The following is a 115,343-nucleotide window of genomic DNA, read 5'->3' as shown; positions in this document are numbered from 1 at the left end:
GGCTCGCAACATCGTAGACAACAGCGCTCGTTTTCTTGCCCGCCGTATCGTAGAAAGTCTTCGACAGCAAGCTGCCGCTGGCCGTGTAATTCCGGGTTTCATAGACAACCCCGCTTGGCGACCGATAGAAGAATTCGGCGCGAGTGCCATCATCCCCGAACTGCTTCTCAACTGTCTTCACTTGAGCCGCATCGAACGTCTGCTCGACGCGTGACCAGCTCGCCTGGTTGCGAGGGTCGTAAACGACGGCATTCGTTCGGACACCGGCGACGTCATAGAAGGTCTTCGAATCCAAGTTGCCATCGGCGCCAAAGTTCTGAGATTCGTACTGTTTCCCACTTGGGGACCGGTAGAACACTTCTACGCGCGTCCCGTTGTCATTGAACTGTTTCTCGATCGTCTTCACCCCTGCTGCATCAAAGGTCTGTTCGACGCGCGACCAGGCATTCTGGCTGAAGGGATCGTAGATGACGGCGCTCGTCTTGATGCCGGCAGTATCGTAGAACGTCTTTGATAGCAGGGTGCCGTTCGAAGCAAAATTCTGCGCCTCGTACGGCTTGCCGCTTGGCGACCTGTAGAAGATCTCAGCGCGCGTGCCATCGTCGTTGAATTGTTTTTCGAGTGTCTTGACGCCAACGGGATCGAAGGTCTGCTCGACGCGCGACCAGATTTGCTGGTCGAGCGGATCGTACAGGATCGTGCTCGCTGTTTTCCCCTGAGCGTCAAAGAGTGTCTTCGAAGTCAGCGCGCCAGCAGCGGTGAAAGTCTGGACTTCCGTTACCTTCCCGGTCGTGGGATTGAAGCGATGCTCCTGGGTCGTCCCATCATCATGGAATTGCTTCTCAAGTGTTTTTGCACCGGTCTGATCGAATGACTGTTCGACCCTTGACCACGGGTTTTGGTTAAGCGGATCGTATAGAACCGTGCTGGTCGGCTTTCCCTGTACGTCGAAGACGGTCTTTGACGTCAATGACCCGTTAGCGGCAAACGTCTGGACTTCCGTAATCTTTCCGGTCGCCGGATTGAAGCGGTTTTCCTGCCTGGTGCCGTCGTCGTTGTATTGCTTCTCAAGCGTTTTAGCGCCGGTCTGATCGAATGTTTGCTCGACACGAGACCATACGGACTGGTTGAGAGGATCATACAGGACCGTGCTCGTCGGCTTGCCTTGTGCGTCGAAAGCGGTCTTTGATGTCAGTGCGCCGTTGGCAGCGAAGGTCTGGACATCCGTGATCTTGCCCGTTGTCGGATTGAAGCGGTTTTCCTGCGTGGTCCCGTCATCGTTGAACAGCTTTTCGAAGGCCTTTACACCTGCGGAATCGAATGATTGTTCGACGCGCGCCCAGGATTTCTCGTTCAACGGGTCAAGAAGAACCCCACTGACCTGGGTGCCATCGGTGCTGAATTCCGCCGTCCAGAGGAGCTCGCCGCTAAAGCCATCAAAGCCGCACTTCGTCGATGAACCGTCAAGCCTGAACGTGTGCTCGGAAAGTTTACGGCCCTGCGTATCGGTGACGATTGTCAGTGTCCGACGGCCCAACGCGTTAACCTCGTTCCGCGTTGTTTGGCGCAACGAACCGTCGCTACCGTTCTCGATGATCGTGTGCGTAACGGATCCATCCGACCGTTGGAAGCTGGTTTCAACTCGGTCGTCCCTGCCGTCATTGTTGGCATCTTTCTTCAGGATCGTTGTATTGCCATCGACAGTGACGGTGGACAGACCTCTGGCAACGACATTACCGCCACTATCCCGCTCGGTGATGGCGGTCACGACGGATCCATCGATCTGCGTTCGTGACGACGCAAAGTGCTCAAAGGTTCCGTCGCCGTCGTAGTCAGACCGCATTGTTCGAGTGAGCCCATCGCTTGCGACGGTCAGCTCAGTCTTGGCGGCAATTGCCTGAGACCAGTACACATCTCCCTGTGTGAGGTATTTGGCGCTACGGGCCTCAGCATTGCTCGTCGTTGTGACGACAGTCTCACCCCTGATATCGGTGACAGAGACTTCGTTCACGTCGGCAACGCCATCTCCGTTGAGATCACGGGCGATCGTACGGGTCGAACCGTCCGCACTTGTTCTAGTATGTGTGCGCGATGCGGCGACGCCATTTCCTCTAGTGTCGACGGCGACGCTTTCATAGCTTCCGTCGGCATTGAAGTTCTCAGTCAGAAGGCGGCGACGGTCAACGCTGCCACCCGCGTCCTCATCCCAATCGATCGACGTCGTTCGGCCATCCGCGGCGGTCAAAACGGTAGTGACGCCAAATTTCGCGCCATTGTCAGCAAAATTGGCGATCACCGTCCTCTTGGAGCCATCGACTGCCTGAGAACGGGTTTCGACCTGATCGAAATCTCCGTCACCCTCGGTGTCCCGCTCGATTTTGATTTCAAGTCCGTTGCCGGATACGGTAGTCCTTTGCTGCTCACGCAGCTGATTGACCGCGTTGAACACCGACCGCGTTTCGACAACTGTGCCGTCGGCGAGAACGACTTTGTTGGATCGCAGTGTCCGGTCCGCCTCGGCTCCAGCATGGCTTCGCTTTTCTTGCGTTGTTGCCGTAAGCCCATCGGAGCTGGTCGTTGTCGTGCTGGACGATAGCGAGATGCCGGCCTCGAAAGCCTGAACGGTCCGCGTCGTCGTTCCGTCGAGATTAAGCGTGGTCGTGTCCGATAGATTTTCATCGATCGATCCATCGCCATTCAGGTCCCATTGCTTCGTCTTCACTAGGCCATTGGCGCTCGAACTCGACAGGTAGCGAGCGCGAAGCGAGGCCCCATCGAACTGGCTGACTGTCTCAGCCGAAGAACTATCGGCATTCAGCTGAACAACCCGGTTGCGCGAACGCTCGAAAGCACCGTCTCCGTTCACGTCCCACTTTTCTTCGACAGCGAGCCCATCCCAGGAACTGTTCGACACGCTCCTGGCGCGTGCGACAAGGTCGGCTCCGTATTCCGTGATGGTTTCGGTTTTGCCACCATCGGCCTTGAGGACGGTAATCGACTGGAAGCGTTGGTCGGCCGTGCCGTCGCCGTCTATGTCAAGTTCCGTCGTCTTCGACATACCGTTCGCGCTGATCGTCACTGTCCTTCGTGCACCGAGAGCGATGCCATCCACTGCGAGATCATCGTAAGTCGTCACCAACGATCCATCAGCCTGCAAGACGGACTTTGCCACCTGGTCGATAGTTCCGTCTCCGTCGATATCGCGAGTGGTGATGGTCGTGCGCTTGTTCCCGCTGACCGAGTTAATGGTTTTGCTTTCAAGTACGCCGTCGCCTTTTCGCATGACGACGGTATCGACTACGCTTCCATCGTCGGCGTAGACGCGGCTTTCGGTCGCCGTTCGCGAGGTAGTCGTACCATCACTGCGCCATTCAGTCGTCTTTTCGACACCACCTCGAAGGACCTTGGTAATAGTCTCAGATTTGCGCGAGCCGTTTGCGTGGTACTCGGTGATCCGCTCTTCGACCGAACCGTCCGACTTTAGCGCTTTTGCAATCTCCAGCTTGCGATCGACAGTGCCATCACCATCGAGATCGACTAGCTGCGTCGTCGAAAGACCATTCGCGGATACCCTCGTGGTCGCTCGTGAGGAGAGCGTCGACTGCGTGCCGTTCCTTTTGAACGTCGAGACGGTTGTCGTAGTGCCGCCGCTCATCTCTACCTGTGCGGAGACGGTGCGATCATCAAATCCATCACCGTCCGAGTCGACAGAAGCGCTGCTGGTATTGCGATCGCTCGCGGTAATCGTTGTCGTCTTCGACAGAAGTTGGCCGGCCCCGTTTGTAGCAGAAACTGTGTTCGTCGCAGAAAGATCGCCAGCAATCACGGTCTGATCCGAGATCGTTCGTTCTGCATTCCCGTTGCCGTCTGCGTCAACCACCGTCGTCTTGATCAAGCCACTCGCGCTGACCGTCGTTGTTATCGAACCGTCGACCGAACTCGAAATCGTTCGCGTCCTTGAACCATTTGCATTGAGAACCGTGGTATCGCTTCCGCGGAGATCGACGATGCCGTCGCCATTGCGATCTCCGGTGCTCTCTGACGTAAGGCCGTTTCCGCTGATTTTTGTGGTCGATTTCGATAGCAGTTTCCCGTTGCCTGCAAACTGAGCCAGGCTCTGGATTCTGCTCCCGTCGGCATTGATCTGGGTGTCCTCTGTCGTCGTCAGGTCTGTCGAACCATTACCATCCGCGTCGACGTCAGTGGTCGACCTGAGACCGTCCGCACTGCGGGTCGAGGAAGTCCGTTGGATTGTTGATCCGGCCGCAAGCAGAGACGAGACGACACTTTTGCGTCCATCCAGGTGGTTGACGGAGACCTGCTGGCGATCGGTCTGTCCGTCCCCGTCGGCATCCTCGAGCATCGTCAATGTCTTCCGATCAGCACTAACGGTGGCCTCAACGCTAGAAAGCTTTGCCCCCTGGTTAGAATGAACGGTCGTGCGTTTCGTGCGGCTACCGTCCTGTTGGACGACGTTGACTTCCCGTGTCGACCGCTCGTAGCGATCGTTTCCGTCGATATCGGTCATGAGGTCGGTTGTTAGGCCGTCGGCAGACACAGTTCGGATCGTCGATCCGGTGACACCAGCAGAGGGACCGAAACCGGAGCGACTTGTGATCCACGTTATCCGTTCACCGTCATCGCCGGACGTTGTCGTTTGCTCAACAAATGCTTCAAAGACACCGTCTCCGTCCCTGTCCAAACTAGTGGAAAGCCGCGAACCATCATTGAAAGCCGTAATGGATTCGGTAGCTATGACGGCACCAGCGCGATTGAACATCTGCGTCGACGTCGTAGTTTGCTGGGTGGACGAAACGACTTGGACCCTTCGATCGGGTTTGCCGTCTCCGTTCGAATCTTCGACAATTAGCCGGGTTGCGCCGCCCGGTCCTACTACGCTGGTGCTGCTGTACTTGTCCGCAGGTCCCCTTCTTGAAACGGACTCGTATCGGAATCCATTGCTATCCCAACTGGTTTCGGACGCCCGGCTTTCGAAAACACCATCGCCATCGCGATCGAACTGCAGCGACTTCTGCTTGCCGTCGAGATTCGTGAAAGTTGAACCGCTGGAACGCAGAGTGCCATCTTCGTTAAAGATCTCGGTCGTCGTAGTATAAAATCCTTCCCCGACCTCCGTTGTGATAACTTGACGTTCGTCGAAGCGGCCGTCGCCGTTGCTGTCAATGTCAATGGTTTTCAACTGCCCATTCGCTGAAGTCACTTCGACTGACTTGCTCAGCAGCGTCCCGTCGTCGCTCGCCTCGGTGACGGTGCTGGTCCGAGTGCCGTCCACGGCGACAATGGTCGCTTCGGTTCGCACAAAATGGTACACGCCGCCGCCGGTCAGATCCGTGCTGGTCGTTTTCGACAAGCCGTCTGTTGAAGCATCCATGACGATACGCGTGAGTACCGCGCCACTCGCGCTCAGCACTTCGACGGTAGTGGACGTCGATCCGTCGGCATTTGATTTGAATATTTGACGTTTATCGGTGACACCGTCGCCATCGAGATCCAGCAGTGTCGTGACTAGGCGCTTATCAGCTCGAGTGGTCGTTGTCGTACGATCCGTAAGAGAGCCGTCAGCCGCAAAGTTCGATACGACAGTCGTCCTCGAATTGTCCGCCGCAACAGTGAGAGCGACGCTCTGCTGACGATCGTAGGTGCCATTCCCGTCGTCATCGAATTTGGTGATCGTAGTGGCCCTATCGGCGCTAACCGTTATCAATTCACGGAACGCGAGCACACCGGCCTTGTCGAAGCCCGAAACTTCGCTCGTCGTCGAGCCGTCGGCATTGGCGACGCTGTTGCGCTTGATAGCGTAACTTCGAGAATCAGACGCGAGAATCGCGTCCCCAACTGCCCCCTGAGTTCCATCTGTTCGCGTAAAAGTCGTGGTTCCGGTAATTGCCGAACCATCACTGAAAACGCGACCGGTCCCCGTCGGTGTTAGGTCGATCGACTCGATTCCAAGCGACGACAACGAAACGAGTTGATCGTCGACCATGACTTTGAATTCGTTCCAACGAGCGTCTCCGGCATCAAGTTTGCCGTTACCGTTCGTGTCGAATACGCTTTTCAGCGCTGCCAGATCTCCGCCCGCGCCCGGATTCCAGTGCGTAAACGCAAACTCCCTCTCTTCAGTGACCTTGCCATCTCCACCGAGGTCGATGACCAGTATGCCATTGCCAGCACCGGCCCACGCCGTCCGACGTTCATAACCATCGCCATCAGTCTCCACAAATTTAGATGACGAAGACAGCGGATTGATATCGAGGCCATTGCCGGCGAGGTCAAGTAGGACCGGGACGCCTACTTCCGAGGTCCCATTCCCCCGCTCGCCTCGCGTAATGTCGCCACCGCGGCCCCTCGTATCGCTCTTGCCGGTCGGGCTACGGCCCGGTCCGTTCCCGCGATAGGAGCCACCGCCGCCATAGCCGTTGCCCTTGGCGGTATCACCAGGGCTGTTTCCACGATCTGGTCTAGCACTCGGTGTAGGCCCCTCTGAAGGAGTTCTAGCGTATCCACCTGAAGACGAATGCCCGGCGCCCGAGGACGCCTTTCCGCCACTGGACGGTGCTCCGGCAGTTCCGCCACCCTGAGCACTCGAAGGCCCTCGGTCATAATGCCCCGCACCGTAGCCGTTGCTGGCGCGGTCGTTACGATCTTCCCCTCGCAAGCCACCAACACCTAAACCACCACCCGCACCCGCCAACGGGCTGCCAGTTGTGATATCCGGCCGTAGCTCCTCGGGGCGGCTCTGGGGCAATTCTGGGGGTTTTACCGGCTGGATGTTCGACGGAGCTACTACTCCGGGGGAGAGTATTTGCTCAAAAGTCCCCGGTGTGACGACACCCAAAGACGACGAAACTGGTTCTATGCCTACAGGGGTCCCAACATCCCCCCATCCCGACACCGCCGGAACAGCAGGGTCGTAACTAATCGGCGCATAGGGCACAATGCTTGAGTTATCCGGGACCGGCGTCGTGCCGGGCGCATCCCACGGGGTGTGTTCAAGACTTTGGCTTGGCGCAGGTGCGACCGAGGGACTAGGTACGAACTCGGGAGGAAGGAAGCGCTCGTATTCACCAATAGGCTGAACTGGATGCCCTTCAGTAAACTCGGGCGTAAGGACACCTCCATTCTTCAGATAATAGTAGTGGCCTATCATCTCGGCTTGCGCTTCAAGCCCCATTCCGAAAAAAGAAGTTCCATGAAATACTTGGTTGTAGTCGTAGCTCGAGCTATTCAGTACGTTTTTAGGGACATCGTAGCCATTTTGATGTTGCCAGACGTGAGCGAGCTCATGAATAAATTTCTGTTGGATACCGATATGCTTTATTGCTGAGAAGTCAGGAGAGTATCCTTGTGGGTAATATATGTTTCCGTCGGGAGCATGCGGCCGTCCATCGATAGGGCCTAGCCACCATCGATGGTCGAAAATCCGGATCCTGCTATAGTCAATTTCGTTTCCGAAGATGGTGCGTGCCATCTCAATTTCGCCGGCCGTAAGAGTACGTTCTGCCATAGTCAAACCTTTAAAACATCACAAATATGGACGAAAACAAGATTTTGGGCTGTTTTGGGCAATAGTTCGATCGACCGCTTCTCGATACACTGAGAACGCGGGTACAATTCCGAGCCCCATTGCTTGGTTGACGCAGCGCTCTCCGGCAACTGCGGAGTCTACTCGCTCAAGACAAATTCCGAGCTTCTCGATCGAACGGGGATCGACTGCGTTGACGATCTTGTACTCCATTCGATTTTCGTTTGGCGCTACGACGGTGATCCGATGTGGGCCGGCGGCCCATTGAAGCGCGATCTTCATATTCAACGTGGAGCGATGCTTGGGGGCGGCCGCGCCATAGACGGCTAGCGCGAGAGCGTTGGCATACTGCTTTTCTTCGTTGCCAAACCTTGTGTCGCGATCAGGTAAAAGCACCCCCCCCAATTGCATACTGTTTGCAAGGTCCACCAAGGCTTCGCCATCGCCTTCCCGGGCCATAGGCCAAAGCAGTTTCCAAGACTGTTCGCATCGGCGCTCACTCATTGCGAGCGCTTCCAGCTTGAATCGCTCCTCGCGATTTTCCGGAGACCCACTCTCGCCTGACAACCCTAAGTCATTTGTGCATCCATTGAGAGCCAAAGCCAGGCCCATAGCGGCGATAGCAGTGAAGCCCTTCGTTTTCATGCGTTCCAACTCAAATCTGAACGCCTGACACCCGACGTGCCATGTCAGTAATCTCATCGTCCCGCTTCACCTGCAGTGCTAACTTACCCTTTGACTTGATGCGCAAGAATTTCATCCTTTCATCAACCCGCGTGTGGGAACGCAGCGGTCTTTCGTCGATCCAAATAATTTGGAAGGGACCGCTAAGCCCCTCAAGGCACAGGTTAGGGCAATATGAAAAAAACGCATAAGTTGCAATGGGCGACGCAGAATAATCCAAATAAATCGATGCATTTAGGTCGCGTAACGGCACCCAATAATATTACTTATTGTTCCTTTGCTTCAATCTTTCGGCGGAGCCCTTGGAACGACGCGTTGTGAAGTAATGCCGTGATCGTTGCCGCACGAGGCGGAGACATAATGGGCATCCCCTAAACTCCTGAACCGGTCACCCAAAAAACATATAAAGGCTCGCTTGCGAAGGTATCGCGCCGGAGCGCGATTGACACACTCAATCTGTTCTTTAGCCTTAACTGGGAATCCCCTGTATAATCCAAAAATACGACATTAACTTTTACGGAAACGTATCTTACAGAGCATTATCAATGCGCATAGGTAGAAAACGTAAATGAATACGCCACACTTTACCAAATTAACCTCGACACTAGAAAGAATAGACATCCTGAAATTGGAGTATGTATCAGACATTGGGTCTAACGATGCATAGATGCCCAGGCAGAAAATCAAAATAAACGGCAAAATGCTGCCGCCTATGTGGTAGTCACGGACGCGATTGAAGCTCACGGTCGCAGGCGAGATCCTTTTCCGCCATGGGCAGCGCGGCGCGTCCCCAGGGAAAAGCAAGGCGAACATCGAGGCGGCGCTGCACCGTGTCTTCGGCAGAACGCGTGATCTGGATGTCTGGGGTCAAGGGTGTCGAACTCACCGACTGGCAGGTCGACTTCACCGCAAAATTTCGTCTCTCAGACGCAGGTAGTTTATGCGTTCGACGCAATATCGAGCCTAAGCGCGCAACGAGAAGGCGCTCCGGGCGTCTGTCGCCGAGATCAACTCTTTGCCCGCAAAACTCAAGCGCTGATATCTAGGCAGTGCCGATGCGACATTGGCATTTCACGGCGTCTGGGACCGCGGATCGAGAAGGTCTACGAGACTTTCGAGACGCGCAACGACAAACTGAACACACCGAACGGACGTTGGAAGATTTCACTTGTACGAGCGCTCCGGGCTATGTCGGCTTCACCTAAGGACAGCGAACCGCCGCTGCCCCATCTGGGATTTAACAAGGTAGCCCGGATCGATCGTCAGTTTGCGATAGTAGGCGCCGAGGTTGTCCTCGGGTTCCGGCTTGCAAGGATACCCTCGGACATCGCGCGCAGACGACGACGACTCAAGGCTCGTTGGCAGCCGTTAGTTTCCTGCGCGCGTGAATGAACTGTTCGACGTCATTATCATACCAAGTATGGGGATACTTGATGTCCCAAAGAAGATTACTCAAAGGCTTCGCGCCCTTGTTTCCGTATCCCAGGTTTTCCAACGGAAGCGTGAGCAGCAGAGGGTCGATGAGAATCTTCAGTTGGGCTGAGCGGCTGACTTGATGCAACACGGAAAGCATGGCTGCATAGGTCTTGAAATTAAGTGACGCGGCGATCGCCTCATCAAGGTGCGATGACTTGACCTGTGGGTATCGACGACGCAGAGTTGTCTTAAGAGCGCCGATGTTTCAGCGGGAAAACCGGACGGGTGGGAGCATGAGACGATCCAACGTTCTCGGTCGAAGTCTGCCGATTACACTTCGACCTTGTGAACAGGGTCGTCGTCAAAAAACGTCTCTTTACCCTTCAACCCGGCAGCAGGTTTGGTGAGATCCCAACACCAAGTAATATACGTCAACCACTCGCTCCTCAAGAGCGAAGCTACCGCTCCACAACGTGGTACGGTTGTGAGAGTTGTATTCCTCCGAATTGCCTAGCCCGCGTGTACGCATCGGCATAGGAACACGCAAAGACATACCCAATCAGGTGCACATCGCACGGAGCCTGCGGCGCAGGAACTGCGAACAAGCGTTCGAAGCAAAGAACTACTTTGGGCACCCACACAGAAACCGTGGTATGACGACGAGTGATTTGATGATTTTGACAACGCCATGGAAAATCAGTTGCAACAGCCAATCCGCGAACATCATTTTTACGTCTCAATTGCAAAATCGCTGTTTCACCATCCTCAGCACGGTATCGTGGCTGTTCGCGATCCGATGCGGCTGACCGACGCCAAACGGCGCGGGCTGGACTCCATCGTGCTTTACGGGCTCACCGTTGCCGGCCTGCCAATCCGCTGGTTGACGTTCTCCACCGTCGGGCAGCGCAAATCGTTGCGCGAAGTGCTTCAAACAGGATGGAGAAACGCCGAGGGTTTGCGTGGGCCGCCAGATATTCTGCGTGTGAACCGCTATGTTGCACAGGCAGATCCGTCGCTGGCAGAGGATCTGGCCGAGGTCGGCGTCCGGCTTGAGGTTGCCGACGCCAAGGATAAGACAGTGGCCGCATCGTTGCGCTCGGCCCAGGATATCTCCGGATGGTTGTCGAAAAGGAACGCGCCGGTCGATCCGTCTCTCGCTGCGTCCGTCGACGCCCTTTGTCGCGACGCGCACGAAGATCACGATTGGCGAGCAGGTCGTGGTCCTCGCGGGCTCAGCAATCGAAAGCTCGAGGACAACATCGAGCGATGGTTGGAATTGCCGATGCGACGGCCGGCTGGGGGTCTCCTCGAAAAGGTGGAGTGGGAAGCCGGTCCGTGGCTGTCGTCATGGGAGGCTTCACTCCCACCCGATCGGGACCGCTATTTCAAACACGACGGTGTTACCGGCAGGATGTGGCTGCATTCGGGAGAGGAGCCATCGGAGGACGTAGATGACGATGACGACATCACGACGTACGACGAGTATGACAACCTACCCGAAATCGCCAAGAATCTGGTCGCCTGCTGGCCCAACCCACCGAAGGAGATCGCCGCCACCGCCGGGTTGACCCTGCGACACCTCCAGTGGTTTATCTCGGAGCGCTCCAACCTGGACCGGTCGGCACGCTACGCCCTCGAACGTATGTTGGGCATCGAATATGACGAACGGGTGGGTTGCTACACGCCTGCGGGTCCCTACGTTCTGGTCGCGAGGAAGGCTCAGGCGCTCGAAGCGATCTATCAAGAGATTTCCGGCGGTGGTGATGCCTGCCCCTGCGAGATCGTACCCGCCCAAGGACAGGCAGATCCGAGCTGGAGATACGTCCTGTTCAATGCGTTTGGGAGACCGCCGACCCTCGTCATGGCGCCTCGTGGAGAGGCGATCACGGAACGCCTTCCCGACCTCCTCATGAACTACGAGGGCATCCGGCCGGTCGCCCCCGCATTGTATCGGGATGTTGTTTCCACCTGCGCCCGCGCTTGCCTGAAGCCAGCGGCCAATACCCGGGAGATGCAAGCTTTTGCAGAGCGCCATGAGCGGGAATGGACCGATTGCGCGTGGCTGCCGGACTGAATTGCCTTATTGCAGTTGAGCCCAGATGTCTGATCGCGTTCGAAACCAGCCCCGATTTGTTTGCACGGCACGATGTTGAACGCATCGCTACCCGCAGCCGTACATCTCGATGTCGGCAGCGACCCACATGGAGAGAAGCAACGTGCGTTTGGCCGGTCCACCTGCGTTAGACAACATACGCCCCGCCAACAAACTTGGCACCTGCGGCTTTGGCTCGACGCACAATGGGCCGCCGGAAGGCGAAACGGAACTGAACTATGGCGGTTTTTGAGAATATAGGGCTTTCGCGGTTCGCGCCGAGTCGTAAGTGAATGGGCTACACGGCGGAAGCGGGCCGACGAGGCGGACGCGGATACGTTGACCCGCACTCCCTCCGCCAGGACGATCGCTCGCCACTCAGCAACCAACCGAGACAACCTGACGAAATCCGAAACCGTCACCATCGCGCGATCGAAAACGGCGGCCCGCTGCTCATTGCGGCTCGGGATATAATTTGCCGACTTCCATGTGATGGTTCGGCAAAAAATGGAAAGCCAACTCATACCGTGAATCGACCGCGCCCAAGACAGTCTGGTCACATCCTTTGGCAACGGCGTAGCGAAAGATCATTAAGGCGGTTCGAGCGGCTATCGTCTCACGCTGGTCCAATGGGCAGACCGAAGGGCAGATTACCCAAGCTAACTGAAAGCTGGGCCAACCAACCAGGTAGATTCAAGTTTCCGAGCTTCAATACGAAGCGCTGCCCGTTGTCCTTGGGCAGCGCTTCGACTAATCAGCTATTTTTCGAAGCCAAGAAGTTCAGAAGTTCCGCGTTGACCGCCTCGCGATGCGTAATCGTCAACGCATGCCCTTGCCCTTCGAACTCGACGTACGTGGCGTCCCGGATAAGCTTGGCAGCAGCCCGCCCGCTGATCTCAACCGGCACTCCCTTGTCGTTATCTCCGTGCAAGATAAGCGTGGGAACATCGATCGTCGCCAAGTCCTCACGGAAGTCTGTGCTGAACCACGCCTCGGCTGCATCAAGCGTGGCTTTTCGCGAGGCGGCCATTGCTTGATGCATAAACCAGCCGCGACTGGCTTGTGCGATTTCTTCTGCTTTTCCTTCCAACTCCATTAGCCCGGTGGCAAACTGCGAAAGCGTGGTAAACCGGTCTTGCCGCAGTGAGTCATGCAGAGGCTGAATTGCCGTCCGCTCTATGCCGGAGGGGTTGTCAGATGTCCGCATGAGAAACGGCGTCACGCCAGAGATGATGGCTGCTTGAGAAACCCTGGAACTTCCGTGACGTCCAAGGTAACGCGCAACCTCCCCGCTTCCCATTGAGAAACCGATCAAAGCTGCATCCCAGACTTCCAAATGCACCATAAGATCAGCGAGGTCATCCGCCAGTGTATCGTAGTCGTAGCCATACCATGGTTGATCGGAACGACCGAATCCACGACGATCATAGGAGATCACTCGGAAACCCGCGTTGACGAGGGCATCAAGTTGATATTCCCAACTGTCTGAGGATAGCGGCCAGCCATGTATCAACACCACCGGACGTCCGTTGCCCACATCGTTGTAGTAGAGTGAGGTTCCGTCGCGTGTCTGCATGAAGGACATGGCGTTTCCTCTACTATTCGGCCGCTTCCAGAGTGGGATAGTCGGTATACCCTTCCGCTCCGCCGCCGTAGAACGTGGTATGATCAGCTGTATTGAGCGGGGCGCTACGACGCAGACGTTCGACAAAATCCGGATTAGCCAAAGCCCAACGACCTACAGGAACAACATCTGCCAGACCGGCTTCCACATCCATGCCAATATCTTCGATCGGCCGGTTGGGGCGGATAACCAGGAGCGTGTTAGGCCACAGCGCCCGGATATCGCGCAAAAGCTCCTCGTTGCCACTGTGCACTACGTGCAAGTAAACCAGGTCAAGCTTCGCAAGTTCTGCGGTGAGATAGCGATAGAGCGGAGCATAGGAATCGCCTTCGTCAATGCTGCTCAGTCGCGAACCAGGAGACAACCGAATTCCGGTGCGGTCGGCACCAATCTCCTTTGAGACTGCTTCGGCAACTTCGAGAGCAAAGCGCGCACGATTCTCGATGGACCCACCATAGGCATCCGAACGAGTGTTTGTGTTTGGCGAAAGAAATTGTTGAACGAGGTACCCATTTGCACCGTGGATTTCGACGCCGTCAGCACCTGCCTCGACCGCCTTGGCGGCAGCACGGCGAAAGTCCGCGATCGTGTCGCGAATGCCTGCCTCTGAAAGTGCCTGCGGAACCGGAACCTCGAGCAAGCCACTGTTTGTGTACATTTTCTCCTCGGGTCGAACAGCAGACGGCGCAAGCGGAACGCGATCGTGCGTCCGGTTGCTGGGATGCGCCATCCGTCCCGCATGCATAAGCTGAATGAACAAATGTCCTCCTTTTTCGTGCACTGCCGTCGCAACCTTCGACCACCCAGCGACATGGGCGTCGGAATAGATGCCTGGCGTGTTAGGAAACCCCTGACCGTCGGCGGAGGGTTGCGTGCCTTCGGTGATCAAAAGGCCGAGCGAAGCGCGTTGAGAATAATATTCAGCGGCATGCGGACCTGGCGTTCCATCTGGCAAGGCACGGCTGCGGGTCAACGGCGACAGTGCCAATCGGTGGCCGAGTGACATCCGGCCCACGGTAATCGGATCCCAAATCGTGGTCATGTGGAGTTCCTTTGAATGAGTTGTCATGCTGCGGTTTCCACCGCGATTTCAAAATACATCGTTGCAAAAACAAGGCACAGATCCGATAATTGAAACAGATAGGATCAAATATGAAACACATGGACCTGGATGGGCTCAAAGATTTCAATCTCGTCGCGCTGCATGGCAGCTTCGGCAGAGCAAGTCGCGTTACTGGACGGTCAAAGGCCACCCTCTCCCGGCGTGTTTCGGATCTGGAGGCCTCATTGGGTGTACGCCTAATAGAACGAGGGAGTCGTGGTCTGCGCCTCACAGAGGAAGGAAGCCAACTCCACGAACGTACCCTCCAACTGCTGAGCGAAATCGAGGAAATCGCCGGAGGGCTCTCAACCGGACATGCGCAACCGAGGGGGCACCTCCGTGTGACTGCGCCGATTCTGTTCTCGCACACTCATTTGCCCGCGGTCGCGACCGCATTCACGAAGCGGTATCCTGCTGTTTCGCTCGAAATCTCAGCCGAGGATCGATTTGTAGATCTGGTGCAAGAAGGTTTTGACATAGCGATACGTGTCAATCCTCGCCCCGATGACGCCCTTGTAGGACGTTGTTTCGCTCGCGACGAGATGCTCATCACTGGTACACCAGAATACTTGCGCACCTTCAAGGAAGGGGGCGAACGCGTTCGGCTGCCGTCGGTCGAGATGTCGCTCGCTCAAACTCCTGCACCTTGGCTTGTTAACTGCGACGACAAGGTCCGCCTTATCGAGCCCGACGTACGATTGCGCTTGTCGTCTCTGCTGATGGTTCGCGACGCGGCTTGTGAAGGCGCTGGGGTTGCTATCCTTCCCCGCCTGATTGTCACTGATGACTTATCAGCCGGCAGGCTTGCTGTATTGGGCACCCTGCCCGATAGCGCCGTCGAGTATTGGGCGCTGCATCTTTCGAGGCGCTATGTTAGTCCCAAGGTGTCCCGCTTTCTGGCGGCCCTCAACGAAACCTTTGCGAGTGGAACTCTTCCCGACCTCCGAACCGGATAGCTCGCGTGCCGAAGATCTTCGAGGAAACAGCGGATCCATTTGCGACCGCGTGACGGTTGGGCACGACCTTTTAGTCCCGTACTGGTGGCGATCATGCTGATAATCGCCAAAGGGCTTCGCGTCTCTGGCGCTCTGCGGCAAAGCGGCGACATCAGGCAATCACAAGCCTTGGAATCCCGTTGTTATTGAGAGATGCTCTTTTTCATCAAAGAGAAAAGGTCCGAATTTAAGATGAGTGATCCGCTTAGCAGACTGAGCTGGGACGATCTACGGGTGGTAAAAGCCATCGGAGAACATGGCAGCCTGGCAACCGCTGCAGCGAGCCTCGGAGTAAACAACTCGACGATGTTTCGCCGGCTCGCTCAAGTAGAGGATGCGTTGAAAGTCTCCTTGTTCGACCGTCGGAGGACCGGTTACGTAGCGACTGACGCAGGCACCGAAGTCATCACGCTTGCTCAGAACATCGAGCTGGAAATAATCGGTGTTACCACCCGGTTTTCGGGCTCTGATGCCGGCTACGCTGGCGATCTTCGGATCACTACCAGTGATTCACTGGCATACAACCTGATAGTTCCAATCGTGGCTGACTTCCGAAGGGAAAACCCAGGAATACGCTGTGAAATCCTCATAGCCAACAGTCCCCTCAATCTGGCTCGGGGGGAGTCGGATGTCGCAGTTCGGGCGACTTCTTCTCCGCCGGAGAACCTCTTTGGACGAAAAGTCGCAAATATCGCCTGGGCGGTATATGCGCAGCGATACGCGGGCTTTGAATCTCGTACCTTGGAAAACCTTGTCCACGAGCAATGGGCCTCATTCACAGGGTCGCTTTCCCGCCTTAAGTCATCCAAACGTATTGAGGAGATCGTGCCTCATGAAAACATCACCTATCGAAGCGACTCTGTTTTATGTGTCGCAGCTGCAATCGAAGCCGGAATAGGAATCGGCTATCTTCCCTGCATGCTGGGTGATGTGAATAGGAATTTATCTCGCATCGGCAGCGTGGAACCCAGTTTGACTGACGAATTGTGGGTACTCACACACCCTGATATTAGGCGTTCGGGGAGAGTTTATGCATTCATGACATATTGCAATGAAGCGATATCCAAGCGCCGCAGCCTGATTGGGGGCACGGCACCCAACTTCACCAGATAAGACCCTGGTCGTACTTTGACTGACTGCAGGGTGGCTGACACGCGAGGTTAACCACTCGTTGAAATCATGTATGTGGTGATGGATTGAATAGTGACGGAAACGATGGCATAGGCGATATCTGCACGTATAACGACAGTTGGGCGAAGCCCCATTATCCGGGAAAGTCAATGAGAGTATTGATTGTAGGCGCGGGCATCGCTGGCCTCGCGGCCGCGCGCGCGTTCGAATTAAGGGGCATCAAATACGAGGTCGTCGAGCGGCGGGAGCGGCCACCCACTGAAGGAGCAGGTATCTTCTTGCTCGGAAACGCGTCGCGAGCGCTTGGCGATCTAGGACTGCTCGACGCTGTCACATCGATCGCCTATCCGATTACAGCACAGCGCATCCTGTCATCATCGGGGATTGTGCTAAACGACACAGCCACCGCGGCGGTTTGGGAGCATTGTGGGCCCTGCCTCTCACTCTCTCGCCAAGGCCTCATCAGCGTGCTTCAAAACTCAATAGATCCTGACGCCATCACCTATGGGGTCGAAGTACTCTCCACTAACGCCATTGGCGACAGCCGGACGGTTCAGTTCTCGGACGGACGGGAAAGGGATTACGATTTGGTAATCGGTGCCTCTGGGGTTAATTCCCCACTACGTGAGCGCATCTTCGGATCATCCCCTCGACAGATCGGGATTTCTTGTTGGCGAACCATAGTTCCGAGCAACGGAAAGATCGTTACGTGGACGGCGATGCTTGGACAAGGCCGCACCCTCCTCGGGATTCCGATAAGCGACACGGAAACATATGTTTATGCCGATTGCCCTTCGAACGAATTTGGCGACGGTTCTGTTGAGGTTCTGAAGCACCTGTTCCGTAGCTTTACTGGACCTCTTGGACTGATCGTCGCCAATCTCGACCCCACGACCCAAATCCACCGCGCTACCCTGCAAGAAATCCGCGCGCAGCGCTGGATAGCTGATCGTCACGTCCTGATCGGGGACGCTGCACACGCTTCATCCCCGAGCATGGCCCAAGGGGCGGGTATGGCGATTGAAGATGCCGTAGTTTTAGGTGAACTCATTGCGCGTGGCGGTCCTATGGCGGACATCCTGCAGCGGTTTCACGAGAACCGGATCGGCCGCGTTGAATGGGTTCAGAAGAAGGCACGATCACGAGACAAGCTTAGAGGCGGATCCAGCGCTTTACGGAACGTCGTCTTGCGGCTCTTCGGGAACGCTCTTTATCGACGCACCTACGAACCGCTAACCCGCCCGCTTCTGTAATGCTAGGCTGAACGGCGCTGGCTTTCCGAAACCAGCGTAGGTTGCCGAACGACACGGCTTGAGGACGTCTCGCGCCTTCTCCGTGCCATCTTATGTAATCTCGCGCTAAGGTCTCAATTACGGCGGGGGTGGAAAGTATGTTCCTTGGTCGGAAATAACCCCGCCTTCACTTCTGAGACGTACTCTTCGACCGCACTGGAAATGAGCGGGCTTATGTCTGCGAATTTCTTGACAAATTTCGGCGTGAAATCGCTGAAAAGGCCGAGCATATCGTCAGAAACAAGTATCTGTCCGTCGCAAGCAGGGGATGCGCCAATCCCGATTGTGGGTATATCAATCGAGCCCGTGATTTGGCGTGCTACTATTTCGACCGTGCCCTCTATCACTATCGCAAACGCTCCAGCCTCCGCTACAGACACCGCGTCTCGGCGGATCTTGTCTGCCTCAGATTCAGTGTGACCAAGAGAACGAAAGCTGCCGGCCACATTTACCATTTGCGGCATCAAGCCAACATGCCCAAATACTGGTATGCCTCGTGCGACGAGGAAGGCGATCGTTTCAGACATCTCCTCGCCACCTTCAAGTTTAATTCCATCGCACCCGGTTTCCTGCAGTAGCCGAAGCGCGTTTCGAAATGCCTGCTCTTTGCTTTCTTGATACGTCCCGAACGGCAAATCGACGATAACGCACGAATTCCGGACGCCTCGCATCACCGCGCATCCGTGGGCCGACATCATCTCAAGAGTGACCGCGACAGTATTCTTCATGCCGTACAAGACCATCCCCACGGAGTCACCGACCACGATCAAATCGCAATGCGGATCAATCAATTTTGCAGTTGGCGTCGTGTAGGCCGTCAGACAGGCGATCTTCGACTGACCTTTCATTTGGCGAATTGACGCTGTAGTCAGCCTCTGCTGCGGCACGTGAGAACTCAAATCATCAACCTCGGTGTGGACTAGGAACAATGGATGGGGCGGCCCGTCGTGAAGAACGCGCCGCCGGTTTATGATATTCAATCGATGGATCACCGTCCTCGGACATATGTTCGGTTTGAGCACTGAGGCTCTCCGCACCACGTCAAACAGACAAAGTTTTCCAAAGGTGGGCGCAGGCACTTTACGCCCGTTTCTTACGCCTCCATGCAAGTTCGGCCATAAGCCCGATGCGTTGACCGTTAGACCCCGAGGAACAACTCGCGGAAATTGTCGGCATTGAGGACGCTCTCCGCAGATTGCCCAAGGCGCACCGTCCCGCTATCCATCACGTAAACCCAATCCGACAAACTGATTACCTGGCGAGGATTTTCCTCAACGACCCAGATCACGGTCACTCCTGAGTCGTTGATGCCGCTGATCGCACGGGCGACTTCATCCGTCATAAGTGGCGACAGTCCCGAAACTGGTTCGTCGAGAATTAGCAGCTTTGGTCGATTGATGAGAGCGGAGCCGATGGCCACCATTTGTCGCTCACCCCCGCTAAGCACACGTGCCATTTGACGTCGACGTTCTTTTAGTCGCGGGAAACGTTCGTAAATGCCAGCAATGGCATCTTGCCGCTCATTTGGCGGTAACAAGTTGCTCGACATCTCCAAGTTCTCATGTACGGAGAGACTGCCGAAAACGTTGTCTGTTTGGGAAACATAGCCTATTCCGAGGCTAGCGATTTTATGCGTAGGGAGGTCGTGGATGGGTTGACCTTCGAAAGTCACGCGCCCACCCATCATATTAACCAGTCCCATTACAGACTTCGTAAAAGTCGATTTGCCGGCGCCGTTCGGTCCAATTACAGCGATCATGGCACCTTTTGAAATTTCCAATGTAATCCCGTGCAGGACGGGCAAATTGCCATATCCAGCGACAAGGTTCTCGACGGATAGCATCGTTTCGGGTTGCACGATTCTCACAGGTTCATCCTCCACGGTTAACGTGGGGCGCGGGGTCCGCGCCCCTGAAGTTGAATACGTTAGTTCGCGGGGAATGAACCGGAGTCCACTACCTTCACCGTCGTCCAGGCACCTTGGTCATCGACGCGCAGCAGACGCGCCGCCGGCGCAGTGACGTTGCCATTCTGATCGAAGTCAATGCTGCCGGATGCGCCATCATAATCGATGTCCTTGCCAGCCTTCAGCGCGGAGACCCCTTCTGCGAACGACATAATCTTTTCCCCTCCAGGGCCCGAGACTGCAGCCAATTGTTCATCAACCGCGGCCCCTGTCGTTGCTCCTGCAGCTTCCATTGCCAGCGCGACGGCGATGACAGCGTCGTAGGTCTCAGCCTGATAGAAACCTGGCTCTGGTTTTTCGCCGAAACGCTTCTCGTAGGCATCCACGAACCGCTGCGCGCTTTTTGAACCTTCAGCCTGGCTGGTCACAGCGTTCATAAAGCCCTTGACGACATCAACACCTGTCGCGTTTACGAAATCAGGAGTTTGGAGCTCAGCTGTTACCCACCACTTCCAGTCGTATCCCCGTTGATAGGCTTGCTTAACGAAACTGACACCGGCAGTCTGCCCAGCAGCGAGATAGATTAGCTCCGGCTCCTGTCCTGCCAAGTCCTGGATCTCACTGAGATAGTTCGCTTGACCGGAGCTCAGCGTTATCGTCTTTGTCACCTTGCCGCCAAGTTTTTCGAAGGCTCGTTTGAAGTTGGTTGCCGCACTCTGTGTACCTTCTAGGTTTTCGACCACGAGCACCAATTCATGTGCTTTCAACTCGTCTAGGATCATCTTGGCGTGCACTACACCCAGGAATGAGTCTGAGGCGGTGGTCCGATATACGAACTTTCCTGTACCGCCAGCCTTGTCCAAGCCGTCCGTGCCCGCTGCAGTAGGAATAACCGGAACCTTGTTGTCCTTCGCGAACTTAAGCAATGCCATTACCGGATCGGATTCTGGTCCTACGATAGCGCTGACACCGTCGACGCTAGCGAGCTTCTGCGCACCGCGTACGGCTCCGGCAACGGTGCTTCCGTTGTCTTCAGAGACCAGTTCCACTTTACGACCTAGCACGCCGCCGCTTGCATTGATCTCCTCCACGGCGAGCAATGCTGCATCGTGCTCAGGAGCTGACCACGCTGCGTAATCGCCGGTGAAACCGACCAGGAAGCCAATCTTCACCGGACCTTTATCGGTGGCATGCGACATACCCGCGAGCAGGCACGCAACCGCTGCAGAAATTCCCAACACACGAGTATATTTAGAGATCAGATTCTTCATGACACGTTCCCCTTTTGGCTGTGTTTATTGCTTTTTCTGTCTTCCCGACCCGATATAGAGGTCGATCACCGCAGGCGTGGCCAGGATTTCATCCGGCTTACCGTGCGCGATGACTTTTCCATCCGCCATCGCGAAAATGTAGTCGCACACGTCGCATATGAACTTGAGATTGTGATCGACGATTAGGAAAGTCGCCCCTCCATCGCGCATCTCAACAATCCGGCGGCCAAGGCTTTCCAAGAGCGCGGGATTCACACCGGCGGCGGGTTCATCAAGCAGCAGCAGCCGTGGCGCGGCCATGATCGCACGCGCAAATTCAAGCATCTTGAGCTCAGGTGCACTGAGGTTCTCAGCCCAAGTATCTCGCTTACTTGCTAGACCGAATAGCTCGAGAATCCCCATGGCGCGATCGCGCGTCTCCGGAGCGACTGCGCCACCTGCGAACAAATGGCGACGCGTTGTTTTCTCACAGTCGGAAAAGACAAGCATGTTCTCGTAAACGGTCAGACGCGGGAAGCCGATCGGAGTTTGAAAGGTACGGATCAGTCCCTGCGCGGCGATATCGACAGGCGCGGATCCTGCGATGTTCCTCCCCTGAAGCATAATGCTACCCGACGCTGCTCGGTTGAACCCGCTCACAATATTGAACAGCGTGGTTTTGCCGGCACCGTTGGTGCCGATAAGTCCCACGATTTGACCGGTTGCGACGTCCAGAGAGACGTCTTGCACCGCCTTCACACCACCATAGGAAAAGTTGACGTTCCGGAGCTCAAGCATCGAAGCCTCCATTCAAAATATGCGCGCCAGTGAAGGAACCATCGCCTTTCGGCTTCGGGTCAGCGAAGGTGCGAGCTTTCTCTGGCAATAGGCCGCGCGGACGCCAGCGCAAAATCATGATCAAAGCCATTCCGACGACTGCAGTACGGAGTGAACTCAGGGCTACCGCAGTCTCCCCAGAGACTGGCGCGAAACGAAGCAAATCGTGCAGTAGGATGAAGATAAAGCCACCGACCAGTGCACCGGCATTGTTGCCTATGCCGCCGATGATAATCGCGGTCCAGATGAAGAATGTAATGTCGGCACTGATTTGCGCGGGAAGGAGAAGGGTGTTGTACCAGACGTACAGGACTCCTGCAAAACCGGCGATCGTTCCAGCCGCAATGTATGCACGCATGTTGTAGCGCTTGACGTCGATACCTGCTGTGACAGCAAGCGCCTCATTCTCCCTGATCGCTTTCAGGCTCCGACCGAACGCCCCCTGGGACATCCTTGTGACGGCAATGTATGTAGCAACAAGCGCCGTAATCACGATGGAAAAGAGTACGTAGGGGTAGTTCAACGGTTCGACGAACCCTTGGAAAGGCTGCTTGAGGCCATAGATCCCCGCTACGCCGTTGGTCAGCCAAGTTTCGTTCATGAAAATCTGGCGAAGGACCTCAGCGAAAGCGATCGTCGTTATGAGGAAGTATTCGCGCTTCAGGCGTAGTGACGGCAAAGCTATCAGAAACGCAGCTAACCCGCTAACAACCCCAGCGCACAACATTCCAACCCACATTGGAAGGCCGAGGCCAAGGACATATTCTTGATGGCCATCTGCTGCCGGCGCGGTCAGCAGTACGTAAGTGTAGGCTCCAATTCCAAAATACGAGACAATCCCAAGGTCCCAGAGCCCTCCGATTCCACATTCAAAGTTCAATGCTAAACAAAGGATGGCGTAAATGGCGCCGAGAGTGCACAGACTGAGTGCAAAAAGGATGATTCCTTCCATCTGAACCTCCTAATGATTGCGCGAACGACCGCCGCCCCATAGGGCTTGCAGGCCTTCCGGCTTAATGAGCATGACGACGATGATGAGCAGGAAGGCCAGTCCCGATCGATAGTTCGAAGGGACGACCAGAAGTCCCAATTCTATACCCAGGGCCAAGACGAACGCCGCCAACATCACGCCGTAGACGCTTCCCAAACCGCCCAACACTGTCGTTGCCAGAACGATGATAATCTGCTGCCAACCCATCTGCAGATGCAGGGAGCCGAGAATGCCGAGGAAAACGCCGGCAAGGCCAGCCAGCGCGGACGCGGCAAACCAAACGGTATCAGAGGTTCGTCTCGGATCGATACCTCTTACGCGGGCCAAATCAGAATTATCTGACACAGCGCGCACCCCCTTGCCAGCCCACGTATAGGATAGGAAGACGTGCACTATGAGCGCTGACAGAACGGCGATCACGACGATCGATAGTTCATAGATTGTCATGAATGGCTGGCCGGCAATCTGCATTGCCCTTACCGGTGGCAGATCGTAGGCAAGCATGCGTTTACCAGCGACCGCCCCCACGAGGCCGTTGATGACATACGCGAGGCCAACGGATGTGAACAACATCACGAGCGCGCCGCGTTTCTTGAGCGGTAGGAACAAGTACCGGAACCCGAGCACTCCAAACACACCGCATGCGACACTGGCCAGTGCTGCGGACATCACGATGTTGAGGCCAATGTTATTGAAAAATAGGCCAGCATAAGCCCCGAGCAGGAGCATCTGGCCATGGGCAATATTTAGAAAGCCCTCAGCCTTCAAAATCATCGAGAAACCGATTGACGACAGCAAAATGATGCTGGCTGACAAAAGGGAAAAGATAAGGATATCCATGTTGGCCTCCCATTCCAACTATTACCAAGCGCGGCAGCGCACGCTCATTTGAGAGCGTTAGCTATTTCCCGGAATCATGTGCGCTTTTGACGGCGATTTACTCGCCATCCCCCCGACCGCAGAATTAGCAGCCTTATTTATCGTTGGATTATTTATAGAAATGTTCATTTCGAGTGTCAAGCTTGATTATTACCCTTACTTCCCCGGAACTGCAGACCTATGGTGAAAACCTCGGTGACCGGGGGAAATATCGCTTGATAATCAACTCAGCCTAGAATCCCAACTCGCTCACTTTACCTGCCCCAAGACCCGAACACGCATGAGCCGTGAGCGCTATCGCGCCGAGAGCAGCTCAGATCCATACCTTGGCGCTTTATCGGGCATGCCTACCCAGCCGCACAAAACTGCAGCGGATGACAGGAAGCTGGCTAACTCTTTTGCAAACGGAAGTGAGCAGGCTCACAGGAGCTCCGACCTGGCGATCACCGATATCAACACGAGATTGGCAGGGCGCGATTGTTTTCGCACGAGGCCAGCCACCGGCTCTGAAGCGAAGAAGAATCACTGCGGCCCACCGCTTCATGGCACTGCCGTAACAGGAGTAATTATCGATTGATATACCAAATCCACGCGAATCTTTCGCTGAACCATGCTGAAAGTAGCGTTTTCAGGCGCTTGACACGTAAGCGCCAATCGATAAAGTAATCATGCGATAAATAGTGGAAAGCCACCGTCGTACGTCGAGACGCCTCACCAAGGCAGGCTACGAAGTCGCAATTTGGAGAGGGAGTTTCTCCGAAGTTCTCTTTGAAACTCACATCATGCTATTGGAGGAAGAAATGCGTGAGATTAAATTGGAACGGGGCCGGGCTGAAGCCTTCGCGCCTGCACCGTCTGCGGTTCGGGCGGGAGACTATGTTTACACCTCGTCGATCTACCCGCTCGACGAGCGAGGTCACGCTGTATTACCTGACCCGCTCGCAGGCGAAATTGGCCCGTCAGCTGTGGAAGTTCAGGCGCGCCACTGCTTCGAGCGCTTGAAAGCTGTGCTCGGTGAGTTCGGGGGGACATTGGCTGGCGTGCTCAAAATCGAGGTCCACCTCGTAGACGCAGCAGATTTCTTTGAATTCAACAGAGTGTGGAAGGAATATTTCCCGAAGGAGCCCCCGGCCCGAACGGCCGTGGAAGTCGGCGACACGCTTCCCGTACCCGGCGTGCGACTGAACCTCGACGCTGTGGCTCTTGCTGGCGGTTCCGAGTTGAAGCGCGAAGCACTGCAGGATCCAGAGGACAACGGAGCACTGATCGTCGAAGGGGCATCCCACGCGGTTCGCGCCGGAAACCTCGTTTTCTGCTCGGCGTTTCCTGCGACTAACTTCGACACGGGTCTCGCGGTGGCTCGCCGTCCCGGCTTCCCCAATTATGGCAGCGAAGCCGAAATGCAGGCTGAGTACATTTTCTCGCGCCTCAACCGCGTTCTCGCACAGGTGGGAACCTCCGCTGAGCATGCGGTAGAGTCGCAATTGTACCTTCCCGAACTAAGCCATTTCCACGATGTTGATGGCATCTGGAAGAAGTACATGCCTGTCCCGCCGCCGCGCTCCTCGATGGGGGTCACGGGCTTGATCCTTCCTGGCGCTATTTGCGGCGCGAACCTTACCGTTCTCGTGCCCGACGCAGATCATGTCAAAACAGAGTCTCACGCCGGGATTCGTTGGCACCCAACGCAGGTGCGCAAGGTCAACTTCTCTCCGACGATCAAAGCCGGCTCCTGGCGTTTCATTGCCGGCCAGATCCCTAGTGCAGACTTCATCTCCTACTTTTCGGTTCCGGAGGGGATGCGCAACTATCGATCGGACATCGAGGAGCAGACTCGCTTTACGATCGAGATGCTCAAAGAGCAACTCGAAGCAAACGAGACCGATTGGGCCCATTGCCATCATGCTCGAGTCTACCTGGTAGAACCGAAGCGGGACTATCGCGGCTTCATGCGAGTTTGGAAAGAATATTTCCCCGATCCGGCAAAGGCTCCCGCGCTGGCGTTTGTGCCGTCTACTGGCATTATGTTCCCTGGCCCGCTGGTCGAAATCGACCCTACTTGCGTGGTGCGCCGCTAGCTCACCCGTGTGAACTAGGTTGAAGAATTGATGGGCCGATCTGCTTTGGTCGGCCCATCATGAATAAATCTCCGGGCTCATTCACAGTCGCGATCGCAGTGTTGAGGGACTTTCGCTTCCTCCGAGGGAGGATTTTTTTGTATTTCGAATATCTCTTTGAAATACACTTCTATTTGCGCGCCCTAATGTAGGGTTCACTGCCGAAACTTTGTTTTCAGTTAAGTCCGCGACTTTATTCTTGACTTACCCTGCAACGATCCATAGCCTGCTTATATTGCCGAGAATGAGCGTCCGGTTGGTAGTCCGGAGCATTCGATCCAAGGATCGTTTGTATCAGTCGCGTGATGAGCGCGTAACCACGGTGCCCTCTAATGGGCGCGTGGGGTTACTGTGTCCATGCGCCTGCGAAATGGCTCAGATCATGCTTCACACGGCAACACTTCCAACTAAATCCGCTAGCAGAACCCGTTCAGGACGTTCTGGCTGCTAGCTCGTTGACACTCAACCGCCGACCCAACTCAGCCCCTGTGGCGGAGCAGTCGGCCCTTTTCGATTCAAACGGATTTTCAATGCAAAAACATCGACCTCTCACGCGCCTTCACCTAGTCGCATGCGCGCTTCTCATCCTCGCTTCCAGTAAGGCAAACGCCCAATGGGGAGCTTCCTCGCCCCCGACTGTAGGCGTAATCACGGTAGCGGCAAAACCAACACCTGTGCTGAATGAATTGCCTGGCCGAGTCGCGGCTATCCGCGTGTCCGAGGTTCGGGCGCGGGTCACAGGTATCCTCATGCAGCGCGTATTTGAACAGGGAACCTTAGTCGAGGAAGGACAAGTACTTTATCGTATTGACCCCGAACTCTTCAAAGTACGCGTCTCCAGCGCTGAAGCCGCGCTTCAAAGAGCCCTCGCCACGCAAGAGAATGCAAAGCAGCAGCTTAAACGTCAAACGGCGCTGCGCGACCGAAATGTCGTGAGCGGTACCGACTACGACACAGCAGACGTACTTGTCCGTCAGGCGGATGCCGATGTGCTCGCTGCTCGAGCCAGCCTCGACGAAGCACGAATAAACCTAAGCTATACAGAGGTGCGCGCTCCTATCACCGGTATCATAGGTGGTGCCCTCGTAACGGAAGGCGCGCTTGTTACGGCTGACGGATCGCAGAACCTCGCGCTGATTCAACAGATAGATCCTGTCTATGCCGACTTCACCCAACCGGCGTCGGAAATCCTCCGCCTGAAACGAGCGATCGAACTCGGCGAACTTAAGACACCAGCCGCAGAACAAGTATCTCTAGAACTCCTGCTCGACGACGGAACGCCATACCCGGAGAAGGGTCGACTGCTTTTTTCGACTGCCAAGGTGGACACCACAACCGGCCAAGTAACTCTTCGAGGCGAATTCCCGAATAGGAAGGGCGCTTTATTGCCGGGCCTCTACGTTAGGGTTCGTGTCCCGCAGGCTGTCCGTCCAGATGCTATCTCGATCCCACAGCGAGCGGTCAACCGTGCAAACGATGGATCGGCTCAAGTTTACGTCGTTGGTGCTGATGATGTCGCCGAACCGAGAACCATAATCTTGGGTCGAGCGAATGGTAGTGAATGGATAGTGGAAAGTGGACTTGAACGCGGCGAGCGCGTGATCGTCGACGGCGTCATGAAGGTTCAGCCATTCGGCAAGGTTGTACCCGAGCCGCACACGACCAACCAGCAGCCCTCCTCCCAACATTGAACAGGTTTCCAATGTCTACATACTTTATCAATCGACCCATCTTAGCATGGGTCATCGCTATATTCATCGCGTTGTCCGGGCTCATTGCGATGCCCTTTCTTCCCGTCTCGCAGTACCCCAAGGTTGCGCCGCCCCAGTTGACCGTAACGGCGAACTATCCCGGGGCCTCACCTGCGGACCTGTATCAGGGGGTCACTCGACTTATTGAAGAGGAACTTAGCGACGTCGACGGGCTGCAATATTTCGAGTCCACGTCAGATACGTCTGGTCAGTTATCCATTACTGTCACGCTGGAAACTGGAACAAACATCAAGCTCGCAACTGTCGATGTTCAGAACGCTATTCGCCGGATCGAATCGCGCTTGCCTCAGGCGGTCGTGCAACACGGAATATTAGTAGAAGAGGCAAGCGTCGGTTTCTTGATGTTCGTTGCGTTGAACTCAACCGACGGCAAGCGAGACCAAGTCGCACTTGGAGACTATCTCAGCCGCAACGTTCTAAGCGAGCTCCGCCGTATCGATGGTGTCGGACGAGCCCAACTGTTTTCCGCTCAACGGGCCATGCGGGTATGGATCGATCCCGACAAAATGGTGGGCTACGACATCACTGCTGCTGATATCAATTCTGCTATCGCGGCGCAGAATTCCCAAGTCGCGGCGGGGCAGATAGGCGCAGCACCCAACCCGGGCACTCAGGAACTGACCGCCACAGTATTGGTCCAAGGACAGCTCACCGATCCCGAGGAGTTTGGCGAGATAGTACTGCGAGCAAACACAGATGGCTCGAACGTCCTTCTTAAAGATGTCGCCCGAATTGAGGTCGGAGCTGAAGACTATAACATCACCAGCACCCTGAACGGACAGCCCGCAGCACATGTCGGGATCCAACTGTCTTCCACCGGCAATGCGGTCGCTGTTTCGCGCGCGATCAAGAAGAAGATGCAGGAACTATCAGCCTTCTTCCCCGACGGGATTAGCTACACGATCCCATATGATACGAGTCCATTCGTTACCGCGTCGATCGAGAAGGTGGTGCACACGTTGATTGAGGCCGTTGTCCTCGTCTTCATCGTGATGTTCGTTTTCCTGCAAAACTTCCGATATACGCTGGTCCCCACCATTGTCGTGCCGATAGCGCTTCTCGGGACCTGCTCGGTGATGCTGGTCACCGGGTTCTCAATCAACGTTCTGACAATGTTCGCTATGGTTCTCGCCATCGGCATACTCGTCGATGACGCAATTGTGGTCGTGGAAAATGTTCAGCGCATTATGGCTGAGGAGGGACTGTCTCCCCGAGAGGCAACCATCAAGGCCATGCGTCAGATTACCGGCGCAATTGTCGGCGTAACGCTCGTACTTTCTTGTGTCTTCGTGCCCATGGCATTCTTTCCAGGTTCAGTCGGCGTTATCTATCAGCAGTTTAGCATCACCATGGTGGTCTCGATCCTTATTTCAGCGTTCTTGGCACTCTCTTTGACGCCTGCCTTTTGCGCGACTTTTTTGAAGCCGATTGAGGTTCACCATATTAACAGAAAGGGCATCGCGGGGTGGTTCAATCGAAAGTTCGAATATGTGACCGATAGCTACACCGGCGCGGCGCAAGCCATGGCTCGTCGAGCTGGCAGGATGATGCTTCTGTATCTCGCTCTCATAGGGGGCTTGGGCTACCTATATCTCAATGTGCCAAGTGCGTTTGTTCCGGAGGAAGATCAGGGTTATCTTATCGTAGACGTTCGGGCGCCGTCTGATGCCAGCCGCAATCGTACGCTAGGATCTCTCGCGCAGATCGAAGCGTTCTTCAAGGAAGAACCAGGCGTCGCAAACGTTGTAGCCATACAGGGCTTCAGTTTTTCGGGGAACGGCGCGAACGCGGCAATAATGTTCGTCACGCTGAAGGATTGGGCTGATCGGGGAGCAGGTAATAGCGCTCAAGACATTTCCAACCGCATCAACGGGAAGCTTTCCACCCTCCAAGACGCCGTCTCATTCGCTCTTTCTCCGCCTCCAATCGAGGGTCTGGGTACTTCGTCGGGTTTCACATTTCGGCTCCAAGACCGAGCAAACCTCGGTCAGGTGGCGCTGCAGCAAGCCGCCGGCCAGCTCATGAGTGCCGCGAGCCAAACTGGCAGGATTGTTGGAATTAGACCTGAGGGTATGCCCTTCGCACCTCAGGTCATCCTGACGGTCGACAGAAAGAAGGCCAATACGTTCGGCGTCTCATTCGCCGACATCAACAACACCATCACAGCCAATCTCGGTTCTGCATATATCAATGACTTCCCGAATGCGGGTCGGATGCAGCGCGTCGTGGTGCAAGGCCAAGACGTCGATCGCCTCCAGACGGAGGACGTGCTGAAGCTCAATGTTAGAAATGCGAGTGGAGGCATGGTCCCCATTTCGTCCTTTGCCAGCGTTGAGTGGCGGGTCGGTGCATCACAAATTGTCGGATACAACGGGTATCCGTCTGTCCGTCTTTCCGGCTCTCCTGCGCCTGGCTTCACGTCTGGTGATGCCATTGCAGAAATCCAGAGGTTGGCCGCCGAATTGCCAAAGGGTTTCGGGTACGAGTGGACGGGAATTTCCCGCGAAGAACTCACCTCAGGCGCTCAAGCGCCCATCCTCTTCGCGCTAAGCATTGTTCTAGTGTTCCTGCTTCTTGCAGCACTCTATGAGAGCTGGTCTATCCCACTGGCAGTAATCCTCGTAGTCCCCCTTGGAGTTGTGGGGTCGGTGCTTGCAGTCGTCGTCAGGGACTTGTCCAACGACATCTACTTCAAGGTCGGGCTGATCGCCATTATCGGTTTGTCAGCGAAAAACGCCATTCTGATCGTCGAGTTCGCAAAAGACTACTACGCCGAAGGTCGCGGACTTCTCGATTCTGCCATAGAGGCCGCGCGAGTTCGCTTCCGGCCCATTATTATGACCTCTTTTGCATTCGCTTTGGGTGTGGTCCCGCTCGCGGTCGCCACGGGCCCAAGCTCAGCGAGCCAGAATGCGATAGGTTCGGGTGTCCTCGGCGGCATGATCTCTGCAACTGTCTTGGCGGTCTTTTTCGTGCCCGTCTTTTTCGTGTTTATCCTGGGAGTTCTGCACCGCAGAAGGAAATCGTCGATGGAGGTAACCCCTGAAGCAACGTCGCCCAACACACCGACCGTGCCTCAATGAAAGACAGCTGGACGTCGTTAAATACTTCGCTAGAGCAACTCATCATTAGCTCTGGCAACCGGTAGATCGTCCACGACAAAAAGAGCGGCGACGGTATAGGCCGTCGCCGCTCACTATATTAAGACGTCACAAGCGTTGGAGATGATTACGTTTCAGCGAATGGGCGCTAAACCGCCTTTTGTAAGAATTGATGGACGGAGTGGACCACGACCGCCCCCTCGCCGACAGCTGAGGCTACGCGTTTGACGGAACCCGCACGCACATCCCCCACGGCGAAAATGCCGGGCTGCGAAGACGCATAGGGGGCGGCTTCCGGATCGGCCCCGTGAAAACCGGTTGAGATGAACCCGCTGCGATCACGATCAAGACAGCCGTTCAGCCACCCAGTATTGGGGTCAGCACCAATCATCACGAAGATGTGGGAGGCGTCCAGTCGGATCGTTTCGTCTCTTGCTCGATCCACCCAGCAAACCGCTTCAAGGGAATCGCCGCCTTGCAGCTCGGACACTTCGCATTCCGTGTGCAGAGTTATCCGTGGCGAACTCTTAATCCGCTGCACGAGGTAATCCGACATCGTTGCTGCGATGCCCCGCCGCACCAGCATGTGGACGTGCCGTGCCGTTCGTGACAGATACAAGGCCGCCTGACCGGCGGAATTGCCGCCGCCGACGACGACAATGTTTTTCTCTTGGCATATCCCGGCCTCCATTGCTGTCGCGGCGTAGTGGATACCCTGGCCTTCGAAGCGATCAGAACCCGGAACCTCAAGTCGCCGATAACGCGCGCCTGTGGCAACGATGATTGACCTTGCACGTAAAGTTTGCCCATCTTCGAGGGTCAGCCGAAATGGTTGTTCGGAACAATCAAGCGCGACAGCGGCGCGTGAGACTGAAATGCGAGCTCCAAACTTCTGCGCCTGAATGTGCGCGCGTCCGGCGAGAGCTTGGCCGGAAATTCCGGTGGGAAATCCGAGGTAGTTCTCAATTTTGGATGAGGTGCCCGCTTGACCGCCCGGCGCAAGCGGTTCGAGGACGATGGTCTTCAGCCCCTCTGACGCAGCATATACCGCCGCCGCGAGCCCGGCCGGCCCTGCCCCCGCAATTGCGACATCATATATGACGTTAGGGTCCGGCGGCTCGGCAATCCCCAATTGATCGGCGACCATCGAATTAGAGGGATTGCGAAGGAGAAGACCGTCAGCCGCCGCTACGACGGGAAAGTCCTCGCTCTTCAGGCCGAGCTGTTGAGCCATTTCCTTACCGGTGGGACCTTCGTCAACAGAGATGTCTTCGACTGGATAGCCATTGCGCGCCAGAAAACTCTGCAGTCGCAGAAAATCCCGGCTATCTCGACGTCCGAGAAGGATAACTCCACCCCGTGCGTGCTGAATAAAGCCGACACGCCGTAAGATATAAGCGCGCATGACAATCTCGCTGATGTCTGGTTCCCCAGCCAGAAAGTCACGGAATTCGGCATTTTCGATGCGCAATACCCGGGTTCCCGGCTTTGCGATCCCTGTTAATAGAATCTTTCGCTGATTGAATAGGTTCTGCTCCCCGGTGAACTGGCGGGCGTCGTAAGAGTAAAGCAGTTCTCGTCCACGGCGGATATCGTCGATGACGATCTGCACCTCACCATCGAGAACTAGGAAAAAATCGATCGCGCGGTCCCCTCGCGCGAAGAGAATGGCCTCACGATCATAATGTTCCTCAACTCCGTAGTTGCGGATGCGTGCAATCATCTCTTCCGGTAGGCGGGGAAAAGTTTGTTCCGTGCGGCGCCAAGGATCGGTGGGATCGATAGCCATGTCGTCCATAATTTGCTCCCGAGTCGTAGTCGAGGCGGCTTCGGCCCTGCTGCCGAAAACAGGCTCTCCAGTGGTCATCAAGCGATGAGGAATGTTTGGTTTGGTAGTGATTTCCGCATCCACCGAAACAATGAAGTGGGAAGTTGTGCTGTATACCTTCCAGCCGAAGGGATTTAACCAGCGGTGTGTTCTCAGGCCAAGTACTGCTGCCGAGAGACCTCCGGGACGTTATGATCTACGCCCGAGTGCTGAAGGCCAAGGTGACTTCCGCGTCGATTCTACAAGGGCGGTGTCGACCCTGTCACTGCAATCGGGCTGCTGGTTCAGCGAAAAGCTGGGATGTCCCCTGGAGACTTCTGGCAACCTATGCGCGGGTGTGTTCCTGTCGAATTGCTGTGGGCAATCTCTTGCCCACAGCTCATGTCCAACGACGCTGCTTCGACCAACCACGGCGTCCCTTTGGTCGCCGTAGCGAGCTAGGCAATCAAGGAGCGTAGGCGATAAGGTCCAGCAGTGTATGAGCTCCGGGTACTACGAGAGGTCCCCCTAGCACGATGCTCGTAGATACAGGCTTGAGGTCGGGGAAATGCTTTGCCCATTCATCGATGGCCTCAGCAAAATTCTCGCCCTGATCATGGAAGCATACGCGGCGTACGACATTCTCGAGTGAACTTCCTCCTGCCTCGCAAATAGCCGCCACATTCTTCAGCATGTAGGACATCTGCGCGCGCACCGGCAAGCCATAGAACGGGAAGTTGGGGTTGCGTGCCATTCCTGGCGCGAGGGCTCCCTTGTCATCCGACGGCATCTGCTGGCTGAAGAAGATCAGGTTGCCCGCTTTGACTGCCTGCGGCTCATGGCTGAACGGCTTAGGTGCCTTGTCTGTGTAGATGGTCTCGATCTTCTTTTTGCTATCATTAGCCAAGAGTATCAGCGAAACCTCGACCTTCCGGCCCTTCCCACCTGTTAGGCCCATGTAGGGCATAACAACGCGCGCCGGCGGGTTGTTCGGATACCAGCGCTTCCATGCAGCGTCCATCGCCGGATATTCCGTCGGATCACCGATGAAGACTTCTGCCTTTACAGTCCTCTCAAGTGACGAACCAGCAGCTTTCGCGAGCTCGCCAAGTTGCTCCATAATCTGGTCAACCTGCTTCTGCGTCCCACCATCAGCCGGCGTACGTTCCCACTGTTCGCTCGAGATAAACACCCAATCTCCGCGACGAATAACCGACGCCTCGCCGGGTTCGGCCTTCGAGAAGCCCACGTTCTCGCCGCCGTCATCAACGCAAATGAGCTCCACCTCCAGAACGGTGTCCTTGACCATCAGAGCCTTGACGCCCATGGCGCTGGAGACCGGTCCGGGCGCTGCAAAGAACTTCTTCCGTTCAGCAAAATGGGCCTCGGTAGGAATTTCCGGCCAATTATTGCCCTGTGCGAATTCCTCGTTGGTCGGATGCTTCGATGTCATCCATTGCCAAATGGACACGGTATCGCGAGCCATATCCAGACCTGCTGCTGCTACCGTCTTTTCCACGTTTGCCATTACAAACTTGGACTGGAGTGCGAGATGCTCAGCAGGAGAATCGCTGTCCGTACGCGCCTGCGGCGCAACGCCGGTTTCGAAATCAGTAGCTAGTTGCCCCGCAATGAAAAGCCAGCCACCCGCCTTGATGCCAGGGGTGTAAGGCATCAATGGCTTCTCGACGCCGCCTGGCCAAATGCCCTTCGGTGCCAAATCGCCCTTCGCCTCTGTTGGCTTTTTCGCTGTTGCGCCTACAGCTGAAGACGCTGCCAATGCTGCACTCACCGTTGCTGCCGTTTGAATGAAATCTCTTCGGCTGATGCTCATGGAGAGCCCTTTCCATCATAACTAGTAGTAAGACAATGAACCTGTGAGAGCGCAGCTGCCTGCCCTGGTTTACCGGTGGGATCCCTGCGAGACGTTGGAGCAAATCAGTTCGTCAATGCAGCCAACAAAAATTGACTCGTCAGACCGGTAAGTTCCGAAGCTGTCGTTAAACAATACGCTCTCGGACGCAATCTACTCACACGGTGCGAGTGAGCAATTTGTAATGTTGCAATCATCAACCTGCGGAATTGCCCTCGTCTAGACGGAATTCCTCAGAATTGGTGCAGAGCTCGGATTGCCCTATTCACGCTTCGTGCGTTGGGGCTGTGTCGGATTGGAAGTGCGCATCGCTTCTAATGCCTGCGACCAATGCTTGGATCGTAGATGTCACAACACTGACATACAGCCATCAAGGCTCCATGACGCGTATAAGTCTTGAGGCGTAGGCTAAATCCGACTCTGACCTCAAGAACCATCTTATCGATTTTCGGAATCACCTCTTGATTTTCGAAAGATAAATAGGCAAATTGTAGCTGGGCATCCAAAAGGAAACCACTGCGAGCTGAGCAGCCTTTTAAATTTGCGAGAGCGAAGCCCGCTTGATCTCTATGCACCCGGCCAATCGGAGCAGGTGTGCCACGTCGTTCCCTCGTGGCAATGCGCTTTGGCGTGGACGCAAGCAGTAGGTCAGCCCCTCCCAACCAACCCCTCCAAGCATCACAGCGGTGATAATGAGAGCACAGTCGTGTCTGATCATTGCCCGAAACATCTCATAGCAACTCAGATCTCTGTGAAACCTAACGTTCTAATATTGGTTATAGGAAGCCACCTATATGAGCAGCAGCTCTCGTGTAAATGATCTAGTGAAGCGCCTATCCTGGGATGATCTGAGAATCGTCAAGGCTATAGGGCTTCGTAAGAACATAGCGGCAGGTGCAAATCTACTTGGAGTTGATAACTCCACTGCTTTCCGCCGCCTCGCCCGTATTGAAGAGATATTCGGCGCGATGTTGTTTGAGCGCCGGCGTACAGGCTATGAACCCACGCTGCTAGGACAGCAGATCATTGAATTGGCTGAACGCCTGGAAGACGACATCCTGAGCGTGGTCAGGCAAGTCCCTGGCTTCTCGTCTGAAGCGCGCGGGCGCTTACGGATAACGGCCAGTGACACTTTCGCATTTCACTTTTTTGCGCCGATCTTCGCGGAATTCAGAAAACTGCACCCGTCGATTCACGTGGAAGTGGACGTTGGCAATGATGCTCTCAATCTAGCTCGCGGGGAAAGCGACATCGCAATTCGCGCTACAAATGCGCCGCCGGAGAATCTCGTCGGGTCAAGAATTGCTTCGATCGCTTGGGCGCCTTACGGACTGCGCGGCTTTCAAGATCTCGTAGCTGACCTCGAGGAATTGTCCGAAATCCCATGGGTAGCCTACAGCGGCGCTTTAGCGGCCCTTCCTGCTAACAAGAAAGTGGAAGCTACAATTCCTTCCTGCAATATTATCTATACGATTAACTCTGTAGAGGGCGCTGCCAAAGCGATTGCGGCCGGCATAGGTGTAGGCTACCTGCCTTGCTTAGTAGGCGATAACATTCCCACATTAACCCGAATTGGCCCAGTGAACCCGGATTTGTCTGACTCCCTTTGGCTCTTAACTCATCCAGATGTGCGTAGATCTGGCCGGGTCCAACACTTTTTTGAGTTTTGCATCCGTGCTATGAGAAAGCTACGCCCGGCTATCGAAGCAACAGCAGACTACGAAGAGCCCGCCAAGGAACAATCTGCCGCTTAGTTCGCATGACCAAATATTGCAGCGCCCTCAAGAGAGGCGATTATCGCGGGGGAACGAGGAAGGGCCAATACCCTCCCTCGTTCCAGTATCTGTCGGTGGTCCGCTGGTCGCAGTTTGTTCGTTTCGCCCCAATTATTTGTCGCGAAATACACCTTTGTAGTACGCGCCGCGCCTCGGGGGCGGATGATTCACACCCTTACCGGGCGGATTATACCTTTCACTTCGATGCCCCTCGTTGATGGCCGCTCCCGACACACCCTTGTAGTAACCACCAGCAAAGGCAGGAGCGGCGGCGGCAACCGTCGATACTACGAATACCGCGAAAGTGAGCTTCATAAATCTACCCATTTTTTGTCTCTCATTGAACCGCGCAGGTGCGGCTGCTTGGTAAGTCATGGCACGGTTGCGCGGCGGTTGTTTGCACCGCGCACTAGCTCTCGGCATGACAAGGAATTCTACCGTTGAGACCCACGTCGCAAGACGGTGGTGCGCTTCAGTTAGATTTCTTTGTCAATTGGCCGGAGCCAGATGGATACTTGTCGAGCGAGTTGGGTTTTGGTGCTGAATGACCCAACGGAAGGTTCTCGCGCCGCGCGAAGAGCAAGCATCCCAACTGTGGAATGGCGCAACTGCTTGGCAGACTTCGGGCTGCTCCCGAGGAGTTGCTCTACTAACGGCGAGAACTGATTACGGGCCGAACATGCTGCGAGCAAGCTGCATTTTGGCAACCTGACCCAAGCACGAATGCAACCGGAGGGCCTCGTTTGGCGAGTTCTTTCGTAGACGCGACTTAGCTCCGCGTGCCCCCATCTTTGCCTTGGCAGCGACACTCCCGCGTCTCGGCGCGTGGACTCAGTTGAATTGCCGGATGATGTCGGCCAGGCGGTCACAGTAGCGCTGAAGGTACTTCACAGGAGAAGTTGCTACGCCCAGCAGCAGCCCTGACTGGCTAGCGCCTGCGATGTGGTACCAAGGGGAAAGCGGGGCTGGAAACATTCCAAATCGAAGCAACTCGCGGGCGACGGAGAAGTCGGGGGTGCCTTCACGCAGTCGTAGCATTACAGACAGCCCCGTTGCGGAGACGTCATCGTAGTCGAAATAGCGGCGAACATGCTCCAGCAACTCGGTCTGCTTGGCCACATATGAACGCTTTGAACGGCGAAGATGACGCAAATAATGGCCTTCGCGCATAAACTCCGCAGTCGCTAATTGCACGGATGGCGCCGGTGGCGGGGCAAGGCATGCGGCGATTTCGGCAAGGCGCCCCATTAGTTCGGGCGGCGCAACGATAAATCCAAGCCGGAGCGATGGGCTGATCGTTTTGCTGAAGGAGCCAATGTGAATTACTCGTCCGCCAAGGTCGAGCGACGCCAAGGCGGGGGCAGCGCGGCCGGATAGCTGCAATTCACTTAGGTAATCATCTTCAATAATCCACGCCCCGTTCACCGAGGCCCAGTCGAGTAGTCGTAGCCGTCTGTCGAGCGATAAAGTCGCTCCTAGAGGAGCTTGTTGCCCAGGTGTAACGACGACGAGCTTTGCGTCAGAGGCGCAGCGAATGCCATAGTCAATATCCATTCCCATAGCGTCGACCGGGATTGGCGCAATGGTCAAGCTGGCGAGTTCCAACCCTTTCCGCGTGAAGGGAAAGCCGGGCTCTTCGATCCACGCCTTCCTTCCCTCCAGACCTAAACCGCGCAGCGCTACCCCTAACCCTGCGCTGTAGCCTGCCGTTACGATGATCTGTGATGGCGCGCACTGTATGCCGCGGGAAACAGCGAGATAACCCGCCAACTCCCGCCTCAACAAGAATTCTCCCCTTGGGTCGGGATAGTGCGGTGGGATATTTGCCTCGGCTCGGACGGCCTGCGCGCGAATGCGGGCAAAGAGCGTTGCGGGAAAGATCTCTGTCGCCGGTACTCCCATTTGAAACACGGCTGGCCCCTGCGTCATCTCTAAGTATACCTCTAGAAATGATCCAGGATCGGCCTTTCGCTCGTTGTTTAATACCATGCGGGGGCGCTCGGCGACACGAGTGCCAGTTGCGCGTGTAGCAACGATCAACTGGGCTGCGTTCAGCCTCTCATACGCGGCTCGAACTGTGCCCCGGGCCACACCGAGCTGGGTAGCCAGATCTTGCCAGGAGGGCAACCGAGCACCAGGCTCGAGCACGCCGTTTTCAATCGCCGTCGCGATTGCCTGCCGGATCTGTTCCGCCAAGGGCGTCTTTGCGGAACGATCGACGTGGAGGTTGAGCGCGTCAGTCATGTTCATCGTAGTACACCGCTATTTTCCGTTCTTGGTGCTTTTTCTTGGCCCAAGACAAGAGCATCTTTCCTACGAAAACAAGGAGAACCACATGAAGCTCTGGCACGTAGCCGCCCTTTGTGGCGCTTTCGGAGTAACTGCGACACAGGCCACGGCGGGGGATAACAAGGCCGAAACTGTCCAGAAGAACTTTGAGGCAGCGCTCCCAAACGCCCCGGGGAAATCAATTGTAGCCGTTGAAGTGAATTATGCACCGGGGACCGCCTCCCCTCCGCACACTCATGCAAAATCAGCTTTCATTTATGCGTATGTGGTTTCGGGCGCAATTGAGTCGCAGGTAAACGACGGCGAAGTGCGCGTCTATCACGCAGGAGAGAGCTGGTTCGAGGAGCCCAATGCGCTTCACGGAATTAGCCGGAATGCGAGCAGAACCCTGCCTGCAAAGCTCCTCGCCGTGTTCGTCCTTGATTCAAACGACAAAACTTTGACCACGCCAGTCAAGTAACCCCGAAGGAAACAGGCTATGACCAAGCGACTCGACTATAATCAGATTGCTCCGAACGGCGCCAAGGCGCTGGGTAGCGTTTATGGCTACATTCTGCAAAGTAATCTTCCCCCGGCACTTGTAGAGCTTGTGTACCTGCGCGTTTCACAGATCAACAACTGCGCATACTGCCTTGACATGCACACCCGCGACCTCATCAAGAAAGGGATGCCTGTTGAAAAGCTTGCACTGGTGCAAGCTTGGGAAGAAGGGGGCACCCTTTTTAGCGAAACGGAACGTGCGGCGCTCGCATGGGCGGAATCGGTAACTCGGGTGGCTCAAACCGGCGTCCCCGATGACGCCTACATCGCGGCGCGCCAGCTTTTTGGCGAGAAGGATCTTGTCGATCTAACGATAGCGATCAGCTTGATGAATGCCTACAATAGAATGGCAATTAGTTTCCGAAATACACCTCAGGCAGCGATAGCAAGCTAAACGCAGCGCCACACGTCCGGCTAGAGCCCGGACTTCATAGGAGTTCTCTGATGAATATCTTTGTAGCGGGAGCCACGGGCGCCGTGGGTCTCCCGCTGGTGCGCGCGCTGTGCGCTCGGGGGCATGAGGTGACGGGGACGACCCGGACAGGTTCCGGCGCAGATGCATTGCGGGAAGTTGGGGCTAACGTTTGCGTCCTTGATGCGTTCAACCGAGTGGAGGTCATCGATGCCGTCGCTGCAGCGGCGCCTGACGTCATGATTGACCAGCTCACTTGGCTTCCCGCCAATCCTGCAGACATCGTCAAGTCACTACCAAATGACACACGTCTCCATAAGGAAGGCGGCGACAACTTGCTAGCGGCTGCAGAAGCAGCCGGCGTCGCAAGGTACATCCTACAATCGCGTGGGTTCTTTTTGGACGCGCCATTCGGGAAGCTAGCCGACGAAACTGCCCGCCTTCGCTATACTGCACCTGGGCCAATAGGCGAGAACACGCGCGTGATCGGGGCTTATGAAGACCGCGTCCTGGATTCGACGGTCTTTCAAGGCGTGGTGTTACGTTATGGCTTCTTTTACGGCCCGGGTACATGGTACCGCCCTGAGGGCGCAATTGCACAGCAGTTCCGCAGAGGTGAAGCAAGGATCATTGGCGACGGCCAAGGCGTGTGGTCCTTCGTTCATATAGACGACGCAATAAGTGCTACCGTCGCGGCGGTTACTGCTGATCCGGGGACCTACAACATCGTGGATGACAATCCGCTTCCCGTGTCCAAGTGGATGCCGGCGTTTGCCCGTTGGATAGGCGCTCCTGTGCCTGCTCAACTGAGTATTGAAGACGCGGTGTCTATGTCTGGCGAAGAAGCGGTCTTTTACCATATGCAGCTCACCGGCGCTTCGAACATTCGAGCGAAAGAAAACCTCGGCTTCAGACCGCGAGATTTGCTGTGGGCAAGAGAAGGGTTGTGACAGCGCGAGATTTTGTAGCTGTGATAAATTTGGCGTGATTTCGAACATTCGACATCGGAAGGGGCCACGCGCCTCCGATTTTGGCCGAACCGCGTATTTCATAGGCCCCTGTGTCCCGTTGGGTGCACAGGGGCCTATACGTTTAAACCAGACTCAGAACTCTTGCCAGTCGCCTTTGATATCAAGGGCCGCATTGCCGCTGAATGCGGATGCAATATTGCGAACCGATGTGCGCGCCACGGACGTGTTCGCGAAATCCCGCCGCCCATGATTGACAGCCGTCATTTGCGAGCCGCCGGTACGTCCGAGCTTGAATTGGCTGACAAGCTCTTGCAGCCGCACAGCCTCATTCGCAAGGGTGTTGGACGCCGCATTCGATTGTTCCACCATGGCTGCGTTCTGCTGCGTCATCTGATCCATGGCGTTAACCGCGGTGTTGACTTCGGCAAGCCCGACGGCTTGTTCCTTAGCTGACGTGGCGATCGCTTCCATGTGCGCGTTTATCTCAACGATGAAATCGCTGATCGTTTTTAATGCTGATCCAGCATCACGTACCAGCTTTACGCCGTTGTTCACTTCCAGCGAGGAGTTCCGGATTAGTCCCTTAATTTCCTTCGCAGCCTGAGCCGACCGCTGGGCGAGTTCGCGCACTTCCTGTGCCACGACGGCGAACCCCTTACCAGCTTCACCCGCGCGAGCGGCCTCTACGCCCGCGTTTAGTGCCAGGAGATTCGTTTGAAAGGCGATCTCATCGATGACTCCGATGATATTGGATATCTGCTCCGAGCTTTCTTCAATCTTGCGCATGGCCTCTTCCGCATTCGATACCACATACGCGGATTCCGCTGCCGAATGGTTCGCGCGGCTGGCGACATCTTTCGCCTCCTCCGTACGCTTGGAAGAGTTTGCGACGTTGACCGTGATCTGATCGAGTGCCGCCGCGGTTTCCTCCAGGGATGCCGCTTGCTGCTCGGTGCGTTTTGAGAGGTCGTCCGTGCCCACGGCAATCTCGCGTGTCCCGGTGTCGAGGGTCGAGATCGACCCGGAAATCTCCGAGAGCGTCGAGCCGAGTTGGGCCACGGACTGGTTGAAATCGTGGCGCAGCGCCTCGAAATCCTGCGCAAAGGCATTATTGAGCTGAAAGGCGAGATCGCCGGAGGCCAGTCGCTTCAGGCCAGCCGCGAGCCCGGACGTGGCGACCCGCAGACGCTCTTCGGCGTCGGCCTCGGCCTTTTCCTGCATGGCGACGCGTTCGACTTCGGCGCGCTTGCGGTTTTCCATTGCCTCCTGTTCCAGCCGCCGGTTGGCAATCGAGGCTTGGCGGAAGACCTCGAGCGCCTTACCCATGTCGCCGATTTCATCGTCGTTTGCCGCAAGCCCAATCTGGGTGTCCAAATGACCGTCGGCAACAAGTCCCATTGACTTGCCGAGGTTGTACATGCCGCCGATGATACGCCTAAAGGTGACGAAACCCACGACGATAAGCATCACCGCCAATGCGGACATGGCGACCATCATGAGTATCCAATAAAACGATGCCCGGACGTTGGCCTCGTCGACAGCTCCTTGCGTGCGGCGATCGAGTTTCACGTAGAAGGCATCGACCGGCTTCATGATCTCGGCCTTGAATTTGTGATAGTCGGGCGAGTTGAGCATTTGTGTCGCCTTGCGCGTGGCTTCGGGGCCGAGCTTAGCGGCGTTATCCACCAGCGCCATTGCCTCTGTTTCAAGCGTGATCAGGGCGTCCGAGCGTTTTCCGGCCTCATCCAGCAGAGCAAACTCCTCGTCAGTGAACCCCGCCTGCTTCATCAGGTCGTGCATGGAAACGGCCGGCCCGTCAGGACGAGGTTTGATTTCTCCGCCGGCCACAAAATCCCAATAGATGCGGTGATAGTCACTCGGTCGAGCACGCGTGCCGTTTCGAATTTCAACAACCGCGTTATACTGGTCCTTGAACGATGTATCGCTCGTCTCCGCATAGGTGCGCACGAGGCGTGTGAGATCATCCGAAGACTGGCGAAAGTTATCGGCCAGCATGTAAGAACGATATTTCTGATCGTAAGCACTCGTGACGTCCCCAGCAGCACGGGCGTAACCCCAGACGCTCCCGACGAGACCGGCCATGGCAACGCCGGTCGCCGATGCCAAAAGGATAAATTGGCTCTTGATTCTCATAGCGAATTTCCAAGCATGGACATGTCCATTCTGACGCGCCGAACTCATTTCTGGCTCAGATGGTATGATCACGCGAGAGAGGGTGCTCCGACTGCATTGTCGGTCGTAAACCAATTAAAATAAAATAGTTATTGAAACACAAATCCTCTTCTTTACTCGGAAATGAAGCGCGCATTCGCATCTTCACTTCAGAGTTGAATGTAATTATACTACAACACCAGAACTCGGACGGGTATAAACTTATGATTGAGCAACTCGGCAAGAGATGCTCTGATCAAGCGCGTTCGGTTCACGGCGGCTCCGTAGACTTCCGAGCCGCCGTGGCTTCGCCTTTAACGTTCCGACCGGGTGAAATATTCTCGAGCCAGCTCTCCACAGGAGGCCACGAACCTTAGCGCCCCGATGCTCTAAGGGTTATCGCGGACTTGCGAGTTCCCTTAGCGAGGCTTCGACCGGACGTTTATAGGCCTAGCGACCGCCAGTTATTCGCCACGATATCTGGTTTCCCTGTGATCTCGCTTCCGACCACCAGAACGTTGATTCATACTCAGGCTATGACATCGCGCCAGTCAGGATGTGTGGCGAGCTGGCTCTGGAAGAATGGGCATAGCGGTATTATCTTCCATCCTCCGGATCGCGCTTCCTCGACCGCATGCATGGCCAGTGCCTGGCCAATACCTTTACCACGGAGCACATCGGGAACCTCGGTGTGGTCGATAATAATAAGGCGAGGAGAAGTTCGGGAGTAGCTGATATACGCAACCACCCCATCTGCCGCAGTAGTGTATCGGCCCCCGGATGAATTGTATTCGTGCTTAAATTCCACTTTGTAGTCTCCTTAATCAAAACGGGTTCAGGTAGATTGCTCGGTGCATCCGCAGGCAGCGGACGCACGGACCCGACGAACAAGCATTGGTCCACGACCTGTAGGCCATCGTCGAAGTGAAAACGGTCCAGGAACAATCTAATGTTGAAACTGACCGCCCGAAGATCCTGAATTTGTGTCAGTCAGAGACGATGCTTCGCCGAGATCGCAGCACGATCCCGGTGAAAACCTGGAATGCGGGATACGTGATCAAGCAAGATTTGCGCAGGTATTTTTGCTTTGCCTTTGCCTAGTCCGATATTCAGGATCGGGCTTCGTTGCTTCTCTCCGTCGTGCGCGGTTTCCGCTCTAACGATTGATCTAACTGACAATGGCAACCATGCTAATCTCGATCAACTGGGTAGGAATCGCCAACCGAGGCGTCACCAGCATCGTGCTTGCAACTTCAGGCCTCGGGGAACCAAATGCCTTCTTGCGAACAGGGCCCGCGACCTGAAAGGCTGCGTCCATATCCAGCACATATACCGTTTCCTCCACGACGTGATCGAGAGTCAGACCATAGGCAGACAGCAGCGTTACGCAATTTGCATAAGTTTGTACCATCTGTGCTTCCATGTTCGAGAAATCCGTAACCTTCCCGTCGGCATCGAGCGGCGCAGGCGCTACCATCTCGCCTTTATCGTTATGGCTAAGCTGACCCGAAAGATACACCGTGTTCCCGACCTTAACGGCCTGCGAATAGCCGTAGCCCTCTTCCCACGCCACTCCCAAATTCTTGGAGACCTTCTGCAGGGGATTCCTATTTTCACTTGCCATCGAGATTCCTCACTATTTTTTGCGTAACGAGTGTCTCCACGACAGGCGGCAACTCAAGCCTCAATTCGGCAAGGTCACTTTTGCAAATTTGAAATTTCCTCTGGACGAATAATTGTGGCACGGCATCGCCTCCTCACTTCGGTGTAACAGCGGATGTCGTCGCGGAGGCTCTAGATAAAACTGGAGGATCTCGGATCGCCCGACAGCATGAACTACTGCTCGCCATATCCGATGGCCCTTTCCAGAGGCTACCCAAGTGCATCACACCTATCCCATCGCCCCGAAGAGAGCGTTGTCGTCGAGAGCTATCTGCACAGTAAAGGTAATCGACGAGATCATGCCTACGGACGAATTGAAGAGCGAGCCCGTATCGTACGCGGGGTACGCCAAGTCACAGTATAAATTTCGAGCATCACAAGCGTGAGAAGGGCCACAAATGTCCGACGATTCCAGCATTCAGCTACAGGTGGCTAACATGCGTCTTCAGGACGCAGGCGCTAGTGTTGCGAGACTAACCGTATCGGTAATGCAGAAGATAGGCGTCAAGGAAGGCGACCTCATTGAACTGATTGGTAAGCGACATACGGCCGCAATCGCCATGCGCCCATATCCGGAGGATGAGGGGATAAACATCATTCGGTTGGATGGACTTCAACGCGTGAATGCTGGTGCCACGAGTGGTGATCATATTGAAGTACGCAAAGCGGAGGCCCGACCAGCTGCGAAGGTCGTACTCGCACCCGCTCAAAAGAACCTCCGTCTTCAAGGCTCGGGCGAAGCCCTACAGAGAACTTTTCTCCAAAGACCAATGGTATCAGGAGATGTCGTATCAACGTCGGTACAACAGCATTTGGGCGGCAGGGACGGCCGAGGTGATGGACTGCTCCGTGGTTTAGTGGACCTGCCAGCCTATGGCCTCCAGGAAATCCGCTTGGTTGTGGTTTCTACTCAGCCCCGCGGTATTGTCCAGATGACGGACAAAACAATTGTCGAACTACGCCCACTGTATGAGGAGCCCAAGGAAGCTCGGAGGGCTGATGTGACCTACGACGACATCGGTGGATTGGGTTCGTCGGTGGCGCAAGTTCGCGAAATGGTCGAATTGCCCCTACGGCATCCAGAGCTGTTTCAGCGTCTAGGAATTGATCCCCCCAAAGGCGTTCTGCTGTACGGTCCGCCCGGCACTGGAAAGACCCTCCTCGCGCGTGCAGTCGCTAACGAGACTGAAGCAAGTTTCTATCACATTGCGGGACCAGAAATCATGGGAAGCCGCTATGGCGAATCTGAAGAGCGGCTCAGGCAGGTCTTCCAGGAAGCGTCTCAGAACGCACCCTCTGTGATCTTCATCGATGAGATAGACTCTATCGCCCCGAAGCGTGAACAAGTCACTGGCGAGGTCGAGCGACGCATCGTTGCGCAGCTGCTTACCTTAATGGATGGCTTGGAACCGCGTCAGAATATTGTGGTCATTGGCGCTACTAACCGACGTGATGCGATCGATGAGGCTCTTAGACGTCCCGGACGCTTCGATAGAGAAATAGTTATCGGTGTACCAGATCAAGGCGGGCGTCGAGAAGTCCTGGCAATTCACACAAGGGGTATGCCTCTCAAGAAAGGAACTGATCTCGATGAAGTCGCACGGTCAACGTACGGCTTCGTCGGCGCGGACCTAGGCGCACTTGTCCGCGAAGCCGCGATGGATGCGTTGAGGCGGGTTCTGCCGAATATCAATCTTCGAGAAGGCATCCCGTCGGAAGTCATCGACGACCTTTCAGTCGGCCAGGATGATTTTGTTACCGCTATGAAGCGCATACAGCCCTCGGCGCTGCGTGAGATCATGATCCAGGCACCAGACGTTCGATGGGAGGACGTCGGCGGCCTCGACCAGGCACAAATGAAGCTCAAGGAAGGCGTCGAGCTTCCCCTTCGTTCGCCCCAGTCATTTAAGAGACTTGGCATTCGCCCCGCCAAGGGCTTCCTGTTGTTCGGGCCCCCAGGTACCGGCAAAACGCTCCTTGCAAAAGCAGTTGCCAGGGAGGCGGAAGCCAATTTCGTTGCGACGAAGTCTTCTGATCTACTTTCGAAATGGTATGGGGAATCGGAACAGCAGGTCACGCGGCTATTCGAGAGAGCCCGGCAGGTCGCTCCAACGATCATTTTCATCGACGAGATAGACTCATTGGCACCTGCTCGAGGGGGTGGATTGGGGGAACCCGCTGTTACCGAGCGTGTCGTCAATACTCTCCTTGCCGAAATGGATGGATTGGAAGACATGCAGGGCGTGGTCGTCATGGCAGCCACGAACCGCCCGAACCTGCTTGACCCAGCGCTGCTGCGCCCAGGTCGATTCGACGAACTCGTCTATGTGCCAGTTCCAGATAGCAAGGCGCGGCTGAAGATACTCGGCATTCACACCAGAAAGATGCCCTTGGCAGCCGATGTACGGCTTGAAGAACTGGCGGCTCGAACCGAAAGGTTCACTGGCGCGGATCTTGAGGACCTAACCCGCCGAGCCGGCCTCGTCGCGCTTCGGGAGTCGCTCGACGTGCCGCAGGTCCGAAGCGTTCATTTTACGAAAGCGCTCCAAGAAATCAGACCCTCTGTGACGCTCGAAGTCGAAAAGGATTATGAGGAGATGTTCCGGACGCTACGGCAAGAGACTCCCCAACCGAAGCGGTATGGATTCACACCGCTGCGACAAACTGCCGAGTGAATTTTTGCAGAAGTAGACTCTTAATCACCGGGCGGGCAAATGGTTCGCTCGGCGTCCGCTTGGAATTACCTAGCATGTGTCTGTCACGACGGCGCGAGGGCAGGCTCACGCGCCCTGAGCAACACGCGTGTTTGCGCTCCCATTATCCAGCTCTGACGAGTTGGAGCGCAGCCTGCGGGCCTTGTGGCATTTTCAGCAGAGTTGGCTTTGTCCGCGTGCAGTTTGTTCTTCAACAGGTTCCGCAGTGACAACACCCGAACCAAGATAGGATTTTCATATGCGATCGCTAAACATTGGGATTGTCGGCGGTTCTCTCGCAGGCCTGTTTACCGCAATCCTTCTCCGAAGCGACGGCCATAACGTTACCGTGTTTGAACGTTCCGCTCACGGTCTGGCCGGGCGCGGCGCCGGGCTAGTCGCGCAAGCCGACCTGTTTCGTATGCTACGCGCTATCGGGTGCGAGCACCTGGCGCATGTGGGTGTCGTCGCGCAGGAACGAATATTCTTGGCCTCCGACGGGCGCGTAGCCGAGCGTATCGCGACGCCGCAGACACAGATTTCATGGGATACGCTCTACTCCACTGTGGCTGCAATGCTGCCGCCTGAACACTATCGACTGGGAACAATGATCAGTCAGGTTGAGCAACACGTCGACAGTGTAACCGTTAAGTTCGCGGACGGGCAATGCAGCAGCTTTGACCTCGTCGTCGGTGCCGATGGGGTTGCATCCACGGTCCGGACGGTCATTAATGCCAACTCGACGAACCGCTTCGCCGGTTATGTGGCATGGCGAGGCATTATCGCAGAAACCCGTCTTCCAGCGGCGGCCTCGATCCTTCTGAACCGCTTCACGTTTTATGTAACGAAGGGTATCCACGCACTGGGCTATCTGGTCCCAGGACCTAAAGGGGAAATGGAGGAGGGTACGCGTCGCTACAACTGGGTATGGTACCGTAAAGTCTCGGCAGATGAACTCCCAGACCTATTCACCGGAGCACGCGGCAAAAAATATGATTTCTCGTTACCGCGCGGCGAGCTCACGCCCTCGCGGCAGAGGGCGCTTGCTGCAGATGCGTTCGCATTCCTACCTCCCCAATTTGCTTTAACAATAGACGCTACGAGAAGTCCCTTCATTCAAGGTATCTTCGACTACGAGTCGGAAAGAATGGTATCGCACCGAACTGCCTTGGTTGGTGACGCTGCCTTTGTGGTACGCCCCCATACCGCCATGGGGGTTGCGAAAGCAGCTGGGGACGTGCTCGCCTTGCGAAAAGCACTAGCGGAGACCGGTAATTTGTCGGACGCATTGAAGCGTTATGAACGTGAGCGCATCACGGTGGGCCGCGAAATCTCTCATCTTGGGAAGGTACTCGGCGGCGTGGCACTCTAGTTCTCCAAACAAGTAGAAGCAATTTAAGTGCATCGGTGCGGCGCAAAGCCGCCGAAGAGCACCGAGTGGATGGCGCGCCGATACGCGAGCAGGTCTGCCCATCCGTTGAGCTCGGATGCTGGCTAATCTTCGTCCAAAAGTTCCGAGACCTGAGTTGTCGTTTCGACGAACTGCTGGCTTACACGATAGGCTTTATCGCGAATCGCTGACGCGGGGACATCAACAAAACCCACGAAACGGCTTGGGCGGGTTCGCATCACAGCAATGCGGGTGGCGAGATATACGCTCTCAGGCGTACTATGAGTGACAAAAACGACCGTGCATCCGCTATCGCGTTGGATCGCCAACAGATCATCGTCGAGCCGTGCGCGTGTAATTTCGTCGAGTGCGGCGAAAGGCTCATCCATCAGGAGTAGCTTTGGTTTAGTCACCAAAGCCCTAGCGATCGAGACCCGCATCTTCATCCCGCCGGATAATTCCCTAGGATAGGCCTGTTCGAATCCCGTCAATTTCACCATTTCGAGAACTCGAGAGACTTCCCGCGCAATTTCAGATGCCGGCCGCTTCCACAGCTTGAGCGGCAATGCAACATTGCTTGACACCGTTGCCCAGGGGAGAAGTGTTGGTTCCTGGAATACGACGCCTATGTCGGCAGGCGAGCGCGCAGGCATTTCCAATTTGCCGCCCGTCGGTTTGCTCAAACCAGCCAATAACCGCAGAATTGTTGACTTGCCACAACCCGACGGTCCCAAGAGGCACAAGAATTCCCCTTGCGCAATATCGAGGTCAACGGCCTCCAGCACAGTCATGCTGCCATAGGCCTTTGAAACATTTCTGAGACTGGCGACCAGCGGTGCTGACAACTCATTATAGCTCATGGGAAACCTCGCTTTCGTGCCAGCGACTCAAGAGGAGAGTCTGGAAGATTGTCATGATCTGCCAGATAGTTATTCCGAAGGCAGACAGTAGGAACAGGGCCGCAAACATACGGGGCACGTCCAGCATGCTTCCGCTTTGCACGATGGTCCATGCCAGCCCCGTGGATGTTCCGCTACTTGCTACAAATTCTGCCACTACGGCGCCAATGACGGAGAGACCTGCGGATATTCGGGCACCTGCCAGGATGAATGGCAATGCTCCCGGAAGCTGCAAGCGCCATAGGCGATCCCAACGGGAAGCACCATAAAGAGTGAATAGGTTCCTTAGTCCATGTTCAGTTGATTTTATTCCAACGACGGTGTTGGACAACATAGGAAAGAACGCAACCAACCAAGCAAGAATCAAGAGGGCTAACCACACCCTAGATAGGCCTACCCAAATAATGACCAGGGGAGCCACCGCGACAATGGGCGTGACCTGCAAGACGACGGCATAGGGCCAGAAAATCTGTTCGAGGAGACGGCTCTGCGTCATCAGTGTGCCTAGAGCAACACCGCTAATCAAAGCGAGCACAAACGCGCTCAAGGTGACAATTGCCGTATTCCCGAGTGCGCACAGAAGGTCCAACCTGTTTTCCCAGAACGATTGGAGGATTGCGGTAGGTGCCGGAAGCACATAGTGAGGGACGTCGAACTGCGTGACCGCCCATTGCCAAAGACCAAGAAATATTAGCCCTGCGGCGATTGGTATAAGGGTTGACTCGAAATTCTTCATAGCAATGGGCGCCTCCTTCGCCAAAGCCAGGGTTGCTCTAGCAGCTCAGCCATCGCAATGAGCCTGCTTTCACTGTACCAAGGACCAACCAATTGCAGTCCCACCGGAAGGCCTTGTTCGGTAAAGCCGACGGGTACAGAGATTGCGGGATGACCTGTTAAATTGAATGGATAAAGCGTCGCGGCCGCCTTGCCGTAGGCCTCAAGGCCGACAGAACTTTCGTCATCGATGCGAAGACAAGGCACCGAAAAAACCGGCATAGCGATTACATCGATGGCATCAAAAAGTGACTGAACAGTGCGAAACAACCGGGTCCGCGCTGTTATCGCGGCATGATAGGCATTCGCCGCGTAACCCAAACCCTCTTTCACGACAGCCGCGAAGCTGTCCGACCATTTCGCCTGGTTGTCAGTAGTCGTGAAGCTAGCGCGAGCGGCGTGTCCAACTGACGAGATGACACGATAGATGTCGTAGGAACCATCGAGGAAGCTCCCGTCAAACGGGGTCAGAGCCACACCTTGTAGGGCAAGCCCCTGCAATCCGCTTGCGATACATTTCTCCACCTGTGGGTCGATGCCGTCGAGCGATACCACCCCAACACGAAGAGTGTCGCCTCGATTTGACAATGGAACGGGCCTGTCCCGACCAATACTGGCGGCATCGGTGGATGCTGACCCGGCGATTACGTTTAGCAGCAGCCCAAGGTCACCTGCGCTCCGAGCCATCGGACCAAGCACAGAGTAATTGCCGAACGTGTCGCCGAAATTCACATGCGGAACCCGCCCCATTGTCGGTTTGATCGCAAAGGTAGCCGTGCATGACGCGGGCCAGCGCAAGGAACCTCCTCCATCCGAGCCGATAGCCAGCGTCCCTATGCCTGCCGACAAGCAGGCAGCAGCCCCGCCGCTCGACCCGCCTGGACTGTAGTCCAGAGCCCACGGATTGCGGGTCACACCATAGAGCTGGCTATCTGTTGTCACTTTATGAAAATATTCAGAAGTCGTCGATTTTGCGAGAAGGATAGCACCGGCATCACGCAACCTTTGCCATACCACATCATCGGATGTCGCCACGTCATTGGCATTTGCGAGCGCGCCGAACGTATTTGGGTGGCCCTTCGTCGCGACACCATCCTTTATAGTGAGTGGAATGCCGTGAAGAGGCCCCAACCTCTCGCCGCGACGGATGACTGCATCCGCCTTGTCAGCTGCTTCCAATGCCTCGTCAAAAAGCGGTACGGCGATACCGTTAACTTCTGAAGTCGCAGACGCGCGATCAACAGCCGCTTGCACAATTTCGCGAGAACTGACCCTGCCCCGTCTGATGAGCTCACCCAACTCACTGGCGGAAAGGTAGCAGAGTTCGGACACCGAAGTAGTCGCCGGGCCCATCGTCTACCTTCCTTCGTTTACGAAGCGCAGGGAGTAAGCTTTGCGGTAATCCAGATCCGCGGGATAGATGCCCGCCGCGACCATGTCTTTGAAGAAAGTCTCCCAGCGCGCATCGGTCATCGCGCCGACACCCAATGCTCTTGCATCCCCGCCTGTAACTAGCTCGCGGGTACGCATCTCAGCTATGGCAGCCTTCCACAATCCCGGCCCATAAGCAGGATCGGTGTTAATAGAGGTAGCCAACTCCATGGCAGGCGTATAGTCGCCCGTCATGCATTTCTGATATCCCTCGCTGGTAGCAGCAATGAATGATTTCACGGCTTCTGGCTTGGCCTCGATGAAGTCACGCATTCCAAATACTGTTGATGAGTAGTTGGGATAGCCGTAGTCTGCCAGTAGCATGACTACGGGAGGCTTTGGCAACTGTGCGCCAAGGTAATACGCGTCCGATGTCACATAACCCTGCTGAATAGACGTAGGGTCGCTGAGGAACACGGCCGCGTTGTAGGTGTACGGACGGAGTTGGGTATCCTCAAATCCCGCCTTCCTCTTCAACCATTGCCAGAATTCACCTCGTGCGAAATCAGCGACCATGACAGGGTGGCCCCTCACCTCTTCCAGAGTAGTGACATTCTGATCGGCATGAGCAACCAAGGTCTGCGGATCTTTCTGGAAGTATGCCGCGATAGTGATACCGGGAATGCCTTGCTTTACCATGTTGAGAGTGGTGAAGCTTGTCCCCATAGCTAGGTCGACCTGACCGCCAGAGACTAGCATTGCAATGTTTGTGCCAGGCCCGCCGGGTCTCAATTCCACGTCGAGCCCCACTTTTTCGTAGAGCCCCGTTTGCTTGGCATAGAAGAAGCCGCAATGCTCGGCTTCAGGCAACCAATTCAAACCAAACCGGATTTTCTCCAACGCATGTGCCGCCCCTGGCACCCCCGCCGTCGCGATGACGGCAGCGCAGGCTGGTAGAAAAAGATGTTTTACAGACATTGTATCCTCCTGACTTTGTACTCGCCATCTAACCACGTGTGGCTCGCGGGCGGCGGAAAGTGTTGAAGCGGTATGCTGCTTGCGGGGATGTATACGTTGATCTAAGCTTTCAAGAAAGCTGACCTCTTTAGACCATTCGTCCAAAAATATAGACCCCTATGCCCTATCCCTACGACCTGAACGATATTCATTGCTTCCTACAGATCGCTAGGGCTGGTAGTATTTCGGCCGCAGCGCTCTCATTCAACATTCCCAAAGCAACCCTCAGCCATAGCCTGCGTCGCCTTGAAGACGCGCTGCAGGTCGAGCTATTCGTCCGGAGGGCGCGAGGGCTGCAGCTAACGGAAGCCGGAGATCAATTTCTCGCCAATTGTGGAATGATATTTGAAAGTTGCGAAAATGCCGTGAGCGCAGCTCAACGTGCTCATTCCACCTTAGGCGGGCGCCTTCGCCTCTTCGCAAGCGCAGAATTCGGCACGACCATCTCTGGCGCTGCAACTCTCGCGATGTCGCTCGCCCATCCCAAAATTGAGTTTGATATTCATTTGTTCCCCAGTGAACGGAATATGGTCACGCAGAACGATTTTGATTGTTTGATTTTTGTTGGCGAGCCACCGGAATCAAGCTTGCTCAGACGCAAAATGGGGTCTGTTTCCTACGGTCTCTACGCTAGCCCCGACTTTATTTCCAAGCACGGAATGCCCTTGGTGCCGGAAGTCGTAAATGACTATGACGCAGTATCTTACGTGAGGTGCGGAATACCTGAGGAATGGCAGCTAAGTCAGGGAAAATCGAAGATCACGCTAAAGCCTCGAACGAAACTTCAAACCAATGAATACTGGATGGCCAAGTATTTTGCAGTTCACGGCATGGCGATGGGATACTTTCCGGACTTTTTTGTAAAGTTCGAAACTGAGCAAGGATATCTTTCGGCCATACTGCCCGAGTGGCGATCCGACGATATTCCTGTTTATGTGCTCTACCCCGCGCAGCGGCATCGAAATCCGCGCGTAATGAGCTTGGTCAACGTTTTGTGTAGCCAGTTCGAGGAATTTGTGTCTTCACCTCGATATTCCTTGTTCAGCACCGGCTATGTTACCCGCCCCCTGAGGGGCTGACCACTCAAGCCCTCGATATGGTGCTGTGGCGCGGTTTGTTCGAACAATTTCGCACTGTTGGTAAGGGTTTCGAGCCCTGGTTATGGCGCTCGTGATAACACTCTCTGTGAAGCATGACCTTTACGCCTCAGAAGGAAGTTTCCACGTGAACAAAATGGTCTTGTCGAGCTCGAGGATCGTGAACCTCAAACTGGAAGCGCGTTCGGCCGTAGTCTGATGCCCAGGGTCTTTACCAACTGAGATCGTTCGTCATCGTCGGCCGAAAGCCAAATGAAACCGACGGCTAATGACAGTTGAAGAGCATTGGAAGCACAGACTGGAACGATTGCAAGCTCGACACCACCCATTGGCCTCAGACACTTTCGAAGAGGCATAAGAGGGGAGTCGTCTGGAACTATGCAACTTTGAGACCTAATTGTTCGATTAGACGTGCAGCTTGATCTTTCGATACGACAGCACCCTTGAAGTATTGGGCTTCAGTGAGCCTTATGCCGCCGAGATCAGCCCCGCGCAAATCTGCGCTCTGAAATTTGCAGTCGACCAAGTAGGCGTCCTTCAACGAGCATCGCTCAAACACGGCATAGCGGAAGTCGCAACCATGGAGATCTGCCTCAGAAAAGTTAACGTCCGTCAGGTTTGCCTTCTTGAAAGAGAGCTTTGGCAGCTTGGAAAGTGAGAGCATTACATCTGCAAGAGAAACTCCCAACGCTTTGGCATCGGTGAGGTCAGCGCCCGTCAGTTTGCATGACCGAAACGAAGCATAGGTGAGAGTTGATCGGCGAAAACTAGCGTTGTTTAAGTCGCAACCGTCAAAACTGGCTTCCGTCAATTCGCTCCCTATAAAGCTGGCGAAAGGTCCACGGCAAGCCTTGAATACAGCGCCTTCTAAGCTCGCATCGTCGAACGTAGCTCTCGCAATGGTGCAGTCCTCAAAGTGCCAGTGATCAAGGTTGAGATCAGAAAGGTCGGCTTCGGTGAGATCGCATTCTAGAAGCCTCACGTGCTTGTATTCTGCGATATAGCGTTCCGCCATAGATCGTTGAAGTTCTCCGGTGTGAACGACCTCCACTGGGGCGATGGGGACAGGCGACATACTCAATCCTAAACCAGATTCTCAAATTGTGCCCAATCTCTAGGCTGGCCAGTTTGTTGTCGCAAGGGAATAGAGAGTGCCAAGGGCACTCCACCCATGAATTCTTGCTCCCCTCTTCTGGCTCGCCATCTAGCTAGGCCGCATGAAGAAGCATCAGCTAGTTGCTCAAAGAAAACGGTCGTCGTCGTGTTAATACAGCCAGTATCCCTGCGATGATCGCAAGCAGACCGAGTTGCAAGAGTGCGGCAGTTGCCCAACCTGTCGCGTTGCGCAGCGTCGCGAGCAGATAGCCCGCGAATGAGGCCGGTACGTAGAGGCTCGCCACGAGAATTCCCGCACCAAGTGATGCTCGTTCGGGATGAACCGATTTGATGATCCCGGCCGCCAAGTTCACAAACACCATTCCACTAACCGCGGAACCGAATACGAAGGAAAATGTCGCGTGAAGGGCCAGTGAGTGGCCCAGAGAAGTGAACAATAACGAACCAGACACACCCGAAATTATGAAGGACACCAAGAGCAGCTTGCGATGGTCAAACCGATCACCGATCCACCCACCGACGATCGAGGTCAACGCACCCAAGCCGTAGCACCCGATCGCAAAGGCTGCTTCCGCCGGTTCGAAACCAAGCGCATCACGTAAGAACGTCGGATACAGCCCGAGATAGCCGTAGATCACTAAACCGCCCAGCATACTCGCAATCGCAAGGATGACCGTAGATGAAGTCCATCCCCTTTCGGACGCCTTATCGTGCCCGCGTGGAAGTAGTTCCCTCGCGACATCGGCTTCGGTAAACCACCCTCTTACTCCAAGGATAATCAGCAAGCCGAGTGGAAGCCCCATAAGGCCGTAACTTACGAAGGGCATTTGCCAACCATGGGATCCGAGGATCGAAGCTCCCACATTTGGACCGACCAAGGCACCAATCCCAAAACTGAAGTTGACAGCTCCGGTTGCGAACCCACGATTCCGATAGAAGTACGTGGTTCCAATTGCGAGAATGGCAGTGAACTGCATAGCCTCTCCAACCCCCGAAAGAAATCGGTACAGCAGAAGGCTCGGGAGGTTGTGGGAATAGGCAGTCAGCAAGGTAGCCGCCGAGAATATACCCAAGCCCATCAGCGAAACGGTTTTTCGCGGTAGCTTGGATAGCAGGTAAGCCGTCGGCAACCCAGCAATTCCCATTCCCAAGGTAAAAACTGTGGCAGCAAAACCGACCTCTTGTAGAGATAAATCGAGGGCCCCGCGCACGTCGACAGCCAAAACCGAAAACAGTTGGCGATCCATTGAATTTAGCACGTACGAGATCAACAAAAGTGCGTACATTATGATGCTGCCATAAGTGACGCCCGCCCTCGTTGTTCCTGTAGCTTCGGGACTTGTCGTTGTTCCACCACCTTCATTCACGAGCATTGAATATTCTCCTCCACGGGTAACTGGCAGCATTTCAAATGCGGTGAGCTGCTACGTCAGACCACGCCAGCTCAGACCCATCCGGTGCACTTCCCCGCGAGAGACTGCTAGTGAGGATCTAGCCAGGGCGCGGATGGGCTCACGCCCGTCGTTCTCGCAATCGCAGCTATTCGCAATACGCGAAGATAAAGCAGATGTCCTTGAGGCTTCAGCAGGTTGTGTGGCCTAACAGAGGGCCGAAGATTTACGACTGACCGTTGTGGTCGAGTTATACTTTCGCGGCAAAGTCCACGGAAATAATATTATATGGTAGGCAGCATCAGGAAATTTGATACTGCCCCAGCGCGTTGAATTTCAGAGCCGCTGCCGCATTGATGGTTGATGGGTCCCTAGGTTTTAGGTCGGGGAAACGGCTCAATCTCGCCGGATGGTACTGGGACACGAAAAGCTTTGATCGTCATGGAGATCAGAGCGTAGTAGCCGAGAATGCCGACAAGATCGACAACTTCGTCAGCACCCAGTGCTTTCTCAGCAAATTCGTAGGTGGCGTCGCTAATGGCGCGGGTTTCCAGAAGCTCTGTTGTAAAATCATAGACGGCCGTCATTTGGATGTCGTCAAACAACGGGCGTTGACCGGCGTAGATTGCATCAACAGCGGTCGAGGGTACACCAACCTCAATCGCGATCGGTGCATGGATGTACCATTCAAAGCCTGCCTGCCAATGAGCTCCCGTCACTATGATGGCGAGTTCTGACAGTTTCCGCGGCAGGGACGTACCGTAGCGACAATAGGCTCCTAAAGCTTGAGCCGGGGCGGCAAGGCCAGGACGCTGTAGCCAAACGCGCAGTGGACCCTCCACGACGCCCCGAGGCCCCGAAGCAATTGCGTTATAGATTTCGCGTTGTTCAGCGCTCAGTGATGTTTCGTCCAGTACGGGGGGGCGTGATGTCATTACCTCACCTTTCTGTATGATAACAACCGGAGGCCCGCACTTCTTTATTTCTTTTCATTTGCGACCATTCCAGAGAATTTACCGAACGCGCCCCGCATGTAGACAAGTGGAGTGCGATCAATCGCTTCGGCCCGTTCGACTCGACCGATGTAGATTTCGTGGTCGCCGCCAGGGTCACGGCGATAGACAGTGCATTCAAGGTGTGCAACCGCTCCCGCTATTAATGGCACCCCGCTCCATCCCGGCACAGTTTCGACGCCTGCGAACTTGTCTTCTGCCCTTCGGGCGAACTGCAAGGCTACGTCGCCTTGATCTTCACCAAGGATATTCACAGCGAAGCGTTCGGTATGACGGAACACTTCGAGGCTGGGCGCCGACAGAGCAAGGCTCCAGAGGATCAGAGGTGGATCGAGTGAAAGCGTATTGAAAGAACTAACGGTAACACCCGCACGGACCCCAGCAGCTGTTTGTGCGGTGATGACCGTGACACCGGTTGGGTATTGCCCAAGCACCCTTCTGAACTCAGCTGGTTGCGGCGCGCTGGTCAGCGCGTCTGGAATAATCCTATTCATTAGTTGTACGCTGCCCACTGCAGACCTCCTGTCAGATCAAGTGTTGTTGATAGCCAACTTGAATAGGCGATATTCATCATTTAGAGAAATGATAAGATCAGAAGCCTTCCATCAGAAAGGGTGATAGCTTTGCATAACCTTCGCCAACTTATGACCTTTGTCGGTGTGTTCGAGGAGCGGTCTTTTTCCAAAGCGGCACAGCGCTTGAATGCCACGCAATCTGGACTTTCAATGCAAACGCAGCAATTGGAGCAGAATATTGGAAGCAAGCTTTTTGAGCGTTCAGCTAAAGGCGTGATCCCAACATATGCCGGACAGCGGTTCTACGAACACGCGGTCGAAATCATACGCCGCATTGACCAAATGGATAGCGAGATAAAGGCTCTTTCAGGGGGGGTAAGCGGAGAAATGAAGGCTGGACTGATGCCTACTTTTACCCGCGCTGTTCTCGCTCCGAGTCTTTTGAATTTCATGAACAGTTACCCCAACGTCAGCGTGTCTATAGTGGAAGCCTATAGTGGCGTTCTGACGGAGGGAGTTTTATCAGGGGATTATGATTTTGCTATCGTTCCCCAGGCACCCCGTCGGGACGGTATTAAAACGCGCCTGCTCGGAACTGACCGAGAGATCCTTGTTCGTAGGCCAGACCCGTCCATGCCAAACCTGTCCGGAGCCCGGCTGGCAGAACTACCTCCGTTAAAGCTTGTTCTTCCTAATCGAACGAATGCGCGGCGCACCAATTTCGAGAATTATGCCGAGCTGCATGGAATTCGGATCGCCACTATCGTCAGCATGGACGCCATGATCGCCACGCTCGAGTTCGTCGCGCAATCTGACTTCGTGACCATTCTCCCAGAAACGATTTGCGCGAATGATTTTGATGGCAAAACGCGTTCGTTGCACCCTTTATTGGACCCTCCGCTAACAGTCGACTACGCGGTCATTCAGCAATCCAGGACCGCAATTCCGCCCGCAGCAACGCTTTTCCTGGCCGAACTGGAAGCCCAATATGCTCTTCTCAAGCATCGTTGGGTGGACGCAGGGTGGGTATAGACATCAAGATTTCTGATAGGCTGCATAAAAACATATTGGTTTTTTTGTTCGGTGCGTGGGGTAACTCTGTTTTTCAGTCGAAGAATGGAGGATGTGCTCATGAACCTGGGCTTTTTCACAATGCCGATCCATCCAGTTGGGCGGGACTGGCGCGAGACTTTGAAAGAGGACCAGGAGGCCTTCATCCTCGCCGACCAATTGGGTTTTTCCGAGGGATACGTCGGCGAGCACGTCACAGACTTGGCGGAGAACGTTACCTCTTGCGTCGTATTCCTCGCGACTCTGTCCCGGTTTGTGAAGCGAATGCGCTTGGGTACCGGAACCGTGAACCTGCCGAACGTTCACCCAGCCCACGTAGCATCACAAATCGCGATGCTCGATCACCTTTTAGACGGCCGTTTGAATTTCGGGATTAGTCCGGGCGGGCTTCTATCCGACGCAGAGATCTTCGGAAACCTCGATGCCGACAGAAACGCCATGTTTCTCGAAGGAATCGAATCCGTACTCAAACTATGGACGACCGAGCCCCCCTATGACATTGACGGGAAATACTGGAAGATTTCGACGCGGCGCCAACTTATTCCAGAGATCGGGCAAGGGATCATACCCAAGCCCTTACAAAAACCACATCCTCCCATTGTGGTAACGGCCGTCGCGCCATTTTCGAAGGGCGTGACGGCAGCCGCGGCACGTGGTTGGGATCCAATCTCTGCAAACTTTCTTATGCCAAAGTGGGTTGCCACCCACCGCGCAAGTTATGAAGAGGGCTGCCTTCAGGGCAACCGGGCAATTGATCTCGGAAATTGGCGCGTGGCGAAGAGCATTTTCGTCGCAACGGACCGCCAAATCGCTTATGACTACGCTCGCGGGCCGGACAGTCCTTACCTCCACTATTTCAATTCCCTGTTCACGAAACTGGTACGCAACGGAAGGTCAAACCTGTTTAAGGAAGACCCCGATATGCCCGACTCCGCTGTCACGCTTGAACATGTTATGGACCGCTTGGTGATCTATGGGACGCCGGAAGAAGTCACAGAGAAACTTCTTGCATTTCGGGATGAAGTCGGCCCGTTCGGCACGCTCCTTTATGCCGGACACGACTGGCGAGATCCTGACCTTGCCAAGGCCTCGATGCGGCTGATGGCTGAACGCGTGATGCCAGCAGTCAATTCCGCGATTTGGCGGAACCAAAGCCAAGTCCGCACCGCATGACGACGTCAATGATGATAGATACAGCGTCGGCGACGCTCGCTGTTCAAATCGAGGGCGACGTGAACCATCCGTGGATCATTTTATCAGGCTCCTTGGCCAGTGATCTGTCGATGTGGAATTCACAAATCGATATGCTCACGAGGCAACGGCGTGTCTTGCGGTACGACCCTGCCGGCCACGGACAGAGCTCGCTTCCCAAACGTCGACTGACGTTGGAGGCCATGGCTGATGACGTTGTGGAGCTCATGGATCGTTTAGACATCGCAACAGCCGAATTCGTTGGGCTTTCGATGGGGGGAATGGTTGGTCTCGGCCTAGCCCTTGATCATTCCGCGCGCTTTCGACGCGTCGTGTGCGCCTGCGCGCGCGCCGTTTTCCCGCCGCCCGCCCTTTCCACATGGGATCAACGTCGTCGCGACGCGGAACGATCTGGTATGGCTAACCTCGTCGAAGGAACCTTGGAGCGCTGGTTTACGCCGGACGCGTCAGCAGCCATGAAGGAAGCGGCCGCTGAGATGATACGCCGCACCTCTGTCGCGGGCTACACCGCATGTGTGGATGCTCTGAAAGGCCTAGACTTCCAGCGCAGGCTGCATGAGTGCCAGATGCCCGTTCACTTTATAGCGGGCGAGCTGGATTTGGCGGCGCCAATGGCAGAGATCGCCGCAGCGGCGGCGATAACACCCAACTCTCAGTTCACCACGATTCCAGCCGCGGCCCATCTCGCCAATGTCGAGGCCGCTGACGCCTTCAATGAGGTCTTGGCCAACTTCCTATATGCCAAGCAGTAGATGCGAAAGGAGCAAAGCATGCGGGAGGAGAAAACGGTCGGGATCTACGGACTCGGAATAATGGGAGGGGCTATCGCTACAAACCTGGCTAACGCAGGCTTTAACGTTGTCGGCTTTGATCCAGATCCAGCGCGGTTGGCGACCTTCGATGTGAAGGGGCTGACCGTGACCGATGATGTGTCGAGCATCGCGAGGCACGCATGGCTCCTAATCTCGAGTCTTCCGAACGAAACAGCGCTCAAGGATACAATCGCCGATATTTTGGCATCCGCACCGGGTCCCCGAACGCTTGTCGAAACAAGCACTCTCAGCCTCGAAGCGAAGCTCTCGGCGGCTGAGAGCTTTCAAGCCGCCGGTCATACGTTCCTCGACTGCCCTCTGAGCGGGACCGGCGCGCAGGCGCGTAATCGGGATTTGACGGTGTATGCAAGTGGCAATAGCACAGCCATCGAGGCGGCGGCGCCAGTGTTCGACGGGTTCGCCAAGACTTGGTTCGACCTCGGAGAGATCGGCAATGGCAGCCGCATGAAATACGTCGCAAACTTGTTGGTTGCGGTCCATAACGTCGTAGCCGCAGAGGCTCTAGTGCTGGCGATGAAAGCCGGCCTTGACCCTCACCGCGTAATTGAGGTCGTGCGTCACGGTGCTGGCGGATCGCGCATGTTTGAAGTACGAGGACCAATGATGGCTGAAGGGGTCTATTCACCCGTCACGGCTGGGTTCCCCATGTACTTCAAAGATATCTCCATAATTGGTGCCTTCGCATCATCGATAGGTGTCCCGACGCCTCTACTTGCAGCGGTTTTGCCGATTTACCAAGCCGCAGCCAAAGAGCATTCCGATGAAGACGTCGCCTCGGTGTGCGCTGTGTACGAACAAATGTCGAGGTACACGCGTGGTGAGTAGCTAGCGGAGAGGCTCAGTTCGGAAGGTTGTTTTGGCTCGTGCTCGTGCATAGTCGAGAGTTCGCCCAGCTGAAGACCAGAAGAAGCGCCCCGGGCATTCGTGCCGTGCGCGAGCAGCATCCATTATCGAGACCAACTTGCCCTCGCCCAGATGGAAACGCACCATCGCTTCCAGGGTATGGGTTGGCAACCTCAAAGGAGGGCCCCAAATGCCGGCAAAATTATATCTTGATGCACGCAGTGCTCTCAACGACCTCGTCTTCGATGGTATGACGATCTGTTCAGGAGGCTTTGGCCTGTGCGGTATTCCTGAGCGGTTGATTGATGCCTTGAAGGATATTTCTGTTTCAGGTCTCACCGTGGTGTCGAACAACGCGGGCATCGACAACGAGGGCTTGGGCAAGTTGCTCAAATCACGGCAAATCCGGAAGATGATCTCTAGCTATGTCGGCGAGAACAAGGAGTTTGAGCGGCAATACCTCTCTGGAGAACTCGAGGTCGAGTTCTGCCCGCAGGGCACTCTTGCCGAACGCTGTCGCGCGGGGGGCGCCGGCATACCCGGCTTCTACACGAGGACGGGCACCGGAACGCTGGTCGCAGAGGGGAAGGAAACCAAGATGTTCGATGGCCGAGAGTATATCCTTGAAAAAGGCATCTTTGCCGATCTCGCTATCATAAAAGGTTGGAAGGCGGACGAAAGCGGCAACCTAGTGTTTCGCAAGACCGCCCGTAATTTCAATTTGCCGATGGCGACTGCGGCGAAGATCTGCGTGGCCGAGGTGGAGGAGGTCGTTCCCACTGGAAGCCTCGATCCTGACGGCATTCACCTGCCAGGAATCTACGTGAAGAGGATGGTCGTCGGGAGCCCGTATGAAAAGAAGATCGAGTCTCGAACGGTGCGTCACAAGGAGGCTGCCTGATATGGCTTGGACACGAGATCAAATGGCCTCACGCGCAGCCAAGTCGTTGCAAGACGGCTTCTATGTCAACCTGGGGATCGGCATACCCACGCTGGTCGCCAACCATGTTCCGTCAGATATGGATGTCACGCTTCAGTCGGAGAATGGTATGCTCGGAATCGGTCCTTTTCCATATGAGGGAGAAGAGGATCCAGACCTGATCAACGCTGGAAAGCAGACTATCAGCGAGTTGCCGAACAGCTGCTATTTCTCGAGTGCTGACAGCTTCGCGATGATCCGCGGGGGGCATATCGATCTGGCTGTCCTTGGGGCGATGGAGGTCAGCGAAGATGGGGATATCGCGAACTGGATGATCCCCGGAAAAATGATCAAGGGGATGGGCGGGGCGATGGATCTGGTCGCTGGCGTCAAGAAGATCGTGGTCTTGATGGAGCACGTTTCAAAGGACGGGACGGCCAAATTCGTGTCTGCCTGCAGCCTTCCATTGACCGGGAAAAACGTCGTCGACACGATCATAACTGACCTCTGCGTCTTCGAGCGGCGTGCGCCCGGAGAGCCATTTTCGCTGATTGACCTCGCAGATGGTGTGAGTATTGACGAGATAGAGGCAAAGACCACAGCTCATTATCGGATTTAAGCCACCTTCTCAGCGGACTTTGAGAAAGAGCGTTAGGCCTTTGGCGAGTGCGACCTAGGGTCTGTACTTAATCGGCTCGCGCGGCTGTCTGGCAGCTTCATCACGGTCCAATTGATGTGAAAAACTTTGTGAGGTGCAACCTTACTGGCTAAGCGATGTAGAGTGGTTGCCACCCGGACAGCGTTTGTACTGCGAAGCGGCAAAACCTCCGATCACAGCGCCGTTCCTGCTCCTCGCGATGCCTGTTAGACCAACCCTGCTCGCAGACAAGGAAACGACGCTGGCGCCGTCGGTGAGGAATTCCATGGAACCCGCCCTGTCATCCCACCTCGCTCAACGCGAATGAACCTTCCGCCTTGTGACCATCGCTCATACAAGAACCGCAACAGCGTCTTAGCACATGTTCAACTAGATCAAACAATTTCGCAGGATTGCGAGGCGCTACGATAGGGCGGAAGAGTCCTATAAGGCTTTCCTTTCGCTGGCGGCATCATATGGTTCCCACACGTCGCACGGATGAATCAGCAGCACACCGCCAATCTTTTCTCACGGCTTCAAAACCAGGGGATTCTCCATGCCATCCTCAGCTACGAAAAGCCGAATTGACGTGTACCTGACCGTTCGATCTTTTGGCTGCACGGTCCCCAAGGAAAATGGGGAATTTTCCACATCATGACAATTGTTGCGATTTTGGTCGGCAGGAGCGCGGATGGCTGCAATCTCTACGCCCTCGTGAAAAAGCCTAGCTGAGGCTCAAGCTCACCCTCGGCGCACCAGAGATCGTTCAAACAATGAAGCCTTCAGAGTTCAAGCATTCGTGATGGTGGAGGTGCTCCCGCAAAGCGGGCTGGGACGCTACAGAGAAAAGAGAGAGATCGTGCGTCCGAAACGATACCCTTAAGGAACCAAACCGCGTGACCGTAAAAGTTGAAGCGAAGCCGACCGGCCTTTGGGAAAACATCAAAGTCATCGCCCAGGCGCTAGTTCTGGCAATGGTTATTCGCACCGTGCTATTCCAACCCTTTACCATCCCCTCTGGATCGATGATGCCGACGCTGCTTGTCGGTGACTACATCTTCGTCAACAAGTTTGCCTACGGCTTTTCGAAATATTCGCTGCCGTTCTCGCCGGACCTCTTCAGCGGCCGCATTTTCTCCAGCGAACCGAAGCGCGGCGATATCATCGTCATTCGTTTCCCGCCGAATCCTGAGGTCGACTACATCAAGCGCCTTGTCGGTCTGCCCGGGGATCGCGTACAGATCATCGATGGCGTTCTTTACCTCAACGCCAAGCCTGTGCCGAAGGTGCCCGATGGTACATTCAATTCCGACTACGCGCAGGATCCGGGGCAGAATGTGCCCGTTTTTCGCGAAACGCTTGATGAGGGCGTCAGCTACGAAACGCTGGACCAGTCGCCAGTTTCCCGCGGCGACAACACGCGTGAATTCATCGTTCCGGAAGGCCACTATTTCATGATGGGCGACAACCGCGACAACTCGCTAGATAGCCGCTTCGACGTCGGTTTCGTTCCTGCTGAGAACCTTGTGGGCCGTGCCAGCTTGATCTTCTTCTCGCTTGGTAACGACACCTCCTTTCGCGAAATCTGGAAGTGGCCGACCAACATGCGGTGGGATCGCCTGTTCAAGAGGCTAGATTAGCAGGCGTAGACTCCTTCTGCCGCAACCGTATGGTTCGCGGCCGAATCTGCCTCCGTGACCGTCAATTTTGAGATGTCTTAGCTGGCATACACTCTGTTCGTCCTCGCTGACACGCGACTGTGCGGTGTGATCCGGTCCGATGTCAGCTGCACACCGCCGAGTTGACGAGTGAACAGCGCTCCCCCCGAAACGTTCTCGTAGACAGCAAAGAGTCTATGTTCCGGAGGCTCTCCACGTCGGCATCATGATTGCTGATAGACTATAACAGTTCTTGTTATTTTTGATTGAAGTCTGTTCCTACTATTCTAACGCGCGAAGCAAAAAACGCGGGTAACGGGAGGGTGTCATGATTAAAGTGGCTGTCGTCGGTTTCGGCTGGTGGGGTAAACATATCACGCGGCGACTGAAGGACAGCATGCGCCTAAAGGTCGTATCCGTAGTCGAGCCGGTCGCCGAGCGACAGGAGGAAATCCGCAACCTCGGCGTCGATGTTATCAATTCTCTCGAAGACGCTCTCGGCCGCGCCGATATCGACGCCGTTATTCTAACCACACCCAATCCGTTCCATGAAGAACAGGTCGTTGCCAGCGCCAAAGCGGGCAAGCATGTTTTCTGCGAAAAGCCGCTAGGCCTCACGGCGGCCAGCGCACGCCGCTCCGTCGCCGCTTGCGTCGAGGCGGGCGTACAGCTGGGCATCGGCCATGAACGGCGTTTCGAACCTGCCATGCAAGCCCTGGCGCGAATGATATCGGCGGGGGAACTCGGCACCATCATGCATGCCGAAGCGGCCTTCAGCCACGATAAGCTCAAAGGCGTGCCGAGGGGTGATTGGCGCACCTCCAAGGCAGTTTCGCCCGCCGCCGGAATGACCGCCATGGGCATCCACCTGACTGATCTGTATATCTCGTTGTTCGGTCCCGTCCGCACCGTCCAGGCGCTGACGGCCGACCGAATTCTCGGCTGGGAAACCGGCGATGTCGTCTCGGTGCAACTTGGTTTCGAAGCCGGCATCACCGCGACGCTGAGTGCGGTACTATGCACGCCACATTTCATCCGCATGCAGGTCTTCGGTAGCGACCGCTGGGTTGAAGTGCGTAACGATACCCACCCCGATACGCCAGGCGGGACGGCGGAAATGGTCGTCGCACATAGTCAAGAAGGCCATTCGCGCACCAGCTTTGAATGGAGCGACACCGTGCGAGCCAATCTTGAAGCATTTGCCGACGCTATAGAAGGCGCAGCGCCGTACCCTTATACCTACGAGCAGATGGTCCACAATATCGAGGTTTTGGAAGCCATCACCCGTTCGGCTGAGGGTGGCGAAACCATCCATTTGTCCCGGGCCTGCGAGCCGGCCTGATTGGTGATCATATCCCAGGAGTGGTGTAGCTTCGGCGATCGCCGTGCTATCCGGACGGAGCCGGGAATTGGTCAGTTTGCCGCAGCGGGCACGCTGATGAGCGGATCATCTGCCCATCACTCGTCCGTGCGTGTGAGTGCGTCACCTATACCTTCGTGTCGCTGTAACTGCGGGCGCGGGCTTTCCCCTCTGTAATGGAGTGCGCGACTGCTGAGAATCGGGCGCGCTCACGATGCGTCGAATCGCATCAGTACCTTCCTCAGTGTTCGTTTTGAACTTGCAACTTTTCTGCCAATCGTTGCCTCAGTAACCCGATTTCGTCATCTACCAAGGCAGCCTCAAAGAGAAATGACGACGGGTCTGCGTCGCGGGGTTCATGCCACGGACTTGGCCAGACTCGAGACGCGAGACATCCCTCACGTTTGCTTTTCGCGCGCGCTGCTTCGACTTCGCCGACAGAGCTTGATCAGGTTTTGTGTGCGCTGGAGAAATTAGAAGTTCGTTATCGTGCTCAATCGCGAGGTCGGCAGGTTCGATTGGCTCTTTTGACGACTGGCAACTTCGCTTGAAACGACTCGGGAATAGTAGGCTGCTCTTTCGACCGACCGTAGCCCCAGACGCCAAACTTTCCACTCGCAGATCCCGATTGGGGGCTGCCTAGCCGCAAAAGATCTGCGTCTCGCGCATTACGATCCGCTTCGACCTTCTTCCGCCCGAGAGGCGTCAGTTCGATCAGGTCCTTCCACGGTAACTTCATGCGCCCTCACCGTTACCCGTGATTGCGACTCCTGGGCAATAGAAGATTGGGGGGCGATCCCATCGACCGCCCTGGTTGGAAATCAAGCCAGACCAAGTCGCTTACGCAGGTCCGCGTTCTCAGCTCGGAGCTTCTCCGAAAGCGACTTGCGCAGCCGTTCATTCTCTTTCTCGAGCTCCAAGAGGTCCGCGACGTCGTCAATTGCTAAAGTTGGAGCTGGGGCCGGTGCCGTTGGCTTAGAGACGCGGGTCTTTTCAAGATTCTTAGCGGAGCTTTTTACCTTTGACTTGACGTCGGTCGGTGTCGAACTTTCCGGCTTTCCCGTGCTTTTGTTACCTTTAGGTCCCACTTTTCCGGACGATGCCGGTGTTTCGGCACCTAGCTCAGAAACAACCTTCTTCGCTTGTTTGGGCGGTGTTTCTGCAGGAACGGTCTTCTCGACTGCTACAGTGCTGTTCTCGTCTTCCATAAGTATTCCCCCTTTACAGCTATGATCTTTTTCCGACGGGCAAACACCAGAGTCAATGAGCCCGTTTCGCGTAGTTACTAAATGATTGTGACCGCGATGGGTTAAATTCCACACGTACCACTGTGACGTCCTACGGTGCGTGAATCCCCACAGTGCTTGTGGGTGATTACTGCGCCATGGTGGAGACCGACCTCTCCTCGCAGAGTCGTTGCGACGACGATAACCGAATAAGGATGCGGAAAACATCGCGACCTCGAACAGCGTTGTTATCTATCCGGCGAAAGCGCTTTGTCGAACCCGGCGAAAGACGCCCACGCGCCTTGTGTCCGACCACGCGCCGCTAGGACTATGGGTGCGGTACGTCCAGACACGCCTACCGCCAGCCAAGGGCAGGAGCAACGTATTTGAGAATCGCCTCGATAACATGAGCGTTGTACTCGACGCCTAACTGGTTGGGCACGGTCAGAAGGAGTGTATCCGCTTCGCGGATCGCCTCGTCTTCGGCAAGTTGGTCAATAAGCTTATCGGGCTCGTCGGCATAAGAGCGGCCGAAGATCGCCACGGTCTTGTCGTCGATATATCCGACTGAATCCTCTTCTTTACCGCCCCGACCGAAATAGGCTCGATCGCGGTCATTTACGAGCGCGAAAATGCTGCGGCTAACGGAAACGCGCGGTGTTCGGCTATGCCCGGCCTCCTTCCAGGCCTCGCGATATGCTCGGATCTCAGCGGCTTGTTGGACATGGAACGGCTCACCAGTCTCGTCGTTTTTCAGAGTGGAGCTCTGTAGGTTCATTCCACGTTGCGCCGCCCAGACTGCCGTGGCATTCGAGCTTGCGCCCCACCAAATGCGTTCGCGCAATCCTTCGGAATATGGTTCCAAACGCAGAAGACCGGGAGGGTTGGGGAACATCGGACGCGGGTTTGGCTCAGCGAAGCCGTTTCCCCGCAAGACGTCGAGGAATACCTCCGCGTGTCGTCGGCCCATGTCCGCGTCGCTCATGCCTTCCTGAGGCTGGTATCCGAAATATCGCCAGCCATCAATGACCTGTTCAGTCGAGCCTCGGCTGATGCCGAGCTGGAGGCGCCCTCCAGCAATGAGGTCGGCGGCCCCGGCGTCCTCCGCCATGTAGAGCGGGTTCTCGTAGCGCATATCTACGACGGCCGTTCCGATTTCGATCTTTTTCGTCCGCGCGCCGATGGCGGCGAGTAGCGGAAAGGGCGAGGCAAGCTGACGTGCGAAATGATGGACCCGGAAAAAGGCCCCGTCCGCACCGAGTTCTTCGGCTGCAACGGCGAGATCAATCGACTGGAGGAGGGTGTCGCCAGCCGTGCGCGTTTGCGATTGACTGGAAGGGGTCCAATGGCCGAAGGAGAGAAAGCCTATTTTCTTCATATTTTGCCTCGACGCCGAAGCGTCAGATTAAGAATTGCCACCGCCGCATCGGTGCTACTTTACTAGCGTCGTGAGAGCTGAAGCGGGACCTGCAGGCTCGGCGATGGTTCGACGCCCAGCTACATCCCCCTCGCGTTCACGGAAGGGGATGTTTGTCGTCACACGCGCAACGACACAAGCTTCATTTTTGCAAGCTCACTCTCGCAAAAATGCGATGTCTTTTCGGCTAATCAGAGAGCTGTTCCCTGTAGGAGTTCGTGCGCTAAGAAGGAATGCCGACTGTACCGACGTGCGGCCGGTGGCCAATGCTATTGCGTTTTCACGACGGTCTATTCGCATATGCGCCGGGCACTTAACGCTAGATGTCGAACGTCCGGTCGCGGTGGTTTGCCGACTGTGTGCGCGCGCTGGGGATATCCAGATAAAAGTTCTGCGAAAGCTGATATTGCGTCATGGTCCTAAGGACGGCGCTATCTCAGAGAGGCGGGAGTTCAGATGTGTCAGCCCTTCCCGGAATATTCGATACGCGTCTCGTTGCGCGTATCCTCTATCGGATAGATCCCTCCGTATTATTGGAGACAGCGAGATCATCCGCCGTGGCAGTTTCGATCAAAGAGGTCTGACGTTCTCAGCTTTTGACTTTCCGGTTTTGCGATCTTGCCCAAGATCGTAAGACACAACCTGTCCTTCTCTCAAAACATCGCCATACTGCAGTGCTGAGGCATGAACGAAGACGTCAGCGCCACCTTGATCCGGCGCGATGAAGCCGTAGCCTTTGACGGCGCTGAAAAACTTTACCTTACCCGTCGCCATGTTGAACCCCGTTTTTCCGTGTTTGCAGTATCGACAGCCTGCTGTTCAAAGTTGAACTACTACTAGGTGTACCAGCTAGAATCTAAGTGTGCATTTAGCAAGTGGCTGTGGCAGGCTCGAGGAGCAGATTTTGGCAAGCAGTTGGAAGCTCGGGTGTCGTCCAAACTCTTTGCATTGTTAACTTAACGACTGGCAACAGCTGCCGACGCGGACGCCTCCTTAGCCAACCTTGGATCCGAAATGTTCCAAAGGCAATCTTCCCCCTTGTCATCGAGAATTCATCTGCTATAGGTGCGCCATCAGCTCGACTTGTATCGAGGATGGCGGTGTCGTTAGACATTAGTCCGAGGCTTGAAACCTTCTGCTTTCATGAACAATGAAACTGGAGGTTTGTATCTATGCCTATTGAACAACTCGATCCCAAGCGATGGTGGGCTCTTTCGGTCATCTCGATGACGCAGCTCGTTCTCGTGCTTGACGCAACAATCGTCAATGTTGCCTTGCCGAAGGCTCAACTCGAACTCAATATGACCGACGCAGAACGGCAGTGGGTTATTACAGCTTACGTGCTTGCATTCGGTTCGCTACTGTTGCTGGGCGGGCGTCTGGCCGACCTCTGGGGTCGCAAACGCAACTACATGATCGGAATGCTAGGCTTCGGCGTTGCCTCGCTGTGGGGCGGGTTTGCTCACAATTCTGGCGAATTGATAGCAGCACGCGGACTGCAAGGAGCATTTGCGGCCCTTCTCGCACCTGCCGCCCTCTCCATGCTCACAGTTATCTTTACTTCCGGAAAGGAGCGCGCAACAGCGTTTTCGATCTTCGGAATAGTGGCTGGAACAGGCGCTGCCATTGGCCTTGCGCTCGGAGGAGTTCTCACAGAATTCGTGGGTTGGCGTTCGTGCCTGCTGGTCAACATCATCTTCGCCGTGCTCGGCCTTGCGGGTGCTTCTTTATTTATCAAAGAGTCAAGGTCAGACGCTCGTCGCGCATATGATCTATGGGGAGCGGTGACCGTCACGCTGGGTTTTGGGAGCCTCGTTTACGGTCTCACGCTTGCTGAAAGTGGTTGGCTCTCGGGCGGAACCCTATTGTTCCTCGCTCTCGGCGTTCTTCTTGTCGGATTGTTTGTACTAATCGAAGCGAAAACTCCGTACCCGCTCTTGCCGCTCCGAGTGCTGCAGGACCGTACCCGCGTAGGTGCCTTCATCGTCCAGGCGGTCGTAGGCAGCGTTTACATTGGCGCCACAATGTTTCAGGCATTTCACTTGCAGGCGCTTCTGAAATTCAGCCCGTTGGTTGCGGGGTTTGCCTCGCTGCCCTTAGCCATCTCGACGATGGTAGTTGCGCCTCTTGCTACGCGCCTATTCCAACGTTTCGGAGGGCGCTACGTAATGGCTTCCGGGCTTCTTATCTCAGCCGTAGGCATGGTGTACTTGGCTCAGCTGACACTGAATGGAAACTATTGGTCGCAAGTCTTCCCCGGAATGCTGTTGGTGGGAATTGGCCTCGCTTTCGTGGTTGTGCCAGTACAAAACGTCGCTCTCACTGGCGTGATGTGGAATGATGCCGGCGCCGCATCCGCTGTCGTTAGTTCCGCATTTCAGCTGGGCGGGTCAGTCGCCCTGGCGATATTCACTACCTTGTTCGTAGGCATTGATGGCGGATACGGCAGCGGTGGTGTCGAGGGTTATTCGGCAGTCTACCTTAGCTCCGCGGCCGCACTCATGGGCGGCGCAATCCTCGCGTCAATATTGATCCGCACACCTTCGGCCACCGAAACTACAACTAGTTGGGACGATGAAGGCACAAACGAATGGGGAGAGCAGGACGCCACCTCGAATCAGGCGAGCGGCTCATCTTGGTAAGAGTAACCCGCGGCGAATTGCACCGCAGTTCTTGACGAGAGAGCGCGGATTGATGAATTAGTTATGGGCCGTGCGACAGCGCGGCTCATATGTTTAATAGCCATGGTCTGTGGCCATACAAGATCATGGCCGCATGCGGACATTGCGACAGCTCTACGGCGAGCTTCTAGGTACAGATACCCACCACTGGCTCGCCCTTGGTACGCGACCGTGATCCTGCGGCGCTAGTTGAAGGATGCGCCAGACCAAAGCGTTACGGTTCGGTTCCGAACTTTCGTCCAGCGGGGAAGTGTGGCGAATGGTGTTCAGCAGCATAGCCTTGGATTTGGAATCAGCGCGTAGCTATGAAGCTGGGTAAGGAAATGACCACAATCGTCTCGCCGGCCCATATGAGGGGGAGCATTGCATTCTTTTGCGGTTCGCCGCTATGGAAAACATCCAGCGGATCATAAAGCTACTTAGCCCAATGTTACCAGGTCGATCGCAAATCCCGGCGGGTGATGGCTTCCGGCCATGAAAGCGCTCGCCCTTTAAGGAAGCACACCGCGCCGTCATGGCGGTCGTTATGATGGCGCGGTGTTCTCCAATGGACGCCGTCTCTGACGACGCCCAATCACTTACAAGCAAGCCCTCGCCGATGCACAACGTTCTCGTATTGCGCTTTCGGACTTTCGGTAGGCAAGCGTCGAATTGAAATCATTCACCCGTCGGATTTCGTCCCAACTTCCACCGCCCGCAGATAGCTCTCCATCACAGCTGCGTAGTGAGGTGCTGTCATCATATACAGCTTAGCCAGTTCCGCCGCTTCAGGACGTGCCCAGGTGCGGTGGGCTTCACAAAGCACTGCATTGGTCGATGTCGGGATCACACCGGCTTGTGTGAAACGAGCAAGCGTTGTGCGCGATGCCATTTCGCTAGGGTCGCCGGAAGCGTCCATGATGGCGTAGACGTCGTATCCCGCCGCTTTTGCGTCCAACGCCGGGAACATGACACAAACGCTGGTCCACACGCCGGCCATGATGAGCGTCTTGCGCCCCGTGGCACGTACTGCCTCTACAAAATCAGCGTTGTCCCAGGCATTTACTTCACCTTTTCGGCCGACATATTGCGCGTGAGGCGCATATTGGTGAATCTCCGGCATCAGGGGGCCGTTCGGGCCGTTCGGCTCAGAAGCCGTAGTAATAACCGGGATCTTTAGAAGGGTAGCCAATTTGGCCAGCATCTCGACGTTGCGACGCAGATCCGCGACCGGAACATCCGCCACGCATTGAAACAGACCCGATTGATGGTCGAGCAGCAGGAACACGATATCGGATGTATCGAACAGTTCCTGGCCGCCGCCCGACGGAAGAACGCTTGTTTTAGTTTTCAATGTCGGTGTCATGTGTAGCTCCGGTGTTTGATTTTCAGAGGTTGTGCCGCACCTGAAATTCGCAATGGATCACGTCAGGTTACGATCTTCTCTGATTAAGGTCTTGGTGCGTGCGAGGCTAATAGCATTTCTGCGGATTTGATCCCGCGCTCTTGCCACCCCACGCGGCGCGGTAGAGTTGACTCGAGACTGCGGTTGCCCAAAACCATTCGGAGAACCGGTTTCCATACTGCTGCCGATTTGGGACGTCGTTTTGGGAATTCAGTTGACCAATTCGTCGAACTCCCGCCCTCGCTCCCCTCGGATGGGGCGTCGCCTCGCGGGAGTGGGTCAGCGGGACAATAAGTGTCGTCGCGTGATCACCGAAAGGACCAACAGCCCAGAAACCCATTCCAACGCATGGGTTGAGGACACGCTGCTTACGATAATCAGTGCGGCCCCGACCAAGAGAAGCCAGCGCAAGGCGCCTTGTCTGGAAAAGCGATCGCGAACCAGCCACAGAGCCGAAAGGTAAAGCGCGATTGGAACGCTAATGGCGAGGGTGGCTCTTTGTGCGAATACAGGTGAATGGTAGAAATCAACGCTCAAATAGACGGAGAACCCGGCCGCAGTCGCGGCACCGGCTGCGAAGACCACGTAATGCCCGTAGGCCCAAGCAAGAACAGTGTGAAGCTTGCGGCCCAGCAACTGCTCGCTCCGGTCGAAATACAGCGCCCACATCGAAAACGCGATGGTGAAGCACAGGCTTGCCAGCCAGAAGTGCCTAAAATCCGGCGTATGAGAGTTCGCGATAATCGCCGCAATCGCTGCGAAGCACTCGCCGATGACTATAATGTTGAAAAGATTATGCCGATCGATGATGTGATCGTGGTGCCAGTTCGTGGTTATCTTCCGCTCCGCCCAGGCGGGGATCGCCAGTTCACCAGCTGCCCCGAGTACAAAAAAGCCGAAATACATAATCGTCTGCGGGGATACAGCGCTGATCAATGCACACCAATATAGTTGCATGGCGGCGATGCCAGTCGCATAGAACAGAGCCGTCGGACGTATACGTCGATCTCCGTTAGCGGCTCCTAGCCAAAGCGCAATCATGCCAAGCCGCATAATTATGAAGCCCACGAGTGGCAGCCAGATGGGCTTATCGTCGAAGGCACTTTGCATTCCTCCGGCAAGCGTTAGCGAACCAAATATGATGATCATCGTTAACGCGCGAAACGTGGTCGACCGGTTCCCGTATCCAGACGCGAACCAAGTGTAATTTACCCAGGCAAGCCAGGCCATAAAGAACCCGCTGCAAAATCTGACGATTCCGAGTGCAAAAAGGCCGGCGCGCACGTCCTGCGCCAACCCATTCGCAGCAGCGGCCACTGCCACTACAGTCGCCAAATCAAACATAAGTTCGAGCGAACTTGAACTGCGGTTGGCTTCACCGCGCGAACGGGGAGTCAATCGGAATTGCAATATCGACAAGATCACTGACCCCGTTGCTACACCGCCTATACACATCGCGATGCACCTTGGTGCTGGGGACACCGAGATAATTATCCAGCCTTATGTGTCGTTGCAGGGGAATAAAAAACTCCAACCAGAAGCAGGAGTACAGCCGGAATGAGCATGCTGGCAACGCCAACCGTAACTTGCGCTAGGGCGCCTGCGGCACACCCCGCCACAAAGCCAAATACGAGGATAATTGACGTCAGCGATTGTCCCCACTCTTCGGGCGTTTCGGCGTAGCCGATGACGCGTCGTGCGATCGCGCCGGCGAGGCCGGCAATGTTTCCCGTCATCAATGAAAACGGCGGGCCGAGCCTAGGGTCCAGACGTTCAGTGGCCGTCAACATCCCCATCGCGAAGACGGAGAAAAGCGCGCAGGCGGTCCGGACCGTCTAAGATCGCAACCGCCGCGGAGACTGCGAACGCACATGCTGAAACAACGAGCGCCAAGAATGTGGCGCTTGCAAGCGGTCTGATCAAGGCAGCCATGACCGCCGCAGAGCCGGCCCCCACCATGAAGACCGGGAATGTCATGATCTGCAGACCGCGTAGCCCCCCGCCTTCGTGGCCGACGAGGCCAAGTCCAATGAGAACGACGTTCCCAGTCACGAGCCCGACAAAGAGGCCGCCCAGTTGGATGAAGAATAAAGCGTCTGCAAACCCCGATACAAACGCAAGCACCAGTGAATTCCTCTTACCGCGAAGTGTCTTCAGCATTGCCGCTATTTGTCCTTCATCTTTTCGGAGGGCGATACCCGATCTGGAGTGGGCAACGTCCATGATCAGCCCGGCTGATCGCGACAATATCGGCACAGATCACTAGAGATTAGTTTACTCAAGAGCGAGCCGCATTTGGGCGCGATTAAGTCGGCAGCAATGCAGCTTGAACGGCCTGTGCGATCTTGCGACGATTTCGGCGCAAGTGACTAGACAGTGGGCTGGGATATGTCCAACCCACCTGAAAGGAATAAGAAATGGCGAACTCAGCCGTAGCGATTGATAAAGAAGAGACATATTTCGGAGTGCCATGGGAAGATACCTACGGCTTCCCGCAAGCGATCAAGGTTGGGGACACCATCTATGTTTCGGGCCAAGCCAGTCATGATCAGGAAGGCAATTTTGTCGCACCCGCCGCTCTCGACGAAAACCGTAAGCCGGTTGACTTCTCGACGATGGAGCAGCAGATGCGGACTGCCTATTCGAATGCCGCCACGTTGCTAGCGCGCTATGGCGCAACGCTGGACAACGTCGTCGAGGAGACACTCTATGTTCTCGATGTCGATAGTGCGTTTGCTGTTGCTGGAAAGGTGCGCAGAGAAGCCTACGCAACCGAGCGCCCTCTGTGCGCCAGTCATTTGATTGGTGTGTCCAGACTCGCCATGCCCGAAGGTCTGATCGAAATCACCTTCAGGGCGGTGTTGCCCCAAGCATAGATGCTCGCGGATGGATCTGCGTGACGCCAGCCGCTTCCTGAAAGCCCCCCGAGAGGGTCGTGATTTTCCCGATCGCCTCGTGGGGATGCTTAATCTGATTTGGTATAGGCGGATAGGCTCTCGGGAGCCCCCTGAGCGGACGCTCTATCGCTTCCGCTGACAAATTCCGATGGGCTTTAAAAAACGGATACCCGCACAAAACCTGAACGCCCTGAAGTCATATCGATGTTCGCGTCCGGTGCAGCGCAACCTAAAAAATGGGCGTTCGCGGATCGATCTGCCCTAACCCAGCCGGGCCTAAGATCGTTCCATGCAGCCCTTCAATAAGCTCCCGGTTCTTGCCCATGCACTCGGCGCAGTGCGTCATGAAAGCATATATGCGACCAGACTTGCGGATGTCCGGATGAGTAAGCAACCACAACTCATCATTGAGTGCTGGTTCGACTGGCCCGACACGTAAGAGATGCGGAGACAGATCACCGATCATGCAAGGCAAATAGCCCACTCCTAATCCTGCGGAGATCGCGACGGCGGCACCTGCGACGGAATCAGTGCGGTAGGCAATATTGTCTTGAGGCACGCGCTCCTCCACAAAGCCGAAAGCCTTGAGACTGGACAGCTTCCCTGTGTAGGAAACCCACCTGCGATCGAAAAGCGCGCCGGTGCCCAGCCAGGACAAATTAGTGTTCGGAAGCCCAACATAGGGCGCCCAGGCGATCGTAGCTACTTTTCGGCCAAAAAGGTTCTCTGGCGGACTCTCCGTGGCCCTAACAGCAATATCCGCCTCCCCTCGCGCCAAGTTCAATGATGCGTTTCCAACGGAAACTACCACTCGGATTCCCGGATTTTCGGCGCTGAACAACCCGATAACCGGTGTGAGTAAATACAACAGAATTGAATCGCTTGTGGTAATACGCAGTTCGCCCACGTGGCCCTGCTCGTGCCCTGACACACGACGAGTTACGCTAACAATGTCGAGTTCAACTCGGTCGGTGAGCGCGATTAACTCCTCCCCCTGCGTCGTAGACACGTATCCTGTTCGGCGACGGTCGAAGAGTGTCACGCCGAGGATCTCTTCGACCTGAGCCAAGCGCCGTGCGACCGTCGAGCTATTGACGCCAAGCGCTTTAGCCGCCGGAGCGAGCGCGCCGCTCTTCCCAATCGCACGTATGATGCGAAGGTCGTCCCAGGATAGCCTGCCAATTGGATCGCTCACCATTTTCCTCACTCCGACACGATCCGTCAGGTTCGGGGCCAACCTCATCTCATCCAGAACGTCCCCGTTTAACCGGGAATGTGTAAACGGGTCGCTCTATTGGCCCTGATCGCACGGCCCAGATACCCAATTGTAGATGAGCGACGTGTGCGAGAGAGCCCTCTGAGCGCGAGATTGATCGTTGACGTACAACCTTGCAACTCAGAAGCCTCGCCTTGGACACGCCGCAGCCTTTTTTCTGCCAATTCCACATCGCCCTTGCCCATTCCACTCTAGGCCGGTGAGCTCAGCGGACAGTCGACGCTAGAAAGCAATGCGCTCAGATTTTCAAGTTGCAATTTCGCCGAACCATCTTTGGCGAAATGCAAGCCTAAAGGCCTGAACAGAGTCACGGTCAAACGCCGGTCATCCCGGTGCCTCCGCTCCTGCGGCGACTAAACGTGTCTCGGTGCCGGCGAGATCGCGCATATCTCACCGACGACACTTGAGAAACTCGGGTGTCGTCTTCTATGCCGTCCGCTGCGCTGCATTTGTCATCGTCGCCACTTGGGCTGCATTCGCGCCGAACTAGTCGCGCCCAAATGCTGCTCGCGCTCGATGTAGCGCTTGCCTTAGTAAGAGAGCCGCTCCAACGGAGCATGCCTGCGTCTGCGAAGTTCGGGGTGCGGGCATACTGTATGGGCCACAAGTGGATGACGACGGGTTAAACAGTCTTCTCGTACCTGTGCGTCCCCCAACAATCGAGGACCCTATTATGAAGCTCTACTTGATGTCATTGGGCGCCGGCCTCTTGGTGGGTGTGGTTTACGGCCTCCTTAACGTTCGCTCGCCCGCGCCGCCGGTTATCGCGCTGGTCGGTCTTCTAGGCATACTTATCGGCGAGCAGATTGTCCCCCTTGTGAAGACCCTTTACAGCAAGCAGCCAGCTGCGGCCTCGTGGATGCAGCAGGTCAAACCCCACATGTTTGGTCATATGCCCAAGGGCATTGCAGCGTCGATCCATGCTGCAGCCGAGAAGATCGGGCATGTTGAGGAGCGCAGCTAATGCCGACAAGACGCTCGTTCCTCGGTGCCGCCTCGTCGCTGGCGCTGCCCGCTCTTTTTTCGTCGGCCCGCACCGCCGGCGCCCAACAGACCGGAGATACCTCGATGACGCCCGACCTGATCCTTCACAACGGCCAAGTGACGACGCTCGACCGCGCCAACCCGACGGCCACCGCCGTTGCCGTTAAGGACGGCCTGATCCTCGCTGTCGGTGACGACAGGACGATCATGGCGCTGGCGGGCTCAGGCACAAAGACGATCGACCTCAAGGGCAAGCGCGTCCTGCCGGGCTTGAACGACAACCATACCCACGTCGTGCGCGGCGGCCTCAACTTCAACATGGAGCTGCGCTGGGACGGCGTGCGTTCGCTTGCCGATGCAATGGCGATGCTGAAGCGGCAGGTGGCGATCACGCCGGCGCCGCAATGGGTGCGGGTCGTCGGCGGTTTCACCGAGCATCAGTTTGCAGAAAAACGCCTGCCGACGATCGACGAGATCAATGCGGTCGCGCCGGATACGCCGGTGTTCCTGCTGCACCTCTACGACCGGGCACTGCTCAATGCCGCAGCACTCCGGGCGGTCGGCTATACCAGGGACACGCCGAACCCGCCGGGCGGCGAGATCACCCGGGATGCCAATGGCAACCCGACCGGCCTGCTCCTGGCCAAGCCCAATGCCGGCATCCTCTATTCGACACTCGCCAAGGGGCCGAAACTGCCCTTCGACTATCAGGTCAACTCCACCCGCCATTTCATGCGCGAGCTCAACCGCTTGGGGGTCACCAGCGTCATCGACGCCGGCGGCGGCTTCCAGAACTATCCGGATGACTACGCCGTCATCCAGAAGCTCGCCGACGAAGGCCAGATGACGGTGCGGCTTGCCTACAACCTCTTCACCCAGAAGCCGAAGCAGGAAAAGGAAGACTTCCTGAAGTGGACGTCCTCGGTCAAATACAAACAGGGCAACGACTATTTCCGCCACAACGGTGCCGGCGAGATGCTGGTGTTTTCCGCCGCCGACTTCGAGGACTTCCGCGAGCCGCGCCCGGACATGCCGCCGGAGATGGAGGGCGAACTCGAAGAGGTCGTACGCATTCTTGCCGAGAACCGCTGGCCCTGGCGACTGCATGCCACCTATGACGAGACGATCACCCGTGCGCTCGACGTCTTCGAGAAGGTCAACCGGGAGATCCCGCTTGAGGGCATCAACTGGTTCTTCGACCATGCCGAGACGATCTCCGACCGCTCGATCGACCGGATCGCCGCCCTTGGCGGCGGCATCGCCGTCCAGCATCGCATGGCCTATCAGGGCGAGTACTTCGTCGAGCGTTACGGCCATGGCGTCGCTGAAGCAACGCCACCGGTGGCCAAGATGCTGGCAAAGGGCGTCAACGTCTCCGCCGGCACCGACGCGACCCGTGTCGCCTCCTACAATCCCTGGGTTTCGCTGTCGTGGATGGTGACCGGCAAGACCGTCGGCGGCCTGCAGCTCTACCCGCGCGCCAACTGCCTCGACCGCGAAACGGCGCTTCGGATGTGGACCGAAAAGGTGCAGTGGTTCTCCAACGAGGAAGGCAAGAAGGGGCGGATCGAGAAGGGGCAGTTCGCCGACCTGATCGTACCGAACAAGGACTTTTTCAACTGCGCCGAGGACGAGATCTCGTTCCTGACCTCGGAACTGACCATGGTCGGCGGCAAGATCGTCTATGCGGCCGGCGACTTCGCCTCTCACGACGAGAACCCGGTGCCGCCGGCAATGCCCGACTGGTCGCCGGTTCGCACCTTCGGCGGCTATGCCGCCTGGGGTGAACCCGAGGGCGCCGGCAAGCGCTCGCTCCGGCGCACCGCGATCACGTCCTGCGGCTGCGCCAGCAACTGCGGCGTCCATGGTCACGACCATGCCGGCGCCTGGACGTCAAAGCTGCCGATCGCCGACATTAAGGGTTTCTTCGGCGCGCTTGGATGCTCCTGCTGGGCGGTGTGAGGGCCAACAATGCAATTTCTTGCACGGCAATGCCGTGTAAGTCGGGTCCGAAGCAAACATGGAAGTCTGAATTGCGAGGCTCAGGAAGATAACTTGCTGCCCTTCGCACCGGCCCCAGACAACGAAGCCAAGGCCGCCAAGAGCGAGACTAGGGCCGGAGCGAATTCGGCAGAGAGGGAGAACGAGCATACTCGATTACTCCGAGGCTCTGGCGTTATGAAGCCACTCCTCGACAGCAGAGAGAGATGTTTTGACATCGAAGACAGGGAAAGGCCACTAATGCGCGCCAACGTTCGAGCCGACTTAGCCTTACCATCCGCAAGAGCTTCCATGATCAGAAGCCTGGAGGGATGCGATAGCGGCTTGATCAGGTGAACGGCAGCTTCCGCCCGTTCGCGCGTCCAATCTGTCGCTTCCAAGTCTTTTGCTCCTATTCGGTCGCGTCGGTAATAGCGTCACCTTGGTCTGGGTTCAACTTTCCCGCTGAAATCGTTGTTTCATCCGACGCGAAACATAGGCATGCCTCTTGCCTCGGTGAACAAATGAATTCAGCGGATCCAGATTAGCCATTGTCTACGGCTCTTTATGTGCCGTGCTGCTTGGCGTGGGATAGGCGAGCTTGGGACCGTGTGGATCGATGGCGCTCCATGAACCCGCGGTTGTCCCTCTGCACTGATCAGCGGAACCCATTTATGGTAATCAGTCGCTACTCGACGTGAACGGCACCATAAAGGGGAGCCTCCAACATCCATGTGGATTCAGTTGTGTGCCAGCGATTGCGAAGATTCTGACCGTACTGCAGTGGAGTACGATGTCCCGCGTCCGGACGACAGCAATGCGGGGTCCAAACATTCATGAACAACTTGAGACTTAACTGACCACCAGTGTCACTGACATCATGTTCGATCCGCTAGCGGAAAGGCCCCAACTAAGTGGGGCCTTTCCTGAGGTCACCTGTTGAGAGAATCTTTCAGCGCTTTGGCCGGAGCAAAAGTGAGCTTTTTGGCTGCCGAGACCTTGACCGTCGCGCCGGTTGCCGGATTGCGCGCCTCACGTTCTGGCGTATCTTTGACCTTGAACTTGCCAAAGCCGGGGATAGAGGTCTCGACTCCATCGAGCGCCGCCCTCGTAATAGATGCAAAGACCGCCTCTACGACAGCTTTACTTTGGGCCTTAGTTAAGTTGTGGTCGGCAGCAATCTTCTCTGCAATTTCGTTTGTGGTCGTCATGGTGTCCCCCTCTTTTTGACCGGGGAAGCTTGTCAGGCCACCCGGTTGATGTCACCGACGACATGGAATTCCACCTCTCTACGCTTGGGATTTCCACAGCTAGATGTTTATCGAGGCCGGTAAAGGCAGCGTTCGGTAGAGTCGAATACGCGTAGAGCCCTCCTCGCAGTCCCCCGCACAATCGCGGTTCGAACCATTCAAATCGCTTAGCCGCCGCCCTTTAGGTGTTGACGCCGACCGAGATCACACGTGATCGGCCCCGTCGACGCATCGACGCGATCGGACGATCAATACGTCGCAGCGGGACAAGCAAACTGCAGCCATCGTTCTCGCTGTCGCATCGTCAGGAACAGCTATTGTCGCCCGCGCAGGCAACGCCTTCGATAGCGGAAACGATCCCACGCCCAACCTCAGTGGAGCACCAACACCGGTCGCCTCTACACCACAGAGATGCTCTTTACAGCCTACTAAATTAGAAATTGACACAACCTTCGACCTGAAGCACTCTGCAATCCGAGGGAGATTTAAAATGATACTTAACACTGCAGGAAGCAGGGCAACCGCCTTGCTGATTACTTCTCTGTTGCTTGCCAGCTGCGGGGGCGCACAATTTCGCGAGCAGGCCGCGAACGCTCCGGTTGTACCTGTCCAAGCTGTAATCGACACGCTGAAATGCGGTCTCTCTACTGCCGTCGCGCTGGACACGTACGATCGCAGCGGTGTTAGGGGAGCAACTGCCGTCGTAAAGCTCGACGTCAACGTCATCGCTGGCAACACGCTAGGGGGATCCGCCTCTGCGGGCATTCCGATATCAAGCGGCGCTGGAACCCTCAGTCCAAGTTTCAGCGTTTCTCGAGACGCAACCTTGACAAACAATACGACTACAGAGTTCGACGTGTCGATTGCCCAAGGCGACGGAGCGGCCTGCCGGGCTATCGATGGGCAGTACCAGGATGCTGGCTTCTCTTCTTGGCTTGCGCAGGCAGTGACCGGCATCAACCTTGCTGTCGCGGGACCGCCTTATGCGTCAATGAAGAAGTACACCTATGACAGCAATTTCATTCTCAAAAGAGGAGCAAAGGGCGGCGTCGATTTCGATATTGTTCCGGTCAAGCTTGGGGCCTCCTTCGATACGTCACGGTCAGACGTCCAGCACATTAATATCGTCATCAAGGCGGTCAGGATTAGAGGAGGAAAGCCCGTCGACGGAGGACGTCAATTTGATCACGGCCCAAGAAAGGCGATGTGAAAAATGCTGGGAAGACGAGAGTTTTTGAGGTTTACGAGCCTTGCACCGATCTGCCTTTGCTGCCGCGTTGACGCCGTCGCAGGCGAACCTGAACCGCTAGTGTGCACTGAACTAGTGATGGCGGATTTTAAAGCGTCATTGGAAATAGCCATTGACGAGAATCCGGATAATGATCCGGCGCGCCAGAATCTCCCGCATTCCGAGGCGATCTCACTGTATAAGAAAAAATGGAACCCCAAGCGTCGAATCTTGAATGTCAGTTTCCTTGACGAGCCGACCTACCTCGACAAAGTAATCAAAAACGCGCGTGGCTGGGAAGATCACATCGGAATGAATTTCCGATTTGGGCCTTCCGATCCTGATATCCTCATTGCCTTTGATAAGGGCGGATCTTGGAGCTACATTGGAACCGACAGCCGTTACTACGCGCAACGTGGGCGACCCTCAATGAATTTCGGCTGGTTTGATTCTAAGACAGCCGATGGTGAATTCAGCCGCGTCTGCCTGCACGAGTTTGGGCATGCGCTTTCCCTTGTTCACGAACACAGTCACCCCGGCGGCAAAATCAGTTGGAAAGAAAAAGCCGTCTTTGCGTACTACAAAAAACAGGGTTGGAGCGAGGACGATGTCCGCCGGCAAATTTTCAAGAAATATCAACTGAGCCAAGTCAATGGCTCAGGCTATGACCAGACATCCATCATGCATTATCCGATCGATGCCTCACTTGTGACTGATCCGTCAGACGCCGTCGGGTGGAACGAGCAACTCTCGTCGCTCGACAAGGCGGTGATTGCAAAACTCTATCCCAAGGCGACCAGCCAATTGCCACGTTAGGTGCGGTCATGACCTTCAAACTATCGATCACGCTCACCATTTCCTGGATTGGTCTTTTGATTGTTCCGTTCGGTCCCGGCCTGGCCCAAGGATTGAACCACGACAAAAGTATCGAGAGGGTAGTCGACCTTTGCAAGGAAGATCCGAATGCGTGTGACTTTGCTTACATGCGGGCTCGTGATCTAAACAATTGGCGAGCAGCCCCGTTATGCAAGCTTGATCCTTGCGCCTGCGATAAATGCGATGAACTAACTCAGAACGGAAACTTCCGATTTGAAAGCGGCAATGTCACCCTGAGCCTACCATCTCGCATAGAGAACTTGACTAGGTTCAACGGTACCGACCTTATCTTGCGTTCACCTACTCCGGCCTTTGACGGTCTGTTCAACGATGATACTGGTTCGCTGTTACCCACCGGCACAATTTCAGCATTCCGAATTGACCGGGCGGGGCTTGAGCAAGCTGCAGAACACGACAAGAAGACGTCGCTGTTATGCAACTCCTCGGGTGACCGTCCAGCGGAGTACTGGCGCGAACTCATGTTGCGTCAACGGGAGACAGAGGAATGCAGTGCGGCAGCTGACCTCGTGCTCGACCAACGCAACGAGCTTGGATCAAGGTACTTGCAAGTTCTTACCGGTCAGCGAACGCGTGACGAAGAGAAGAGCGCCTTCAGCATCTTCGAAAACTACCGAAAGCTGTGCTTACATCCGCTCGCTGATTTGAAAATGACCAAGTCACTGGGAGCGCTTCTTGGGGCCAACTTTGTTCCCGACGTAAAGCGCAGCGTCGGTGAACTGCATAGACCCGGCGTTCCAGTTTTATGTACGGCCTCAATCGCTCATCGTTCCAGCGGTGAGGTCGGACTTGTGACTGCGGCACACTGCATTGGCGAAGTCACGCGAGGTGCCGGAGATGGACGACTGCAGTATGCCGAGAATTTCGCCGATCTTACTTTTACAGCATTCGACGGCAAGAAGTTCGCCGTTCATGTCGATGAAGACATCATTGGTTACGACTATCCCGAAAGCCAAGACGCCGTCTTCATACCCACGACAGGCGCTGTCGAACTACCGTCCGGGTTCGCGATCGGCAACGCTCCTGATTTATGGGCCCCACTTTACGTCGTCGGGGTAAACCCGTTCCTGCGGGCCCTTGCCAAAGCGACTAATGAACCGAGTAATGGGCTATTTGGCGCGGCAAGCCTGTCGCTCGAACCAGGTTGCCGCGTGTACGGCATCTCTGGACGCGGGCTCGTTCACAACTGCCAGACTGAAAAGAGCATGTCAGGCAGCCCAATACTCGAGGCGAAGAATGGCATAGTCACTCTGGTCGCGGTCCAGTCCGGGGAGGCAGCTACGCAAACCATACCCGAGTGCCCGCCGCCCACCGCCGCTGCTGCAAATCTTGGAACGATGCTCAACCCGTAGCGCGAACGTTATAGTCGGTTGGTCAAACTTCGCGCGCGGGCTGCCCCCCATAGCAGCCCCGCGCTTCTGTGGGAAATTCATCGGCGAACCTCGGTACACCAAGGTTGCTGTCGGTCGACGCAGGTGGCTAGGCATTTTGGGTCTGTCAAATCCCACCTTTGCGGATCGTTACAAAGCGCTCGATCTCGGTACTCGGTATCGCGAATGTAAACAGGCTAAAGATTGGCAGGTCGGCCGCGTCGTATTTGATGCGAACAGTGAACTGATTGACGTTCTTGGTGTCGTCCTTGACGGTCACGATCATGCGCGAGGGCTTGATGAACGGCTGATCCAGTGTCGTGAACCGGATGTAGTTAGTCGCGAGCCGCTCGCGTTCCGTTTCGGAAAGGCCGGCAACTGCCGTACGGGCCGCATCGGCGGCAATCTGTTGGATGGAGTGAGCTGCGCTGAGGTAGATGCCATAAGCGATCAGGGTTAGAACACAAAGGAAGAACAATCGTGCTATGATTGCAAATTCGATCGCAGCTGCCCCGTCCACCGTCTCCAGCCGCTGAAGGTCTGCGGGAGACGAACGCGACGGGATGAGTTCGATCAGTGAAGTAATGGCTCGATCCCAAGTTCCTCCGAGGACGTTGCGACGCGGATCTGAGGGTTGCGTCTGTGAAGGTCTTGCAAGACCCCTTCAAGTAAGGAGCTTCCGACGTTCGAGTTGCGTCGGTAAATCTCCACGTAGCGACCGCCTCTCCCCTCACAATGATCAATTGCCAAACTAACCAACCCGCGGGCTATAAGTTTTTGCTCAGGCCCCGGTTCGGCGAAGAATGCATCGATGAGAACGCCTGGGTGTCCTCGGCGACTGCAGAAGCTGGGAATGGCGATCGCGAAGCCTAGGTTCACCCTCCCTTTTGAGGCGATAAACGCAGTGAACCTGGGAGCGGCCCCGAAGCCATGCTGGAGAAAGTCGTCGGGAGAGGATTCGACAACGTCCGGCCTGCCCAACAGGGTAGCGAGGCGACGGACCATTGAGTCAAGTTCGTGCACGTCGACTGCGGTTGCAATTCTTATGACGAGAGCCTCGGGTGCCAGATTTTCAAGCTGTCTCTCAAACGTCATGACACTCTCTCATGAAGGGCGCGATCGCCGAACGGGCAACGGGCATCCACGTGTATAAATCACTTGCTGTGAAAGGGGACCGCAAATTGATTCAGGAACGAAATCGAGCCTTGTTTTATTTCTGAAAGCTGAAAACGTCGCTCATATGGGAACGAGACCTTCCACGCCATGCTGGAATCCGTGAAGTATAAATTGCACCGATTGGACGATGCCCTGCACTCTGCAATAGCGCTCGGAACCGGCTCTGTATCGGAGTGAGCCACCACCAGCTCAACCCCATCACTGCCCGGCGTCACACTCAAATTGGGTATTCGACCGGTACCTTCGGTCGATTCAGCCGGATCCTTTGAGAGTGATCTTTGCGCGATGGATTGGGTCAGTGACTTTAGATGTTCGACTTCGTCGTCGCCGCCGAAACCGTTGTAGGCCGCAATCGTGACGACAGAGGCCGATTGCTGGTAGACGATTTCCTCAAGCAACAGGTCACCGATCGTGGTCCGCACCGCGACGCCATCCGCGATTGGCGGCGCTTGGTGCTCACGAGGAACGCAGAATTGCCTCGGGCCCAAAGTGGCGCAGCGAGGCTGAGCGAGCGAGGCTCCCTCCGCCCCTGCTGTCAATAGCATGCCTGTCAGTACGACGACCACGCGGAGCATCTCAGGTTCCCTCACCGATTGGACTAACACTTAGGCTGAATGATTTCTCGGTGTATCTGAATGCAATTGCTAGGACCAAGCCGATCACGGCGACGGCCGCGTTTACGATCCAAAGCATCGACGGCGTTTCACATTCCAAGACCGTCCAACTTCCAACGTAGCTTCCGAGCGCCGAACCCAGCCCCCAGGCAAGCCCCAAGGCGCCGAAGTACGTTGCTTGCTTTCCGTCGGGAGCTAACTCCGCAACCACAGTCTCGATAGCAGGCAAGATCAAGGATTCGGCTACGGTGTAGATGAAGACCACAAGCAGGATCCAAAAGATCGAGTGCCAGGCGGGGGCGATAGCGTACGCGAGAAGCAGAATTGCGTAGCAAAGCACGTTCATCTCGCGTGGCTTGATCCGTTTGAACGCAAAGAGCGACACGACGACAAATATCAGGCCGGAGATGCCGTTTGTCACAAAGACAGCATTGGCGGCGCTCTCGTCGCCTGCAACTCGGGTGGCATGCAGAGGGAATGCTACGAAAAGTTGGGAGAAGAGAAACCACCACGGAAGTGTTGTCGCCAGAAACCATAGAAATCTGCGATCTGTGGATACAGCGGTCCAACTCGCGACGACCGTTGAACGGCTTTCATATAGACGATCCAGGTAACCAAACCTCGCTGACCAGATGCCAAGGAGCAGAAACAGAAATCCGGCCACCCGAAATGGCATGATTGTCCCGTACAGGACGAAAACGGTACCGAGTGTCGGGCCGATAACGACACCCAAATTCAGCGCGAAATTGTTCAGAACGAAGACCCGCGTTGACGCTCGCAATCAACCTCTCTAAGCCCCGCAGCCGGTGCTGGTTCGCGCCGACGCGCCATGGGATTTTCCGGAAGCCAGTCAGTACGGACACACCTTGCTTCCGCGAGCTGTAAAGCAGCCCCAGGAAGGAAAACGACATGTCACTTTTTGATCGTGCAGGCATCACCCTGCTAGCATTCGAAATCGTGTACTTCATGATCGCTCCCGCGATCTTGTCGTAAAACGAGATGTGCGGGGCATAGCAGTGCCCCGCACATTGATCGGAAGTGAAACGACCGACTTTTTGATTGCACTAAGTTAAAGTTCGGCTGCAGTGGTGTCAATTGCCGCATCGAAAAAACGCGATTTCTTGTCGAGCGACTTTGCACGGAGATTTATCGAGCGAAGTGGAAAAGCTGGCCCGAAGCGCCGACAAAACGTCTTTCCATAAAAGTGCCCCCGCGGAGGCGACGAGTTTGACGAACTCATCAAATGTGCGTTGAATAGACAAAGGTAAGCAATTCATCGTGATGGATATTGGTTTGAAATCGTTGAACCTCAAAAGCCGCGGATGATGCCCGAACTATATGGCTCCGGCGCTCGCTGAAAGGTGATCATTGCGAGCCTTCCATTGACGACCGCAGCTGATGGAACCGTCAACAGATGTTCGGGACCAGGCTAGGCTGCATGTATCCAGAAAAACTTAAGGGACCCGAAGGTCCCCTAAGGCGGTCAGCGTCAAAGCCTAACCCCGTGGCAATGCCAAGGCGTTATCATACCGATTTTTCGCTGTGTTGCAACCAACGTAGAGCGCGCCTGGCCAACCGCCACGTCGATATGGTGATGCTGCTACATGAGCTGCTTTTACGTTTGCGAGCCGTCACCCATACCGACAATTATTGTTCCTGGTTTTTTCAGAAGAAGCCTTCCGCGCCTTAGCTTAACGCTCTATGACGCCGCCGCTATCCATTTCATGACTTCGTCTAAGCGCTTTATGGAGGCTTAGTGGTTTCATCCCCATCTTCCCGCCCAGCCACATCGGGGTCGGAACAAGCAATCTTCGCAAAAGACGAGCATCCGCCTGCGACGCACTTAACAATGCCTGACGGCTTCGAGTGCCGCAACTCTTTGGACATCAACAGGATCTGCCATGAGCTCGTTTTTTTTTGGACCGACTACGCGGATTGTTTCGCTGATGTCGGCTTCGATGCTTTTGAGAACATCCGACAAGCGGTCGATCGCGACAGTTGGCCCCTCATCGCCCAATTGCTCTTCTGCGCCGTCGCCGTTGAGAAGATTATGGAATTCGTCAATCGCTTCCCAGAGCTCGAAAGCGATCCAATGGCCGTTTCTGGTCGCCGGAACGTTGCAATAGATTATGATACCGGTTGGAGATTCGATTGGACTCGAGATGCGCAAACACAGCATCCCTTTGGAAGCGCGCCCATTGGGCAAAAGCGACCTCCTCGAAAATACATGTGTCCTCAAACAAGGTAAAAGACAATCGCCTGGGACGAATGCGCATCGCTCACTAAATACGAAGTCCGATATCGGTCGCGGCAGTTATTCGCCTCACGACGAACCTTCCCCCCGGCGAAGGAGTAAAGACGCAGACGGCTCACCGGCTTCAAAAAACCGCTCTAGCTGCAGATATGCCGTCGCTTCGTTTCGTAACTCGACGCTCAGCACATGCACTTTTACTTCCGCGGATATGCTCGTCTCCTCCGCATAGCAGTGCCTGCTCCATGGAAACACTTTCTCCATAATTTCCGGTAATCCGCCATCCGCAGCCAAATCGAGATCAAGAACTAGATCGGCTGCAACGGATCTATCACCATCTATATAGATCCGAAGGTTGCGCCAAGCGTTCTCATTCCTCCATTCATCCCAGACAAAAATAGCAGCCCGGCCGGTTCTGGAGATTTCATCGATTAATTCACGGTCCAACTTGAAGTGTGCTCGAGCTATCGATTGAGCATCACGTGGAGCAGGCCGCTCAAAGAATGGCTTGGCCGTGGGGTTCAATGGATTCGATCTGGGAATCCCAATGCGCCAGCCACCGCGCGTAGGTGTGCAGAGCCTCCGTTCAACCTTCTGCCAGAGGAAGAGTTTTCTTTCGGGGTCGGCAATGATGACGTACACAGGTATGGAGTATTTAATCCAATATTCGATATGTCTTTTTTCGATGGTTAGAGCATAGCCGTCTCCCCATTTTCGAAAGTATGATGGACCCGTCTTGATTTGGAGCGCGATCAGCCGTCCCGTTGGTTCATCGTTGTCAAGGATTTCCACGACCGCATCTATCCCGAGATCAGAGACTTCCTGAGGGCGGAAGAGCCACTGGAAGTCTGCAAGGAAGATTGTACCAACGGCATGCACTCCTATGCGGTTAGTTCGCTCATTGAACGTACGCCCTCTGATCTGCGATTTTTTGGATCGATTACCCATATGCAGCTCACTCGCTCATTTTTGATCTTTGTATTCCCGTTCCTCATATCCCTCACCGGCGGTCGCTTTCCTTTCCTTCACGGTGGGTCCCTGCATCCGTCGGCGCAAGTGGATAAATACCTATTCCGGTCTCGCGGGCAGTCGACCGGTTCGTGAAATCAACGAACGCGGCTATGTCGGTGGCTATACGGTGGCGTTACGCCGGCCCGCTTCAAATATTTGGTTTCGACGGCTCGCGTGTTTTTCAAGCGACCGCAACGGAGCGCGCAACGATAGTTCGCTAATTAAAGGTCAGTACCAACAGTGTGAAGACACCGAGCAGTGCTAGCACGGCAAAATATGCGTGCAGGATGAAGAGGAAGGCGATATAAACGAAAATCCAAGGCGCATCGAACAAGGCTATTGGCGCTTGGCTCACGTAAAAACTGCCGCACTTGTTCAAGATCGCGCAGCGCACCCGCCGAGGAGTATGACGCACTGTTCAGATTGCCGTTTTAACCAGAATGCGTCCCCAGGGCTGGTCGTTTTAGAGGGCGAGTCCATCCCTCCACTCCGCGAGGGCTCAGTTGGCACAAGCACGAACTTTGGCCCCCTTGCTTACACTTTGGGGCCATTTTTTTGGCGTCAGGAACCTTCGGTGCCTCCGGCCGTTTTCTGTTCGCCTACGATCCGTTTACCCCCGCGGGATTTGGGCTGAGCTCCATCCACTAGTCCCAGGAATGGAGCTAATTGGCGAAAGCCGCCCTCAGGCCCCGCTCTCCCCGGACGGGGCCATTTCTTTGACGGTCGATAGGGAACTAAATTAAAGCATCCGCTGTTTTAGGCACAGCAATGATCCTCCCCGGGATCACAGCCGGCTCCAGGGCAACCCCTTCTCCTGGAGCCTCATGATGATGACGCGTACTGAATGGCCCCGACGCCCCATCGGGGCCATTCTGTTGTCTGGTCAACAGGAAGCACCTTTGCCCTGTCGGAACCCGTCGCTCCCGCCGTCGTTTCTTGGTTTTTAGCGAGGAGTTGCCATGGTCGAAAGCAAGCGCGAAATGAGTGCAACTGAAATCCCGAGTTTTGTGGCGGAAGTCATCGCCGCCGGTTGCGATATCAATGCCGTTGGTCACGATATGTATGTGCTCGGCAGTGTCGACGAGCAGGAAGAAGCAAAAGAGGAACTTCGCCGGATCGGCGAGAGATATGGCGATCGCGCCCCTCTGAAGTTTGAAATTATCGCTTACCTTCGGTCTATCGGGCGGTTCGTGGATGTGCGGTGGCACGAAACTCTCCAATAGCGTTAGGAAGGCGATCATCCCTTCCCTACGCTGCGACGTACGAGGAGAAAATCAAAGCTGGCGAGGAACCAATTTCAAGCGCGGCGATTGTATAGGCGGGCTGGCGATCCTGCCGGCTCGACAAAAGCGCGACACTAATGGCTTCTTAGTCGCCTTTGGGGCCATTTTTTTCTGCGGAGACGGGAACTCAAGAGCAGCGTCGGCGTTTCTCGCCTATGGCAGCCTGAGTCCCCGATCAGGATGACGCCTTCACGACCCCTCCGGTTATGAAGCTGCCCAATGGCCTCGCTCTCCCCGGCGAGGCCATACTTTTTAAGGGGGCACTTTGCGCCCGGCGGCCACGGTGACCTGCGTCATAGCCTTTCTCGTTTCAAGGGAGGATCTGACATGGAAGAGGACTTGAAGCTTGCAGAATTGGACGACGTAGACCTGCATCTGTTGCTTATGGCCGCGACCGTGATTTTCCCTCATGCTTCAGAGGACAGAGTGTTTCGTCAGATTACCGAAGAGGCTGAGCGGCGGGGGTGGATAAACGCGCTGGATGACGCAGTGATGCACTGATCCGGCTGTGGTAGGGGCACTATGGAGGGCCGGCTCGGCAACACGGCGCCCAATGACGGTTGGCTAGACCGTGTTCGCCAGCGTGCGCGGGTTTCGGGCAAAGAGCTTGGCGCTGGCGATCGTCGGGAAGCGCGACGGCCAGACCTTGGTCAGGCGCTCGCCCGAGTAATTGAGGTTTTCGATCACCGGCTGCAGGGTGCCGCCCGTCTCGTGAAACACCGACGCCAGCATGTAGGCGAGCCACCGGTTGTCGATCACCTTTCCGGTCGACTGGCGCCGATCCCACTCGTCGAGGATCGCATTCATGCCGTCGATCTGGGATAGCGTCAGGCGGCCGTCAAAAGGCGCGCGCCTCGCATAGGCGAGGAACATCGTACTGTTCATCGGATTTACCTCTTTCTTAATGGTGGATTTGGTAGTTGTGTCCGCAGACCAGCGAGCGGAAGCGTTGCGGAGATTAGTAGTGAATTGGTCGCCCGATATTCGGCGCTCGTTCGTACGCCGGCTCATAGCTTCCATCGTCCTCGCCTACTTGTTGCGGCGGCAGCAGCGAGACGAGCGGTTTTCCCAATCAGTGTTTGCAGTCGCTCCGGGCGCAGCGAGCACATGGCATTCGCCGCCGCCCGTTCCACAACGATTGCCGATACGCACCTTTTCTGATGAACAACTGTCCGCGTATTTGGCGGCCGGCCTGACCCGGTATCCCACAGCGATACAGCGCCTGCTGCGAAACATGCGTGAGCCATTTTCCACGTCGCGGAAAGTCTTGAACCAGAACTTGACCGCTATGCTGGCGTTATCAGACGAAATGCCCTTCATCGCATCGCTGGGGCCCGAAGAGCGCGAAAAAGCTCGTCATCGGCTCGTCAGAGATTTCTGTGACATCATCGCAGAGTGCGTCCGTTCCGACACCGGAATCGAGGATCCGACACAGATCTAGTAGCTAGCAACCGCTGTACCGCAATGATGCGGGTGGTTATTTGGAGATCAGAAGCGAATAGATGCTTTGGGCCCGGTCGGGCTGATCGCTGCGCTAATGTGGCTGATGAGAACCACTCTGGTTGAAGGTCTCATACGAGAACCGGACCGAAAGCGAGATCTTCCCGCTGAGCAGATAACTGCCCGTGGCCGTTTACTAGATTGGATCGCTGCGCTGCCGGCTTGGCCCGGAGCTGCGCTGATCGTCGTCAGCAGGATTGTGATCTTGATGTGAGAAGGCTCCAGATCGAAACCAGCAACGGTCCAGAGCCTTCGGTCTGAGCGTTCGACTTCTACAGACGCAACATTCTACCGCCAACCAGTTGGGACGCAATCGGTGCGCCGTCAGGATTTGGCTGCCCACAGCGTGCAAGCTCACAGGCAGCCTCAGAGGCTGGGCCCGATCGGTATGCCTGAATGAGCAAATGCTGCTCGTGATCCAATTCCGGCTCTGTCGGACGGCAATAAAGCAAATCAAGCACAGCCTCGCTGAGATCTCGCATATGAATAGACATTTTATACCTCACCGCATCATCGAGGGAATAACGCGCGAGCGCGAATGGGGTTTCACGAGATTCCAGTTGCCCGACGAGACATCGCGAACTTGCTGAGCGCTGTGGCTCATCGATGCTCCTGATACTTGTCGAGGAGGATTGCCGCGGTGCGATCAGTGCGGCCGGATGCGGAATAAGATTCGCCAAGTGCGCCTTAGCGGCGCATAATACGTCCATCGCTGGACACTAAAACGGGCTCCGGCGGCTGGGAGATCATAAGCGCTTTCGCCCCAATTGGAGGAGATTGCGCTATGTTTGATCAAACGCAGTCAGGGTACGTCCTTCCTGAAGGTTTTACTGTCATCGCCTCGGCCTTTGAAAAGGTCGTGGCCGCGCGAAACATTGGGCGGCATAGCGACGAGGGAGAATGCCTGGCGCGAGAGGCGCTTTCGCTCTACATGAGCGGGACCCGCGATACATGGGAACTTGAACTCCGGCTGAGAAACGCTTGCCGGCATACCCAGATTTCACCGCCTTCGAGCGGCGGCAGCAGCACGCAAGTCGTGGACCTCCTTCCCGAGCTTTCTGCCTGGGCTCGCAGCCTCACGGCCTCACCGGAGGCAGCAACCGCGTTGCTTGAGCAAACCTTGGAGCACGCTATCGACCATGTGGCTGACTTCCTCGACACCTCGGATGTGAGAGGATGGCTGGTGCGAATTATGGTGGAGATCCGACTTGGCCGTAGCCGCATCCGGCGTCGGAAATAGCCATTGGCTATGACTGGAACGGCGCACGCGGCCGCGGCATGGGCCTGGCCGTTGTAGATGTTTTTCAGCCGCTTGATGAACGGCAGCCGATACATCGCCTGCCAGCTCCCGAATACGGTAAAGCCAGCGTCTGATTGCCTCCCGACCCGTGGGCGGTGATGTACTTGACCAGCGGGAACATGCCATTGCCGTCAAGAGGTACGTCGACGACAACATCGTCCCGGCCGCCACATTGAAGAAGCCTTCCGCCAGGATCTGGACCTGCGGCCATCGGCTGTCGATGATGATGATGTCGGCCCAGGACTGGGTTGGCCGCACCAGGTCGCAGAAACTGCACGACATTGACGCCACCTCATTGAATTGCCGCAGGACCTTGTTTCTGCCACCCGTCGGCGCGCTGTTATCCTCCAGAGAGAGCATGAAGCGCGCGCGCATCGACTGGCTCGCGTCGAAGTAGATCTTCGTCCCGTCGAACCAGTATTCCGGTGAAGAAGGGTAATTGATCACCGACCCCGTATAAAAATCCCAAATAGGCATGAAACAGGAAAAGGATCGCGAGATAGCGAGGCAGCCAAGGCATGTCGCAAATGGCGAGCGGGCCTTGGAGCGACAGCTTGAGCACGGCATCGAAGGTTGGGCTACCAAGCTACTCTTCGAGCCTCTGGCCGATCTGCGTCAGGACGCGGGTGCGCAGTACCTCTAGTAATCCAAGAAAAGGTAGAGACCGACCGCAAGCACGGATAGCGCCACCAGCGTAGGCACGCTGCGTTGACCGACGACGTGAAGCGTTGGGAGCTGATGGGGATCGGGCACCTGGCGTGACCGGCATTGAGCAATGGCGCTCGGCGTTAGCTTCGCAGAGGCCATAAGGAGGTTCGTTTCGTGATCAGATACAGATTAATGATCGTCCTCGCGGTTTCAGCGTTCGTGCCGTGGTCTTATTCGTACATCGTAAACAACGATCCTTGCACAACTGAACAGTGTGTATGGACGTTAGGTTTCGGATACTTGGCATTCGCTGCGGCGGTTTGCCTTTTCGCTCTGTATCACCTCATGATCATTGTTGAGCGGCTTTTGATGTCCTTTCTAGATCGCTTCGACAAATAGGCTTCCTCGTCCGCGATTGGGTCCTACTGCCGCGTGCTTTCGGACCCTAGCTCTATGTATCGACCAATCGACCAGAGGTGGGCGACGATCTCCAGTCTCAGCGAATCCCGGTCCCCATATTTCTCTGTAATCCGACGAATCTTTTCGGTTGTGGACCCCTTCGCCTCATCTATGACGTACATCTCTCGGCCAAGGGCCGTAATCTCGCACCCGGCCGCAAGCAACTCATTTACAAAGTGCGGGATTTCATTCGGCGTCATTTTAAAGGCCACGCATGCCGGTTGATTACTCCACTAGCAACGCAGAGGGCTTCAAGTTCGACGACGGATTAGGACCTTTGCGGAGGGGTTATCAGACCTAGGTCTGAGGCCGCTAAGTTCAAAGAATTGCCCCGTCCGGGTGAGCGAGGCCGGCGCAGTGCCAATAGGCTCCATTCCGGGGACTATCGATGGAGCTCGGCCGAGATTAAGAGACTTCACTTGGGCACATTCGTGAAGCTCGTGCCTGATCTCGATCGGCGAAATGGGGTCAGGACAAGCGAGAACCGCTGGCATTCTAAAAAGCTTCGCGGCGTCCTAAAAAAGCGGCCCCGAAAGGCGAGACGGGGCCGAGGACAGAGTGTGCGGAGGCCCTCGTAAAAGGCCTCGGGTATAAACCGTCATAGGAAGTGACTAGTTCCGGGTCATTATGGTGAATCCTACAAATTGCGCGTCGAGTGAAAGCCCGATCTGTTGCGGGCATGACAACGAAGCTTTCAGACTTGGGCCTGAGAAGCCCAAAGCTCCTCGTCAAACGGCGGCGTATGAGACCGTCGACGACATGCATGTTCCAAGACAGACGCGTTGCGGATGAAGGGAATGGGCGCAAATGCGGCCTGCGCTGACCTGGGATTTCGCCCTGTGTTCCAATCCGACGCTTCCGAGGGTTAAAGTCGTTCTCTTCACGCTGGACGATAGCACATGTCTCAGTTTAGTGACACCTAAATAAGCCTTGACTATAGATTGCATTATGAGATGTTGAATGTCCAGGTTGTAGTGGGTGGGGGAACCGATGAGCGTCTATAGAATGAGGCACATGCCATTGGAGCCGGATTGTAGGCCGAACGCACGGTGGCTCAGCCGCTCTATTGAGGAAGAGCGTGCGGCCGAACTGAAGCACTGCGACCAAGCCGTTAAGCTGCGACAGGAAGCCTCAAAAGCATGGTGTGATGCTTGGCTGCAAGTTCATCTGAGAAAGGCCACCATGCGCAACCTTCTTTCCTTTCTGCTAGCGATCGTGATTGCGCCTTTCCCCTTTGCCGACGCCCTAGCCTCCTCGTATGCTCCGGATCATCCGATGACCTTCCAGATTGTGCGAAGTTCCTCGCCCGAATGTGAGCCCACCTGCCCGGAGTGGATCCTCGCTGCAGGCTCCATTGAACCCGATACGGCGGCATCCTTCCGGAAACTGCTCAAGACGCTTGGATCTCGTCGCTTGCCGATCGTGATTGCGTCGAACGGTGGGGATCGCGGGGTGGCTTTGGAACTCGGCCGGATCATCAGGAAACAAAAGCTGACAGTCGCAATCGGTTATGCCGACACTATCAAATGCCAGGCGAAACCGAGTGTATGCCGAAAGATACCCTTCGTCCCTGGAACTCCCAGATTCTACGGGATCAACTGCATTTCGGGCTGCGTCTATCTTTTCGGCGGTGGGGTGGTCCGGCTTAACGCTCCGGGCAACGTGGTTGGGTTGCACAAGGGATTCATGGTTATCTATTCGAGGGACAACAAATCGTTCAAGGCCATGAAAGACGCCAAGCGTGCCGAACGGATGATGCGCAAGGCTAAACGCGAGATCGCAACTTATCTCTCGGAGATGGGCATCAAAACCGAGCTGGTTGAGAAGGCCCATAGCCAGGAGGGGGTATACGAGGTCCCGTGGGATGAGCAATTTTCGTGGGGTCTGGTAACCGGCCTAATCCAGGAACAGGATTTCACGGACCCTGGCGCTTGCAAATCACAGCCTGCGCCCGTGAATTGTGTCACCCGCGCGACGACCGATTGAGTGCCGCCGCCTGCGCGCCAGCCCGATCCGCCGACCGATTTCGATTGGCTCGGCTTCGACGGGCATCGGTTGCAACGCCGAGCGACCGTGTGCCCAGCGCGCCACGGCCTTCGTGCGTTAACTGGCAACCAGCGCAGCAACGCCAGCCTAGCATTGCAGACTGGACTCTTCGACAAGTTGTGACATGATCCCCTGGGGAAATGGGGGATTACAATTGAAATCTGTTATCTTTGCGCGGCTTAGCCTAGCCGCGGCGATGGCGTTTGCCTTGTCGAGTTGCACGACCACTCAAGCCGAATTTCGCAAGGATCCTGCGCGCGTGACCAAGTCGGCGCTTTGTCGGACGTTCATAACGAACACCGATCTAGCCTTCACGCAAGACCTGACGGGTGAACTGGCTCGCCGCCGCATCGATCCGATCGAGTGCGTCAATATGGTCCAGCAGGAAAATCAAGCCGCGGCTGCCGTCGTCGCTGTTGCTTTGGTAGGAACCGCCATCGCAGTGTGCGCAAACAATGACTGCGGTGGCGGCTACTACCCAAATTACCCAGGGAATTGCCAATACGAGTGGCAGCGAGATGCGGCCGGCAACCGTTGCGGTCGCAGGAGCGCTTCGTCAAAGCCGGGTGGATGGTGAAGCGTTGCTCTGCAGCTACTCAACCCGTAAGGGGCGGCAAAAACCAGGAACACGCCGCCCCCATATGAGCTGATCTCAGCCACTACACGTGGACGGGTGTGGTGTCCTGGACGTCGTAAACCAAGGTCGAGAAGCCTGACTTTAGGCGATGGTCGAGGAGCGCTTTCATAATTTGCGGACATGTTTCCGGTGTCACAATGATCTTCCCATCATCGTCGAACTGGATGACCAGCCCATACTCGGCCTGGTTATCCCTTAGCCGCTGCATGAATTCGGCATCGCGATAGTGGCCTTTGTCACGGATCGCACAGGCACGTCTCAATTGAATCTTGTTGTCTCCAACGTATTCGACCAAGGGCGCGACGTCGACAAATGCGCTCAAGAATTCCTCTTCTGCTTGAAGCTCTACAAAGTCGTCACGTTGGGTGCTTTTGTAACGCAGCAAGGACTCGAATGCGCTCTTATTTCGGACGAGGACCGTGTGATCAAAAACGATAAAATCGAACGTCTTACCCAATTCAAAGTGCGGCCGATTATCGATCGCCAACTGCTCGTCCGCGAAATACAGGCTCCTGAAGGACAGAGCTTTCTTGGTCCTCCAACTGGGTTCTGTTTTGCGAACTGCGTAAGCGATCTGGTCGTCGACAATGAATTTCGCCACGTAGAATTTTGAGTTGAGTAGATGATTGACCTGGGAGGCTTTTTTTCCATCCACTTCGGCAGCTATTTCGTCTAGCAACAAGCCGGCATGTGTTTCATCGGCGGGGATCTGTAGTGCGCTAGCTTCATTATTCTGGGCAAGCAGGCTGTATTCCAGCACCTCCTCAATCTTCGCGAGCTCGGCTGCAAAGGTTTCCTTCAAGGCGGCGTCGACCTCATCTGTCGTATCCACCCATCGACCCGAAAAGCGGGGGGCTTCCGCTGCGGGTCCGGTCGGGCCTTTAATCGTCCACAAGGTCACATGGGCATCCGCGAGATCAAGAGCCCGTAATTCCTCTAGTGCTGGCATCAGTCGTCACCTTCCACTCTAATCGACTTTATGATTTTGACGTCCTGGATGGTGGCGACACTGCAACGGGTATCGGGCTGCAGGTCTGCCTTCGATAGCGCCCAAGATGTAATACGAGATTGGCTGTTCCCCGGATACGAGAGCGTGACCTCGTAAAGCCGCCACCCGAACACAATGAGGAGTGGGTTAAGGATCAGTTGCCCTGATCTGTAGGTGATGATGAACATCCAACCTAAGAATATGAGAAGGCCCACGAATTTCCCCGTATCTTTATACTCAAGACTCATGAACGAGACGACATATGGTAGAGTATATGCCATCAATTCTGCCGGGATATATTTTGCTTCATGGATATTTACGGGAGTTTTTGGCGTTACGGTTGATAAAACGCCCAGAGAGAACAGAAGGCATACCAAGCAAACAAGGAAAACGCCGAAGGAAAGGACTCCGTTTTGGAGAGGAAGCACGCAGCCCGCTGTACCGGGCCAGCACAAAGGTGCCCACAGCAATTCGTATCGGAAGTCTTGGGCGAGCAGAATCAAGCTCAGTGGGAAATACGAGCCTATGAATACGATAAGCGATGCCAGAAACCTGAATTGCAACTTCTTGCCCTACCTTTGAGGCAACATGCAACAAAGAGGTTGTAAACGCGAGCATTTGTTACTTGTGCACACAGCTTTCCGCGCAGTGAATCGGTATAACGAAGCTCGCAGCTACTTGCGTGCTCGCAAATCGGTTCGGAGAACCCATGTCGTGAGGTCGACAGATGGAACTGCCCGCTTTGCTTGATGGAAAACCGTCACCTTCAGGCAAGTGATTCGGTCCGCGAGGCCTAGTCTCGACCGTCAGGGCCGCCGCCAGTGAGAAACGCTCTACCGTCTCCGGACACATTTTCACGTCGTATCGCGATGACGAATTGCTCGGAATCGAGATTAATCGTCAAAGAACCAGCCGCGACCAACCGCTCAAGGAAATTGCGGATTTCCTTGTCTTCGGACTTTACGGAAATGATTTCCTTTGAGGACATCGTGCTCGCATCAGGTGTTTTCACAAGAACTTCTATACCATCAAATTCCCAGTCAACACAGGCGCGATTTCAAATTAGCGGTAGGGGCGATGAGCCGGTTACTTCGCTTCACTCCTTTCAAAACGTCGCTTACCGTTTATTAACCATCCTTTTCCACCCTTAATCCGCAGAAGCTCCGCCGTCCCTCTAAAGCGAGACAGCTAAATGGACATGGCATTCTTACTGGATACCGACGTTCTCAGCGAAACCTCTCGGGCGAAGCCTGATCCGATGGTCGTCAACTTCATACTCAAGGCACACAACATCCTCCTGCCGGCCGCGGCATTGATGGAACTGCAGAAGGGGATTACGGAGGTTTGCAGCCGGGATCCTTTAAAAGCTGTCAAACTGAGCGCTTGGTACAATGAGCTGACTTCAGGCGGAATCCCAATCATTCCAACGGACAAGCACGTCATCGATGTCTGGGGGACTCTCAGTGCCGACCCTCGCCTTAGGAACCTGATCGTCCCTCGCCCCGACTCGAAGCGACCGCGCAGTGGTCAGGATATTCATATCGCCGCTGCAGCACTGGTTCACCGTGCAGCGATAGCGACGTTTAACGTCAAAGACTATCTGCTCATCAACGAATGCTATCCGCTTCCGGGGATCTACAACCCAAAAGAAGACGTGTGGTACGCGAAAATGGAAGGCCTGCGGTTTCCGGAAGCGGCCATCACCGCCTGACGACTGCAAGGCGGCACTTGTGCTCCAACTGGCACATGTCCGACCTACTGTCGTCGCGATCGACCCAAGTCCTGTAAACAAATGCATGCGATCGTCAGCATATGGTTACAGGACCGCCACCTGCGCGCGTCTTCCTCGGCGGTGCGTTGGTACTGAAAACTCGACACCATAGAAAAACTTAAGGGACCCGAAGGTCCCCTAAGGCGGTTAGCGTAGAAGCCTAACCCCGTGGCAGTGGTATGACCTTGAGATAGGCGCATCACCTGTAGAGAGCAATAAGCACAAATTTCTCGGTCATCCTAGACGCCCCAAATACAAATGTCGCTCCGTTGTCACCAATCGGAACCTCCTCAGTTTTCGTGTACCGCATGTAAGCCCTCTTCCACGAAGGGGGATCAGTCTGCAAAGTCCCACCGAACAGGATCTCAACAGGGGGCACCACGGTTTCATCTTCATTGGAGAAACAACTGTAGATCCGCTACCGGGCAGCTTTCCCAGGTTCCCATGACTTAAATGTTCTCGATGTCTTCAATCAAGTCGCCAATTGCTTTGTAATAGAGCCGATCGCCTATGCGATTGAGCCATTCCGCGCACTCCCTTAGATCTCCAGAGCAGATCGCTAGAGCACGGCTTACCTTGGTACTCCGGGCGGCATCAGAGAGCTTTATACGCTCGACAAAAGCTTTCGCTGCCAAAAATTTGCCTATCGACTGAAAGTACTTAGAATCTACGACATTCCCAAGGTTGATAAGTTTCAACGCGCTTTCTCGCGCCTTTTGCAAAAATTGTCTTTGCTCTCGCTGGCCCTCGATTTCACCGCTCAGCGCGCACCACAACCTGATCGAAGACAGACATGCGAGCAGTTCCAGGCGAGCCGAGTAACTCATCGGCCCGCGCCGAGCACGAATGTTGGCATTGGTGATATAACCGACGGCTTTCGTGACATTACCCTCAAAAACATGGCGGCGGGCGAGATCAATCAGCACGCCAATTCTGTCGACACCTGCAAAACGCCTTTGTCTCGATATGTTAACCTCAATCATCGCTTTGGCACTCTCTTCGATAAACGAGGAAGTGACATGAGGCGACCTTATCAGCGGTTCACCGAAAGCATATCTTATGAACCGCCGAGCAGTTCTGCCGCTGAAGACAAGCGGCTCTATCAGCTTTTTCTCAGCGCTGATGAAATTATCAAGCTCCACCACAGCTCTCATTATCTCGCGCGCCTTCTCGTGCGCCGATTCTAGGTGAAGAACCTCGGCTTCCCTAAACTTCAGCCGCATCCAAACCCTGAGCTTCTGAGCCCCACCGGGCTCGTCGTAAATGGCCAAGAGTCCCTTCGGATTCTCGAAGCTCAGGTCCTCGAAGAGTTGCTTGCCTAACAGCTCGTCGATGAGAGGTTTCCAGTCATCGAAATCTTCGTTTTTCCGAAAAGAGAACATCCAATCGAGCTTTGCGAACCAGACGTGGGCGATATCCTCAATCATCTGAGCGACAAATGGATAGTACTTCTCTATCGCCCCACATTGCGAGATCAGGTATTCATCAAGTAACCTTTGCGCATAATCGATCAATTTCGGCTGATGCGCGTGAAAGGCCGAGATGGCGATAGTTGCGCACAGGCGCACAATTGTGTCGGGGTCGAAAGTCGCGACAATATGATCCGGGATCTTCGGAGGAAGAGCGCCGGGCAAGCTGCCATCTCCCGGTAGTGCAGCGATAAAATCAAAATGATGCTGCCCCTTCGGCAGGAGCATCAACAAATAGAGGCGCAGCCTGAGCATGTCCTGATCGGATACCATGCTAAGGCGGAAGTCGCGATCGATGTCCTCTCGAAGCAAACCGAAATAGGCAAAGTTGAGTGCAACCCCGCCATTGAAATCGCCCCCAAGAGAAAAGATGCTCTCCGTCGAAGCGAACAATGATGCTTCGGCGCCACCATCTCTCACAATGTCCTTTTCCGTAATGCTGGCCAGGAGGCAGATGTAGGCTTGAATGTCCCGGGCGCTGTCTGTTTGCGGCTGCATAGAGAATGGCGTCGGAAGGTTGACCTTTTTATGCTGAGCTCGGCGACGAGCAGCACGGGCGACCAGTCGATTCGCTTGTCTGAACAGGATGTCATATTGACCACCTTCGATCTGAAGCTGTCTGATCAGACTGGTGCGGACCGCCGGATCGAAAGACCACACCAAAAGTCCTTCGACGTCAGCGTCCGACAAAGGGTGGAATTCATCGCCGAACAGGCTCTTTTCCAACCTCCATTCCGTTTCATCGAGTCCAAATTCATGCTCATCGAGCCTTACATTCCTCTCTTGTCGTAGAAAGAAGCCACCCGCCAAATCTTTAAAGCGCTTAAGCTTTAACTCGACATCATCCTGACCCTCGGTGCTGAGCCGGAAGAAGTCGGGAGCGTCGATCTTCCACGACTCCAAGCTCCTGATCAGCGTTCCGCGCAACAGACCATCTTCAGCGGCCAAGATCAAAGAGACCGCGGGAAGCAGGTTCTCGGCTTCAAAGATTGACAGCAGGATCGCGGAGAGTTTCGCAGTTAGCTCAGCCTGGTTTCTTTTCCTTGCGAAACTTGCAATCGCCGACACCGTTTCATCGATCCGCTTTCCGTACCGGCCCTTTTCCTGGGCACAATGTTGAAGAATTGCGGCGGCAACGACAAGGGATTCGCCTTCAAGTTTCTGATGGCGTTCCGTGAGTTTGAGTTCGTCGCGAAGCGTTTGCCAGATTGTCACCAGCTCTTTTCTGACTGGCTTCGCCGATTTCCCGTGCCAATATCGGGTCAGCCTCCCCAACTCGGGATTGGGGACCGGTTCCTGAATCACCGCCGCTTCGTCCAAGTCGAGCCGTATTTCTGGAGCTGCGGACCGATCGTAGGCAGACACAACGATCCGCGTGTCGCGGTGGTTATTGAGAATATTCAACAACCGTGTCGCTTCGTAGCCGAGAAGGAGCTTGAGGATGGAATCTCTGCCCAATCCGTCGACATCGGCGAAGAAGTAGCAAGCAGGATGACGCGCGGATAGGCGGGCGATTTCGGCCAGCGTTCGTTCGGTCGAAACCATTCCCCCGGCTTCACGCGCTTGTTTCACAAGCTCGCTGTGATAGCTTTCCAATTCGGGCGTGCCGGGCTTCGTCGCCCAATAGGGCACAACAGCATTTTCGATGTCGTCCAACCTTTGAAGAAAGGCCCGAATATACAAGGCAAGAGCGTTCTGGTCGCGCGATCGGGCGACAATTGCCATGACCGGAAGTTCGATAACGTCATCATCACGGTCTACCAACCCCATGAGGGTTGCGTTTTTTGACTTTCGGTCGATCTCCCGTAGCATCTCGGCGATGACGCTCTTTTTCCCGCTGTGAGGCGCGCCTTGGAGGATTGCCAGCTTCTGGGGCTTCGACCGATCTGTTAGTTTGTCATGTAACTCTCGCGCTAGCGCCCCGAGCTCCGTCTTAGCTTGCTCTTCTGGATAGGTGCGGGTGCTATCAGTGATTTGTCGACGAAACTCTTCGTCCATCCAAGACCGAGCGGCCGCCGGGGCGGGCCCCGGTGGAGTAGGCACTGGTTCATTGGCGGGTTTCGGCGACGACAGCGCCTTTTCAGCCTGAGAGGAGAAACGTGTCGGCGGGAACGGTTTGTTCTGATTTTCCTTGAAGCTCTTCGTGATCTCAAAATCGCGTAGAAGGTGCTCGTAGCAGGTTCTGACGTCGGGAAACTCACTTTGACTGGCGAGCAACGCGTCTAGTCGTGCTTCAACACTGGTACGGCCTTGTCTACAGCCTACGGATAGCAAAAGGTCCGCGAAGTATACGACCGCGCAAGCCCGCAAAACATCTCTGTCGCCGTCCCTCGGCAGAGCCTTGATGTTCTTTGTCGACAGAAGCCTACTAAAACCGCTGATGAGGGCTCTTCTTTCGGCATCCTTTTCCAGTTGCTTCTTAACTTCGACGGACGCATTTCGAGAGCTCGTTGATACGATAGCTTTAGCGAGGTCGGCGGCGGTCTTTCCTAATCGATTACGGTGTCTTTCAATAAGGTAAAGCGCATACAGCTTGCCGCGGAAGCCGATCTTTTCCAAGCAGTTGTCTGACGTTGCGCCGACGCCCGCATAATAGTCCACATCTTCATGACGGTTTTGGACGGCTGCGCGGTAGATCCACGGCCGACCGCTGTCCATTATGCGAGTATAGTCAGCGAAATAAGCCAGCACGAGCTCAAGCGTCGGCTGTGCAATTGCCGCAGCATCTTTCCGCGGGCGCCCCGGTCGCGCTTCCTCATCCATAGCAACCCACGCGAAAACCCCTCACGAAAATGCAAGCAGAAGTGATGCCAGCAATATTTCATCAATTAAATATTTGCTACTTAATTCGTAATAATTATCGATTTTTTGCGCCTCTTCCATGTCCTTTTTTACTCGGGCAGACGTTGTGTGTGACGCCGAAACAGAGAGCGTCCGCAACATCGGAGTGAAAATTATGCCCCACTTTACAACGTTCCTCGAAGCCGCTGCCGGCTCTCTTTCGGCAGAGAAAGGCGGCGACGAAGCCGAGGCTGCCATTCGCGGCGGTGGATGGGCCATCCTGCCTCAGAGCTATTATGCGATAAATGAGAGCGACCGGGCGGTTTTCCAGGAAACCTACCGCAGCCTCGATGTTGATCCCTACGGCGATACTCGCCGCCGCGCCTATCTCAAGCTGCGTATGCGCCCGACGACCGGCGCGATCTCCATTGCTGAGGACCAGACCTACTCTCAGACATACCTCGCCAATCCCTTGGACGGCGGGAAGGTACGCATCTTCGGACCCATTGCAAACGACGCAATCGCCAGCGTTGCTTTTCAGCGGTTGGTTCAAAAAAACCTTAGCCTGATGTTGGCTGCCTATACCTTCATGAAGGAAGAGGTAACGATCGGTGTTCACTGCGTTCGCTATTTCACCGACCTCGGCAAGCCGACGTTCAGCAGCCCAATCTGGCTTCACAAAGACGACGAGCCGCTGGTCATCTTAAACGTAATCGACGAATCCGAAGGTCTGATCGGCGGCGACACAATCCTCGCCCATAATCTTCGCTCGATCGAACGCGTTGCACACCTCAAGCCATTTCAGGGCGTAGTTCTGACGAAGCAATTGTTCCACATGGTCACACCCATGGAGGCACCCATCGCTGGGAGTGCTGGATTCAGAGATATCTTGCTGACGACGCTTGAAGAACCAGATGACGTCATTTTGCCACGCGACCCAGAAGCGTCCGACGGAGATTTCATTAACCTCCGTGCTGCGTCGTAATCCGCGAACGTTCGATTTGCTGCTGCTGATCGAGAGCCGGCCGGGCGAAAGCCTGGTCGGCTTTCTCCATTTCGAAAGAGGTCCCTTCACTTGGCCGAGTTCCCACCAATTCGTCGGTGCACGGCAAAGCAGCCATTTCACAGTCCGAACTCACATGTCAGCTTAGGACCGATAGCCCTTGCAGGATCGCGTCGAGCCTTACAGAAAATCCCTATCTTCCCATTGAAATATGATGTGGCGCGAGATTCCTGCTAGGGAGTTCGGTGAGGTAAGGACGTAGCGATGGGCGTTTAAAACACGTTTCGATGTATCATTAACCATGTTTCCATTCATTAACGAATGGTTAACCTCGGGATCTCGACTTTGCCTATTGCCGGTGTCATTCGTATTAGCACAACCGTCAGAGGGAAGCGCAATGTCGTTCTTTCGAATACCCTGCACAGCGCAGAGCGCTAACTAGGTTTCGTTGGCCACCGGCCTTAACGACTTGCGCGCTCAAGACGCTTCCCGACACTGACCGTCTATCCGACAAATCGTCCAAGCTGCGTTGCTTTCATTGGAAGCGACGTCCAGGCCGTGACTTCGCAAGAAGAAGCTGCTTTAGCGTCGCAATCTTTGATTGTATTTTACAACCCAAATGAATCACATTCAGATTCATTTGGGCAGGCGCGGCTAACTTTGAAAAAGACGATTGTGCCCTCGTCGCGATGAACGCGGCGAAACAGCTGAAACCACCGACAAGGTGTCCGGGGATTTCGGCAAATAAGGGCGAGATAGATTTCATGTCAAATCCGGGAAGCAATGCCGTCACACGACGGAACGGTCTTGTGCGCTCAAAACGTCGCTATGTGTGGACGAAGCACTGGCAGCTCGCGGGAGTGTTTCTCCCCGACGGCGTGCCCGAGCTTGAAACGCTCATGCTGAGCGAAGTGGAGGACTATTTCTCCCCAGCGGTCGGCAATCGCCTCAAGTCGTTCGACCGGTACTAACGATCCTCGGCGTACGCGCCGCCTAACCCCTTTCAAACAACTGGCGACTTTCGCGGGCCGCGATGCCCGAGGGCGAAGCTTTGCCAATTTTCGGAGCGATACCGTGCTTCACACTCACAAGATTGCGAAACATCTCTATCTGAAACGCGCTGGCATGCAGGAGTTGTCCTTTCCTGCGGGTTCACTGACGCTGAACGACCTTCATCGTGCACCTTCTGGATCCATCAACTACCGTGGGGCCGACACCGACAGGGCGGAACGCTCGACCACGGTTTGGCGTGAACCGGATCACGGTCTCGCCGTTCGTACTCCTGCGCTGAAGCAGGCGAAAACCGCTCGTGGCCACGTATTTCATGGTGACACTGTTATCTACCATGAGAGCGAGCTTGAGCATCGGGTAAGCCTGGTGCTGAAAACCTACCGGGGCCTTGCACGGCTCATCTCCCAATACCCGAAGGTGGAATATGTCGATGATGATGGAACCGCCCGTCATCACACCTTCGACTACTTCGCCGAATGGACGGACGGAACGCGTATTGCCATTGCGGTGAAGTATGAGCCCAAACGCGAAGAGATGCTCCAACTCCTGGATCGCATCTGCGCAAACGGCATCACGGGGGTCGACAAGTACGGAGCGGCTACTCCTGGCGTAGCCGATGCCGTCGCATTGGTAACCGATGCGCAGGCCACGTACGAGGCGTTCGAAAACGCCTTCTTCCTCCTGTCGTCCCGCGATCATCACGACGATGCGGAGTGCGCCGTCCTCCACAACATCTTGCTGAAAATGCCCGACACCTTCCGCTTTGGTCAGTTGCTGTTGGGCTGCTGGCCCCGAGCGAAGCGCCGGACTGCTATCTGGCGTCTGATTGATCGCGGCGTTCTCCAACCTGTCTCACGCGGGCGGATTGACGAGCTGACCTGGCTGCGTCGCGCCTGATCCGACCCCAAAAAATCTAGGAGAGCATCTTATGATGGACTTCCAGCCTGTACCTTCCCGCCAATTCCATCACTCGCTCGTCGCGATGAACCACAACGATCGCTACGAGTGCACGCAACGCAACGAGTGCTTCATCCCAACCAAACGCGACGATCTCGGCTGGATGATGCAAGCCGAGAACAACGCCGAGCGCAAAATCTTCCTCACCCATCAGGAGATCTACTCGGCGCTCGATAACAAGAAAGCGGTTCTTGCGTACGGTTACAACAGCGTCGCTCAGCAAGGCATCCGAGCGGTTTTTGGAGACGACAATTTCGAAGATCGTCCGCCCAAGCATCAGACCACTGCTCTGTGGCGGGAGCAATACGTGCTGCGCTTCATGGCTGACTGTGAAGAGCTCGGAAAGCGTATCCCCTTCACTGAGGCAACCCTGCAACCTTACCTCAAAAAGTACCGCAAGCAGATCGTTGATGAAGCTGTCGAACTGGAAGACAATGCCGATGACGCGCGCATGCGTGGACGCGCAGACCAATCCGCAAAGCTGACTGTGTTCAAGCGCCCCAGTGCGAAGACGTTCAAGCGTTGGTACGACCTGTATATTGGCAGCGACATGGACGTGATGTCGCTCCTTCCGCGTCATCATGGGCCGGGTCCAAAGCTGTACAGCTACAAGCCAGCCTCGATCGCCTTCGCGCACAAAATGGCTACCGGCTACCTGGATCGTACCCGCCCAACCAAGGCCGCTACCTACCGTTCGTACATTGCGGCTAGGCAGGCCCACAACGAGACGCTTCCAGCGTCCCGACGCGTCGACAAGGTTTCGCGCAAAAAGTTCGAGGCAATGATTGCCAAGTTCGATGCTTTCCACGTCATGGCGGCTCGTTTCGGAGAGAAACTCGCGATCCGCAAGTTCATGAACATCCGCCGTAGCTTCAACGTTGTCGCACCGGGCCAGCGCATCGAGATGGACTTCTTCAACGTTGATCTGATGTCTCTGTTGGTCGAGACCGGCATCTGGAATGTCTTGCAGCAGGAGGTTCAGGAGAAAATCCCACGTGTCCGTATCTACTTCGGTGGAGCTATCGATGTGGCCACACGTCAATTGCTTGCCCTCAAGGCGAGCTTGAACCCCAACGGTGCGTCAGCCGTCGCGACCATCCGTATGATCATGACGGATAAGCGCCATATCTCGGACTATGTGGGCGCACAAACTCCGTGGATTGCTAAAATTCGACCCCGGTTCATCAGCCACGACAATGGCACGGAGTTCATCTCGAATAAGACCCAAGATGTACTGCGCCGGGCAAGGATTGAGGCTACACGCCCGCCCGCCGGACAGCCCGCGTGCCGTCCGTTCATCGAGAAGCTGTTTCACACGATCGGCATTCTGATCGCGCCGTATTTTGACGGACTGACCTTCCATAACGTTGTGGCCAAGGGCGACTACGATCCCCAGAAGCATGCCTCGCTGTTGGTCGAGGAGCTTATCAAGGTCTTCATCTTCGCAATCTGCGACATCTATCACAACAAGCCTCACGCGGGCCTCGGCGGCAACACGCCCCACAATGCATGGGTCGAAGCTTGCAAGGAGTATGAGATCGACTACCCGCCTGGCCCGACTGAAATGTTGCAGATCTTTGGCCACAAGACCGAGCGCCGTATCACGCCTTATGGGGTCACTTTCATGGGTATCACCTTCAACGACCCAGAGCTCCAGCGGATGTTCACCAAGCACGGCGAGATCGACATTCCGATCAAGTTCGATCCGGAGTGTGTAGGACACGTTGCTTTCAAATCGGACAAGGGATGGCATGTCGCCCGCAACACGGTCGGCATCGACGACAGCGTCACGCTTGCTGAGTGGCTTGCCGCCCGTAACGAATTGCGGGCGCACTACGCCACCGCGGCGGAACAGGGCCTGAAGGTAATGAACGAAGCGATCAACCGCCTTCGCGCAAACGGCGAAGCCGCGACCCTTCGTGCCGGTCTGTCCCCGCGCATTCCAACTGCCCCCGACTTCCTGAAATGGGAAGCCGAGGTCTTTGGGTCTTGGAAGGTGACGAAATCCGAAGACACAGTACCCCTGCTCCAAGAAGGACCGATTGCCGATGACCCCCTTCATCTCGGCCTGACGGTGGATCGCGCCGATCTCTTCGCCAAGGAAAAAATGATGAAGGGCGCAGAGGAGGTGAACGAAGACGAGGGCGACGTGTCCGATAGCGCGCGGTCCGTATCCAATTTCAATCAGTATGATGAGGATTACTAATATGAACAGCCAAGGTGCCGACCTCCGTGGCCTCCGTGTGCGCGAGAATCAGCGTTACGTTTCTTCTAATCGCAGCGACAGCCTTCGCACCCGTATCGAGGAGTTCTGGGAACACGCCCAGGATTGCTTGGCGGGCGGTGGAAGTCGCCGTCGTCTGTTCGCCGTTATCGGTGAATCCGGGAGCGGGAAGACGACCTCCATCAACCACGTACTCAACAGCTTCGAGGCATTCAAACCCTACAGGAATGAATTCAATGAGCTCATGATGCCCTTCATCGGCTTGGAGGTTGATCGCGCGTGTACCACAAAGGATCTGGCGATCCATATCTTCCAACAACTGGGCTTGCCCGCAAACCGCGCTTCAAATGAGGACGATCTCTACAGCACGCTCAAGAAGCAACTCCGGCTGCGGGGCACCATCCTGTTGCACCTCGATGAGGCGCAGCATCTTATGAAGAGCAATTCCGAGGCCGCGGTAAGGGGACTTCAAGATCGCTTCAAGAGCTTGCTTTCGATCCCTGAATGGCCCCTGCATATGATCGTAAGCGGCGTCCCCGAGCTCGCAACTCTGTTTACGGGCGATCAACAGCTGGCAAATCGATCCTTGGTGATGCGTTTCGAAAAGTACGGCTTTCCCGCGGACCAGGTCGCGATCGTCAAGATCCTTTCTGATATCGCGTCCGATCACTGCGGCTTGAAACTTGCCCCAGAGCTCCTGACGGATGACTTCTTGGGCCGGTTTGTACGGGCAACGGATGGCGGCGTAGGCACCATGATCGAAATGATCCGCGCGGCGTCCTACAAGGCGCTTTCGAAAAGCCACAAGCATCTCGGGCCCAAGGACTTTGAATTCGTCTATGGGCGCGTGTCAGGTAGCCTCGTTGCCGAAAACATCATGACTGCGGAGTCGTGGGTCAACCTCGAGCGAAAGAATGCCCTCATTGATCTTGTTCCGGCCGCCAAGCGTGTCCGCTCCAAAAAGGTTGAAAAATGACCCTTCCTGTGACGGTTGATTTCCACTCAGACGAAACACGCATGAGCTTGCTTTCGCGTTTGGCAATCGCGAATGGATATTCCTCGGTGCGCGAGTTCCTGGATTTTACAGATACGAACGCCCACGCTGTTCGCTCGGGCAGCCCTGAGGCTATTTCTACCCTCGCCGAGTGGTCTGGCGTCGAGCCACACGTACTGCAGTCTTACAACATCACGACCGAACGACACTCAACTTGGAGGCTGGGGGCGGCGTCGATGAGCCGGGATATGCGTATTGGGCGCAGTCATCGCTATTGCCCAAAATGCGTGCTGGGGGACATGGCAGGGGGTAGTGGTCGACCCCACACCCGACCGTATGTCCGCGTGCCCTGGATGACTCGAGCGACCCAAGGCTGCCTCGTGCATGGCTGCGAAATTGTCGAAGCGCCTGCCAGCGAGCTTGATGAGGGTGATTTCTCACGCTTCGCGGCCAACAACCTGGCAGCGATCGAAAGCCAAGCCGAGAAAGTCTTGAAGGTCGACTCCATGCAAGTCGATGCCTACGTGGCCGCGCGGATCGAAGGCGACCAGGCCAATCCCTATCTCGATAGCCTGGAGACATACGTCGCGCTCGATCTCTGCCGCAACCTTGGATACTTCGAGCAGCAGCACCGGCCAAAAGCGGAAAAATTGTTTGCCAGCTTGTCAGCCGTTGAGGCAGGGTTCGAGCAAGCCTCTCAAGGGGTACAGCAGATTGAGGCGTTCATTGCTACTACGGTCGAGCGCGTGAAGCCTCCTGCCTCGGATATGAAGCTGTTCTTCGGGAAATTGCGCCCCTGGCTACTCCGCAATTGTTCCAAGGAAGAATTTTTGCCAGTCGTTGAGCTCTTCCAGGATATCGCGGAGCGGTGCCTGCCAATCGGCCAGGACGAACTTTTCGTCCTCCCGACCCGCCGACGCCATCTGCACTCCGTGCGCTCGGCCAGCATGGAATACAAGCTGATGGAAGATCGCGTCTATCAATTGGTCCTTGAGGCTGGCCTGATCGAGCCGTCCGAGTTGGTTGGCACGCGCGTCTACTTCAACGCGGAGAAGGCACACGCGACTCTTTCCGCGGCCCTCGAAACCATGACGTCGCGCGACCTTTCGAACGCAATGGGAATTAGTATGGCGAGGACGAGCGCCATCTTGGCGGCAGGCCTCATTCCCCGGGTGGAGACGTTTAGCAGCAATCATGCGCGAACATATTCACGTATTCGCCCGAGTGACTTCGATGCCTTTCAGGCGAAACTCGATGCAACCGAAGCTTCCGCATCAGAGCGTGAAGGGTTGAAGAGCTTTACCGAAGTTGCGAGGCAGGCCCGTTGTAAGTTTGAGGAAATCATTGCTCTCGGACTGGACGGCAAACTCACATCACTTCGGCGCGTTCACACAGACAGCCTGATTAATGGTCTCGCCGTCGATCCAGCCGAGGTTCAACAGTATATTGACGCTGGGCGTCTTATTGCCGCGCGGGAGGCGGGTAAAAAGACTAGCGAGACCCCGGGGCTGATGAGTTACTTGCAAGCTAAGACGGCCCTGAGAACCCGCGACAAAACCGTGTTTAAACTTGTAGAGCTCGGATATCTCAACGTGATTGAAGGCGTGTCTCCGCTGAGACTTACCCGCCAAAACTTAATCTGCGCTCGGTCATTGGACGAGTTTAAGAAGGCGCACGTATCTCTGGCCGACTTGTCCTCGCGATGCAAAATCTTCCTTGGCAAACTGCGGAAGGACCTCGAGGATCGAGGGATCAAGCCGATCTTTGACGTCACCGGAGGCGCGACTCGATATTACCGTCTCGAGGATGTGCGCCACATCGTCGGATAGAACTTAACCTCTTCTGATGATCGAAAATGGGTCCGCCTCGCGGGCCCATTTTTTTTGCCCTGTGGGTAGCCGGTGACGAGAACGGACATAACTATCGGAGCGAACGACCCACGCCAGTTAGACAGCTCCCGTGAAACAGTAGTGAAATCAATAAGTGATAGTGCCTCCAGCGACGAATCAACGGAGCGCAATCAACATCAATTGGCCTCGAAGGAGAAAAATCATGACGCTCGAAGGAAAAGTCGCACTGGTCGCCGGCGCCACGCGCGGCGGCGGGCGCGGCATCGCCGCCGAACTCGGAGCGGCCGGCGCCACCGTCTACGTCACCGGCCGCACCACCCGGCAGCAGCAGTCCGATTACAGGCGACCCGAAACGATCGAGGAAACAGCCGAGATCGTCACCAGCCTCGGCGGCAAGGGCGTTCCCGTCCAGGTCGATCACCTGCAGCCGGCGCAGGTCGAGGCGCTTGTCGACCGCATCCGCAACGAACAGGGACGGCTCGACATCCTGGTCAACGACGTCTGGGGCGGCGAATTGCTGTTCGAATGGAACAAGCCCGTCTGGGAACACAATCTCGAAAATGGCTTGAAGTTGCTGCACCTTGGCGTCGACACCCACCTGATTACCGCCCACTACGCCCTGCCGCTGATGATCGAAAGGCCGGGCGGCCTGCTGGTCGAGGTCACCGACGGCACTGCCGAATACAATGCAGAGAACTATCGCCTGTCGCCCTTCTACGACCTTGCCAAGGTTTCAGCGAACCGCATGGCCTGGGCGCACGCCAAGGACCTGGCGCCGCATGGTGCGACCTCGGTTTCGATCACACCTGGCTGGATGCGCTCGGAGATGATGCTCGAACATTTCGAGGTCGGCGAAAACAACTGGCAGGACGCGACGAAAAACCAACCGCATTTCGTCATCTCGGAAACACCGCGCTTCGTCGGCCGCGCCATCGCAGCACTCGCGGCGGATGCGGAAAAGGCCCGCTGGAACGGTCAGTCGCTGTCGAGCGGTGGACTGGCTCAGGTCTACGGCTTCAACGACCTTGACGGCTCGCGGCCCGATTGCTGGCGCTACATGCGCGAAGTAATGGAGGCGAACAAGCCGGCCGATGCCACGGGATATCGTTAAGCCAACGCGGACACGCCGCAGCAGCGACGGGCAAACTTGAAACGGCGAGCCGCCTCCTATAGGTCGGTGTTTCGGGCAACCCCAGCGCCGCCGCCATCCGGACGCGGCAGCGCTATCAAGTGTGATTGAACATGGCATCGCGGGATCGGTATTCGAGAAAGCTGGAATGCGCGAAATGCGGAGCCGCCGGCTTTGCCGAAGCGTCGGAAAACGACAGCGCCAAGGGCGGCAACCGCGGCTTCATCATCGACGTGATGCCCAAGGGTTTCTCGACCGAGCGCACCTCTCCCGATCCTGCCAAGCACATGGTCCGCTGCCGTTGCGGCAACGTCTTTGCCTTCAAGCAGAAGACCGTCTATGCACCCGGCAGCGAACCACGGGACTGAAGAGTCCGCGCGATCAGGACGCCTTCGTTGAGAAAAAATTCACCATCTTGTCTCAACATCGACCCAATCAGCGGGCAGCTATGACGGCGCGCGTTCAAGTATTGTTGATCGCCAGCGCCCAGGACAAAGGCTTGCCGCCAGGGCTGCCACCGCTTAATCGCTGAACTTGAAGCCGACCCGCCCTGCGTCGAACGCGAGCCGTCGGCAACCGCGCCGAACGCAGGACGCTTGGCGGCGGCAGCATAGCCAGGAGCCCGCATGCGGCGCGAGACGATACAGAGCACCTCTTCCGAAACGCCCTATGCTGGCAAATTCTTCACGCAAGTCCGTCGGATGCGGCATGCGTTGGTGATCGGAGCGATGACGCTTGCGCTTTCCGGCTGCATGGCGCTCGATGCCGACGACGTGCGCGAACCGCCGCCGATCCCGTCCAAGCTGATCGCTGCCATGGCAAAGAACGGCAGCAAGCCGGAAAGCCCGGTGCTGGTGCGCATCTTCAAGCAGGAAAGCGAACTCGAGATCTGGAAACAGAACAGCCGAGGCCAATACGCGCTGCTGAAGAGCTACCCGATGTGCCGCTGGTCCGGAAAGCTCGGCCCGAAGACGAAGGTGGGTGACCGCCAGGCGCCGGAAGGCTTCTACCATGTCTCCGCCGGCATGCTGAACCCGAAGTCGCAGTACTTCCTGTCTTTCAATCTCGGCTATCCGAACCGGTTGGAATCGGCCCTCGGCTACACCGGTGAAGCGTTGATGGTGCACGGCGCCTGCTCGTCGTCCGGCTGCTACGCCCTGACCGACCAGGGCGTCGGCGAGATCTATGCCGTCGTCCAGCGGGCGCTCGCCGGCGGCCAGGGCACCTTCCAGGTGCAGGCCTATCCCTTCCGCATGACGGCCGAAAACATGGCCAAGCACCGCGGCGACCCGAACTTCGATTTCTGGAAGAACATCAAGCAGGGCTACGACATCTTCGAAGCGACGAAGCGTCAGCCGAAGGTTTCGGCCTGCGGTCGTCGCTATGTGTTCAACACCGATTTCGCCGATGGCGAACCGTCCGATCCGCTCGCCGCCTGCCCGGCGGTGACGGCAACGCCCGACGCCGGGCTTGTTGCGAAGCTGCAGTCGGAAGACACAAAGCTCGCCGATCTGATGGCAAACCAGACGCCGGCGCCGCTCAACGCCTATGTCGACGGCGGCATGCATCCGAGCTTCCGGGCGCTACTTGAGAAAAACGGCGCAGAAAAGCT

Annotated in this window: 92 protein-coding genes (2 of these 92 cut by a window edge); 46 read left to right on the top strand and 46 right to left on the bottom strand. The window is 55.7% G+C overall.

The features are described from left to right. From LAC81_RS25880 to LAC81_RS25865, 4 genes are all read right to left on the bottom strand, one after another. A protein-coding gene (locus tag LAC81_RS25880) for a hypothetical protein (RefSeq protein WP_223729992.1) crosses the window boundary here: on the bottom strand, window positions 1–7,489 show its 5' portion. It extends 2,279 nt beyond the left edge of the window; the window shows 7,489 of its 9,768 coding nt (coding positions 1–7,489); it begins with the start codon at window positions 7,487–7,489; its stop codon lies beyond the left edge, outside the window. A gap of 54 nt (window positions 7,490–7,543) precedes the next feature. Next, window positions 7,544–8,188: a hypothetical protein gene (locus LAC81_RS25875; protein WP_223729991.1), complete on the bottom strand. Its 645-nt coding sequence runs from the start codon at window positions 8,186–8,188 to the stop codon at window positions 7,544–7,546. A gap of 760 nt (window positions 8,189–8,948) precedes the next feature. Then, the gene (locus LAC81_RS25870) at window positions 8,949–9,098 is read right to left on the bottom strand and encodes a hypothetical protein (protein WP_223729990.1); all 150 of its coding nucleotides are present in this window, start codon (window positions 9,096–9,098) and stop codon (window positions 8,949–8,951) included. 477 nt (window positions 9,099–9,575) lie between these two features. Then, entirely contained in the window at window positions 9,576–9,800 is a 225-nt protein-coding gene (locus tag LAC81_RS25865) for a hypothetical protein (RefSeq protein ID WP_223729989.1), read from the bottom strand. A 531-nt stretch (window positions 9,801–10,331) separates the two neighbouring features. Here LAC81_RS25865 and LAC81_RS25860 point away from each other — a divergent pair. Then, window positions 10,332–11,717, top strand: coding sequence for a hypothetical protein (locus tag LAC81_RS25860; protein WP_223729988.1), 1,386 nt, complete (start codon window positions 10,332–10,334; stop codon window positions 11,715–11,717). Between the two features lie 772 nt (window positions 11,718–12,489). Here the strand turns inward: LAC81_RS25860 and LAC81_RS25855 are convergent. Both LAC81_RS25855 and LAC81_RS25850 read right to left on the bottom strand, forming a co-directional pair. Next, window positions 12,490–13,320, bottom strand: coding sequence for an alpha/beta fold hydrolase (locus LAC81_RS25855; protein ID WP_223729987.1), 831 nt, complete (start codon window positions 13,318–13,320; stop codon window positions 12,490–12,492). 13 nt (window positions 13,321–13,333) lie between these two features. Beyond that, window positions 13,334–14,428, bottom strand: coding sequence for an alkene reductase (locus LAC81_RS25850; protein ID WP_223729986.1), 1,095 nt, complete (start codon window positions 14,426–14,428; stop codon window positions 13,334–13,336). An 83-nt stretch (window positions 14,429–14,511) separates the two neighbouring features. Between LAC81_RS25850 and LAC81_RS25845 the strand changes: the two genes are divergently transcribed. The 3 genes from LAC81_RS25845 to LAC81_RS25835 all read left to right on the top strand — a co-directional run bounded on the left by LAC81_RS25845 (window position 14,512) and on the right by LAC81_RS25835 (window position 17,840). Further along, window positions 14,512–15,417 carry a LysR family transcriptional regulator gene (locus LAC81_RS25845; protein WP_328717835.1) on the top strand — a complete coding sequence of 302 codons (906 nt, stop codon included), beginning with the start codon at window positions 14,512–14,514 and terminating at the stop codon, window positions 15,415–15,417. A 231-nt stretch (window positions 15,418–15,648) separates the two neighbouring features. Further along, on the top strand, window positions 15,649–16,569 hold the full coding sequence (locus LAC81_RS25840) for a LysR family transcriptional regulator (protein ID WP_223729985.1): 921 nt from the start codon (window positions 15,649–15,651) through the stop codon (window positions 16,567–16,569). A 167-nt stretch (window positions 16,570–16,736) separates the two neighbouring features. Continuing rightward, window positions 16,737–17,840: an FAD-dependent monooxygenase gene (locus LAC81_RS25835; protein ID WP_223729984.1), complete on the top strand. Its 1,104-nt coding sequence runs from the start codon at window positions 16,737–16,739 to the stop codon at window positions 17,838–17,840. Window positions 17,841–17,953: 113 nt separating this feature from the next. Here LAC81_RS25835 and panB read toward each other — a convergent pair whose 3' ends face one another. The 6 genes from panB to LAC81_RS25805 all read right to left on the bottom strand — a co-directional run bounded on the left by panB (window position 17,954) and on the right by LAC81_RS25805 (window position 23,703). After that, window positions 17,954–18,778: a 3-methyl-2-oxobutanoate hydroxymethyltransferase gene (gene panB / locus LAC81_RS25830; RefSeq protein WP_223730322.1), complete on the bottom strand. Its 825-nt coding sequence runs from the start codon at window positions 18,776–18,778 to the stop codon at window positions 17,954–17,956. 239 nt (window positions 18,779–19,017) lie between these two features. Further along, window positions 19,018–19,746 (bottom strand): ABC transporter ATP-binding protein, encoded by a 729-nt coding sequence (locus tag LAC81_RS25825; RefSeq protein ID WP_223729983.1) that lies wholly within the window; start codon window positions 19,744–19,746, stop codon window positions 19,018–19,020. A gap of 59 nt (window positions 19,747–19,805) precedes the next feature. After that, entirely contained in the window at window positions 19,806–21,056 is a 1,251-nt protein-coding gene (locus tag LAC81_RS25820) for an ABC transporter substrate-binding protein (RefSeq protein WP_223729982.1), read from the bottom strand. Between the two features lie 24 nt (window positions 21,057–21,080). Next, on the bottom strand, window positions 21,081–21,833 hold the full coding sequence (locus tag LAC81_RS25815; RefSeq protein WP_223729981.1) for an ABC transporter ATP-binding protein: 753 nt from the start codon (window positions 21,831–21,833) through the stop codon (window positions 21,081–21,083). Further along, window positions 21,826–22,824 (bottom strand): branched-chain amino acid ABC transporter permease, encoded by a 999-nt coding sequence (locus tag LAC81_RS25810; protein ID WP_223729980.1) that lies wholly within the window; start codon window positions 22,822–22,824, stop codon window positions 21,826–21,828. The genes LAC81_RS25815 and LAC81_RS25810 overlap by 8 nt, the downstream gene beginning before the upstream one ends. Window positions 22,825–22,833: 9 nt before the next feature. Further along, window positions 22,834–23,703, bottom strand: coding sequence for a branched-chain amino acid ABC transporter permease (locus LAC81_RS25805; protein WP_223729979.1), 870 nt, complete (start codon window positions 23,701–23,703; stop codon window positions 22,834–22,836). 839 nt (window positions 23,704–24,542) lie between these two features. Here LAC81_RS25805 and LAC81_RS25800 point away from each other — a divergent pair. The 3 genes from LAC81_RS25800 to LAC81_RS25790 all read left to right on the top strand — a co-directional run bounded on the left by LAC81_RS25800 (window position 24,543) and on the right by LAC81_RS25790 (window position 30,714). Continuing rightward, window positions 24,543–25,820 (top strand): RidA family protein, encoded by a 1,278-nt coding sequence (locus tag LAC81_RS25800; RefSeq protein WP_223729978.1) that lies wholly within the window; start codon window positions 24,543–24,545, stop codon window positions 25,818–25,820. A 569-nt stretch (window positions 25,821–26,389) separates the two neighbouring features. Further along, the gene (locus tag LAC81_RS25795; protein WP_223729977.1) at window positions 26,390–27,550 is read left to right on the top strand and encodes an efflux RND transporter periplasmic adaptor subunit; all 1,161 of its coding nucleotides are present in this window, start codon (window positions 26,390–26,392) and stop codon (window positions 27,548–27,550) included. 11 nt (window positions 27,551–27,561) lie between these two features. Continuing rightward, window positions 27,562–30,714, top strand: coding sequence for a multidrug efflux RND transporter permease subunit (locus tag LAC81_RS25790; protein WP_223729976.1), 3,153 nt, complete (start codon window positions 27,562–27,564; stop codon window positions 30,712–30,714). Between the two features lie 166 nt (window positions 30,715–30,880). Here the strand turns inward: LAC81_RS25790 and LAC81_RS25785 are convergent, their stop codons facing one another. Then, a complete protein-coding gene (locus LAC81_RS25785; protein WP_223729975.1) occupies window positions 30,881–32,530 on the bottom strand; it encodes an FAD-dependent oxidoreductase in 1,650 nt (549 codons plus the stop codon). 475 nt (window positions 32,531–33,005) lie between these two features. Then, complete coding sequence (locus LAC81_RS25780; protein WP_223729974.1) at window positions 33,006–34,373, bottom strand: RidA family protein; 1,368 nt, start codon at window positions 34,371–34,373, stop codon at window positions 33,006–33,008. Window positions 34,374–35,206: 833 nt separating this feature from the next. Between LAC81_RS25780 and LAC81_RS25775 the strand changes: the two genes are divergently transcribed. Further along, the gene (locus LAC81_RS25775; protein WP_223729973.1) at window positions 35,207–36,166 is read left to right on the top strand and encodes a LysR family transcriptional regulator; all 960 of its coding nucleotides are present in this window, start codon (window positions 35,207–35,209) and stop codon (window positions 36,164–36,166) included. Between the two features lie 852 nt (window positions 36,167–37,018). Here the strand turns inward: LAC81_RS25775 and LAC81_RS25770 are convergent. After that, entirely contained in the window at window positions 37,019–38,431 is a 1,413-nt protein-coding gene (locus tag LAC81_RS25770; RefSeq protein WP_223730321.1) for a PLP-dependent aminotransferase family protein, read from the bottom strand. Between the two features lie 91 nt (window positions 38,432–38,522). On the opposite strand from LAC81_RS25770, the gene LAC81_RS25765 reads away from it, so the two are divergent. The 3 genes from LAC81_RS25765 to LAC81_RS25755 are packed head-to-tail and all read left to right on the top strand — an operon-like array spanning window position 38,523 to window position 40,378. Beyond that, entirely contained in the window at window positions 38,523–38,936 is a 414-nt protein-coding gene (locus tag LAC81_RS25765) for a cupin domain-containing protein (protein WP_223730320.1), read from the top strand. Window positions 38,937–38,954: 18 nt separating this feature from the next. Continuing rightward, the gene (locus tag LAC81_RS25760; RefSeq protein ID WP_223729972.1) at window positions 38,955–39,410 is read left to right on the top strand and encodes a carboxymuconolactone decarboxylase family protein; all 456 of its coding nucleotides are present in this window, start codon (window positions 38,955–38,957) and stop codon (window positions 39,408–39,410) included. A gap of 50 nt (window positions 39,411–39,460) precedes the next feature. Beyond that, a complete protein-coding gene (locus LAC81_RS25755; RefSeq protein WP_223729971.1) occupies window positions 39,461–40,378 on the top strand; it encodes an NAD-dependent epimerase/dehydratase family protein in 918 nt (305 codons plus the stop codon). Between the two features lie 153 nt (window positions 40,379–40,531). On the opposite strand, the gene LAC81_RS25750 is transcribed toward LAC81_RS25755, so the two are convergent. From LAC81_RS25750 to LAC81_RS25740, 3 genes are all read right to left on the bottom strand, one after another. Next, window positions 40,532–42,553 (bottom strand): methyl-accepting chemotaxis protein, encoded by a 2,022-nt coding sequence (locus LAC81_RS25750; RefSeq protein ID WP_223729970.1) that lies wholly within the window; start codon window positions 42,551–42,553, stop codon window positions 40,532–40,534. Between the two features lie 547 nt (window positions 42,554–43,100). Next, complete coding sequence (locus tag LAC81_RS25745; RefSeq protein ID WP_223729969.1) at window positions 43,101–43,379, bottom strand: GNAT family N-acetyltransferase; 279 nt, start codon at window positions 43,377–43,379, stop codon at window positions 43,101–43,103. Between the two features lie 360 nt (window positions 43,380–43,739). Further along, window positions 43,740–44,195: a RidA family protein gene (locus LAC81_RS25740; protein ID WP_223729968.1), complete on the bottom strand. Its 456-nt coding sequence runs from the start codon at window positions 44,193–44,195 to the stop codon at window positions 43,740–43,742. Between the two features lie 436 nt (window positions 44,196–44,631). Between LAC81_RS25740 and LAC81_RS25735 the strand changes: the two genes are divergently transcribed. Then, window positions 44,632–46,908, top strand: a complete 2,277-nt coding sequence (locus tag LAC81_RS25735) for a CDC48 family AAA ATPase (protein WP_223729967.1) — start codon at window positions 44,632–44,634, stop codon at window positions 46,906–46,908. 277 nt (window positions 46,909–47,185) lie between these two features. Continuing rightward, window positions 47,186–48,298 (top strand): FAD-dependent monooxygenase, encoded by a 1,113-nt coding sequence (locus LAC81_RS25730; RefSeq protein WP_223729966.1) that lies wholly within the window; start codon window positions 47,186–47,188, stop codon window positions 48,296–48,298. A 122-nt stretch (window positions 48,299–48,420) separates the two neighbouring features. Here the strand turns inward: LAC81_RS25730 and LAC81_RS25725 are convergent, their stop codons facing one another. From LAC81_RS25725 to LAC81_RS25710, 4 genes are read right to left on the bottom strand one after another with little or no spacing between them, the layout of a single operon-like run. Next, window positions 48,421–49,176: an ABC transporter ATP-binding protein gene (locus LAC81_RS25725; protein WP_223729965.1), complete on the bottom strand. Its 756-nt coding sequence runs from the start codon at window positions 49,174–49,176 to the stop codon at window positions 48,421–48,423. After that, complete coding sequence (locus LAC81_RS25720; protein WP_223729964.1) at window positions 49,166–49,951, bottom strand: ABC transporter permease; 786 nt, start codon at window positions 49,949–49,951, stop codon at window positions 49,166–49,168. Before LAC81_RS25720 ends, LAC81_RS25725 begins: the two co-directional genes overlap by 11 nt. Then, window positions 49,948–51,342, bottom strand: a complete 1,395-nt coding sequence (locus LAC81_RS25715; RefSeq protein WP_223729963.1) for an amidase — start codon at window positions 51,340–51,342, stop codon at window positions 49,948–49,950. Before LAC81_RS25715 ends, LAC81_RS25720 begins: the two co-directional genes overlap by 4 nt. Window positions 51,343–51,345: 3 nt before the next feature. Then, the gene (locus LAC81_RS25710; protein ID WP_223729962.1) at window positions 51,346–52,338 is read right to left on the bottom strand and encodes an ABC transporter substrate-binding protein; all 993 of its coding nucleotides are present in this window, start codon (window positions 52,336–52,338) and stop codon (window positions 51,346–51,348) included. A gap of 158 nt (window positions 52,339–52,496) precedes the next feature. Between LAC81_RS25710 and LAC81_RS25705 the strand changes: the two genes are divergently transcribed. Beyond that, the gene (locus tag LAC81_RS25705; RefSeq protein WP_223729961.1) at window positions 52,497–53,456 is read left to right on the top strand and encodes a LysR family transcriptional regulator; all 960 of its coding nucleotides are present in this window, start codon (window positions 52,497–52,499) and stop codon (window positions 53,454–53,456) included. A gap of 394 nt (window positions 53,457–53,850) precedes the next feature. Here LAC81_RS25705 and LAC81_RS25700 read toward each other — a convergent pair whose 3' ends face one another. From LAC81_RS25700 to LAC81_RS25685, 4 genes are all read right to left on the bottom strand, one after another. Continuing rightward, the gene (locus tag LAC81_RS25700) at window positions 53,851–54,489 is read right to left on the bottom strand and encodes a pentapeptide repeat-containing protein (protein WP_223729960.1); all 639 of its coding nucleotides are present in this window, start codon (window positions 54,487–54,489) and stop codon (window positions 53,851–53,853) included. Window positions 54,490–54,706: 217 nt separating this feature from the next. After that, complete coding sequence (locus LAC81_RS25695) at window positions 54,707–55,963, bottom strand: MFS transporter (RefSeq protein WP_223729959.1); 1,257 nt, start codon at window positions 55,961–55,963, stop codon at window positions 54,707–54,709. Window positions 55,964–56,352: 389 nt separating this feature from the next. Further along, window positions 56,353–56,916: a carboxymuconolactone decarboxylase family protein gene (locus tag LAC81_RS25690; protein WP_223729958.1), complete on the bottom strand. Its 564-nt coding sequence runs from the start codon at window positions 56,914–56,916 to the stop codon at window positions 56,353–56,355. 44 nt (window positions 56,917–56,960) lie between these two features. Then, window positions 56,961–57,506 carry a flavin reductase family protein gene (locus LAC81_RS25685; RefSeq protein WP_223729957.1) on the bottom strand — a complete coding sequence of 182 codons (546 nt, stop codon included), beginning with the start codon at window positions 57,504–57,506 and terminating at the stop codon, window positions 56,961–56,963. Between the two features lie 111 nt (window positions 57,507–57,617). Here LAC81_RS25685 and LAC81_RS25680 point away from each other — a divergent pair, with 111 nt between their 5' ends. From LAC81_RS25680 to LAC81_RS25645, 8 genes are all read left to right on the top strand, one after another. Further along, window positions 57,618–58,541 carry a LysR family transcriptional regulator gene (locus LAC81_RS25680; protein ID WP_223729956.1) on the top strand — a complete coding sequence of 308 codons (924 nt, stop codon included), beginning with the start codon at window positions 57,618–57,620 and terminating at the stop codon, window positions 58,539–58,541. Between the two features lie 99 nt (window positions 58,542–58,640). Then, on the top strand, window positions 58,641–59,753 hold the full coding sequence (locus LAC81_RS25675) for an LLM class flavin-dependent oxidoreductase (RefSeq protein WP_223729955.1): 1,113 nt from the start codon (window positions 58,641–58,643) through the stop codon (window positions 59,751–59,753). Between the two features lie 8 nt (window positions 59,754–59,761). Next, a complete protein-coding gene (locus LAC81_RS25670) occupies window positions 59,762–60,544 on the top strand; it encodes an alpha/beta fold hydrolase (RefSeq protein WP_223729954.1) in 783 nt (260 codons plus the stop codon). Between the two features lie 18 nt (window positions 60,545–60,562). Beyond that, window positions 60,563–61,450 carry an NAD(P)-dependent oxidoreductase gene (locus tag LAC81_RS25665; RefSeq protein ID WP_223729953.1) on the top strand — a complete coding sequence of 296 codons (888 nt, stop codon included), beginning with the start codon at window positions 60,563–60,565 and terminating at the stop codon, window positions 61,448–61,450. Between the two features lie 208 nt (window positions 61,451–61,658). Then, window positions 61,659–62,369: a CoA transferase subunit A gene (locus LAC81_RS25660; RefSeq protein ID WP_223729952.1), complete on the top strand. Its 711-nt coding sequence runs from the start codon at window positions 61,659–61,661 to the stop codon at window positions 62,367–62,369. 1 nt (window position 62,370) lies between these two features. Next, on the top strand, window positions 62,371–63,006 hold the full coding sequence (locus LAC81_RS25655) for a CoA transferase subunit B (protein WP_223729951.1): 636 nt from the start codon (window positions 62,371–62,373) through the stop codon (window positions 63,004–63,006). A 914-nt stretch (window positions 63,007–63,920) separates the two neighbouring features. Beyond that, window positions 63,921–64,664, top strand: a complete 744-nt coding sequence (gene lepB / locus LAC81_RS25650) for a signal peptidase I (protein ID WP_223729950.1) — start codon at window positions 63,921–63,923, stop codon at window positions 64,662–64,664. Window positions 64,665–65,010: 346 nt separating this feature from the next. Beyond that, on the top strand, window positions 65,011–66,024 hold the full coding sequence (locus LAC81_RS25645) for a Gfo/Idh/MocA family protein (RefSeq protein WP_223729949.1): 1,014 nt from the start codon (window positions 65,011–65,013) through the stop codon (window positions 66,022–66,024). 839 nt (window positions 66,025–66,863) lie between these two features. On the opposite strand, the gene LAC81_RS25640 is transcribed toward LAC81_RS25645, so the two are convergent. From LAC81_RS25640 to LAC81_RS25630, 3 genes are all read right to left on the bottom strand, one after another. Further along, complete coding sequence (locus tag LAC81_RS25640; RefSeq protein ID WP_223729948.1) at window positions 66,864–67,250, bottom strand: SyrB-like regulator; 387 nt, start codon at window positions 67,248–67,250, stop codon at window positions 66,864–66,866. Window positions 67,251–67,623: 373 nt separating this feature from the next. Further along, window positions 67,624–68,646 (bottom strand): LLM class flavin-dependent oxidoreductase, encoded by a 1,023-nt coding sequence (locus LAC81_RS25635; RefSeq protein WP_223729947.1) that lies wholly within the window; start codon window positions 68,644–68,646, stop codon window positions 67,624–67,626. 609 nt (window positions 68,647–69,255) lie between these two features. After that, on the bottom strand, window positions 69,256–69,459 hold the full coding sequence (locus LAC81_RS25630; protein WP_223729946.1) for a cold-shock protein: 204 nt from the start codon (window positions 69,457–69,459) through the stop codon (window positions 69,256–69,258). Window positions 69,460–69,857: 398 nt separating this feature from the next. Here LAC81_RS25630 and LAC81_RS25625 point away from each other — a divergent pair, with 398 nt between their 5' ends. Next, complete coding sequence (locus LAC81_RS25625; RefSeq protein WP_223729945.1) at window positions 69,858–71,327, top strand: MFS transporter; 1,470 nt, start codon at window positions 69,858–69,860, stop codon at window positions 71,325–71,327. A gap of 700 nt (window positions 71,328–72,027) precedes the next feature. Here the strand turns inward: LAC81_RS25625 and LAC81_RS25620 are convergent. From LAC81_RS25620 to LAC81_RS38350, 4 genes are all read right to left on the bottom strand, one after another. After that, on the bottom strand, window positions 72,028–72,711 hold the full coding sequence (locus LAC81_RS25620) for an isochorismatase family protein (protein WP_223729944.1): 684 nt from the start codon (window positions 72,709–72,711) through the stop codon (window positions 72,028–72,030). 318 nt (window positions 72,712–73,029) lie between these two features. Next, window positions 73,030–74,169 carry a low temperature requirement protein A gene (locus LAC81_RS25615; RefSeq protein ID WP_223729943.1) on the bottom strand — a complete coding sequence of 380 codons (1,140 nt, stop codon included), beginning with the start codon at window positions 74,167–74,169 and terminating at the stop codon, window positions 73,030–73,032. Window positions 74,170–74,240: 71 nt separating this feature from the next. Continuing rightward, window positions 74,241–74,540, bottom strand: coding sequence for a DUF1275 family protein (locus tag LAC81_RS38570; RefSeq protein ID WP_419196088.1), 300 nt, complete (start codon window positions 74,538–74,540; stop codon window positions 74,241–74,243). After that, window positions 74,524–74,910, bottom strand: coding sequence for a DUF1275 family protein (locus LAC81_RS38350; RefSeq protein WP_268906845.1), 387 nt, complete (start codon window positions 74,908–74,910; stop codon window positions 74,524–74,526). Before LAC81_RS38350 ends, LAC81_RS38570 begins: the two co-directional genes overlap by 17 nt. A 257-nt stretch (window positions 74,911–75,167) precedes the next feature. Between LAC81_RS38350 and LAC81_RS25605 the strand changes: the two genes are divergently transcribed. Beyond that, the gene (locus LAC81_RS25605) at window positions 75,168–75,626 is read left to right on the top strand and encodes a Rid family hydrolase (protein WP_223729942.1); all 459 of its coding nucleotides are present in this window, start codon (window positions 75,168–75,170) and stop codon (window positions 75,624–75,626) included. 250 nt (window positions 75,627–75,876) lie between these two features. On the opposite strand, the gene LAC81_RS25600 is transcribed toward LAC81_RS25605, so the two are convergent. Then, on the bottom strand, window positions 75,877–76,845 hold the full coding sequence (locus LAC81_RS25600) for a LysR family transcriptional regulator (protein ID WP_223729941.1): 969 nt from the start codon (window positions 76,843–76,845) through the stop codon (window positions 75,877–75,879). Window positions 76,846–77,596: 751 nt separating this feature from the next. On the opposite strand from LAC81_RS25600, the gene LAC81_RS25595 reads away from it, so the two are divergent. Both LAC81_RS25595 and LAC81_RS25590 read left to right on the top strand, forming a co-directional pair. After that, the gene (locus tag LAC81_RS25595; protein ID WP_223729940.1) at window positions 77,597–77,887 is read left to right on the top strand and encodes a XapX domain-containing protein; all 291 of its coding nucleotides are present in this window, start codon (window positions 77,597–77,599) and stop codon (window positions 77,885–77,887) included. Continuing rightward, the gene (locus tag LAC81_RS25590; protein WP_223729939.1) at window positions 77,887–79,869 is read left to right on the top strand and encodes an amidohydrolase; all 1,983 of its coding nucleotides are present in this window, start codon (window positions 77,887–77,889) and stop codon (window positions 79,867–79,869) included. Before LAC81_RS25595 ends, LAC81_RS25590 begins: the two co-directional genes overlap by 1 nt. 80 nt (window positions 79,870–79,949) lie before the next feature. On the opposite strand, the gene LAC81_RS38565 is transcribed toward LAC81_RS25590, so the two are convergent. Then, window positions 79,950–80,288 (bottom strand): ArsR/SmtB family transcription factor, encoded by a 339-nt coding sequence (locus LAC81_RS38565; protein ID WP_223729938.1) that lies wholly within the window; start codon window positions 80,286–80,288, stop codon window positions 79,950–79,952. A 531-nt stretch (window positions 80,289–80,819) separates the two neighbouring features. Beyond that, window positions 80,820–81,098, bottom strand: coding sequence for an HU family DNA-binding protein (locus LAC81_RS25580; protein WP_223729937.1), 279 nt, complete (start codon window positions 81,096–81,098; stop codon window positions 80,820–80,822). A 529-nt stretch (window positions 81,099–81,627) separates the two neighbouring features. Between LAC81_RS25580 and LAC81_RS25575 the strand changes: the two genes are divergently transcribed. From LAC81_RS25575 to LAC81_RS25565, 3 genes are all read left to right on the top strand, one after another. Then, window positions 81,628–82,347 carry a hypothetical protein gene (locus LAC81_RS25575; RefSeq protein WP_223729936.1) on the top strand — a complete coding sequence of 240 codons (720 nt, stop codon included), beginning with the start codon at window positions 81,628–81,630 and terminating at the stop codon, window positions 82,345–82,347. Window positions 82,348–82,464: 117 nt separating this feature from the next. Next, window positions 82,465–83,181: a M12 family metallopeptidase gene (locus LAC81_RS25570; protein WP_223729935.1), complete on the top strand. Its 717-nt coding sequence runs from the start codon at window positions 82,465–82,467 to the stop codon at window positions 83,179–83,181. A gap of 8 nt (window positions 83,182–83,189) precedes the next feature. Further along, window positions 83,190–84,611, top strand: a complete 1,422-nt coding sequence (locus tag LAC81_RS25565) for a trypsin-like serine peptidase (RefSeq protein WP_223729934.1) — start codon at window positions 83,190–83,192, stop codon at window positions 84,609–84,611. Window positions 84,612–84,756: 145 nt separating this feature from the next. Here LAC81_RS25565 and LAC81_RS25560 read toward each other — a convergent pair whose 3' ends face one another. From LAC81_RS25560 to LAC81_RS25535, 6 genes are all read right to left on the bottom strand, one after another. Further along, window positions 84,757–85,158 (bottom strand): TadE/TadG family type IV pilus assembly protein, encoded by a 402-nt coding sequence (locus LAC81_RS25560; RefSeq protein ID WP_419195887.1) that lies wholly within the window; start codon window positions 85,156–85,158, stop codon window positions 84,757–84,759. A 44-nt stretch (window positions 85,159–85,202) separates the two neighbouring features. After that, window positions 85,203–85,724 carry a hypothetical protein gene (locus LAC81_RS25555; protein ID WP_223729932.1) on the bottom strand — a complete coding sequence of 174 codons (522 nt, stop codon included), beginning with the start codon at window positions 85,722–85,724 and terminating at the stop codon, window positions 85,203–85,205. A gap of 59 nt (window positions 85,725–85,783) precedes the next feature. Then, on the bottom strand, window positions 85,784–86,380 hold the full coding sequence (locus LAC81_RS25550; protein WP_223729931.1) for a hypothetical protein: 597 nt from the start codon (window positions 86,378–86,380) through the stop codon (window positions 85,784–85,786). Between the two features lies 1 nt (window position 86,381). Beyond that, window positions 86,382–87,200: an MFS transporter gene (locus LAC81_RS25545; RefSeq protein WP_223729930.1), complete on the bottom strand. Its 819-nt coding sequence runs from the start codon at window positions 87,198–87,200 to the stop codon at window positions 86,382–86,384. Window positions 87,201–88,262: 1,062 nt separating this feature from the next. After that, window positions 88,263–88,625 carry a hypothetical protein gene (locus LAC81_RS25540; RefSeq protein ID WP_223729929.1) on the bottom strand — a complete coding sequence of 121 codons (363 nt, stop codon included), beginning with the start codon at window positions 88,623–88,625 and terminating at the stop codon, window positions 88,263–88,265. 117 nt (window positions 88,626–88,742) lie between these two features. Continuing rightward, window positions 88,743–89,618: a DUF4365 domain-containing protein gene (locus tag LAC81_RS25535; protein ID WP_223729928.1), complete on the bottom strand. Its 876-nt coding sequence runs from the start codon at window positions 89,616–89,618 to the stop codon at window positions 88,743–88,745. A 1,022-nt stretch (window positions 89,619–90,640) separates the two neighbouring features. Here LAC81_RS25535 and LAC81_RS25530 point away from each other — a divergent pair. Together LAC81_RS25530 and LAC81_RS25525 are read left to right on the top strand one after the other, a co-directional pair. Beyond that, on the top strand, window positions 90,641–90,904 hold the full coding sequence (locus tag LAC81_RS25530) for a hypothetical protein (protein WP_223729927.1): 264 nt from the start codon (window positions 90,641–90,643) through the stop codon (window positions 90,902–90,904). A gap of 387 nt (window positions 90,905–91,291) precedes the next feature. After that, window positions 91,292–91,465: a hypothetical protein gene (locus tag LAC81_RS25525; RefSeq protein ID WP_223729926.1), complete on the top strand. Its 174-nt coding sequence runs from the start codon at window positions 91,292–91,294 to the stop codon at window positions 91,463–91,465. 63 nt (window positions 91,466–91,528) lie between these two features. On the opposite strand, the gene LAC81_RS25520 is transcribed toward LAC81_RS25525, so the two are convergent. Beyond that, entirely contained in the window at window positions 91,529–91,849 is a 321-nt protein-coding gene (locus tag LAC81_RS25520) for a hypothetical protein (RefSeq protein ID WP_223729925.1), read from the bottom strand. Window positions 91,850–91,928: 79 nt separating this feature from the next. Between LAC81_RS25520 and LAC81_RS25515 the strand changes: the two genes are divergently transcribed. From LAC81_RS25515 to LAC81_RS25495, 5 genes are all read left to right on the top strand, one after another. Further along, window positions 91,929–92,405, top strand: a complete 477-nt coding sequence (locus LAC81_RS25515) for a hypothetical protein (RefSeq protein ID WP_223729924.1) — start codon at window positions 91,929–91,931, stop codon at window positions 92,403–92,405. Window positions 92,406–93,248: 843 nt separating this feature from the next. Next, window positions 93,249–93,704 (top strand): hypothetical protein, encoded by a 456-nt coding sequence (locus LAC81_RS25510; protein ID WP_223730446.1) that lies wholly within the window; start codon window positions 93,249–93,251, stop codon window positions 93,702–93,704. A gap of 148 nt (window positions 93,705–93,852) precedes the next feature. Next, window positions 93,853–94,161, top strand: a complete 309-nt coding sequence (locus LAC81_RS38560) for a hypothetical protein (protein WP_419195873.1) — start codon at window positions 93,853–93,855, stop codon at window positions 94,159–94,161. A gap of 1,700 nt (window positions 94,162–95,861) precedes the next feature. Then, window positions 95,862–96,857: a hypothetical protein gene (locus LAC81_RS25500; protein ID WP_223729923.1), complete on the top strand. Its 996-nt coding sequence runs from the start codon at window positions 95,862–95,864 to the stop codon at window positions 96,855–96,857. A gap of 214 nt (window positions 96,858–97,071) precedes the next feature. Then, window positions 97,072–97,494 (top strand): hypothetical protein, encoded by a 423-nt coding sequence (locus LAC81_RS25495; RefSeq protein WP_223729922.1) that lies wholly within the window; start codon window positions 97,072–97,074, stop codon window positions 97,492–97,494. 82 nt (window positions 97,495–97,576) lie between these two features. On the opposite strand, the gene LAC81_RS25490 is transcribed toward LAC81_RS25495, so the two are convergent. Next, window positions 97,577–98,503 carry a Kiwa anti-phage protein KwaB-like domain-containing protein gene (locus LAC81_RS25490; RefSeq protein ID WP_223729921.1) on the bottom strand — a complete coding sequence of 309 codons (927 nt, stop codon included), beginning with the start codon at window positions 98,501–98,503 and terminating at the stop codon, window positions 97,577–97,579. Window positions 98,504–99,335: 832 nt separating this feature from the next. Continuing rightward, entirely contained in the window at window positions 99,336–99,554 is a 219-nt protein-coding gene (locus LAC81_RS25485) for a hypothetical protein (RefSeq protein ID WP_223729920.1), read from the bottom strand. Window positions 99,555–99,734: 180 nt separating this feature from the next. Here LAC81_RS25485 and LAC81_RS25480 point away from each other — a divergent pair, with 180 nt between their 5' ends. After that, window positions 99,735–100,253, top strand: a complete 519-nt coding sequence (locus tag LAC81_RS25480) for a PIN domain-containing protein (protein ID WP_223729919.1) — start codon at window positions 99,735–99,737, stop codon at window positions 100,251–100,253. A 509-nt stretch (window positions 100,254–100,762) separates the two neighbouring features. Here the strand turns inward: LAC81_RS25480 and LAC81_RS25475 are convergent. Continuing rightward, entirely contained in the window at window positions 100,763–104,545 is a 3,783-nt protein-coding gene (locus LAC81_RS25475; protein ID WP_223729918.1) for a hypothetical protein, read from the bottom strand. A 193-nt stretch (window positions 104,546–104,738) separates the two neighbouring features. Here LAC81_RS25475 and LAC81_RS25470 point away from each other — a divergent pair, with 193 nt between their 5' ends. The 9 genes from LAC81_RS25470 to LAC81_RS25430 form a co-directional block, all read left to right on the top strand. Then, window positions 104,739–105,548 (top strand): 2OG-Fe dioxygenase family protein, encoded by an 810-nt coding sequence (locus LAC81_RS25470; RefSeq protein ID WP_223729917.1) that lies wholly within the window; start codon window positions 104,739–104,741, stop codon window positions 105,546–105,548. A gap of 782 nt (window positions 105,549–106,330) precedes the next feature. After that, complete coding sequence (locus LAC81_RS25465; RefSeq protein ID WP_223729916.1) at window positions 106,331–106,537, top strand: hypothetical protein; 207 nt, start codon at window positions 106,331–106,333, stop codon at window positions 106,535–106,537. A gap of 103 nt (window positions 106,538–106,640) precedes the next feature. Next, window positions 106,641–107,474 carry a hypothetical protein gene (locus LAC81_RS25460; RefSeq protein ID WP_223729915.1) on the top strand — a complete coding sequence of 278 codons (834 nt, stop codon included), beginning with the start codon at window positions 106,641–106,643 and terminating at the stop codon, window positions 107,472–107,474. Between the two features lie 31 nt (window positions 107,475–107,505). Then, window positions 107,506–109,740 carry an integrase catalytic domain-containing protein gene (locus LAC81_RS25455; RefSeq protein ID WP_223729914.1) on the top strand — a complete coding sequence of 745 codons (2,235 nt, stop codon included), beginning with the start codon at window positions 107,506–107,508 and terminating at the stop codon, window positions 109,738–109,740. A 1-nt stretch (window position 109,741) separates the two neighbouring features. Continuing rightward, the gene (locus LAC81_RS25450; protein WP_223729913.1) at window positions 109,742–110,734 is read left to right on the top strand and encodes an ATP-binding protein; all 993 of its coding nucleotides are present in this window, start codon (window positions 109,742–109,744) and stop codon (window positions 110,732–110,734) included. Then, the gene (locus LAC81_RS25445; RefSeq protein WP_223729912.1) at window positions 110,731–112,581 is read left to right on the top strand and encodes a TniQ family protein; all 1,851 of its coding nucleotides are present in this window, start codon (window positions 110,731–110,733) and stop codon (window positions 112,579–112,581) included. The genes LAC81_RS25450 and LAC81_RS25445 overlap by 4 nt, the downstream gene beginning before the upstream one ends. A gap of 223 nt (window positions 112,582–112,804) precedes the next feature. Beyond that, a complete protein-coding gene (locus tag LAC81_RS25440; RefSeq protein WP_223729911.1) occupies window positions 112,805–113,713 on the top strand; it encodes an SDR family oxidoreductase in 909 nt (302 codons plus the stop codon). A gap of 131 nt (window positions 113,714–113,844) precedes the next feature. Beyond that, entirely contained in the window at window positions 113,845–114,099 is a 255-nt protein-coding gene (locus LAC81_RS25435) for a hypothetical protein (RefSeq protein ID WP_113538348.1), read from the top strand. Window positions 114,100–114,432: 333 nt separating this feature from the next. Further along, a protein-coding gene (locus tag LAC81_RS25430; protein ID WP_223730319.1) for a L,D-transpeptidase family protein crosses the window boundary here: on the top strand, window positions 114,433–115,343 show its 5' portion. Its footprint extends 79 nt past the window's final position; only the first 911 of its 990 coding nucleotides appear in the window; the start codon lies at window positions 114,433–114,435; its stop codon lies beyond the right edge, outside the window.

The sequence above is a fragment of the Ensifer adhaerens genome (assembly GCF_020035535.1).
GTDB lineage: Bacteria > Pseudomonadota > Alphaproteobacteria > Rhizobiales > Rhizobiaceae > Ensifer.
Note: the sequence above shows the minus strand (reverse complement) of the source record. Positions and strands in the feature narration are given on the sequence as shown.

What these genes read in the sequence shown, in the direction of transcription:
- LAC81_RS25690 (WP_223729958.1), bottom strand. Translation starts at nt 56,916, where the DNA reads ATGACATCACGCCCCCCCGTACTGGACGAAACATCACTGAGCGCTGAA.
- LAC81_RS25475 (WP_223729918.1), bottom strand. Translation starts at nt 104,545, where the DNA reads ATGGATGAGGAAGCGCGACCGGGGCGCCCGCGGAAAGATGCTGCGGCA.
- LAC81_RS25755 (WP_223729971.1), top strand. Translation starts at nt 39,461, where the DNA reads ATGAATATCTTTGTAGCGGGAGCCACGGGCGCCGTGGGTCTCCCGCTG.
- LAC81_RS25800 (WP_223729978.1), top strand. Translation starts at nt 24,543, where the DNA reads ATGCGTGAGATTAAATTGGAACGGGGCCGGGCTGAAGCCTTCGCGCCT.
- LAC81_RS25600 (WP_223729941.1), bottom strand. Translation starts at nt 76,845, where the DNA reads ATGGTGAGCGATCCAATTGGCAGGCTATCCTGGGACGACCTTCGCATC.
- LAC81_RS25735 (WP_223729967.1), top strand. Translation starts at nt 44,632, where the DNA reads ATGTCCGACGATTCCAGCATTCAGCTACAGGTGGCTAACATGCGTCTT.
- LAC81_RS25860 (WP_223729988.1), top strand. Translation starts at nt 10,332, where the DNA reads ATGGAAAATCAGTTGCAACAGCCAATCCGCGAACATCATTTTTACGTC.
- LAC81_RS25510 (WP_223730446.1), top strand. Translation starts at nt 93,249, where the DNA reads ATGTTTGATCAAACGCAGTCAGGGTACGTCCTTCCTGAAGGTTTTACT.
- LAC81_RS25710 (WP_223729962.1), bottom strand. Translation starts at nt 52,338, where the DNA reads ATGTCTGTAAAACATCTTTTTCTACCAGCCTGCGCTGCCGTCATCGCG.
- LAC81_RS25725 (WP_223729965.1), bottom strand. Translation starts at nt 49,176, where the DNA reads ATGAGCTATAATGAGTTGTCAGCACCGCTGGTCGCCAGTCTCAGAAAT.
- LAC81_RS25580 (WP_223729937.1), bottom strand. Translation starts at nt 81,098, where the DNA reads ATGACGACCACAAACGAAATTGCAGAGAAGATTGCTGCCGACCACAAC.
- LAC81_RS25790 (WP_223729976.1), top strand. Translation starts at nt 27,562, where the DNA reads ATGTCTACATACTTTATCAATCGACCCATCTTAGCATGGGTCATCGCT.
- LAC81_RS25435 (WP_113538348.1), top strand. Translation starts at nt 113,845, where the DNA reads ATGGCATCGCGGGATCGGTATTCGAGAAAGCTGGAATGCGCGAAATGC.
- LAC81_RS25720 (WP_223729964.1), bottom strand. Translation starts at nt 49,951, where the DNA reads ATGAAGAATTTCGAGTCAACCCTTATACCAATCGCCGCAGGGCTAATA.
- LAC81_RS25655 (WP_223729951.1), top strand. Translation starts at nt 62,371, where the DNA reads ATGGCTTGGACACGAGATCAAATGGCCTCACGCGCAGCCAAGTCGTTG.
- LAC81_RS25670 (WP_223729954.1), top strand. Translation starts at nt 59,762, where the DNA reads ATGATGATAGATACAGCGTCGGCGACGCTCGCTGTTCAAATCGAGGGC.
- LAC81_RS25570 (WP_223729935.1), top strand. Translation starts at nt 82,465, where the DNA reads ATGGCGGATTTTAAAGCGTCATTGGAAATAGCCATTGACGAGAATCCG.
- LAC81_RS25445 (WP_223729912.1), top strand. Translation starts at nt 110,731, where the DNA reads ATGACCCTTCCTGTGACGGTTGATTTCCACTCAGACGAAACACGCATG.
- LAC81_RS25595 (WP_223729940.1), top strand. Translation starts at nt 77,597, where the DNA reads ATGAAGCTCTACTTGATGTCATTGGGCGCCGGCCTCTTGGTGGGTGTG.
- LAC81_RS25575 (WP_223729936.1), top strand. Translation starts at nt 81,628, where the DNA reads ATGATACTTAACACTGCAGGAAGCAGGGCAACCGCCTTGCTGATTACT.
- LAC81_RS25770 (WP_223730321.1), bottom strand. Translation starts at nt 38,431, where the DNA reads ATGACTGACGCGCTCAACCTCCACGTCGATCGTTCCGCAAAGACGCCC.
- LAC81_RS25525 (WP_223729926.1), top strand. Translation starts at nt 91,292, where the DNA reads ATGGAAGAGGACTTGAAGCTTGCAGAATTGGACGACGTAGACCTGCAT.
- LAC81_RS25660 (WP_223729952.1), top strand. Translation starts at nt 61,659, where the DNA reads ATGCCGGCAAAATTATATCTTGATGCACGCAGTGCTCTCAACGACCTC.
- LAC81_RS25855 (WP_223729987.1), bottom strand. Translation starts at nt 13,320, where the DNA reads ATGTCCTTCATGCAGACACGCGACGGAACCTCACTCTACTACAACGAT.
- LAC81_RS25520 (WP_223729925.1), bottom strand. Translation starts at nt 91,849, where the DNA reads ATGAACAGTACGATGTTCCTCGCCTATGCGAGGCGCGCGCCTTTTGAC.
- LAC81_RS25845 (WP_328717835.1), top strand. Translation starts at nt 14,512, where the DNA reads ATGAAACACATGGACCTGGATGGGCTCAAAGATTTCAATCTCGTCGCG.
- LAC81_RS25835 (WP_223729984.1), top strand. Translation starts at nt 16,737, where the DNA reads ATGAGAGTATTGATTGTAGGCGCGGGCATCGCTGGCCTCGCGGCCGCG.
- LAC81_RS25625 (WP_223729945.1), top strand. Translation starts at nt 69,858, where the DNA reads ATGCCTATTGAACAACTCGATCCCAAGCGATGGTGGGCTCTTTCGGTC.
- LAC81_RS25810 (WP_223729980.1), bottom strand. Translation starts at nt 22,824, where the DNA reads ATGGAAGGAATCATCCTTTTTGCACTCAGTCTGTGCACTCTCGGCGCC.
- LAC81_RS25805 (WP_223729979.1), bottom strand. Translation starts at nt 23,703, where the DNA reads ATGGATATCCTTATCTTTTCCCTTTTGTCAGCCAGCATCATTTTGCTG.
- LAC81_RS25455 (WP_223729914.1), top strand. Translation starts at nt 107,506, where the DNA reads ATGATGGACTTCCAGCCTGTACCTTCCCGCCAATTCCATCACTCGCTC.
- LAC81_RS25590 (WP_223729939.1), top strand. Translation starts at nt 77,887, where the DNA reads ATGCCGACAAGACGCTCGTTCCTCGGTGCCGCCTCGTCGCTGGCGCTG.
- LAC81_RS25700 (WP_223729960.1), bottom strand. Translation starts at nt 54,489, where the DNA reads ATGGCGGAACGCTATATCGCAGAATACAAGCACGTGAGGCTTCTAGAA.
- LAC81_RS25875 (WP_223729991.1), bottom strand. Translation starts at nt 8,188, where the DNA reads ATGAAAACGAAGGGCTTCACTGCTATCGCCGCTATGGGCCTGGCTTTG.
- LAC81_RS25640 (WP_223729948.1), bottom strand. Translation starts at nt 67,250, where the DNA reads ATGGAAGACGAGAACAGCACTGTAGCAGTCGAGAAGACCGTTCCTGCA.
- LAC81_RS38350 (WP_268906845.1), bottom strand. Translation starts at nt 74,910, where the DNA reads ATGCTGAAGACACTTCGCGGTAAGAGGAATTCACTGGTGCTTGCGTTT.
- LAC81_RS25555 (WP_223729932.1), bottom strand. Translation starts at nt 85,724, where the DNA reads ATGACGTTTGAGAGACAGCTTGAAAATCTGGCACCCGAGGCTCTCGTC.
- LAC81_RS25865 (WP_223729989.1), bottom strand. Translation starts at nt 9,800, where the DNA reads ATGCTTTCCGTGTTGCATCAAGTCAGCCGCTCAGCCCAACTGAAGATT.
- LAC81_RS25695 (WP_223729959.1), bottom strand. Translation starts at nt 55,963, where the DNA reads ATGCTCGTGAATGAAGGTGGTGGAACAACGACAAGTCCCGAAGCTACA.
- LAC81_RS25730 (WP_223729966.1), top strand. Translation starts at nt 47,186, where the DNA reads ATGCGATCGCTAAACATTGGGATTGTCGGCGGTTCTCTCGCAGGCCTG.
- LAC81_RS25820 (WP_223729982.1), bottom strand. Translation starts at nt 21,056, where the DNA reads ATGAAGAATCTGATCTCTAAATATACTCGTGTGTTGGGAATTTCTGCA.
- LAC81_RS25785 (WP_223729975.1), bottom strand. Translation starts at nt 32,530, where the DNA reads ATGGACGACATGGCTATCGATCCCACCGATCCTTGGCGCCGCACGGAA.
- LAC81_RS38570 (WP_419196088.1), bottom strand. Translation starts at nt 74,540, where the DNA reads ATGTTGACGGCCACTGAACGTCTGGACCCTAGGCTCGGCCCGCCGTTT.
- LAC81_RS25780 (WP_223729974.1), bottom strand. Translation starts at nt 34,373, where the DNA reads ATGAGCATCAGCCGAAGAGATTTCATTCAAACGGCAGCAACGGTGAGT.
- LAC81_RS25765 (WP_223730320.1), top strand. Translation starts at nt 38,523, where the DNA reads ATGAAGCTCTGGCACGTAGCCGCCCTTTGTGGCGCTTTCGGAGTAACT.
- LAC81_RS25565 (WP_223729934.1), top strand. Translation starts at nt 83,190, where the DNA reads ATGACCTTCAAACTATCGATCACGCTCACCATTTCCTGGATTGGTCTT.
- LAC81_RS25605 (WP_223729942.1), top strand. Translation starts at nt 75,168, where the DNA reads ATGGCGAACTCAGCCGTAGCGATTGATAAAGAAGAGACATATTTCGGA.
- LAC81_RS25470 (WP_223729917.1), top strand. Translation starts at nt 104,739, where the DNA reads ATGCCCCACTTTACAACGTTCCTCGAAGCCGCTGCCGGCTCTCTTTCG.
- LAC81_RS25815 (WP_223729981.1), bottom strand. Translation starts at nt 21,833, where the DNA reads ATGCTTGAGCTCCGGAACGTCAACTTTTCCTATGGTGGTGTGAAGGCG.
- LAC81_RS25530 (WP_223729927.1), top strand. Translation starts at nt 90,641, where the DNA reads ATGGTCGAAAGCAAGCGCGAAATGAGTGCAACTGAAATCCCGAGTTTT.
- LAC81_RS25465 (WP_223729916.1), top strand. Translation starts at nt 106,331, where the DNA reads ATGTCAAATCCGGGAAGCAATGCCGTCACACGACGGAACGGTCTTGTG.
- LAC81_RS25675 (WP_223729955.1), top strand. Translation starts at nt 58,641, where the DNA reads ATGAACCTGGGCTTTTTCACAATGCCGATCCATCCAGTTGGGCGGGAC.
- LAC81_RS25550 (WP_223729931.1), bottom strand. Translation starts at nt 86,380, where the DNA reads ATGCTCCGCGTGGTCGTCGTACTGACAGGCATGCTATTGACAGCAGGG.
- LAC81_RS25450 (WP_223729913.1), top strand. Translation starts at nt 109,742, where the DNA reads ATGAACAGCCAAGGTGCCGACCTCCGTGGCCTCCGTGTGCGCGAGAAT.
- LAC81_RS25740 (WP_223729968.1), bottom strand. Translation starts at nt 44,195, where the DNA reads ATGGCAAGTGAAAATAGGAATCCCCTGCAGAAGGTCTCCAAGAATTTG.
- LAC81_RS25620 (WP_223729944.1), bottom strand. Translation starts at nt 72,711, where the DNA reads ATGACACCGACATTGAAAACTAAAACAAGCGTTCTTCCGTCGGGCGGC.
- LAC81_RS25795 (WP_223729977.1), top strand. Translation starts at nt 26,390, where the DNA reads ATGCAAAAACATCGACCTCTCACGCGCCTTCACCTAGTCGCATGCGCG.
- LAC81_RS25535 (WP_223729928.1), bottom strand. Translation starts at nt 89,618, where the DNA reads ATGGGTAATCGATCCAAAAAATCGCAGATCAGAGGGCGTACGTTCAAT.
- LAC81_RS25750 (WP_223729970.1), bottom strand. Translation starts at nt 42,553, where the DNA reads ATGAGAATCAAGAGCCAATTTATCCTTTTGGCATCGGCGACCGGCGTT.
- LAC81_RS25775 (WP_223729973.1), top strand. Translation starts at nt 35,207, where the DNA reads ATGAGCAGCAGCTCTCGTGTAAATGATCTAGTGAAGCGCCTATCCTGG.
- LAC81_RS25630 (WP_223729946.1), bottom strand. Translation starts at nt 69,459, where the DNA reads ATGGCGACGGGTAAGGTAAAGTTTTTCAGCGCCGTCAAAGGCTACGGC.
- LAC81_RS25490 (WP_223729921.1), bottom strand. Translation starts at nt 98,503, where the DNA reads ATGCCAGCACTAGAGGAATTACGGGCTCTTGATCTCGCGGATGCCCAT.
- LAC81_RS25705 (WP_223729961.1), top strand. Translation starts at nt 52,497, where the DNA reads ATGCCCTATCCCTACGACCTGAACGATATTCATTGCTTCCTACAGATC.
- LAC81_RS25500 (WP_223729923.1), top strand. Translation starts at nt 95,862, where the DNA reads ATGAGCGTCTATAGAATGAGGCACATGCCATTGGAGCCGGATTGTAGG.
- LAC81_RS25665 (WP_223729953.1), top strand. Translation starts at nt 60,563, where the DNA reads ATGCGGGAGGAGAAAACGGTCGGGATCTACGGACTCGGAATAATGGGA.
- LAC81_RS25635 (WP_223729947.1), bottom strand. Translation starts at nt 68,646, where the DNA reads ATGAAGAAAATAGGCTTTCTCTCCTTCGGCCATTGGACCCCTTCCAGT.
- LAC81_RS25440 (WP_223729911.1), top strand. Translation starts at nt 112,805, where the DNA reads ATGACGCTCGAAGGAAAAGTCGCACTGGTCGCCGGCGCCACGCGCGGC.
- LAC81_RS25840 (WP_223729985.1), top strand. Translation starts at nt 15,649, where the DNA reads ATGAGTGATCCGCTTAGCAGACTGAGCTGGGACGATCTACGGGTGGTA.
- LAC81_RS25760 (WP_223729972.1), top strand. Translation starts at nt 38,955, where the DNA reads ATGACCAAGCGACTCGACTATAATCAGATTGCTCCGAACGGCGCCAAG.
- LAC81_RS25645 (WP_223729949.1), top strand. Translation starts at nt 65,011, where the DNA reads ATGATTAAAGTGGCTGTCGTCGGTTTCGGCTGGTGGGGTAAACATATC.
- LAC81_RS25480 (WP_223729919.1), top strand. Translation starts at nt 99,735, where the DNA reads ATGGACATGGCATTCTTACTGGATACCGACGTTCTCAGCGAAACCTCT.
- LAC81_RS25850 (WP_223729986.1), bottom strand. Translation starts at nt 14,428, where the DNA reads ATGACAACTCATTCAAAGGAACTCCACATGACCACGATTTGGGATCCG.
- LAC81_RS25715 (WP_223729963.1), bottom strand. Translation starts at nt 51,342, where the DNA reads ATGGGCCCGGCGACTACTTCGGTGTCCGAACTCTGCTACCTTTCCGCC.